The organism is Flavobacterium sp. WG21 (genome assembly GCF_000335775.1).
GTDB classification, from domain to species: Bacteria; Bacteroidota; Bacteroidia; order Flavobacteriales; family Flavobacteriaceae; genus Flavobacterium; species Flavobacterium tructae.
The window spans coordinates 115,344-226,706 of sequence record NZ_AMYW01000006.1 but is presented as its reverse complement, the minus strand read 5'-3'; the positions used below and the strand labels follow the sequence as shown (position 1 = coordinate 226,706).

96 protein-coding genes and 1 pseudogene (1 of these 97 cut by a window edge) are annotated in these 111,363 nt (G+C 36.3%); 43 read left to right on the top strand and 54 right to left on the bottom strand.

The window, feature by feature from the left end:
* Positions 1-40: 40 nt before the first annotated feature.
* The 21 genes from C245_RS0107360 to C245_RS0107250 form a co-directional block, all read right to left on the bottom strand.
* Positions 41-1,210, bottom strand: coding sequence for a beta-ketoacyl synthase N-terminal-like domain-containing protein (locus C245_RS0107360; RefSeq protein ID WP_017495944.1), 1,170 nt, complete (start codon positions 1,208-1,210; stop codon positions 41-43).
* A 22-nt stretch (positions 1,211-1,232) separates the two neighbouring features.
* Entirely contained in the window at positions 1,233-2,504 is a 1,272-nt protein-coding gene (gene bioA / locus C245_RS0107355) for an adenosylmethionine--8-amino-7-oxononanoate transaminase (protein WP_017495943.1), read from the bottom strand.
* Positions 2,505-2,604: 100 nt separating this feature from the next.
* Positions 2,605-3,222: a dethiobiotin synthase gene (gene bioD / locus C245_RS0107350; RefSeq protein ID WP_017495942.1), complete on the bottom strand. Its 618-nt coding sequence runs from the start codon at positions 3,220-3,222 to the stop codon at positions 2,605-2,607.
* 145 nt (positions 3,223-3,367) lie between these two features.
* Positions 3,368-3,982: a hypothetical protein gene (locus C245_RS0107345; protein WP_017495941.1), complete on the bottom strand. Its 615-nt coding sequence runs from the start codon at positions 3,980-3,982 to the stop codon at positions 3,368-3,370.
* Complete coding sequence (locus tag C245_RS22795; RefSeq protein ID WP_232424340.1) at positions 3,972-4,358, bottom strand: RNA polymerase sigma factor; 387 nt, start codon at positions 4,356-4,358, stop codon at positions 3,972-3,974. The genes C245_RS0107345 and C245_RS22795 overlap by 11 nt, the downstream gene beginning before the upstream one ends.
* A gap of 123 nt (positions 4,359-4,481) precedes the next feature.
* Entirely contained in the window at positions 4,482-5,345 is an 864-nt protein-coding gene (locus C245_RS0107335; RefSeq protein WP_017495939.1) for a TraB/GumN family protein, read from the bottom strand.
* Between the two features lie 66 nt (positions 5,346-5,411).
* The gene (locus C245_RS0107330; RefSeq protein ID WP_017495938.1) at positions 5,412-5,609 is read right to left on the bottom strand and encodes a hypothetical protein; all 198 of its coding nucleotides are present in this window, start codon (positions 5,607-5,609) and stop codon (positions 5,412-5,414) included.
* Between the two features lie 211 nt (positions 5,610-5,820).
* On the bottom strand, positions 5,821-6,957 hold the full coding sequence (locus C245_RS0107325; RefSeq protein WP_017495937.1) for a pyridoxal phosphate-dependent aminotransferase family protein: 1,137 nt from the start codon (positions 6,955-6,957) through the stop codon (positions 5,821-5,823).
* A 187-nt stretch (positions 6,958-7,144) separates the two neighbouring features.
* A complete protein-coding gene (locus C245_RS0107320) occupies positions 7,145-7,426 on the bottom strand; it encodes a F0F1 ATP synthase subunit epsilon (RefSeq protein ID WP_017495936.1) in 282 nt (93 codons plus the stop codon).
* A gap of 92 nt (positions 7,427-7,518) precedes the next feature.
* Positions 7,519-9,030: a F0F1 ATP synthase subunit beta gene (atpD, locus tag C245_RS0107315; protein ID WP_017495935.1), complete on the bottom strand. Its 1,512-nt coding sequence runs from the start codon at positions 9,028-9,030 to the stop codon at positions 7,519-7,521.
* Between the two features lie 232 nt (positions 9,031-9,262).
* Positions 9,263-10,789: an SGNH/GDSL hydrolase family protein gene (locus tag C245_RS0107305; protein WP_017495933.1), complete on the bottom strand. Its 1,527-nt coding sequence runs from the start codon at positions 10,787-10,789 to the stop codon at positions 9,263-9,265.
* 85 nt (positions 10,790-10,874) lie between these two features.
* Complete coding sequence (locus tag C245_RS0107300; RefSeq protein WP_026109931.1) at positions 10,875-13,709, bottom strand: TonB-dependent receptor domain-containing protein; 2,835 nt, start codon at positions 13,707-13,709, stop codon at positions 10,875-10,877.
* Between the two features lie 319 nt (positions 13,710-14,028).
* On the bottom strand, positions 14,029-14,979 hold the full coding sequence (locus C245_RS0107295; protein WP_124020590.1) for a tail fiber protein: 951 nt from the start codon (positions 14,977-14,979) through the stop codon (positions 14,029-14,031).
* A complete protein-coding gene (locus tag C245_RS23635) occupies positions 14,976-16,115 on the bottom strand; it encodes a tail fiber protein (RefSeq protein WP_017495930.1) in 1,140 nt (379 codons plus the stop codon). Before C245_RS23635 ends, C245_RS0107295 begins: the two co-directional genes overlap by 4 nt.
* A 144-nt stretch (positions 16,116-16,259) precedes the next feature.
* Positions 16,260-16,775, bottom strand: a complete 516-nt coding sequence (locus C245_RS0107285) for a hypothetical protein (protein ID WP_017495929.1) — start codon at positions 16,773-16,775, stop codon at positions 16,260-16,262.
* Positions 16,776-16,868: 93 nt separating this feature from the next.
* Complete coding sequence (locus C245_RS0107280; protein WP_157495792.1) at positions 16,869-17,252, bottom strand: hypothetical protein; 384 nt, start codon at positions 17,250-17,252, stop codon at positions 16,869-16,871.
* 125 nt (positions 17,253-17,377) lie between these two features.
* Complete coding sequence (locus C245_RS0107270) at positions 17,378-23,701, bottom strand: RHS repeat-associated core domain-containing protein (protein WP_081603521.1); 6,324 nt, start codon at positions 23,699-23,701, stop codon at positions 17,378-17,380.
* Positions 23,702-23,708: 7 nt separating this feature from the next.
* Positions 23,709-24,164, bottom strand: a complete 456-nt coding sequence (locus tag C245_RS0107265; protein ID WP_017495925.1) for a T9SS type A sorting domain-containing protein — start codon at positions 24,162-24,164, stop codon at positions 23,709-23,711.
* A 127-nt stretch (positions 24,165-24,291) separates the two neighbouring features.
* Complete coding sequence (gene glmS, locus C245_RS0107260; protein ID WP_017495924.1) at positions 24,292-26,142, bottom strand: glutamine--fructose-6-phosphate transaminase (isomerizing); 1,851 nt, start codon at positions 26,140-26,142, stop codon at positions 24,292-24,294.
* A 10-nt stretch (positions 26,143-26,152) separates the two neighbouring features.
* Positions 26,153-27,775, bottom strand: a complete 1,623-nt coding sequence (locus C245_RS0107255; RefSeq protein ID WP_017495923.1) for a DUF4270 domain-containing protein — start codon at positions 27,773-27,775, stop codon at positions 26,153-26,155.
* A 21-nt stretch (positions 27,776-27,796) separates the two neighbouring features.
* Positions 27,797-28,603, bottom strand: coding sequence for a glycogen/starch synthase (locus C245_RS0107250; RefSeq protein WP_017495922.1), 807 nt, complete (start codon positions 28,601-28,603; stop codon positions 27,797-27,799).
* A gap of 78 nt (positions 28,604-28,681) precedes the next feature.
* Here C245_RS0107250 and panC point away from each other — a divergent pair, with 78 nt between their 5' ends.
* The 5 genes from panC (at position 28,682) to C245_RS0107225 (ending at position 34,764) form a co-directional block, all read left to right on the top strand.
* Positions 28,682-29,560, top strand: coding sequence for a pantoate--beta-alanine ligase (gene panC, locus C245_RS0107245; RefSeq protein ID WP_017495921.1), 879 nt, complete (start codon positions 28,682-28,684; stop codon positions 29,558-29,560).
* A gap of 14 nt (positions 29,561-29,574) precedes the next feature.
* A complete protein-coding gene (gene panD / locus C245_RS0107240; RefSeq protein ID WP_017495920.1) occupies positions 29,575-29,925 on the top strand; it encodes an aspartate 1-decarboxylase in 351 nt (116 codons plus the stop codon).
* Positions 29,926-30,128: 203 nt separating this feature from the next.
* A complete protein-coding gene (locus tag C245_RS0107235; RefSeq protein ID WP_017495919.1) occupies positions 30,129-31,283 on the top strand; it encodes an alpha/beta hydrolase in 1,155 nt (384 codons plus the stop codon).
* Positions 31,283-32,644 (top strand): DNA repair protein RadA, encoded by a 1,362-nt coding sequence (radA, locus tag C245_RS0107230; RefSeq protein WP_017495918.1) that lies wholly within the window; start codon positions 31,283-31,285, stop codon positions 32,642-32,644. Before C245_RS0107235 ends, radA begins: the two co-directional genes overlap by 1 nt.
* 155 nt (positions 32,645-32,799) lie before the next feature.
* A complete protein-coding gene (locus C245_RS0107225) occupies positions 32,800-34,764 on the top strand; it encodes a transglycosylase domain-containing protein (RefSeq protein WP_017495917.1) in 1,965 nt (654 codons plus the stop codon).
* Between the two features lie 131 nt (positions 34,765-34,895).
* Here C245_RS0107225 and C245_RS0107220 read toward each other — a convergent pair whose 3' ends face one another.
* On the bottom strand, positions 34,896-35,933 hold the full coding sequence (locus C245_RS0107220; RefSeq protein WP_026109928.1) for an NADP(H)-dependent aldo-keto reductase: 1,038 nt from the start codon (positions 35,931-35,933) through the stop codon (positions 34,896-34,898).
* Positions 35,934-36,245: 312 nt separating this feature from the next.
* Here C245_RS0107220 and C245_RS0107215 point away from each other — a divergent pair, with 312 nt between their 5' ends.
* The gene (locus tag C245_RS0107215; RefSeq protein WP_017495915.1) at positions 36,246-36,866 is read left to right on the top strand and encodes a GEVED domain-containing protein; all 621 of its coding nucleotides are present in this window, start codon (positions 36,246-36,248) and stop codon (positions 36,864-36,866) included.
* 82 nt (positions 36,867-36,948) lie between these two features.
* Here the strand turns inward: C245_RS0107215 and C245_RS0107210 are convergent, their stop codons facing one another.
* Together C245_RS0107210 and C245_RS0107205 are read right to left on the bottom strand one after the other, a co-directional pair.
* Entirely contained in the window at positions 36,949-37,893 is a 945-nt protein-coding gene (locus C245_RS0107210; RefSeq protein WP_026109927.1) for an OmpA family protein, read from the bottom strand.
* Between the two features lie 114 nt (positions 37,894-38,007).
* Positions 38,008-38,769, bottom strand: a complete 762-nt coding sequence (locus C245_RS0107205) for an exodeoxyribonuclease III (RefSeq protein WP_026109926.1) — start codon at positions 38,767-38,769, stop codon at positions 38,008-38,010.
* Positions 38,770-38,888: 119 nt separating this feature from the next.
* Between C245_RS0107205 and C245_RS22785 the strand changes: the two are divergent.
* A pseudogene (locus C245_RS22785) lies at positions 38,889-40,690 on the top strand (GNAT family N-acyltransferase).
* Between the two features lie 64 nt (positions 40,691-40,754).
* Here the strand turns inward: C245_RS22785 and C245_RS0107195 are convergent.
* The 4 genes from C245_RS0107195 to C245_RS0107180 form a co-directional block, all read right to left on the bottom strand.
* Positions 40,755-41,030, bottom strand: a complete 276-nt coding sequence (locus tag C245_RS0107195; protein ID WP_017495912.1) for a TM2 domain-containing protein — start codon at positions 41,028-41,030, stop codon at positions 40,755-40,757.
* Between the two features lie 58 nt (positions 41,031-41,088).
* A complete protein-coding gene (locus C245_RS0107190; RefSeq protein ID WP_232424338.1) occupies positions 41,089-41,457 on the bottom strand; it encodes a DUF2752 domain-containing protein in 369 nt (122 codons plus the stop codon).
* Positions 41,458-41,527: 70 nt separating this feature from the next.
* Positions 41,528-41,911, bottom strand: a complete 384-nt coding sequence (locus tag C245_RS0107185; protein WP_017495910.1) for a DUF4234 domain-containing protein — start codon at positions 41,909-41,911, stop codon at positions 41,528-41,530.
* 180 nt (positions 41,912-42,091) lie between these two features.
* Positions 42,092-43,039 carry a 2-hydroxyacid dehydrogenase gene (locus C245_RS0107180; protein WP_017495909.1) on the bottom strand — a complete coding sequence of 316 codons (948 nt, stop codon included), beginning with the start codon at positions 43,037-43,039 and terminating at the stop codon, positions 42,092-42,094.
* Positions 43,040-43,372: 333 nt separating this feature from the next.
* Here C245_RS0107180 and C245_RS0107175 point away from each other — a divergent pair, with 333 nt between their 5' ends.
* Together C245_RS0107175 and nhaA are read left to right on the top strand one after the other, a co-directional pair.
* A complete protein-coding gene (locus C245_RS0107175; RefSeq protein ID WP_017495908.1) occupies positions 43,373-44,062 on the top strand; it encodes an alpha/beta hydrolase in 690 nt (229 codons plus the stop codon).
* Between the two features lie 162 nt (positions 44,063-44,224).
* Positions 44,225-45,370 carry a Na+/H+ antiporter NhaA gene (nhaA, locus tag C245_RS0107170; RefSeq protein ID WP_017495907.1) on the top strand — a complete coding sequence of 382 codons (1,146 nt, stop codon included), beginning with the start codon at positions 44,225-44,227 and terminating at the stop codon, positions 45,368-45,370.
* A gap of 95 nt (positions 45,371-45,465) precedes the next feature.
* On the opposite strand, the gene proC is transcribed toward nhaA, so the two are convergent.
* From proC to C245_RS24355, 11 genes are all read right to left on the bottom strand, one after another.
* Positions 45,466-46,242: a pyrroline-5-carboxylate reductase gene (gene proC / locus C245_RS0107165; RefSeq protein ID WP_017495906.1), complete on the bottom strand. Its 777-nt coding sequence runs from the start codon at positions 46,240-46,242 to the stop codon at positions 45,466-45,468.
* Positions 46,243-46,341: 99 nt separating this feature from the next.
* The gene (gene mgtE, locus C245_RS0107160) at positions 46,342-47,691 is read right to left on the bottom strand and encodes a magnesium transporter (protein WP_017495905.1); all 1,350 of its coding nucleotides are present in this window, start codon (positions 47,689-47,691) and stop codon (positions 46,342-46,344) included.
* Positions 47,675-48,460 (bottom strand): 16S rRNA (adenine(1518)-N(6)/adenine(1519)-N(6))-dimethyltransferase RsmA, encoded by a 786-nt coding sequence (gene rsmA / locus C245_RS0107155; RefSeq protein WP_017495904.1) that lies wholly within the window; start codon positions 48,458-48,460, stop codon positions 47,675-47,677. The genes mgtE and rsmA overlap by 17 nt, the downstream gene beginning before the upstream one ends.
* Before the next feature lie 205 nt (positions 48,461-48,665).
* Positions 48,666-48,851 (bottom strand): hypothetical protein, encoded by a 186-nt coding sequence (locus C245_RS0107150; protein WP_017495903.1) that lies wholly within the window; start codon positions 48,849-48,851, stop codon positions 48,666-48,668.
* A gap of 72 nt (positions 48,852-48,923) precedes the next feature.
* Entirely contained in the window at positions 48,924-49,235 is a 312-nt protein-coding gene (locus C245_RS0107145; RefSeq protein WP_017495902.1) for a DUF4286 family protein, read from the bottom strand.
* Positions 49,236-49,324: 89 nt separating this feature from the next.
* Positions 49,325-51,106 (bottom strand): tetratricopeptide repeat protein, encoded by a 1,782-nt coding sequence (locus C245_RS0107140; protein ID WP_017495901.1) that lies wholly within the window; start codon positions 51,104-51,106, stop codon positions 49,325-49,327.
* A gap of 91 nt (positions 51,107-51,197) precedes the next feature.
* Complete coding sequence (lgt, locus tag C245_RS0107135) at positions 51,198-52,022, bottom strand: prolipoprotein diacylglyceryl transferase (protein ID WP_017495900.1); 825 nt, start codon at positions 52,020-52,022, stop codon at positions 51,198-51,200.
* Positions 52,023-52,132: 110 nt separating this feature from the next.
* Positions 52,133-53,404 carry a serine--tRNA ligase gene (gene serS, locus C245_RS0107130; protein WP_017495899.1) on the bottom strand — a complete coding sequence of 424 codons (1,272 nt, stop codon included), beginning with the start codon at positions 53,402-53,404 and terminating at the stop codon, positions 52,133-52,135.
* 224 nt (positions 53,405-53,628) lie between these two features.
* Positions 53,629-55,056, bottom strand: coding sequence for a T9SS type A sorting domain-containing protein (locus C245_RS0107125; RefSeq protein WP_017495898.1), 1,428 nt, complete (start codon positions 55,054-55,056; stop codon positions 53,629-53,631).
* Between the two features lie 270 nt (positions 55,057-55,326).
* Complete coding sequence (locus tag C245_RS0107120; RefSeq protein ID WP_017495897.1) at positions 55,327-55,869, bottom strand: hypothetical protein; 543 nt, start codon at positions 55,867-55,869, stop codon at positions 55,327-55,329.
* A gap of 70 nt (positions 55,870-55,939) precedes the next feature.
* Entirely contained in the window at positions 55,940-56,110 is a 171-nt protein-coding gene (locus C245_RS24355; RefSeq protein WP_017495896.1) for a hypothetical protein, read from the bottom strand.
* Positions 56,111-56,792: 682 nt separating this feature from the next.
* Between C245_RS24355 and C245_RS0107105 the strand changes: the two genes are divergently transcribed.
* Positions 56,793-57,350, top strand: a complete 558-nt coding sequence (locus C245_RS0107105; protein ID WP_017495894.1) for a YdeI family protein — start codon at positions 56,793-56,795, stop codon at positions 57,348-57,350.
* 75 nt (positions 57,351-57,425) lie between these two features.
* Positions 57,426-58,328, top strand: coding sequence for a PhzF family phenazine biosynthesis protein (locus tag C245_RS0107100; RefSeq protein ID WP_017495893.1), 903 nt, complete (start codon positions 57,426-57,428; stop codon positions 58,326-58,328).
* A 44-nt stretch (positions 58,329-58,372) separates the two neighbouring features.
* On the opposite strand, the gene C245_RS0107095 is transcribed toward C245_RS0107100, so the two are convergent.
* Together C245_RS0107095 and C245_RS0107090 are read right to left on the bottom strand one after the other, a co-directional pair.
* Positions 58,373-59,503, bottom strand: coding sequence for a DinB family protein (locus C245_RS0107095; RefSeq protein WP_017495892.1), 1,131 nt, complete (start codon positions 59,501-59,503; stop codon positions 58,373-58,375).
* 151 nt (positions 59,504-59,654) lie between these two features.
* On the bottom strand, positions 59,655-59,882 hold the full coding sequence (locus tag C245_RS0107090; protein ID WP_017495891.1) for a CDGSH iron-sulfur domain-containing protein: 228 nt from the start codon (positions 59,880-59,882) through the stop codon (positions 59,655-59,657).
* Between the two features lie 328 nt (positions 59,883-60,210).
* On the opposite strand from C245_RS0107090, the gene metG reads away from it, so the two are divergent.
* The 12 genes from metG to C245_RS0107030 all read left to right on the top strand — a co-directional run bounded on the left by metG (position 60,211) and on the right by C245_RS0107030 (position 70,810).
* Positions 60,211-62,268, top strand: coding sequence for a methionine--tRNA ligase (metG, locus tag C245_RS0107085; protein ID WP_017495890.1), 2,058 nt, complete (start codon positions 60,211-60,213; stop codon positions 62,266-62,268).
* A 256-nt stretch (positions 62,269-62,524) separates the two neighbouring features.
* Positions 62,525-62,800: a hypothetical protein gene (locus C245_RS0107080; RefSeq protein WP_017495889.1), complete on the top strand. Its 276-nt coding sequence runs from the start codon at positions 62,525-62,527 to the stop codon at positions 62,798-62,800.
* 198 nt (positions 62,801-62,998) lie between these two features.
* Entirely contained in the window at positions 62,999-63,961 is a 963-nt protein-coding gene (locus C245_RS23630) for an ATP/GTP-binding protein (protein WP_026109925.1), read from the top strand.
* Positions 63,844-64,317, top strand: a complete 474-nt coding sequence (locus tag C245_RS0107070; RefSeq protein ID WP_081603519.1) for an AAA family ATPase — start codon at positions 63,844-63,846, stop codon at positions 64,315-64,317. Before C245_RS23630 ends, C245_RS0107070 begins: the two co-directional genes overlap by 118 nt.
* Positions 64,318-64,322: 5 nt before the next feature.
* Positions 64,323-65,003: an RloB family protein gene (locus C245_RS0107065; RefSeq protein WP_017495887.1), complete on the top strand. Its 681-nt coding sequence runs from the start codon at positions 64,323-64,325 to the stop codon at positions 65,001-65,003.
* Positions 65,004-65,036: 33 nt separating this feature from the next.
* On the top strand, positions 65,037-65,915 hold the full coding sequence (locus tag C245_RS0107060) for a DMT family transporter (RefSeq protein ID WP_017495886.1): 879 nt from the start codon (positions 65,037-65,039) through the stop codon (positions 65,913-65,915).
* 228 nt (positions 65,916-66,143) lie between these two features.
* Positions 66,144-66,851, top strand: a complete 708-nt coding sequence (locus tag C245_RS0107055; protein WP_017495885.1) for an HAD family hydrolase — start codon at positions 66,144-66,146, stop codon at positions 66,849-66,851.
* On the top strand, positions 66,851-67,480 hold the full coding sequence (locus C245_RS0107050) for a chloramphenicol acetyltransferase (protein ID WP_017495884.1): 630 nt from the start codon (positions 66,851-66,853) through the stop codon (positions 67,478-67,480). The genes C245_RS0107055 and C245_RS0107050 overlap by 1 nt, the downstream gene beginning before the upstream one ends.
* Before the next feature lie 49 nt (positions 67,481-67,529).
* Positions 67,530-68,975, top strand: coding sequence for a hypothetical protein (locus tag C245_RS0107045; RefSeq protein ID WP_017495883.1), 1,446 nt, complete (start codon positions 67,530-67,532; stop codon positions 68,973-68,975).
* Between the two features lie 95 nt (positions 68,976-69,070).
* Positions 69,071-69,589 (top strand): ferritin, encoded by a 519-nt coding sequence (locus C245_RS0107040; RefSeq protein WP_017495882.1) that lies wholly within the window; start codon positions 69,071-69,073, stop codon positions 69,587-69,589.
* Between the two features lie 82 nt (positions 69,590-69,671).
* On the top strand, positions 69,672-69,860 hold the full coding sequence (locus C245_RS0107035; protein WP_017495881.1) for a hypothetical protein: 189 nt from the start codon (positions 69,672-69,674) through the stop codon (positions 69,858-69,860).
* Between the two features lie 257 nt (positions 69,861-70,117).
* A complete protein-coding gene (locus tag C245_RS0107030) occupies positions 70,118-70,810 on the top strand; it encodes a DUF2461 domain-containing protein (protein WP_017495880.1) in 693 nt (230 codons plus the stop codon).
* 61 nt (positions 70,811-70,871) lie between these two features.
* On the opposite strand, the gene C245_RS0107025 is transcribed toward C245_RS0107030, so the two are convergent.
* Complete coding sequence (locus tag C245_RS0107025) at positions 70,872-71,201, bottom strand: single-stranded DNA-binding protein (protein WP_017495879.1); 330 nt, start codon at positions 71,199-71,201, stop codon at positions 70,872-70,874.
* A gap of 175 nt (positions 71,202-71,376) precedes the next feature.
* On the opposite strand from C245_RS0107025, the gene C245_RS0107020 reads away from it, so the two are divergent.
* The 12 genes from C245_RS0107020 (at position 71,377) to C245_RS0106950 (ending at position 84,805) form a co-directional block, all read left to right on the top strand.
* A complete protein-coding gene (locus C245_RS0107020) occupies positions 71,377-72,906 on the top strand; it encodes a bifunctional GNAT family N-acetyltransferase/carbon-nitrogen hydrolase family protein (protein WP_017495878.1) in 1,530 nt (509 codons plus the stop codon).
* Positions 72,903-73,250: a hypothetical protein gene (locus C245_RS0107015; protein WP_017495877.1), complete on the top strand. Its 348-nt coding sequence runs from the start codon at positions 72,903-72,905 to the stop codon at positions 73,248-73,250. The genes C245_RS0107020 and C245_RS0107015 overlap by 4 nt, the downstream gene beginning before the upstream one ends.
* A gap of 12 nt (positions 73,251-73,262) precedes the next feature.
* Entirely contained in the window at positions 73,263-75,668 is a 2,406-nt protein-coding gene (locus C245_RS0107010; protein ID WP_035746361.1) for a M28 family peptidase, read from the top strand.
* 11 nt (positions 75,669-75,679) lie between these two features.
* A complete protein-coding gene (locus C245_RS0107005; RefSeq protein ID WP_017495875.1) occupies positions 75,680-76,099 on the top strand; it encodes an SRPBCC family protein in 420 nt (139 codons plus the stop codon).
* Positions 76,100-76,169: 70 nt separating this feature from the next.
* Entirely contained in the window at positions 76,170-76,994 is an 825-nt protein-coding gene (locus C245_RS0107000; protein WP_017495874.1) for an NAD-dependent epimerase/dehydratase family protein, read from the top strand.
* A 188-nt stretch (positions 76,995-77,182) separates the two neighbouring features.
* On the top strand, positions 77,183-77,659 hold the full coding sequence (locus C245_RS0106995) for a methylated-DNA--[protein]-cysteine S-methyltransferase (protein ID WP_017495873.1): 477 nt from the start codon (positions 77,183-77,185) through the stop codon (positions 77,657-77,659).
* A 140-nt stretch (positions 77,660-77,799) separates the two neighbouring features.
* Entirely contained in the window at positions 77,800-78,513 is a 714-nt protein-coding gene (locus C245_RS0106990; protein WP_017495872.1) for a 3'-5' exonuclease, read from the top strand.
* A 14-nt stretch (positions 78,514-78,527) separates the two neighbouring features.
* A complete protein-coding gene (locus C245_RS0106985) occupies positions 78,528-79,598 on the top strand; it encodes a winged helix DNA-binding domain-containing protein (protein WP_017495871.1) in 1,071 nt (356 codons plus the stop codon).
* Between the two features lie 110 nt (positions 79,599-79,708).
* Positions 79,709-81,148 (top strand): nucleoside recognition domain-containing protein, encoded by a 1,440-nt coding sequence (locus tag C245_RS0106980; protein WP_017495870.1) that lies wholly within the window; start codon positions 79,709-79,711, stop codon positions 81,146-81,148.
* A gap of 94 nt (positions 81,149-81,242) precedes the next feature.
* Complete coding sequence (gene tnpA, locus C245_RS0106975) at positions 81,243-81,704, top strand: IS200/IS605 family transposase (protein ID WP_017495869.1); 462 nt, start codon at positions 81,243-81,245, stop codon at positions 81,702-81,704.
* 693 nt (positions 81,705-82,397) lie between these two features.
* Positions 82,398-83,129, top strand: a complete 732-nt coding sequence (locus C245_RS0106955) for a hypothetical protein (RefSeq protein WP_017495865.1) — start codon at positions 82,398-82,400, stop codon at positions 83,127-83,129.
* Positions 83,130-83,200: 71 nt separating this feature from the next.
* The gene (locus tag C245_RS0106950; protein WP_017495864.1) at positions 83,201-84,805 is read left to right on the top strand and encodes a fumarate hydratase; all 1,605 of its coding nucleotides are present in this window, start codon (positions 83,201-83,203) and stop codon (positions 84,803-84,805) included.
* A 138-nt stretch (positions 84,806-84,943) separates the two neighbouring features.
* Here the strand turns inward: C245_RS0106950 and C245_RS0106945 are convergent, their stop codons facing one another.
* Both C245_RS0106945 and dinB read right to left on the bottom strand, forming a co-directional pair.
* A complete protein-coding gene (locus tag C245_RS0106945) occupies positions 84,944-85,444 on the bottom strand; it encodes a PAS domain-containing protein (RefSeq protein WP_017495863.1) in 501 nt (166 codons plus the stop codon).
* Positions 85,445-85,543: 99 nt separating this feature from the next.
* A complete protein-coding gene (gene dinB, locus C245_RS0106940; RefSeq protein ID WP_017495862.1) occupies positions 85,544-86,626 on the bottom strand; it encodes a DNA polymerase IV in 1,083 nt (360 codons plus the stop codon).
* 241 nt (positions 86,627-86,867) lie between these two features.
* On the opposite strand from dinB, the gene C245_RS0106930 reads away from it, so the two are divergent.
* Both C245_RS0106930 and C245_RS0106925 read left to right on the top strand, forming a co-directional pair.
* Entirely contained in the window at positions 86,868-87,602 is a 735-nt protein-coding gene (locus tag C245_RS0106930; protein ID WP_017495860.1) for a metallophosphoesterase family protein, read from the top strand.
* A 51-nt stretch (positions 87,603-87,653) separates the two neighbouring features.
* Positions 87,654-88,184 carry a DUF6646 family protein gene (locus C245_RS0106925; RefSeq protein ID WP_017495859.1) on the top strand — a complete coding sequence of 177 codons (531 nt, stop codon included), beginning with the start codon at positions 87,654-87,656 and terminating at the stop codon, positions 88,182-88,184.
* 110 nt (positions 88,185-88,294) lie between these two features.
* Here the strand turns inward: C245_RS0106925 and C245_RS0106920 are convergent, their stop codons facing one another.
* The 7 genes from C245_RS0106920 to C245_RS0106890 form a co-directional block, all read right to left on the bottom strand.
* Positions 88,295-89,185, bottom strand: a complete 891-nt coding sequence (locus C245_RS0106920; RefSeq protein WP_026109923.1) for an S-adenosyl-l-methionine hydroxide adenosyltransferase family protein — start codon at positions 89,183-89,185, stop codon at positions 88,295-88,297.
* A gap of 129 nt (positions 89,186-89,314) precedes the next feature.
* Positions 89,315-92,083, bottom strand: coding sequence for a M4 family metallopeptidase (locus tag C245_RS0106915; protein WP_017495857.1), 2,769 nt, complete (start codon positions 92,081-92,083; stop codon positions 89,315-89,317).
* Positions 92,084-92,449: 366 nt separating this feature from the next.
* Positions 92,450-93,106 (bottom strand): CoA transferase subunit B, encoded by a 657-nt coding sequence (locus C245_RS0106910; protein WP_017495856.1) that lies wholly within the window; start codon positions 93,104-93,106, stop codon positions 92,450-92,452.
* Positions 93,107-93,205: 99 nt separating this feature from the next.
* Positions 93,206-93,907: a CoA transferase subunit A gene (locus C245_RS0106905; RefSeq protein WP_017495855.1), complete on the bottom strand. Its 702-nt coding sequence runs from the start codon at positions 93,905-93,907 to the stop codon at positions 93,206-93,208.
* A 218-nt stretch (positions 93,908-94,125) separates the two neighbouring features.
* Positions 94,126-96,432: a penicillin-binding protein 1A gene (locus tag C245_RS0106900; protein WP_017495854.1), complete on the bottom strand. Its 2,307-nt coding sequence runs from the start codon at positions 96,430-96,432 to the stop codon at positions 94,126-94,128.
* A 10-nt stretch (positions 96,433-96,442) separates the two neighbouring features.
* Positions 96,443-96,922, bottom strand: coding sequence for a gliding motility lipoprotein GldH (locus tag C245_RS0106895; RefSeq protein ID WP_017495853.1), 480 nt, complete (start codon positions 96,920-96,922; stop codon positions 96,443-96,445).
* Positions 96,906-98,240 carry a regulatory iron-sulfur-containing complex subunit RicT gene (locus C245_RS0106890; RefSeq protein WP_017495852.1) on the bottom strand — a complete coding sequence of 445 codons (1,335 nt, stop codon included), beginning with the start codon at positions 98,238-98,240 and terminating at the stop codon, positions 96,906-96,908. The genes C245_RS0106895 and C245_RS0106890 overlap by 17 nt, the downstream gene beginning before the upstream one ends.
* Before the next feature lie 310 nt (positions 98,241-98,550).
* Between C245_RS0106890 and C245_RS0106885 the strand changes: the two genes are divergently transcribed.
* The 3 genes from C245_RS0106885 (at position 98,551) to C245_RS0106865 (ending at position 102,399) form a co-directional block, all read left to right on the top strand.
* The gene (locus C245_RS0106885) at positions 98,551-99,915 is read left to right on the top strand and encodes a hypothetical protein (protein ID WP_017495851.1); all 1,365 of its coding nucleotides are present in this window, start codon (positions 98,551-98,553) and stop codon (positions 99,913-99,915) included.
* Positions 99,916-99,924: 9 nt separating this feature from the next.
* Complete coding sequence (locus C245_RS0106880; RefSeq protein WP_017495850.1) at positions 99,925-100,497, top strand: hypothetical protein; 573 nt, start codon at positions 99,925-99,927, stop codon at positions 100,495-100,497.
* Between the two features lie 537 nt (positions 100,498-101,034).
* Entirely contained in the window at positions 101,035-102,399 is a 1,365-nt protein-coding gene (locus tag C245_RS0106865) for a T9SS type B sorting domain-containing protein (RefSeq protein ID WP_157495791.1), read from the top strand.
* 150 nt (positions 102,400-102,549) lie between these two features.
* On the opposite strand, the gene C245_RS0106860 is transcribed toward C245_RS0106865, so the two are convergent.
* Entirely contained in the window at positions 102,550-103,908 is a 1,359-nt protein-coding gene (locus C245_RS0106860) for a rhodanese-related sulfurtransferase (protein WP_017495846.1), read from the bottom strand.
* A gap of 326 nt (positions 103,909-104,234) precedes the next feature.
* Between C245_RS0106860 and C245_RS0106855 the strand changes: the two genes are divergently transcribed.
* From C245_RS0106855 to C245_RS0106845, 3 genes are read left to right on the top strand one after another with little or no spacing between them, the layout of a single operon-like run.
* Positions 104,235-105,380, top strand: coding sequence for an efflux RND transporter periplasmic adaptor subunit (locus tag C245_RS0106855; RefSeq protein ID WP_017495845.1), 1,146 nt, complete (start codon positions 104,235-104,237; stop codon positions 105,378-105,380).
* Positions 105,381-105,397: 17 nt separating this feature from the next.
* Positions 105,398-108,574, top strand: coding sequence for an efflux RND transporter permease subunit (locus C245_RS0106850; protein WP_017495844.1), 3,177 nt, complete (start codon positions 105,398-105,400; stop codon positions 108,572-108,574).
* A complete protein-coding gene (locus tag C245_RS0106845) occupies positions 108,564-109,934 on the top strand; it encodes an efflux transporter outer membrane subunit (RefSeq protein WP_232424337.1) in 1,371 nt (456 codons plus the stop codon). Before C245_RS0106850 ends, C245_RS0106845 begins: the two co-directional genes overlap by 11 nt.
* Before the next feature lie 197 nt (positions 109,935-110,131).
* Here the strand turns inward: C245_RS0106845 and C245_RS0106840 are convergent, their stop codons facing one another.
* Together C245_RS0106840 and C245_RS0106835 are read right to left on the bottom strand one after the other, a co-directional pair.
* Complete coding sequence (locus tag C245_RS0106840; RefSeq protein ID WP_017495842.1) at positions 110,132-110,542, bottom strand: BrxA/BrxB family bacilliredoxin; 411 nt, start codon at positions 110,540-110,542, stop codon at positions 110,132-110,134.
* A gap of 145 nt (positions 110,543-110,687) precedes the next feature.
* Positions 110,688-111,363, bottom strand: partial view of a tetratricopeptide repeat protein gene (locus C245_RS0106835; protein WP_017495841.1) — the 3' portion only. 125 nt of this gene lie beyond the right edge of the window; 676 of the gene's 801 nt are visible here — the last part of the coding sequence; the start codon falls outside the window, past its right edge — the gene reads right to left on this strand; the stop codon is at positions 110,688-110,690.

The window sequence follows — 111,363 nt, the reverse complement described above, 5'->3', positions numbered from 1 at the left end:
TTTTTATAGTGTTAATTTATGAGGCTTCAAAAAAGCTCAATTATGGCTTTTCGATCAAAACGCTAACCGCATTTCCTCCGAAACCTACGGCATTAATCAATATTCTTTTAATCGATTTTGTCTGTTTTTGTTCTTCTCCGAAAGGTACTCCAATAAAAGTATCGTGCTGAAACATCAAAAGTGCCAACTCTAAACTCAATATCCCGGACGCTCCAAAAGTATGTCCGATCTTCCATTTATTGGTAGTCAGCAAAGGCAGCTGAGATCCAAAAACTTTTTCAATAGCCCTCAACTCGGTTAAGTCGCCTTTGATCGTTCCGGGAGCATGCATAACAATTGCATCAACCGATTCAGGAGCTATATTCTTTAAAGCCATTTTCATTGATTTCTGAAAACAAGTTGCTTCTGCAGAAATAGAAATATTGTGTTCTAAAATCTCGGTTGCATAACCCACGCCTGTTATGTATGCTATTGCATTCTCTTTCTCGCCGGTTTCCAGACAGCAAACTGCTGCACCTTCCCCTAAAATCATAGTATTTTGGGTTTTCTCAAAATCGAAAGCCAAATTGGGCCATGATTCCGTTTCCTGATCGATTCTCGAATATATTTTAAGCGCTCTCATTTGAGCAATCGTGAAATCAGTCAATGGAGCTTCACTTCCTCCTACCAAAAATTTATCGGCCATACCTGATTTCAACCACGCCACACCATTCAACAGGGCATGAAGTGCAGTTGAACACGTTATAGAATGCGATATTTCCGGTCCAACACTCTGCAGATCGTGAGCAATCCAGGAAGATATATTTCCTAAAGTTGTTGTTGGAGAAGCTAAAGTTTGGGCTTTTCCTGTATCGATGTATTCTTTATAATGCTTTTCGAATAAATCGGTTGCTCCCCGGGACGAACCAATATTAATTCCGAAGATATCATCCGAACTCCATCCTGCCTGCTTAACCGCTTGTCGAGAAGCCGCCAAAGCAAACAAAACCGAATCATCCAGAAATTTGTACTTAGGATCGGACTCTCTTATTTCCGAAACAATTTGTTTAGATTCAGCATCCAGAGCAGCGACAGAAGTCTCCTGTTGGTCGAAAAACTGTTTCGAAAAACAATGTTGACGATCAAGATACTTTTCCCACACTGATTCCGTAGTATTTCCTAAAGGTGAAATAGAAGAAAAAGCTGTTATAGAGATTTTTTGTGTATTCAAAATATTTTATTTAATCGCAAAATTACACCATTTCAATGGCTTCTTCAATGGTTTTATATACTTTTTGAAGCTGCTCATCACTCATGATATATGGAGGTAAAATATAAACGATATTTCCGACAGGGCGCAAAACAACACCTTTATCAATAAAGAAATTATAGAGTTTCGTTCGCATTGAACCGTAATAACTCTCTTCCGAATCTGATTTGATTTCAACTGCAAAAATAACCCCCAATGTTCTGGCAGTAATTACTTTTGAATGCTTTTCCATTTTCTTCTGAAAATCCAAATGACTCTTATGAATTCTTTCAATATTAGCCTGCATTTCATCTGTATGCAGCAAATCAATACTAGCTAAAGCCGCAGCACAGCCGGTTGGATTTGCAGTAAACGTATGTCCATGAAACAAAGCCTTGTTGATATCGTCATCATAAAAAGCATCAAAAACCTCTTGTGTAAAAGTGGTAATTGCCATTGGTATTGTGCCTCCGGTTAATGCTTTAGACAAACACATCATATCCGGAACTTCTGTCACATAATCCATTGCAAAGGTCTTACCGGTTTTACCGAATCCCGTCATTACTTCATCGGCAATGGTAAGAACATTGTTCTCTTTGCAGATTTGAATCAGTTTAGCCAAAGCCTCCGGTTCATACATTACCATTCCGGCTGCACCCTGTACCAAAGGTTCAAAAATAAAACCGGCACAACTATGATTTTGAATCACATTTCTCAAGGCATCAAAGCTTTCCTGCTCTTGTCCTTTTACCGGGACCGGAATTCTGACTACATCAATAAACATTCCCTGAAAAGCCTGTGTATAAAAAGAGATACCACTTGCTGCCATCGCCGCAAAAGTGTCTCCGTGAAAAGCATTTTCAAAAGCAATTATTGTAGTACGTTTTTCACCCTTATTGAAAAAAAACTGCAAAGCCACTTTTATAGCTACTTCAACCGCTGTTGAACCATTATCAGAAAAGAAAATCTTCTGCTGATTTTTAGGTAGAATCTCAATTAGTTTCTCCGCCACTTTAACTGCCGGTTCGTGTGTAAAACCCCCAAACAATACGTGCTCTAAAGTGGTTAATTGTTTGTAAATCGCATCGGCTATAAATCGGTTACTATGTCCAAACGGATTTACCCACCATGAGGCAATAGCGTCAATATATTCCTTGCCGTTCTCGTCCCAAAGCAGCGCTCCTTCACCTTTGGAAATTGCAATTGGAGCCTGTGCTGTTTTATGCTGTGTATAAGGATGCCAAAGATATTGGCTGTCTTTTTCTGTTAATGTCATCTTGTTTAGAATATGGATATTAGAGTATAGAAAATAGACTAAACTCTACAATTTTGACAAAGATAAGAAAGTCTATTTTCTTTATTCTGTCTTCTTTTCTCTATAAATTAAGTAAGTTCTCTCTAAACAAATCGGCGTATTCCCGGATTACATTTTGATCAAAATAAGGTTCTTCATCAATTCTTCCGATACATTTTATTCCGGTTTTATTCAGAATTAAACTTTCAGTCGATGGGTTTTCGCTTCCGCTGAAAATAATTCCTGCAACTTTAAAACCACGATTTTGAATCGCTTCTACAGTTAACAAGGTGTGATTGATGCTCCCCAAATAATGTCTTGAAACCACGATTACTTTATAATCGGCTTGAATTAGATCAATAATAGAATCTGTTTCATTCAGCGGAACAAAAATTCCTCCTGCCCCTTCTACAACCAAATGATTATCGGTTTGAGGTTCCACAATCTTCTTCAAATCGATCGTAAGTCCATCAATTTCTGCAGCCAGATGCGGACTTGCCGGTGTATTTAACTCGTATGCATTCGGGAAAAATTGAGATCTTGAATTTGAAATTTGAGATTTTACCTTGTGCGTATCACTAAAATCCAAATCTCCGGCCTGAACAGGTTTCCAGTAATCGGCCTCTAAAGCTTCAACAACGATTGCCGAAGTAACGGTTTTACCAACATCTGTTGAAATTCCGGTTATAAATATTTTCATGCTTCTTTTGTTTCGCAAACATTCTCAAAAAAACAATTATGCTTTCTAGTATCGAATAATCTTTTATGGGTGAATACCTGCTTAATAATCGATGCAAAAATACCAATAAAAACAAACCCATCACGTATGATGGGTTCTATTTAACTTACTCTTCTTTTAATTCGTCTATCACTTTCTTTATTTCTTTAGCATATTTTCCGTAAAAAAACTGAACCCACCATTCTAAAGCCAATCCCATCAAAAGAATTGAAAAGAGGATTACCGAAAAAATACTGAATATTTCTGTGTTACTAAATTCAAGCATTGTAAAATCAGCCACTTTAGAAGTCTGATCGTAGATAAAAACGATTAGAAATACTACCAGAAAAGGTGTCAGAGCAAATCCGAAAGTCTTATACAATTCCATGTTCAAACGGATATCAAAATAAGTTTCATACAAATTGTCTTTTGTTTTTAGAGCAGTATTATTTAATCGTTTGTAGAAAAAATAAAGCTTAGCCAAATAATAAATACAAACGGCAGTGAACATGCTGAAAAGCAAGAAAAAGGGCAATATATATTTCTGTTCAAAATGAAAAATATAAGGTGTGAGGCCTATTAAAAGCACTGAGATTACCTGTCCAATCAGCTCACTTTTTAAATTCTTTCTGATTCTGTCTAATGGCGTATTGGCCGATTGTATTTTTTCCAGATTATCCGGAAGAACAATGTTATCCGATTTATCATTGTTCCATGCGTTTTGTATATCGTTAAAATCCATATCCCTGATTTTTAATTATTTCTTTTAATTTTTCTTTTGCTCTGTTTAATTTCACCCTGGCATTTCCTTCTGAAATTCCTAAGTTTTCTCCAATTTCCTTATGAGAAAACCCTTCCAGCTGATAAAAAATGATCGCTTTATCTATTTTTTCGAGTTTTTGAACAGCTTTATAAAAATGATCGATCTGGCTTTCTTTGATGTGTGAATCTCCTTCATCATCCTTAATATTTTCGGAAGCGATTTCGTATTTATCCACCTTTCGTTTTTCCTTTTTCAGAAAAACAATGGCTGTATTCACGGCTACACGATACATCCAGGTCGAAAACTGACTTTCATTTCTAAAAGAATCATACGATTTCCAAAGCTGACAAACGATTTCCTAAAACAAATCCTGTTGATCGTCAGAATTATCCATGTACATTTTAGAAACTTTGTACAGTATTCCTTTGTGACTTTCGATCCGATTTAAAAATTTCTGTTCTTTCTCTTTCAAAATACTTTATTGCATTACTGGTTTGACCTTATAACCTGCTTTCTTTAATAAACTAATCACTCCATACTCTCCCCCCAAATGTCCCGATCCTACAGCAAAAAACACGCTCTGCTTTTTCATCATTTCCGGCATCGTTTTTACCCAATTCCTATTTCGCTGGTCTAAGATAACTTTATTTGTCTTTTCATTCCCCATTTTTTCATCTGTTATAACATCATACAATCCATTGATATTTTCATTTTTATAAAAGGATACTGATTGAGACATTACGGAGTCATTTAGCTCCTCCAGCATCATTAGCATTTCATCATTGCTATAAGCCTTTTCCAACATCTTTTCTTGAGATTTTACCGTTTCCAGACCACCAATTTCAATATTTCTTTTCTTTGCGTTCTCAATAAATTCCATTTCATAAAACTTAAGATCTTTACAGCCAAAACTTTTAATCGAAACCATGCTCATTACTGCGGTCAGGCTATAAGCATCTACCTGTTTAACCGTCATTCCGATTGTTTTTTGCAGAATCAAATCCAATTTTGACAATTGTTCCGGACTCAGCCTCTTACTTAACGGCTCTTTCCCCAATACCAATTGCTGCATATCTGCCATTTCTTTGGGGTCTGCTAAATCAATTTCCAACACTAATTCGTTTGAGGCTTCAAATGCTTTTTTTGTCTTATCAGACAGAAAATAATCTCCTGAACAAATTGCATGAATTGTACCGTACAAATAAGACGGTTTCGATAATCCGTTTCCTGTAACTTCCCATAAAAGCGAATTTTCAAGTTTTGGAGATTTTTTCTGTGCCTGTGTCGTGCCACTAAAAACTAATGCAATTACTGCAATTGCTGATGTAACTATTTTTTTCATTTTGTTGATTGATTTAATGATTGATGATGATTTGATTGATTGTTTTGATTGATGATTGAATGGGTACTATGATTTAGTATATTTTTTTCTTTGCCAGGAAGCCATTGAAGCTACAAAGAGACAAATCATAACTGAAAGCAATCCCATATTGGGTTTGTCTAAAATAAATTGATTTACTAAAGCATATCCAAGTCCTGCAGAAGCGGCAAAGACAAATACGAAATGGAATACTTTTTCGGTTACTGATGTTGAAGTTGTTTTCATAATTATTTTGGTTTATTTGATTACGACTCGTAAGTAATCAAACATTCAAAACGTTACAAAAAAATTAAAAGTTTTTTTGTAAATCCCCATAAACAAAGGGCTGACGGGAATATTTTTTTTCACGCAGAGATTCACAAAGAAAAAAGAGCCTCACAAAATAACTTTGCGAAGCTCTGTGACAACTTGATGAATCTCTGTGAAACATAGTATCCTAAAACACGAAGTTCCCCAGTAATTCTAAAACTTCGTTAATCTCTTTTTCTGAATTGTAACTATGAATACAAAAACGCAAACGTTCCTGACCTTCCGGAACGGTTGGAGAAAGTATCGGTTTTACATCGAATCCTTTACCCTGAAGTTGTTCTGCGAGGCGTTTTACATTTTCGTTTCCCGGAACAATAGCCGACTGTATTGCCGACTTACTCCGAACAAACATTGGCTTTAGCCCTAATAAGTTTTTGTGCTGATTGAAGAATACGATGTTTTGACGCAGTTTTTCGATCGTTGCTTTCTCTGCTTCCAATTGTTTGTACGCTATAAGAATTGTTGCAACAGAATGAGGTGATAAACCTGTCGTATAAATGAAGCTTCTGGCAAAATTGACCAAATATTCTTTAAGAGACAGACTTCCTAAAACTACAGCACCATGACATCCCAAACCTTTTCCGAAAGTCATAATTCGGGCAAAAATTCTTTGGTGTAATTTTAAATATTGTGCCAAACCTTCTCCATTTTCTCCAAATACGCCTAAAGTATGCGCTTCATCAACTACCAGATAACAATTGTACTTCTCGGACAAGACTACTAATTCCTCTAAATTTGGACTATCCCCATCCATAGAAAAGACGGTTTCGGTCACAATATAAATAGTAGTATCCGGAAACTTCTGAATAAGACGTTCCAGATCTTCAAAATCATTGTGATTGAATTTATACGATTTTGCATTAGACATTGTAATTCCGTCCCGAATAGAAGCATGACTTAATTCATCATACAATATAACATCATTTCGTTGCGGTACAGCGCTAAAAAAACCAACATTGGCATCGTAACCCGAATTAAAGATTAATGCTGATTCAGCATCATGAAATTCCGCAATAAACGTTTCTGTAATTTGATATAAAGAGTGATTTCCTGAGATCAATCGTGATCCGGTTGCGCCATTTTGAAAAATTTCATTTTCCAGCAAATAAGCATGAGTAAGCTTAAAAATAGATTCTGATTTTGAAAAACCTATATAATCATTTGACGAAAAATCTATTCGGTTACTAAAAACCGGTAATTTTCTAAGCGAATTATTCTGCTTTCGTATCTCTAATTTCTGATTCAGGTTCTCCGGTAATTTCATAAAAGCAAAGTTATAAAATTGATTCTAAAATAAACTATTGCTTTGCTTCCATAAGCCCGATCAGAGATAATCATTTAAATTATACTCTCTGAATACAATATCTTCCAGCAATCAAAAAGCAAAAATTAGAGCATAAAAAAAAGACTCCAATTACTTGAAGTCTTTTTGTATTTATTCCGAAATTGCTTTAGTCAACTAAAACAATTACTTTATTATCTTTCATTTCAACAGTACCTGATGCAATCTCTAATGTATAAGTTTGCTCGTTTACTTTCGTGAATTTACTCGCTACATCTTTAGAAAAATTAAACTTTGCAGAAGCAATTTTAACAGTTCCTTTTTCTAAAATAGAGACAATAGGAGCGTGATTATTCAATATTTGGAAGCTTCCGTCAACTCCAGGCAATGTTACTGATGTTACTTCTCCTGAAAATAATTTTGCTTCTGGTGATACTATATCTAAAATCATAACTTTTTTTTAAATTCCAAATTATAAAATTCCAAATCCCAATCTTGGAATTTGGAATTTTTATTTTTTGATGTTTATCAAGCTATGCTTGATTATGCTTCAGCTAACATTTTTTCTCCAGCTTCGATAGCATCCTGAATAGAACCTTTCAAGTTGAAAGCTGCTTCTGGAAGATGATCTAACTCACCGTCGATAATCATGTTGAATCCTTTGATAGTATCTTTAATATCAACCAATACTCCAGGAATACCTGTAAATTGCTCCGCTACGTGGAATGGCTGAGATAAGAAACGTTGAACACGACGTGCTCTAGATACTGATAATTTATCTTCTTCAGATAATTCTTCCATACCTAAGATCGCGATGATATCTTGCAATTGTTTGTATTTTTGAAGAATTTCTTTTACTCTTTGTGCACAGTCATAATGCTCATTTCCTAAGATTTGAGGAGTCAAAATTCTTGAAGTAGAATCTAACGGGTCAACCGCAGGATAAATACCTAACTCAGCAATTTTACGAGACAATACCGTTGTTGCATCTAAGTGAGCAAACGTTGTTGCCGGTGCCGGGTCAGTTAAGTCATCCGCAGGAACGTAAACTGCCTGTACAGATGTAATAGATCCTTTGTTTGTAGAAGTAATACGCTCTTGCATAGCTCCCATCTCTGTTGCCAAAGTTGGTTGGTATCCTACTGCAGAAGGCATACGTCCTAAAAGTGCTGATACCTCAGAACCTGCTTGTGTAAAACGGAAGATGTTATCAACGAAGAACAATACGTCTTTTCCTTGATCAGTTCCAGCTCCATCACGGAAATACTCAGCGATAGATAATCCTGAAAGTGCTACACGTGCACGAGCTCCAGGTGGCTCATTCATTTGTCCGAAAACGAAAGTAGCTTTAGACTCTCTCATTCCTGGCATATCTACTTTAGATAAATCCCATCCTCCATTTTCCATAGAGTGCATGAAATCATCACCGTATTTAATAATTCCTGACTCTAACATCTCACGAAGTAAGTCATTTCCTTCACGTGTTCTTTCTCCTACTCCTGCGAATACTGAAAGTCCACCGTGACCTTTTGCGATATTGTTAATCAACTCCTGGATCAATACTGTTTTACCAACACCTGCTCCACCGAACAATCCAATTTTACCTCCTTTTGCGTAAGGCTCAATCAAATCGATTACTTTGATACCTGTGAATAAAACTTCTGATGAAGTTGACAAATCTTCAAATTTTGGTGCTTGTCTGTGAATCGGCAAACCGTTTTCACCTGTTTTAGGCAATTCACCTAAACCATCAATCGCATCTCCAACAACATTAAATAATCTTCCGTATACATCCGGACCGATTGGCATTTGGATTGGATTTCCAGTTCCAACTACTTCATATCCTCTACTCAAACCGTCTGTAGAGTCCATAGAAATGGTACGAACCGTATTTTCACCAATGTGAGATTGTACTTCCAGAACTAATAATGTTCCGTCTTTTTTTGTGACTTCTAGTGAATCATAAATTTTTGGAAGTTCAACATCCTTACCGTTGAAAACTACGTCAACTACTGGTCCAATGATTTGAGCAACTTTTCCTATTACTTTTGACATTACTTATGTATTTATTAAATAGCTATTTAGGTTTATCGAAAATACCTCTTTTTTCAGAGCGCAAAGATAAATTTTTAAAATATAAAATCAATATTTTTTTTATAAAAAATACTACGATTTTGTTTGATTCTTAAAAGTCAGCCCTCAAATACCGAAAATAACATTTTTTAAGGGCATAAAAAAAGCCACTGCGTTCTGAAAGCAAGTGGCTGTTTTATAAAAAAAATAAATCTTAATTTATAACTTTAGGATAAAGTGTCTGATAATTCCCCACATCTACTCCTTTTAGATTTGAACCGTATTTCGCATTAATTGACTCCATAAATTTATTGGCAATAAATGCATAACCTCTGGCTGAAGGATGAACACCATCCAGAGAAAATACTCCTCCGAAAACAAATGCACTTGTCAAGGTATAGCCATTGACAGAGATCCCGTTTGCAGTAGACAACTGTTTCATCAATCCGTCTGCATCTACTAATGCCAGACCGTTTGCTTCCTGAGCCGCTTTAATGGTTAAATTATAGGCCGCAGTAGCATTTTTGATGTCCGTTATCTCTGATGGAATTAAAACATACTTGTCTTGTAACGGATACGTAATCCCGAATTTATCCAACGGTGCAGGAGGTGCCATTCCGATTCCTGAGTTTGCAGCTGTAGGTGCCGTTCCAATAGCTGCTCTTGTGCTCAAAAGCACCAAATCGGCAGCTTTAGCCTGACGCGCCTGACCAAAAACAGTACCATAAAACGCCGCAGTCTGTGCTCCTACCGATGGCGTAAGCACCGCAGTAAGCTGAGTAGATAAGTTGGTAAGCGTTTCGTCTTTTATCAACAAAGGATTTGCTGCTGTTAGCGATAGTAAATCAATTCTGTCCGTAACTCCAAGATAATTTAAGGCGCTTTTCAACGGACCGTATAATTGTGCATTAAGTGCATTAATCGTTGCTGTTCCAACAGCTGTACTTCCATTACCTAAAAGCGAAACTGTTAACGGATTGTAAGGAACTGTTGTAAAGTGTGGCAAGGTACTGATGTCCGGCAAATTGGCCACAACTCCTTTTCTTCCATTCTTAGACAATTCTGTTGCCAGGTTTTTATAAACAGCATCAAAAGTAGCCGGATCTGTAATCGGGTTTGATCCGTCTCCTCCCGATGTAGCGTAACCTAAAACGTCGTTACCCCCAATCCACAAAGAGAAAAAAGTAGGATTCTGCGCCAAAGCATCTCCTAAAACTGTTGCCGAAGGCGAAGAAGCAATCCTGCCAAAGTAAGGATTAGCACTCGCATAACCAGCCAGCGCCAAATGTGTTGCTTTTGCTCCCGGAATCCCTAAATTACTGAAAGCTCCCGTTAAACGTGCGCTAATATCGGTACCCGAAACACCACTAACAGGAACTGGAGTACTTGTTGACACATCTAAATACAATCTAACTCCTAAACTAGGTACCTGAACACCACCGGAGGAAAACCCTCCAATATTATCGGCCATAAAAGGAGTCGTAAAAGTACCGCCACCTACCAATGCAAATTGCTGTGCTAAAATATTAGGGTATGCATTTGCCTGACCCGCCTTAAACAAAGCATTGTCTGAAAAACCTGCCGCAAAAGAATCTCCCAACGCAACATATTTTGAAAAATTCGCCTGCCCCGAAGTTAACGGCTGCCCATCAGACGAATCTGTCACCGTTACCGCATCATCACTATTACAAGCCATAAAGGTTACTGAAACCAAAAACAGCCATTTTAAATTTTTTACCATGATCTACTATATTTTATAATTATCCTTTTCTGAAAGTTGTATCCAGAAAAGCGAATAAAAGGTTTGTTTCGTCTATTATCCCAAATTACGGGTTGATCGTCCAGGAAACAAAATATTGCTGACCGATATATCCTGCGCCAAGTACCTGAGCATATTCTTTTCCTCCAATATTGGAAGCTCCTAATTTGAAAAGTGATTTTAATTTCGGAAGTCCGTAATTAATCTGTGCATCAATTACAGTTGCCGCCTTAATTACACCATCTGCAAAAGTCGATTCCCATTTGTATTCATTATTCCATCTTCCGCTTACATTGAATCCGAAGTTCTCAAATAACTTGTCATTTCCAAGTGACACTTTAACTCTGTGTTTTGGTGTATTGAACCCGGCTTCAAAACTTGGATCTTTTGCCTGATCAAAATCAAACTGAGCATAATTATAATTTACTCCCAATTCAAAATTAGCAATCACTTTTTTAGAAAGACCAACTCCAAATCCGAACGATTTAATTTCAACATCTGTATTGGTATACAACTGGTACGCTCTGATGTTTCCATTCTGAAGCGCATGAAGCGTCTGGAATCCAGGATCTGTAGGCCCTAATAAAGGGTTTGGAGCATCTTGTGCTGTACCATAAAAAGGAGCCACAACATTTAAATTTCCAATAAAATGATTGTAAATATTGTAATAAGCATTAAGATCTACCGAAACATCATTAATAAAAGAACGATATCCCAACTCAAATGCCTTAACTTCTTCCGGTCTTACATAATTTATATTTGTTTTTCTTAAAAGAGCAGCTGCAGCTACAGGATTAGTTCCTGCCAAAGCACTAAAAGCACCTACAGAACTTGCTGTATAAGAATTATTATAAGCATTCACTCCCGTCATTACAACAGTCGGACCTCCGGCAAAAGCCTGACCTGCCGTTGTAGAAACAGGCAATGTCTCTGTATAACGCAATAAGTTATCCGGAGCAGAACCGATTAACACCGCATTCCCTATATTAAAACCTATATATTGATCCTGTGTAGACGGATTTCTAAAACCGGTTTGGAACGAGGCTCTGAAATTATGATTCTTTTTCTCCCCTCCGGAATACACAAAAGAGACTCTTGGCGAAAAATTACCATCGAAATTTTTTGATTTATCATAACGAACAGATCCTGTAAATTTCAATCTGTCTTCCATGAATTTCTTTACCAATTGTGTATAAGCACCATATTCTGTATAATTGATACCACTATTTCCATCGGTATAAATTCTTCCATGAGAATTCAACTCGTACAATCTGAATGATCCTCCTACCTGGATTTCGGCAAATTTTATCAAGTCTTTAAAGTTGTAGTTGGCATCTGAATGATAAATCTTTGAATTATCTACCAATTTTGAACCTGTAAGTACGCTTTCATCAGCAATTACCTGACTGAATGCGTTCTTAAACGCTGCTGTACCCGGTAAGAAGCGACCTGTATCGGCCGTAGTTCTACCCGCTGCATGTGCCTGCTCAGGGGTTGCTCCACCTAAAGTAGCCTGAACATAAGCTCCTGCATACTGACCAAACCAGGTTTTATCGTCTTTCCACTTTCTGTTGATATTAATACCCGTAAAGCCCATATCATAAGAATTACCACCATCCTCTGTTGTAGTATATCCTCTCACAAAGAAATTCTTCCCTTTAAATTCAATTTTGTGCTGTTGCATAAAAAAGTCATTCAGGTAATATCTGTTGGCACCCTGATAAACGGCATTTCCAAAACCAAATTTACTTTGCCAGATAATTTCCAAACGCTCATCACCAAAAGGTCTTCCGTGAAAAGAGAAGTCTATTTTAGTATTTCCAGCTTTATTATTAGTAAGATCGACTTCATTATAACCCGTTCTGCTGACATTTTTACTAGGCAATAAATTTACTGCCGAAGCAGGAATAATCCCTAAAGCAGCCAGTGATTGTCCTACACCTTTTAAATTAGTAGAAACTTCATCACCATAAACGTTAATCCCGTCATAGTTGATATTGCTTCTGTCAATTCCGGGAATTGTTTTGTCGTTATAATTTGTAGCATACCAATCGGTAGCCTCCATATAAGTAAAGTTTGCTTTGGCCGCAAAATATTTATTAAACGCATGCGCAAATCGCATTCCAAAATCGTAGTAATTATTCGTACCGGCAGCTTCCTGCGAAGTCATTCCATATTTAAAATAAGCCGATGCCCCCTGATATGTAAATGGACTTTTGCTGTTCATGAACATAATTCCGTTAAAAGCATTTGCTCCGTACAAAGCAGAAGATGCACCCGGCAAAAGCTCCACACTCTGAACATCTATTTCCGAAATACCAATCATGTTACCCAGTACAAAGTTCAAAAGCGGAGAAGAGTTATCCATACCGTCAACCAACTGCATAAAACGAGTATTGGCTACCGTTGCAAAACCTCTGGTATTGATTGATTTAAAAGACATACTACTGGTATTCATCTGTACCTCTTTTAAATTTTCCAGACCATCGTAAAAAGAAGGAGAAGCGGTTCTCTTAATATCAACGATTCCCATTCTTTCAATAGTTACCGGAGATTCAAGCACTCTCTCAGGAGTTCTGGAAGCAGAAACCACAATTTCATTCAATTTAGTTTCCTCATCTTTTAAAATTACATTAATTTTTTGATTTGCAGCAGTAACATTAATCGTCTTAGACTCGAAACCTACAGCTGAAACCTTAATTGAAAAAGGCAGCTTAGCCGAAGTACTTAACTTAAATGTACCATCAAAATCCGTAGAAGTACCGTTTGAACTTCCAACTACGACAACATTGGCTCCGGGAATAGCTTGTTTAGTGCTGCTGTCTGTAACAGAACCGGTAATTGAATTCTGCGCAAAAGATATTCCGCTGAAAAACAACATAATTAATAAATAGACTCTCATTTGGTTAGTTTTTGGTTAGTTTTTGTTTAGTTTATACTACCAAAATACAAATAATTTTAATATGTATAAAAAAATGTTAAAAAAAATCAGTATTTACCATATTTTTACACAATATTTTAACTATTCATCAATCTGTTTTATTAAATTAAAATCAAATATTAAACCTTCAACAATTCAATTACTATGCATACATATTATTTTATAGGGAAATTTTGAGGATTTACTAAAAATACCATATGCAGAAAAAAAATCTGGCAATACAAAAAAAGCGAGACCAAAAATCTCGCTTTTTAACAGTAATGTAATTTTACAATTATTCCTACTTTCTTTTTATTTCTTCGATTTGTTTTTCTAAATCTTTAATTCTCTTATTTTGTTCTATCATATAAAGCGTCATTTCTTCCATCTTCTTCAACAGATTCATGTTCATTTCTGCCAGCATCAAACCATTCTTCTCTATTTCTTTCGCTGATGGTATCTCGGGTAAATGGCTATTTTGTTTGATATAACTCTCCACTTCTTCTAATGATTTTAATTTGTAATCATTTGCAAAAACATAATCGGGAACTTCGCCCGCCCTAGCCGTCACTTTTACTTCCTGAGCATGAATATTTCCGGCAACGGTAAGTTTTGAATCTGGATTTTTTGTACCAATACCTACATTCCCATTAGATTGAAAAGTCACTTTTATTGGATTAGCAATTCCATCCTCAGCGCCTCCAAACGAAAGAAATAGCTTACCTTCATCCATAGAAGTGTTGGGAACCCATGTAAATCCTGAATGTTGAATTCCATATCCAGCAAAGCTAAGCATAGCGGAAGGCTGACCGGACAAAGCTGAACCATTTCCAAAAAGAATATGTGCTTTACCAGGCCGATTAGCGGTTCTTAAAACAGCTAACCTTCCTGTTAAATCTACATTCCCATCTTGATCTGACATTAAAATCTTTCCCCACTCACTCCATTGGACATCTAAAGGATATGCATTTCGATAAAAAATACCACCATTATTAAAATTTAGCTGATGATTTTTATCTCCACTATTTTCATTATTTGCCCAAGGCGATATTGTTAAATTTGTAGAGTAAAAACCCGAACCAGGTACTCCTATAGTGCTTCTTGTTTTAAAATCAACTCTAAAATCCCTTGATGAAAAATTTGGCAGATCATTATTATCTCTAGTATCAAGAACAGACAAAGAGCTAGAAACTTGCGCGCTAACATTTATGTAAAAAAGCAAACAACAGATAGAAACACTTATTATTTTCATTGTTTTATTATATTTTTTAATTCCTGAACTGTATTTTCTAGCTGTTTCTGTTTAGCTGTCATTACTAAATTTTCTTTCTTCATTTCAATCATATAAAGCGTCATTTCTTCCATCTTCTTTAACAAACTCAAATTCATTTCTGCCAGCATCAAACCATTCTTCTCTATTTCTTTAGCTGATGGTATTTCCGGTAAATGGCTATTTTGTTTGATATACCTCTCCACTTCTTCTAATGATTTTAATTTGTAATCATTCGCAAAAACATAATCGGGAACTTCGCCCGCCCTAGCCGTTACTTTTACTTCCTGAGCATGAATATTTCCGGCAACGGTTAATTTTGAATCTGGCACTAATGTTCCAACTCCCACATTACCATTCGCAAGAATTGACATTTTTACATTATAGTTTGTTATTAAATGTAAAGGATGATTACTTTCTGTACCAACAAATCCACCACCACCATACCAATCATTATGCGAAAAAATACCCACCCTAGACAATCCATTTCTCGAAGTTGCCAGAATTTTAGAATTATCAACTCCTGCAACATCCAATACTCTATCCCAACCTTGTATATTGGAAGGAGTAGAAGTTCCAATTCCGACATTACCATTTACATTTATTGCCATTTTAACACTTGAATTTGTAGCGAAATTTATCCCCCCATGATTTCCTCCCGGATGATTATTCGTTATGTTAAGATCAAAATAACCCCCTAAACGATGCCCCGTACTACTATAACCTGAATTAACTTCAAAATCACAAGTGTTATGATAACCAAAACGCACTATACTACTTCCCCCTGAAGCATTCGCAAACCTTCCAAATGATGCAATAACTTCATTAGTATTTGTATTAAAAGAATTTGAAACCTGTAATCTAGATGTGGGATTTAAAACTCCAACACCTACATTCCCATTTTCAATTCTCATAACATCATTGCCTGTCCAATCACCAAAACGAATCCCCCCATGCCAATGCAAATCCAAACCGGATGATCCCGGAACAGCAAAAGTGTCAATTTTGTAATTAGCAGAATCTCCAAACCCCACTATAGGCAAACCCTGGCTATACAAAGACGAAGCTTCTAATAATACCAGCAACACCACAATCTTTTTTAAACTTAACAAACTCATACAAATTCTTTTATTTTCTATAATTCTTTTTTATTATAAATCATTCTCTCAAAGTGTCATCAGTAACAATAAAATATCATTCAAAATTTTTTCATGATAGAATTACGAAAAGAATGAGATAACAAAAAACAACCATCTCCTTAATTAAAATTCAATTCTAAGCCCTATTTGATTAGTACTTGCTACTAAAGTCGTTTTGGAAACCGATTTATGGTTTTTTACCAAACCGTCATTGTATTTCGCAATGGCGGATTTGATTTTTTTGGGATATCCAATTTTAATAGGAATGGAAGCGATAATCATCGCACCTCCAATAATCGCGGCTGTAAAACTGGTACGCTCAGATTTAATCGAAGGATTATATCCGTTTCCGGGATAAGACACCGTAGTATTATCCTGAGTTAAACCCACTATTAAATTAGCGACCACAAGACCTGTACCTCCATAGAGGAACACATTCCCCCACGTTTTTTTGTTACGCCCGGCATTATAAAGTGACAATGCTTCCGGATTATTATCCATAAAGGCACGAACCACACTGGATGAAAGTTTTTTGTTTTCAGTATCGTTGTAAATGACTCCCCCACTTTTATAGCTAAGTTGTTGCGAGAATGATACCTGAAACAACATCAAGAATAGACTTACAATAATTACTTTCATTATTTTAACATTTATATAAAAATCTTTGTAACTCTGAAGTCGAGAGACTTCGGGAAGCAGAGTTATACTTTAACATCCAAAAACATATTCTGTCTATTGATTAATCAAAGGATAAAATACTTTTTCGATCCTTATCTCAACATTCTTAAAATTATCCTTTAAAATTTTATCAATTTTATTAGAACATAAAGAAGTAATTATAAAACTAGATCCATCTAAAAGTTCAATTTTTGCATAGTAGTAATTACTGAAAGCCAATGTTCCATTGACAGTACCTTTCGAGCCATTCATAAAAAATATAATTTCACGAATTTCTTCAGAGGTGTACTTTAACGTTTCTAAACTGTTTTTATTAATTATTATATTACTTTCTAGAATAAAAACATTGTCGAAATTTTCCTTCAAGTAGTTAATGTGAAGTAATAATACTGGAAAAAAAAGAATACCAAATAAGAAATTAATACAAAATATTCCCATTTTAATTCTGTTAGATTTATAAGAAACACCAAAATTAAAAACAGTATTGACATAACAATCAAATCAATAAGCATTTTTAGCTGGTTGAAAAAAGTCACTTTTATTTCCATAATCTTTACTTAATTTTATCTAACAAAATTACCGCTATTTAAAGCGTTAAAAAAATGATTAAAACTTCCTTGAATTTGTGGAGCAACTACATCATAAGAATATTCCATTCCTTGAAAACCTGCACCAACAACTATTCCTGCTAAAACGCCATAAGGTCCAGCAAAAGAACCTCCAACTCCCCAGGATGAAACTGCCGTTCCAACTCCCCATGAAGCCGCTGTGCCAGTCATTCGATAAACATATTTCCCTATAGAAATCCCGCCTTTTTTTTCATTTTTATTAACTTTTATTGTATGATCGATGATTTGAGCACCAGTAGAAATATTACCAGCATATCTTCCTATTCCGCTCATATAAGGAGCTGCTTTTCCTGCTGCCTCAAGACCCGAAGTAATTATCCATGCTGATGTCGCCACTTCGTTTGTTTTTACAGCTACTTTTTCAAAATCAACAGGTTTTAGATAAATGGAATAATCACTTGTTATATTATATTTTGTATTTGAATAGTTAGTTCCTGGATAAGCCCCAGTCAAACTAGCATTATTTAAACTCACATAACTACTCATATTAGGCGGTGGTCCAGATTTTTTACTACCCCCAAATATATTTTTTAAGCTAATCTTACTTTTCCACCACTGGCTGATTCCATCCCCGTTAATATTTCTCTTAAACCAGTCTTTAATGCCTAAAGAATCCCAATTATTCGCTAAACCTTTTATTGCATTCCCAATAAAAGTCTGTTCAGTTGGACTAGGTCCACAATCTATACAATCTTTACCTGGTCCCTGAGTCACATTACCACTTGGATCTGTGTACAATAGAGGATTATTTAACACATATCCGTATTGGTTATAATTTTGTGTACTGGTAGGATCCTGAATATAATTATCCACCTGTAGGAATCTATGAAGCATTGGATCGTATAATCTTGCATTCATATTAATCAATCCAACACTCTGCAGATGCTCATGTCCTGTATATCCTCTGTCCAAAGCTGTCAAACCGCTAAGCGTATTACCAACGCCATCCTGAACTTTTATGATACTACCCCAGGCATCAAACAATCGTTTTTCGACCACTGTTGCATTAGCATCTGTTATGGCTAAAATAGTACCTTGATAATCTCTATGTAAATATAAATAACTTAACCCATTACCTCCGTTGCTTTTAGCAACGATTGGGGCTGTATAACCATCGCCGCCAATATAAGTAACAAATTCAATCGCCCCAGTTACAATATTCTCTTTAATTTCCATAGTACCGTCAGCAGAATAATGTTTACGCCAAGGTCTTAGCAATTTATCATCGAGACTACCATAATACATTGTACTTCTTTGATTATTGTCGTTGTAGGTAAAACTTATTTTATCAATTCCAGTTTCCTCAATTTGAATTGGACTCTTAAAAGCATTATAAGTTACAATCAATTTTCTTTCACTTGTACCTGCAACACCTTCTCTGCCCGAATAGTACGCTGCCGCTTCATTGGTAAGTGTAATTGCATTATTCTGATATGGCTTATTTTTATCATCATAACTATAAACACCGACACTATTGTTCGTTATCTTCCCTGAAGGATCATAATTTTGTGTTTCCTCAATACCTAATCTGTTTGTGAACTTTTTTAATCTGTCAATTTCATCATACTTAAAAGTTTCTGTATAATTACCAAAAGCACTATTAATCCTACTATCTAAATTATCAGTTTTTTTATCAAATTCAGTAGTAAGCGTCAATATATTCTGAACCGGATTTGTAGTTTTATCGTATTTTATTTTAAACAAATACCCATCATTATTGTACTCGTTTGTCATTTTTATTCCATTACCAGCTACGCTTTCCAGTATCTGTCCTTTAGCATTTACCTCATTAGTCTGCCAAAGCACTTTGTTATTCGCATTATCCAAAATCTGATATAAATATCCATTCTTGTAGACATTCTTAGTTACAACCTTACTTTCTTTATTACCAATTTTTGCTGTCTTTGTTTCCGTATCAATTCTTCCTAAGCCATCATAAGTAAATAACTTTGTGAATTTAGTTACATTAAATTTTTCTTCAGTAATAGTAGTTACTCTCTTAAATAAATCATCATATTCTATTCTTGTTAGAGTTCTATTAATACCCGTAGGTTCTTTTTCATCGACATAATCTATCGTCAAAGGTAACTGAGTAGTTGAATCATAAGTGTAATTTGCTATGCTTTTAGTTTCTGGACCTACAATTCTCTTCTCAATCACTTTACCATAATCGTCACGTTTTATACTTATAATGACATTTCCATTTTGACTTATCTCTGACGTAAGCTCTCCAAAATCATTATAGTTATAAACAAAAGTTCCTGCAGATGGATCAATTAGTTTCGTTTTACGCCCCCAACCATCTTGTTCTATATTTATATTTACTCCATTATAACTGGTTTGCTTTAAGCTCCCATCTGCAAAATAACTGTACTTAATATCACCTCCAGTCGTTTCATTTACATTTTTTATCGTTCCGATAGCACTACTTGTAAAAGCTTTACTTCTTTGCCCATCAGTAAAAGTGGATATTAACCCATCGTAATTTTTTGAAGTGGTTCTTTTATTGAACATTATTTTGTCCGTTTCCCTCCCATACACATCAAACTTGACTTCATTCCACTGCGAAGGAGCTGCACCAAAATAAGGTTCACTTGTTTTATAATTTCTATCGTAAATATCGTACAAATACGAAACATAAGAAAGCGCCCCGTTAATATCTTTTACACCTGTTTTTACTTTTCTGCCCAGGTCATCAAACACTTCTTCCATCACACTTCCTTCAGAAGCATCCGTTGTAGTTATTATTGCCTTTTCTGCATTTTTTGTATAAGCAGTCGAAATCGTTTTGTTTAATTTTTCATCCTTTGCCGTTAATCTTTTAAACCATGAATCATACGTATATGAAGTTGATGCAAAAGGACTCGTTTCGGATTTTAATGTCCCATCAGGATAATATACAAATGATGTTGAAAGTCTATCTGAATTTGTAAATTTTGTCAACAATCTTCCCGATGGATCATATTCATAATTAACTTCTCTAGGCGTAACACCAGTTGCTGTTATTATCTTTTTTTTGATATTTCCAAAAAGATCATACTCATTATTTTCTGTAATATAATTAGTACTTGTTCCTCTTGTTGTTTTTTCCTTAAGAAGACCTCTAGTATCATAAACATATTTTTCTTCAGAAGTTATCGTACTTCCAGTTATAGAAACACTTTCAGACTTATTTTCTGGCCTTCCAATTATATATGGTACAGTCAATGGGCTATTATAGCCTACGTTTGAAACTGTTGTCTGGACTGTAGCAATACCTTCTTTTATTATATTTGTTGATTTAACAACATTATCATAATCATCGTACTCTATATAATTTTCAGTGTTTATATTATTAAGCGTATTAAATTGCTTTGTCCTTGTATTCTTTAATCTAAAAACCTTATTTGGCAAAAGACTACTATCATAACTCAAAATTGATTTTACTATAAAGTCTTGAGGAGTATTTGGAGAGTCGTTTGCGCTCTCATTTATTTTAGCAGAAAATGTACTACCAGCATTTATTATCGTTTTGGGTTTTAATGTAATGCTTTCTGTAGCTACCAAATTATCAGATCCGCTTACAATATAATCTGCATCTTGTCCCTTAACAATATTTTTGACAGTTTGAGTAATAGGCAGAGTTATTAAAGGCTCTCTAAATCCTTCTACAAAATAATTTTGAATATTAGCACCTCTTAAATCAATATCGTTTTTTATAATATTTGAAAACATGGTGGTATTATCATTATACCAATCGGTTTGCACGGCTGAACGAAATCCAATAAATCCCAGCCCCTCCATATTAGATACAGCACCATAATAAGCAAATAATCTTTTTTTATAATTATCCTTACTTTGTTTTTCTAATTTTGAAACGATATAAAAATCAGGATCAATAAGAATATCCAAATTAGGATAAACTGCGATATCTAAACTTGGTTTGTAAATTGGTGTATTCTGATATGTATTTGCAAACTGTGTATTTAATGGAGTATAAGAAATTGATTCCTGTACTCCATTACCATCTGTTATATTAGTTATTAAAGATCGCTTTTTAAAATCAGTCCCAGAATTAAAAAAATGTATACTTTTTTGGTTAAAAAATGCTATTTCAAGTGTCGAGTTTGCTTTGTTTCCAACACTATTAATCTTATTTATTGATTGCGGCAAATATACGGGCAGAGCATAAATGTCAATATCAGATTTCGGACCTGTAGAAACAACTTGGGCATCGATGGTAAAATCACCATTCGAGTTTCTGTAAGGTAGAATTGAAATATAGCCCGTATTATTTTGAACAAAATTCAACGTTTTTATCAAATCAGTTCTGCCATCATTATCATAATCTGTTGCGATGTAATTATAAGTTGTATTAGAATCATTTTGAGTAAATACAGGGACATATGTTTTCTCCTCTTTTATCATTGTAGTTCCAGTAGCAGTATATTTATACCATTGTGAAGAACCATACGCCTTTGGAATCATGATATCTGATTTTCCATCTGCATTATAATCTCCAATTAAAATAGGTAAAGCAGGCACAATAGCATTATCCAATGAAGAACTTTGAAATAAGACAATAAGTTTTTTATCCTTGTCCACGGAATAAATAGTCAAAACGCCATTGTTAAAAACATAAATATCTGATTTACCATCACCATTAAAATCTCCAACCTCGATTTTTGATGTTTTAGATAAAGCAATATTTAGTTCGCCTGAATATGTTAGAAAATCAGAAGTTTTCGTTCTTGTCAAATCAATAAAATAAACGCTTTTAGAAACAATTTCTTCATCTACAGATTTACAACCTGCAAAAGTTCTTGGCCCACATTTTACTGAAGCGACAGGTGTATCAATAGCTAAAATCTCCGTTAATCCATCGCCATTAAAATCTCCTGAAATAATCTTTTTAGGAAAAACTGTCAATTTTGGAAACATCTCTCTACAATCTGAGCAATAGCTGTAAACAACAACTTGAGGAAAGCTAACAACTCTGCTATATTGATCAGATACGGTCGGGGTGCTCAAGATTTTTCTCATACCATATACTGTAAAAGTATAATCCGCATCTGTCTTTTTTGCTACTACCCAACCCTGTGGCAAAACTTTATTTTCTGCGCTTAAAAATGTTGCAGGAACAATATCTTCAAACACACCTACTTTATGTTCTAATCCCAAATTAATCCCCGATTCTATTCCTGCGTACAACCAATACTTAGTTTTAGCTTCATCACCCAATGTTGGATAAACCAAACAATCCATTTTACCATCAGCATCAAAATCACCGGAAACAGCACCAGCATTTAAGGATTTTACATTCCCAATATCCAACAAAGTCGGTATGTTAAGATATTTTATTTGCTCAGAGGCCATATTATAATCAAAAACTGTTGGGTTGTAACTTTTTGTTCCATCACCACTGGTTTCTATAATTTTATTTATAAGATCCACATTCAAATATGAAAACCCATAATTTCGAAAACCTAATCCATTGCTAGAGACTTTTATCTCTTTCAACCTTTTTGATCTTATTACATTCATTCCTCCAACATAAAAATTATCCGGAACATCACGATCTGCATAAACAAACTTGACTTCATTTGGCTGATTCCCGTTGACAATCCCTCCATATTTTATAGTATCAACATATAAAGTATCATTTAACAATATGTAGCTATAATTAATACGAACCCCTTGAACGTTTTCAAAATACAAAATAGACCATTCCATAATTGATCTCGAATCTGTCGAATTGCCGTAATAAGCTTTTGATCCATCCGGATACTCAATAAGAAAATAAGCGGGTCCATAATTTGCTCCACCAGGATGTACCCCATATGACGTTATTTTAAGATTTGAAAAATATTCCGTTTCATAAACAGTACCATTTGCTCCATATCCCAAATTACTTCCATTTTTAACAATCAAACGTTGTCCATCTAACGCAAAACGATCCAAAGCATCAAAATCAACAGGATCTATTACACCATCATGAAATTTTGTAGAGGGTATTCTTGTTATTCTAGAAGTCCCCATAATATCCCAGCCACGAGCTGCGTTACCACTTAATCCTCTTTGACTGTTATAATTTAAACTTATTTGCGGCACGACTCCATTAATACCGGGAGGAACCACAATCGGAATTGTATAATTTGCTGCCCCGGATAAAGAAACAGATAATTCTCCTTCAGTGATTCCTACTTCTGTTGATGCCGTTTGTCCAAAAACAAATAAACCCATGAATGAAAATGCAAGGGCAAAATAAAACTTCTTCATGTAAAATTTATTGCTTGATAATTTTAATCGATTTCTCTCCTCCGTCTTTATAAAAAAGCAGAACAAGATAAACACCACCCGGGTAATTCTGAAAAGGAATATTTAAGCTATTCCTTCTTTCGTTTCCTCCGTAAGTCTGTAGTATCTGTCCCACGGTATTATATACCTGAACAGAAGTCACATAATTCTCCTCCCCTAACTGCCATTGCAAATAAAGTTCTTCTTTTACAGGATTAGGATAATAAGAGATCACATCTTCGGGGGAAAACTTTAACAAATCATCCTCAGTTAATGCCTCAATTTCTTTAACCTCTTCTGCCTTTTTAGCTGATTGAGAACAACCGGACAAACACAATTCTCTAAGAATTTGATTTCCTGCTGCATCATAATTAAAAGTAATTTTTTGCTGTGCAGTGGCCAATAAACAAAATTGAAGACCAATAAAAAGTAATAGTTTTTTCATAGAATCGCTTTTAACGAATTTTTTGCAAATATAGAACTGCAATCCCCCTCCTACAAAAAACAAGCAAAAAAAATGCGAGACCTAAGCCTCGCATTTCTAAACATTTATATGTTTTAGATAAATTTTTCTATTCTACTGTCACCGATTTTGCCAAATTACGAGGCTGATCAACATTACAACCTCTCATTACTGCGATGTAATACGAAAGCAATTGTAAAGGTATAGTCGTGATCAGTGGAGACAATGCATCTGAAGTCTCAGGGATCTCAATTACATAATCAGCTAATTCGCGAACCTGTGTATCACCTTTAGTAACTACAGCAATGATTTTACCGCTTCTGGATTTGATTTCCTGAATGTTACTTACAATTTTATCGTAATGCCCTTGCTTAGGCGCAATAACGATAACCGGCATGTGCTCATCAATCAAAGCGATTGGCCCGTGCTTCATTTCAGCAGCTGGGTAACCTTCAGCATGGATATAAGAGATCTCTTTTAATTTCAAAGCTCCTTCAAGCGCTACCGGAAAATTATAACCACGTCCTAAATACAAACAATTTGGCGCATCTTTAAATGCTGCTGCAATTTCTTTTGCTCGGTCGTTCGTTTCTAATGCTTCTGCTACTTTTTCAGGGATGATCTCTAACTCTTGTAAATAGGTATGGAAATCAGTATTTGATAACGTTCCTTTTGCTTTACCTAATCGCAATGCGATCATAGTTAAAACTGTAATTTGAGTTGTAAAGGCTTTAGTAGATGCTACTCCAATTTCAGGTCCTGCATGCGTATAAGCACCTGCGTGACTTTCTCTTGAAATAGAAGAACCTACGACATTACAAACTCCAAAAACAAACGCCCCGTTTTCTTTCGCCAACTTAATAGCCGCCATAGTATCTGCCGTTTCCCCTGATTGAGAAATTGCAATTACCACATCGTCTTTGTTTATAATTGGGTTACGGTATCTGAACTCTGATGCATATTCTACTTCAACGGGAATACGGGTAAATTCTTCAAAAATGTATTCAGCAACTAAACCAGCATGCCATGAAGTACCACAAGCAACGATTAAAATTCGTTTAGCATTTAAGAATTTCTCTAAATTATCTTCAACACCCGCCATTTGAACGATTCCTTCATTGGCATGAAGTCTTCCTCTGTACGTGTCTTTTATAACACTTGGCTGCTCGTAGATTTCTTTTAGCATGAAATGATCATAACCCCCTTTTTCAATTTGCTCCAAATTCATTTGAAGCTGCTGAATGTAAGGATCTACTAATGAATCATCTTTAATTTTTCTAACTTTAAGAGGTTTATGCAATCTAATGTTTGCCATTTCACCATCTTCAAGATAGATCGCATTTGAAGTGTACTCAATAAAAGGCGAAGCATCAGAAGCAATAAAATACTCTCCTTCTCCAACACCAATTGCCAATGGGCTACCCAATCTGGCAGCTACAATTTCATTTGGGTTCTTTTTATCAAAAACAGCAATTGCGTAAGCTCCTACTACCTGATTTAAAGCAATCTGAACTGCTTTACCCAATTTCAAACCTTCATTTTTCTGAACTTCTTCAATTAAGTTCACTAAAACTTCGGTATCTGTATCTGATTTAAAAGTATAACCTCTCTTTTTTAATTCTTCTTTTAGCGGTGCATAATTCTCAATAATTCCATTATGAATTATAACTAACTCTCCTGAATTAGAAAGATGCGGGTGTGAGTTTACATCATTTGGAACCCCGTGAGTTGCCCAACGTGTATGTCCAATTCCTATGCTTCCGGTTGCGTCTAAGTTCTCTTTGGCTTTAGCCTCAAGATCCGAAACCTTCCCTTTTGTTTTACAAAGTTTTATCCCTGATTCAGTGTCATACAACATAACACCGGCACTGTCATATCCTCTGTACTCGAGTCGCTTTAATCCTTTGACTACAATAGGATAAGCCTCTCGATGACCGATATATCCAACAATTCCACACATATATTAATTATTAATTTGGTTTCGTGTAGTAAACTTCAAGCTGTAATTTCTTCCCTGTTGGAATAGTTGCACTTGAAGTGCCTCCAAATAATACCGTCCCTAATGGACTAATAACGGAGGCTCTAGGCGCCTCTGAGATAACGTTGTTTTTTAGTTTTAATTTGTTAGAAGCTATTGTGCTTGCATCACCTGTCACCACCAAACCTAACTTTACGTTTTTCACAGTTGCATTCTTAATCATATTACGAATATGATTGGTTAATCTAATTTTATAGGTAGTACCTCTTTTGGTTGTAGGATCTATATTAATAATCCCACTATATATTGCCTTATTCAATAACGGATTCGATGAAGAAGTTCCATCAGAAACGTAATCTACAATAGGCACATTATCATCCAGATTATACAAATAAATTCGTTTAGGCTCATAAGTCCCTGTCATTTTATCTGAATCAATAGAAAAAACTAAATTAGCCTCATTCACCAACCACTTATTGGTTCTGATTTCATCTAATTTTGCTCCAAAACCATTCAATTCTAATACCGCTAAAGATCCCTGACCTCCTTTTAAATAAAGTCTGTCGTCTCCGGTCTTATTATTTGGATTTGCTATTGCACTGGCATAAGCAGGATCTTTTGATTCTTTAAGCAAACTTGCCGAAGCACCTGTAAGCTTAATAATTAAGGTCTTATCCTCTGTTGTAGCATCAGGGTCTGTTGTTATAGCCGTCTTAGCCTTGTACTTGATCGTAATTTTACCATTTGTTGCAAAATTCAGCAAAGCCATATTAGCCGGGCTACTACCTGAACGCTCTACTTTAAAATATAATCCTCTAAAATACTCCTGAAAAACATCGGCAGAGGCTAATTTTGCAGCCGGAGCTTTAAGAATTTTATCTAAAAAGAAAGCTTTATTCAAATTCAAGCGCATTTCAGGGGCAACTTTAGTACTCGTTTCTTTACCTGTTGTAGGATCTGTACTTACATCTGTGATCTCACTCGCATTGAAGAAAAATTCATCATTTTGTGCTATGTTAGGATCATCATTTAAAGGCTTCCCGGTAGCAACATAAGGTTTTTTAGATTTATCAAAATTGATATAATCCGCTACACCTGTATCTGTATCCATATCTGTATTATACAACTGTGCAAATTGAGCTCCTCCGTCAAAATAAGAACTACGCATTTGAACCCCTGACTCATAAACCCCTAATTTAATTTTACCATTAGACGCTCCGTAAATAGAATCCAGTACAAAAGTTCTGCTTCCGTCACTGTTTGCCGTTTTTACATGATTAAAGTAAGGTACACTAAGCACCACACTTACTATCTCCGGTGCATCACCAATAGTTGGTGCATACGTATCCAAACTAACCTGAGTCACAAAACTGGCAGCGGAACTACCAAAAACTGCATTATCATAAATACCTAAACCATAATTTACCGATCCGTTTGACTGAATTGGGGTTACTTCCTGATTATAAGCTAAAACTTCATATTTTTCAGATTCCAGACCAAAATGATCGTCTCCGATCAAACCATCACCAATCGCATTAAAATCTTTATCGCAAGAATATAAAAGGACAACTGTTGCAACTAATAGTATTTTCTTAACAAAAGAAGTATTGTACATGTGTAATAATAAAGTTTAAATTTAGAGACCCATTGTTTTATAGAAATTTGTATACGCTTCAGCGAATGCATCTTTCGTGGCGAAAGGTAAAAAAGGTTTTCCTGAAGATTCTATAAATTTTGTTAAACTTGGCGATACATGCTCAGAAGCTATAATTACAGCATCAGAATGCAATATACTGGCTTTTAGGATATTTTCGTAGTTAGGGGTTTCCAGATCAGCAACTGATTCATGCGGAACCCCGTCAAATTTTACTTTATTAATCATTTCCAAATCCAGATTTTCATCAAAAGATTGTCCGTAAACCGAGGTTACGATCTTAGTTTCAGAAAATAAAGCTTCATTTTTATAATAGTGCTTCATGTAAATAGGCAACATCGAAGCCAACCAACCGTGAACATGGATAATATCCGGAACCCAGTTTAGTTTTTTTACAGTTTCAACAACTCCTTTTGCAAAAAAGATAGCTCGTTCGTCATTATCAGGATACAAAACTCCGTCTTCATCGGCAAAAGTTGCTTTACGTTTAAAATATTCATCATTATCAATAAAGTAAACCTGAATTCTTTCTTTCGGAATGGAAGCAACCTTAATAATCAATGGCATATCTAAGTCATTCACTACCAAGTTCATTCCTGAAAGTCTAATTACTTCGTGTAACTGGTGTCTTCTCTCATTAATATTTCCATATCTTGGCATGAAAATTCTAATCTGACCTCCTTGATCGTTAATCATTTTCGGAACGTCATAAGACATTAAAGAAACCTCATTTTCAGCCAGATAAGGCACGACTTCAGATGATACATATAATATCCTCTTATCTTTCATAATAGTATTTTACTTAATTTTTGGTAATAAAAACGTTGCAAAATTACAAAATTTTATGCAGTTATTAACTAATATATTATGTTTGCAGTAAATTTTAATAATACTGCCATGCATATTTTCTACGGTAAAGTAGCTTTGATAGCCTATTTGAAAACTATCAAAACCGCAAATTCCACTATTGGATTTGTACCCACAATGGGAGCTTTACACCAAGGGCATCTGGCTTTAATGCAAAGATCACTGAAAGAAAATGACGATACCGTTGTGAGTATTTTTGTGAACCCAACTCAATTCAACAACCCCGAAGATCTCGAAAAATACCCACGTACTTTAGAAGAAGATGTGAAGAAAATGAGAGGTTTAAGCGACAAAATGATTCTATATGCTCCTAGCGTAGAAGATATTTATGAAGGACACACCGTTTCGGAAGCTTTTGATTTTGACGGTTTAGAAAATCAGATGGAAGGAAAATTCAGACCTGGTCATTTTAACGGAGTCGGAACCATCGTAAAACGTTTATTCGAAATCGTGACTCCTACCAATGCTTACTTTGGAGAAAAAGATTTTCAGCAGCTGCAGATTGTTAAAAAAATGGTCGAAAAAAATCATTTACCCGTAAATGTTGTGGGCTGTCCTATTTTTAGAGAAGACAATCAACTTGCCATGAGTTCCCGAAACGAACGCTTAACTGCTGAGGAACGCAAAGAAGCCGCTATAATATTTAAGATACTTACTGAAGCAAAAGAAATATTTCAGAAAGACACTCCTGAAGAAACGATTCAGTTTGTCGAAAATTCTTTCAAAGACAACGAAAGATTTGAACTCGAATATTTTGTCATTGCTGATGAATCCACATTATTACCTATAGAACACAAAGATAAAGACAAAAACTACCGTGCCTTTATAGCGGTATTTGTTAATTCTATCAGGTTGATTGACACCATTTCATTAAATTAATTTACCTTTGCACCATGCAAATTCAAGTTATAAAATCTAAAATTCATCGAGTTAAAGTAACCGGAGCTGATTTAAATTATATTGGCAGCATTACTATTGATGAAACTTTACTGGAAGCTTCAAACATCATTGAAGGCGAAAAAGTAGCAATTGTAAACATCAATAATGGCGAACGTTTTGAAACTTACGCAATCAAGGGAGAGAAAAATTCAGGAGAAATTACTCTGAACGGACCTGCCGCGAGAAAGGTTCAAAAAGACGACATTATCATTATCATCTCTTATGCTACCCTGGAGTTTGAAGAAGCTAAAACGTTCAAACCATGGATCATTTTCCCAAATGAAAACGATAATTCGTTAACCTAGTTTTTCCTTTTACACTTTATTCGACTTAGTTTGTTCAACTCCCAATTGACACAAACACTATTTTATTGGTTTAAATTCAATATTGACTTTAATAACAAAAGCGTCTTGCTGTTTTTAAAATTCCTACAATAATAAAAGAGCAAATAAAATGTTATATTGCTACATTATTTCAATACTTTTTAACTCACTGAAATGCCCAACTCATGAAAAAAGTTTACCTACTTATTACTTTAATTTCATTTTCTGTCTTTTCGCAGAAAAAATTCGACAACATTAAATCCGAAAAGCTCGGAGAAGAACGAAGAATAACCATTGGACTTCCGGAATCTTACGAAGCCAATCCTGATAAAAAATATCCTGTTTTATACCTACTGGATGGCGATTATTTATTCGATCCTTTTTCCGGCGCTGTAAGTTATGGCACGTATTGGGGAGACTTACCTGAAATGATCATTATTGGTGTCCATCAAAACAAAAATGACGAACGCGAAGATGATACTACTATTGATCAAAATACCGGATTGCCATTTGAAAAAGGAGCCAACTTTTTTGAGTTTGTGGGAGCTGAATTAGTTCCTTACATTGAGAAAAAATACCGTACCTCGCCTTTCAGGATTATTGCCGGTCATGATGTAACCGCCAGCTTCATCAATTTTTACCTTTACAAAGAGCAGCCTCTTTTTAATGCCTATATTGCTTTTAGTCCGGAACTGGCAAATAAAATGGAAATTAGAGTACCTGAGAAACTTGCCAAAATTACAGAACCTGTATTTTATTACCTTTCTGCAGCCGATGGTGACAATAAAAAACTCAAAGAACCTATCGAAAAATTAGACAGCAATATAAAAATTGCCAATAATCCGCTTGTAAGTTACAAATACGATTTATTCAAAGGCACCACTCACTATACTCAGGTTTTACATGCAATCCCTAGTGCCTTATATCAAATTTTTGATGTTTACAAGCCTATTAATTCCTTCGAATACAACAATAAAATTGCTGTTTTGGAAACGGGATATGCTGATTATTTAGAAAACAAATACAATACGATGTCTAAAGTTCTGGGAGTTCAGATTCCAGTGAGAATAAGTGATTTCAAAGTAATTGAAAATCTTATTTTAAAAAAGAACGCTTATGATGAATTAGGTAAAATGGCCGAAATTGGAAACGTAAACTATCCAAAAGCCATGCTGGGAGAATATGAATTAGGATTGATGTATGAAAAAATGGGAGATCCTAAAAGAGCTTCTAAAAAATACCAAAATGCTTCTCAAATGGAACCAATAGGTGATTTGAATAAAGATTTGATGTACGAGAAAATGGATCAGATGAATGCATTAGCAAAAACCACCAAATAATGTCAAAAGTTAAAACTTCCTTTTTTTGCCAAAACTGCGGAACTCAATATGCCAAATGGCAAGGGCAATGTAATGCCTGTAAAGAATGGAATACTATTGCTGAAGAAATTATCCAGAAGCAGGAAAAGGTAGCCTGGAAAAGCGAACCTACTTCAAACGGTAAAGCGCCGCGTCCTTTAAAAATTAACGAAATTGATTCGGCACAGGAAATTCGAATGAATACTACTGATGGTGAATTAAACCGTGTTTTGGGAGGCGGAATTGTCCCGGGATCCTTAACGCTTTTAGGAGGTGAGCCGGGGATTGGAAAAAGTACGCTTTTGCTACAAATTTCACTTAAATTACCGTACAAAACCTTATACGTTTCCGGAGAGGAAAGTCAGAAGCAAATCAAAATGCGCGCGGAGAGAATCACTCCTAACAGTGACAATTGCTACATTTTAACGGAAACTAAAACACAGAATATCTTCAAACAAATTGAAGCCATACAGCCTGAAATTGTAATTATCGATTCGATTCAGACTTTACATACCGATTATATTGAATCTACTGCAGGAAGTATTTCTCAAATCCGGGAAACCACTGCGGAACTCATCAAATTTGCAAAAGAAACTAATATTCCGGTTATCCTGATCGGACATATCACCAAAGACGGAAATATTGCCGGACCTAAGATCCTCGAACATATGGTCGATACGGTTTTACAGTTTGAAGGCGATCGCAATCATGTGTACCGAATTTTACGTTCGTTAAAAAACCGTTTTGGCTCCACTGCCGAACTTGGAATTTACGAAATGCTGGGCAGTGGTTTACGCGAAGTATCCAATCCTTCCGAAATTTTAATCTCCCATAAAGACGAAGAATTATCAGGAACAGCAATTGCGACCACACTTGAAGGCATGCGTCCTTTGATGATCGAAATACAATCCTTAGTTAGTACCGCAGTTTACGGAACTCCGCAACGAAGCACAACGGGTTACAATGCCAAAAGACTGAACATGATTCTGGCGGTTCTCGAAAAAAGAGCCGGATTTCGTTTAGGGGCCAAAGATGTCTTTTTAAATGTTACAGGTGGAATTTCTGTTGATGATCCTGCGATTGATTTAGCTGTTGTTGCTGCAATTTTATCTTCCAATGAAGACATTCCGGTAACCAAAGGATTCTGTTTTGCCGGAGAGGTTGGGCTTTCAGGTGAAATTCGTCCGGTAAATCGTGTTGACCAGCGTATTCAGGAAGCTGAAAAACTTGGATTCACCACTATCTTTGTATCCAAATACAATAAAATTGCGTTAAAAAATATAGGAATCAAAATTGAATTGGTGGCTAAAATCGAAGATGTGGCCAGTATTCTTTTTGGATAATTCGTTTTTTCGCCACGAACTACACTAATTAAACACGAACTTTTATTTAAATTTATAGCAAATTCAAATTTGTTCGTGTTAATCTAATTCGAGAAATCAGCGGCAAAAAAACTTTTCATTTTGCGAATAAGCGCAATTTTTATGAAATTAACTTTATGAAATTCCCAAAACAAAAAATATACAAAGGACTCCTAATACTTGCATCAGTATTGATAGTACTTTTTTTAGGATTTTACTTTTTTCGCGATTCACTTCTGAAGCAAGCTATCGCTAAAGTAACCCACAAAATGAATACGGAATACAACAGTACATTTTCTGTAAAATCAGCTTCATTTGACGGTTTGTCCGGTATAAAACTGACCAACGTGATTCTGGTTCCTAAAAATGCCGATACTCTTTGCCATATTCAAAAAATAGAAACCAGTATCAGTCTTGCCAATTTATTGATTGGTGATGTTCAAATTGGAACTTTAAAAGTCAACAACGGCTACATTCAACTGGTTAAAAAAGGAAGTATTCGCAATTTTGATGCTTTCTTAAAAAAAGACAAATCAGATTCAGACAAAAACGAAAAGCGAAAATACGCTTCCTTTGCTTATCGCATCATTTCGAAACTATTAAATCTGGTTCCGACCGATATGAAGCTTGAGAATTTAAATTTCAGAATCGACGACAATGGCAAAAAAACGTCTGTAGCTATTAACAAACTGATTTTAGACAACAAACAGCTCGAAACCAACCTTCATGTTCAAAGCAAAGATTTTGATCAGCGCTGGAACATCAAAGGCTTTGCCGATCCGAGAAATAAAAAAGCTGACATTCGTTTTTTTAACCTGGATACCGGAGCAATTCGTGTTCCGTACTTAGACGAACGCTACAACTTAAAAGCGAGCTTTGATTCAATTCGCCTGAATGTTCAGAATATTGAAAAAGATGGCAGCGAATTACATCTTGACGGCTATACGTCTATTACTAATTTAAAAATCAATCATCCGAAAATTGCCAGCAAAGATGTTGTGATCAAAAATGCCCGTTTTGATTATCGTTTCTTACTGGGAGATAGTTTTATTTCGATCGACAGCACTTCGACCATGCAGTTGAATAAAATCAAACTGCATCCTTATGTTTCTTATGACACTGAGAAGGATACCGTTTATACTTTAAAAGTAAACATTCCGAAAATGCAGGCACAAGATTTTATTGTTTCTCTGCCGGAAGGTTTGTTTACCCATTTTGAAGGGATGGAAGCTGCCGGAAGTTTTGACTACAAGCTCGATTTTAAATTCAATAAAAACAAACCGAATGCTTTGGTTTTTGATAGTAAACTCAACAAAGAAGGTTTGAAAATCACGAAATACGGCGAAGCAGATCTTAACAAGCTGAATGGAGAGTTTGTTTATCGCGCTATTATTCAGAATGTGCTGCAACGCCCGGTTTTGGTTGGAAATGCAAACCCTAATTATACGCCTTTAGATCAAATTTCACCTTATTTACGAAAATGTGTTCTGACGACTGAGGATCCGTCGTTCTTTTCGCATCGTGGTTTTATCAATGAAGCTTTTAAACAATCCATCTTAAAAAACATCAGAACCAAAAAATTCTCACGCGGTGCAAGTACCATTAGCATGCAGCTGATTAAAAATGTTTTCCTGACCAGAGAAAAAACGCTTTCACGCAAACTTGAAGAAATTTTACTGGTTTACATTTTAGAGAACAATCGCGTTGTAAGCAAAGAAAGAATGCTGGAAGTTTATTTCAACATTATCGAATGGGGACCTAATGTGTACGGGATTGGGGAAGCAAGTCATTTTTACTTCCAGAAAAGCCCCGCTAATTTGAATGTTGATGAATGTCTGTACTTAGCGACAATTATTCCGAAACCCCGAAAATTCATGTATCAATTTAATGATCAAGGCAATTTAAGGGATTATGCATTGAAAAATCAAAAATTCCTGAAGAATTTAATGTTCCGAAGAGGTTTGTTGGTTCCTGAAGATACGCTTGGACAATTACCCGTTTACATTTCGGGAAATGCGCGTTCGCTGATAAGAATTAAAGCTCCAGATTCTACAGCGGTAAAGAATGATTCTTTAGCGATTGAAGACGAATTTGACCTGTAAAACACGGATTTCACGGATTGGCACTAATTTTAGGCTTGAAATCGCTTATCCTCTACATAAAAATTCCACAAACTAACACGAGTTCAATCCGTGTTAATTTGTGGAATTTGTGTTTAATTTAGTAGTACTAATTAAGGAGCCGGATCAGGAATTATGGCCTGAACAGCATTAATTTCGGCTATAATTTCTTCTGACAACACTACATCGATCGTATCAATATTTTCTTTTAGCTGCTCCATAGTTGTGGCACCAATAATAGCGCTTGTTAAAAATGGCTGCTGTAACACAAATCCCATCGCTAATTGAGTTAAGGTTAAACCATGTTTAATCGCGATTTCCTGATATAACTTTGTGGCCTGTGTACTTTGTGCACTGTTGTAACGTGTATATTGCGGAAAAAGATTAATTCTGGCATTTGGATGCGCTTCTCCGGTTAAAAATTTACCCGTCAAAACTCCAAAGGCTAAAGGAGAATAAGCCAACAATCCCACATTTTCATACTTTGAAACTTCGGCAGAACCTACTTCAAAAAGACGATTCAGCAAACTGTACGGATTTTGAACTGTTTTAATTCTTGGAAGGTTCTGGTATTTGCTTTCTTCTAAAAAGCGCATCATTCCCCAGGCATTTTCATTCGAAACTCCAATATGTTTTATTTTACCTTCTTTAATTAAGCCGTCAAATGTTTCTAGTACTTCTCTGAAGTTGTCTTCCCAAACATCGTCGTGACCGTTAAAAGCACGTTGTCCAAAACAATTGGTTTTTCGCTCCGGCCAATGCATCTGATACAAATCGATATAATCGGTTTGCAGACGTCTTAAACTGTTCTCTAAAGCATATTTGATGCTCGCTGGTGAGAAATCACCTTTTTCCCGCATGTACGTGAACGCAGGATTCGGACCAGCAATTTTGGTAGCCAATACCACTTTGTCACGATTTCCCGATTTCTTAAACCAGGTTCCTATAATTTTCTCTGTACTTCCGTAAGTTTCTTCACGTGCGGGAACGGAATACATTTCGGCTGTGTCAAAAAAATTAACGCCTCTCTCCAATGCGTAATCCATTTGCTGATGCCCTTCGGCTTCTGTATTCTGTTGCCCGAAAGTCATCGTTCCGAGATTTATTTTACTAACTTTTATGTCGGTATGGGGTAAAGTGGTGTATTTCATTTCTTCTTAAGGCTCTAAGTTACTAAGGAGCTGAGTTGCTAAGATTTTAAGCTTTCAGCATCCAACTATTAAAACTCAAAGATACGAAGCGATTCTTCAAATGAAAATCTCTCAAAAGTTAAAAAAAAGATAAGGTTGGATTTTACCTTTTGCCACCTGCAACACCCCAATTGTTACAAGTCATAAACCAGACATTCCTTTTAAAAGAATGTATAAGAATAGTCTCTATAAATTTACTTGCTCGCAGCAACATACAGTTGCTCTGAACAACAATTGTCTTATAAATTTTTAACCCCTTAAACCCCAAACAAAATGAAAAAAATTATTCTGGGAATTCTGACCTTCTCGGTTTTTGCCTGTTCAACTGAAGAAAACACTAAAACACCTCCAGAACAAGTAAAAGAAGAAGTAAAAGAAGAAATAAAACAAGATCCGGTAGTATCAGTACCACCTAAGTATTGTGAATCGGCAGGGATTATAACCAGTGAAGAGCGATTAGACAAAGTCGTTTTTGGCAGTATCAACAATGCTTCAACAGGCAAAGGAGGTTATGAAGATTTCACTAACATATCTGGCAATTTCGCATTAGGTTCAAGCAATACTATTTCACTTACACCTGGTCTTTACAGTCAATATGGAAAAGATGGCTTTGGCGTACAATTTTTTGTCTACATCGATTACAATCAAGATGGCGATTTCACTGATCCGGGAGAAACAGTCTGGAAAAGTAAACAAGGTACCGATCCGGTAAACGGAACAATTACCATCCCTTCCACAGCATCGCTAGGTTCTACCAGAATGAGGATTGAGATGAGAAGTATATTATCTCTGCCCGGTACACCTGTTACCGACCCACCTTTTGGAACCGGTTGTGGAACTTTTCAGTATGGACAGGTCGAAGATTATGCCGTAAACATTAAAACTAAATTGTAAACAATTAAAAAAGGTTCAAAGTAAAACTTTGAACCTTTTTTTTTAAAATCTTAGAGACTTAGCCCCTTAGAACCTTAGCATCTTAATTTATACTATTAAGCATCTCCGCAATCTCGTCCAATCTTGGTGTTAAAATGATCTCGATACGACGGTTTTTTGCTTTTCCTTCCGGAGTAGCATTGCTTGCCAGAGGAGAAAATTCGCTGCGGCCTGCTGCCGTTAATTTTTGCTTATTGATTTTAGTATTTTCACTTAGAATGTTCACAATGGCAGTGGCTCTTTTGGTAGACAAATCCCAGTTGTTGGCAATCGGTCCTGAACCTGCGTAAGGATCATCATCAGTATGTCCTTCAATTAAAACCGAAAGATCGGGATTATCCCCTAACACTTTTCCAAGCTCCACTACAGCTTTTCTACCTTCGGTACCAACGGCCCAGCTACCTGAATTAAAGAGCAGTTTGTTTTCCATCGAAACATATACTTTTCCGTTTTTCTGTTCTACCGTCAGCCCTTTGCCTTCAAAACCGTTTAATGCTTTCGACAGTGTCTCTTTCAATTTACGCATTGCTTCTTCTTTCGCGGCAATCATTGCTTCTAGTTCGTTCAGACGATTTGCTGTTTTATCCAAACGAGCCTGTTCATCGGCCAATTTTTTAGATTTCGCTTCCAGTTGTGCCAAAAGTTCACGGTTTTTAGCCATATTACTTTCTAAAGCATCGTTGCTGTTTTTCTCTAAGGCATTATACGAATCCTGAAGTACTTTGTATTTTTTCTGTTGAGCAGCCAGATCTGCTTTTTGTTTTTCAAGATCCGTTTTAGTTGCATTTAGATCTTTTGTTAAAGCGTCACGATCCAGTTCTAACTGATTTTTTGATTTTTGTAAACTCTCATTTTCATCCGTAATAGATCGATTTTCTTTTTTCAGATCCGAATATTTGGTTTCAAGATCGTTGTAAATTTTCTTGGATACACATGAGGTCATAGACATTGCTACAACCAGTAATCCGACAGAGGCCTTTTTAATCATTTTTTGTTTTATTTGGAGGGTATTAATAATCGTATAATGTAAAAACTCTATACCAATGACAATGTCAATGTTTAAATTTAAACGGTAATTCATTCAACAATAACAATACCACTTTTACTCTATTTCGACTAAAACAGGACAATGGTCTGAATGAACGGCATCCGGAAGAATTACTGCTCTTTTTAACCTATGCTCCATAACATTACTCACCAGATTGTAATCGATACGCCAGCCTTTGTTGTTTCCTCGGGCTCCTGCACGGTAACTCCACCAGGAATAATGATGCGGTTCTTTATTAAAATGACGGAAACTGTCAATAAAACCTGATTTCATGAATGCGTCAAGCCAGGCACGTTCTGCAGGTAAAAATCCTGAAACCGTTTTATTTCGAACCGGATCGTGAATATCAATCGCTTCATGACAAATGTTGTAATCACCACAAATAATCAAATTCGGAATCATTAATTTTAATTCGTTAATATAAGTTTGAAAATCGTCCATAAACATAAATTTATGATCCAGTCTTTCAATATTAGTTCCTGAAGGCAGGTACAAACTCATTACAGAACAATCATCAAAATCGGCACGAAGGTTACGCCCTTCAAAATCCATATGCTGAATTCCGGTTCCGTAAACCACATTATTAGGTTTTGTTTTAGACAGGATAGCAACGCCACTATATCCTTTTTTAGTTGCCGGATAATAATATTGATAGGGATAACCGGCAGCGGTGATATCCTCAACCGGAATTTGCTCTTCTGTAGCTTTTATTTCCTGAAGACAAATCACATCTGGATTAGCTTGTTGCAGCCATTCAATAAAACCTTTGGTTATTGCGGCACGTATTCCGTTTACATTATAAGAAATAATTTTCATCAGTGTTTTTTTTAGGATTTCAAATGTAATAAAAAAGTGGAAAGTTTGCATTTGAAACAGCGAAAAGTAGAGTTTTTTGTTATCTTTGTTCGCTGCTCTTAATAAATTAAAAATAGTACATGGGTTTAGTTACCGCGAAAGAAGTTGCAAAAGCGATAAATGTTGATAAGTACGGAGTTTTGGGTACTTTTTCGGGCTGGCTTCTTATGAAAGTCCTTAAAATATCTACTCTAATAAAATTTACGATCACAATAAACATTTAGAGGATGTTGCATTTCTAAACGGGATTTTGGATGAGATGGAAATCAAATTTGAAATTCCCGAAGAAGATTTAAAACGTTTACCGAAAGATGGTGCTTATATTACCATTTCAAATCACCCTCTTGGGGGAATTGATGGTATTTTACTTTTAAAATTAATGCTTGAAAGAGAGCCTAATTTTAAAATCATTGCCAACTTTTTACTACATAGAATTGTTCCGCTTAAAAAATACATCATGCCTGTTAATCCTTTTGAAAATCATAAGGATGCCAAATCAAGTGTGGTGGGGATTAAAGAAACCTTACGCCATTTAAGTGACGGGAAACCGTTGGGAATTTTCCCTGCCGGGGAAGTTTCGACTTACAAGGATGGAAAATTAGTCGTGGATAAACCTTGGGAAGAAGGTGCTTTGAAGTTAATCCGAAAAGCCAAAGTCCCGGTAATCCCTATTTATTTCCATGCCAAAAACAGTAAGTTGTTTTATTGGCTATCTAAGATTGACGATACTTTACGTACAGCAAAATTACCTTCGGAGCTGCTTACGCAAAAAGACCGTGTGATTAAAGTTCGTATCGGAAAACCAATCTCGGTGAACGAACAAAATGAAATCGAATCATTTGAAGAATATTCAGAATTTTTAAGAAAGAAAACCTATATGCTGGCTAATCCTTTTGAGAAAGACAGCAAATTGTTAGACACCGCAAGCTTAAAGATTCCGAAAGCACCTAAAAAAATTGCAACTCCGGCAAATGAGTCAAAAATGATTGACGAGGTTTGTGCGTTAAGAAACAGTGACTGCAGGTTGTTGCAGAGTAAAAACTACGAAGTATTTTTTGCTCGTGCAAAATCAATTCCGAATATTTTACATGAAATTGGTCGTTTACGTGAAATTACTTTCCGTGAAGTGGGTGAAGGAACCAACGAATCTATTGACTTAGACGAATACGACCAGTATTATCACCATATGTTTTTGTGGGATGATGACACCAAAAAAATAGCTGGTGCTTATCGCATGGGATTAGGTTCTGAAATCTATCCAAAACATGGTATTGAAGGTTTTTATCTGACTGATCTTTTCAGGTTTGAACCGGAATTGCATGATATGATGCATAAATCAATCGAAATGGGACGTGCTTTTATCATCAAAGAATATCAACAAAAACCAATGCCTTTGTTCTTGTTGTGGAAAGGAATTATTCATACCACCTTACGTTATCCGGAACATAAATATTTGCTTGGTGGTGTAAGTATCAGCAATCAGTTTTCTGACTTCTCTAAATCGTTAATGATTGAGTTCATGAAGTCTAACTATTACGATCCGTATATCGCACAGTATATTCACCCTAAGAAGGCTTATAAAGTAAAACTTAAAGATGCTGATAAAGATTTTATCTTTGACGAAGCCGAGTCTGACTTGAACAAGTTCGATAAGATTATTGATGAACTGGAACCAGGAAATTTACGTTTACCTGTTTTGATCAAAAAATACATCAAGCAAAATGCCCGTGTAGTCGCCTTTAATGTTGATCCCTTGTTCAATAATGCCGTAGACGGTTTAATGTACATTAGAATAGCAGATATTCCTGAAAGTACCATGAAACCTGTTATTGAAGAATTTCAGATAGAATTAGAACGCAAATTATCGGAGAAAGAAGATTAATTGCATCATCATACAAACAAAAAATCCCATCTTAAAATGGGATTTTTTTATGCTTTAAAACGACTTAAAACCAGCCTTTCTGTCCAACCTGATAGGTTTGATAAAACTCTTCATCTGATCTGGTGAGATAAATTATTCCTTCGATCACACCTATTATACCTCCTATTCCGAAAATAAATCCGAGAATAAGCTGAATAACGCCTTCTTTATTGTATCCTAAATAAAACTTATGAATACCCAGCGCACCTAATAAAATTGCCAGGATTCCCGCAACTACTTTTTTATTCTCCTCCCGATGAACCGGAGGATTGTTCCAATGTTCTGTTTTACTGTTTTCCATTTTTATAGTGATTTTTAGTTATTCTAAATTCAACGTTATGTGGATGGAATCCTTAGACTTAAAACCAGATAGACTGATGCAAAATATCATCAAAAGAGCTTTCTCTGATAAATAGAACCAATCGTATCAAATGATAAAAGCCTAAAAAATAAGCCATGTTGTAAGCTAATTTTCTATTGTACAGTAGCCCTGAAAAATATTCTTTTTTAGTAATAATTTCAGTAGTCAGTATAATTATAGTGAGCCAGCAAAATACAATTACAAACGGGCCCAGAATATGGTAACTAAGCGATTTGTAGATGTCGCCTTCGTAAAAATAAACTAATGACTTGGTAATTCCGCAACCCGGACAAGGGAAACCGGTTACCATTTTAAAAGGACAAAACGACTGATCTGTCTCCAGATGGTCGTTATGGTTGTCGAGCATTAAAAAAAACGGAATTATCAGTGTAATTGCTGCACCGATAATTCCGTAAATTTTACGTTTTATTCTACTATTATTTGTATAATCTGTTGATATCACCTTGTACAATCATTGCTGCTGCCATAGGAAAAAAGAACCCTAAAACAATTAATAAAGTTGACTGGTCTTTTTGAAGCTCTCCAGTTCTTTGATAAACTTTTGGCAACGCTTCTTTACCAGCTAAATAATAAAAATAAATATTTACCGGCATACAGCATCCTGCAAAGATTGCAACTGGCTGAGAGATAACCTCTTTTCCTGCTACGGCATTAAAAACCTCAGATACTTTAATATTCCAATAAATCAAGTACAATCCGCAAGTTAAAAAACTAAAAAGCAACACCATTATTGGATCTACTTTGAATACCGGAATTTGGTCATTAAAATTATTTGACGTTTCTTTAAAATCGTTTTCCATTTTTTACTAGTTAAAATTAATTGGTTATGTCCTACTCTTGGGATTTTCGGTTACTCCTTATTTAGAAACAATATTATTAAAAAATAACTTTAAAAACTAATTATAACCCAAAAACTCTACAGAAAAAACTCGTTATTTAATTGTAAAAAGGAAGTTAAATTTGAATCTCACTCTATAAAACTAGGTATGAAAGACCGCTTTAATCTTGTCAGCTATCACCTGAGCCAGTCGTTCATGACTTTCAAATGTCCAACCGGCAATATGGGGTGTCAGTAAAACATTTTTAGACTCCATTAAATATCGCAAGGCTTCCGGTGTACTTTCTTCCTGAAACAAGGTTTCGAAAGATAATTTCTCATACTCCAAAACATCAAGGCCCGCGCCTAAAACCTTTTTAGTTTTCATCGCCTCTACTAAATCTGCTGTGACAATGTTTTTACCGCGTGAGGTATTTATAATCCAAAAGGGTTTTGAAAAAGCATTTATAAAACTTTGATCCACCATTTTATCCGTTTCAGGAGTCCACGGAAGATGAAGACTCAGAACATCACTTTTTTGCTGTAGCTCAGCTAATGACACCTGTCTCGCATTTTGATCTCCTAAATTATCCAGAATATCGTAACACAACACTTCTGTCTCGAAGCCACGAAGTTTTTTCGCAAATGCTTTTCCCATATTTCCGTAACCAATGATCCCCACTGTTTTACCATCCAATTCATGACCGCGGTTACTTTCCCGATTCCAATGTCCTGATTTCACCTCGGCATCTGCCTGATTGAGATTATTAAACAAGGACAAAATCACTCCCAGCGAATGTTCTGCAACGGCATTGCGATTTCCTTCGGGCGCGGCAATTAAATGAATCCCTTTTGCTTCGGCATACTCACAGTCAATACTTTCCAGGCCAGCTCCTACACGAGCAATAAATTTTAAGTTAGTCGCCTGATCTAAAAAGGTCTTGTCAATTTTAAAACGGCTTCGGATCACAATTCCGTTGTAGTTGGCAATTTTCGCTTCAATTTCTTCTTTAGAAGATTTAAAATCTGCGTGGTTTTCAAAACCTGCATCTTCCAATTGTTGCCATAAAACCGGATGATTGCTATCAATATGAAGAATTCTTATACTCATTGTATGCTATTTTTATAAAACAAAAATACAGCTTATTCTTTATTTAAATTTTCTGTTTCGACTATTAGCCTTCGAAGTTCAGCGAGGTGTAAAGAAAAATAGCCTTAAAAAATTTAACTGTGTAGATTTCCGGTTTCCCGGAAAGGACCTTAACCTCTGAATTCAAAACAGTTACAAAACAAAGTTCTCTATATCTTAACATTAACGAGTTGTTTAATTTCATACATTTATACATAGATTTTTACTTCAGAGGACAACTCGCCCCATTTTGCTACATCACATATTGAATTTTAAATTAACGATTCTATTTTAATCAATTAAACAACAGTAATTATGGCAACAAAAGATTTAACCATTATTTTAGTTCACGGTGCTTGGGGAGATGGTTCACATTGGCAACATGTAATTCCGGGACTCGTAAAAGAAGGGTATAAAGTGCGAAGCGTTCAAAACCCTTTGACTTCTTTACAAGATGATATAAATAAAACTCAGGATTTAATTGATGCTCAGGAAGGAAAAGTACTTCTGGTAGGACATTCTTATGGAGGAGCAGTAATTTCGGGTGCCGGACATCATGATAAAGTGGTGGGCTTAGTTTACATTGCAGCATTTGCTCCTGATGCAGGAGATAGTCTGGGAGCTCTTTTAGGCCGCAGGCCAGGATCGGGCGGAGCCAGTATTTATCCTGACCCAAAAGGTTTTTTATGGATTAAGTACGATGAGTTTCATGATGCATTTGCTCAGGATTTAGACCATAAAGAAACACTGGTCTTATCACTGGCCCAAAAACCAATACACGGACAATGTTTTGGAGACATCGCAGGTGAACCGGCATGGAAAAACAAACCAAGCTGGTATCAAATTTCCAACTTCGATAACATGATTCCACCGGAAACAGAAAAAGAAATGGCAGAGCGAATAAACCCCAAAAAAATCATTCGCCTCGACGCAGGACATGCCTCGCTCGCATCACACCCCAAAGAAGTGACAGCCTTAATTTTAGAAGCAGCTGCTACATTCTAAAAAACACTCCGAACCGCTAATTATTAGCGGTTTTTTTATTTAATACCGCAACCGCATCCCGTAACGCGATACACCTGAATTTTTTATTCGTTCATTTTTTTTTAACTTTGAAAATATATGCCTCCAAAAAATCCCTTCTAAATTCACTGAACTTTTATAAAAATGAAATTAACAAAAACTTTCAAAGCCTTCTTCAACAATGAAAAATCAGGGGGACTACTCCTGCTTTTTGTCACCATCATATCGCTTTATCTTGCCAATTCATCTTATCAAACGGAATATATTGCTTTCTGGGAAAAATATCTCAACGGACATTCGATCACTCATTGGATTAATGATGGTTTAATGGCTATTTTCTTTTTATTAATTGGCTTAGAATTAGAAAGAGAGATTTACCACGGTGAATTGTCCAATATTAAAAATGCCTCTTTACCTATTATGGCTGCATTGGGCGGAATGTTAGTTCCTGCCGGTATTTTTCTGATTTTAAATTTTGGAACAGCAACTCAAAACGGAGCAGGAATCCCAATGGCAACCGACATCGCTTTTGCCATCGGAATCTTATCTCTTTTAGGGAAAAAAGTTCCTTCGTCGCTAAAAGTTTTTTTAACTGCCTTGGCTGTTATAGATGACTTGGGAGCCATAATCGTTATTGCCATATTTTATACAACCTCAATCGCATTTGTAAATCTTGCAATTGCGTTGGGAATCTGGGTTTTCTTGTTTGTTTTAAATCGTTTGAAAGTTCACAACCTTATCCCCTATCTTATCGGAGGTGTTGTAATGTGGTATTTCATGTTAAACTCAGGTGTTCATGCTACCATCACAGGAGTAATTCTGGCTTTTGTAATTCCGTTTGGAAATGGCGATGAAAATTCTGTTTCTTATAAATTGCAGCATTTTCTGCACAAACCGGTTGCCTTTTTCATTCTGCCTTTGTTTGCTGTTGCTAATACCTGTATCGCTATTCAATCCGATTGGCATGAAGGATTGAATCACCCTAATACATTTGGAATTGTACTTGGGCTTGTAGTAGGCAAACCTTTAGGAATTTTACTTTTCTCGGCTATTGGTGTAAGTCTTGGATTGTGCAGCTTGCCTAAAAACTTAAAATGGGCTCATATACTAGGTGCCGGAATGCTGGGCGGAATTGGTTTTACCATGTCTATCTTCATCACTATTCTGGCTTTTAAAGATCCTGAAATTATTGTTTTCTCCAAGATCGCTATTCTAATTGCCTCAGTGCTTTCGGGTCTTTTTGGATTAGTTTATTTGAAATATACTTTATCAAAGAAAAAAAAGGCTTAGTCTTTTAAAAGGAAATCGTTACAAAATAAAAAATCCCAAATTCCAACTTTTACTAAATTGGAATTTGGAATTTTCAATATTGGATTTTCTTTATCCTAACCCTTAATTTGCTTCAAAGAGGTCTTGATTCCTTTTATTAAAGACGAACTGAAACCATTGTGCTCCATTTCATTCAAACCTACAATTGTACAGCCCTGAGGCGTCGTTACACGGTCGATTAATTGTTCCGGATGTACTTGTTCCTCCAATAACATTTTTGCAGCTCCTTTGACCGTTTGAGCAGCGATGGCCAAAGCGGTATTAGAATCAAATCCAATTTCGATTCCGGCCTGCATAGAAGCGCGAATATATCGTAAGGCATAGGCTGTTCCGCATGCGCCAAGAACGGTTGCTGCATCCATTAATTTTTCGTCAATTACCGGAGCAGTCCCCAAATCCTGAAATAAATCAACAATTGGTAATGCTTTTTCTCTGTCTTGTTCAGGAAAAGAAATACAGGTTGCCGATTCACCAAACTGCGCAGCAATATTGGGCATAATTCTAACTACTGCAAACTCATTATTGGTTTTAGACTGAAGCATGTCCAGAGACAATCCGCTTACGGCCGAGGCAATTGTTTTTCCTTTAATAACAGGTAAAATCTCTGCTAAAACAACGTCTACCTGATAGGGTTTTATGGTTAAAATAACCACATCGGCTTCCTGAATAGTATGTTTATTATCTGATGAGACCGTAATTCCGTACTCTGATAAATACTGAATACTGGCGGTGTTTCTTCTTGTAACGATAACCTGATTATTTTTAGAGAATTTAGCAATTCCCAAGGCAATAGAAACCCCGAGGTTTCCGCCTCCTATAATGTGTACTTTCATTACTTTTATTTGGCTGGTTAATAGCGAATTATTCGGTTACAAATTACGCCGATTTTAGAGATCAATAATCACTCTTATCTATTAATTTGTTGCAAAAACTTAAAATCCAAGAATAAGTTTGGCTACTCCAAAGTAGAGCATAATACCAAATACGTCATTGGTTGTGGTGATAAAAGGCCCTGTTGCAATAGCAGGATCGATTTTATTTTTATGTAAAAACAACGGCACTAAAGTTCCCAGAGTCGCTGCAAACAAAATTACTACAATCATCGAAATTGAAATGGCCATTCCTACCAGGTACTGTTGGTACATAATGGAATGATATCCCAGTAAAAGCAACGAAATAATAGTTCCCGAAATCATCGAAACGGTTATCTCCTTGCTAAAATATCCTCTGCTAAATTCTTTTAGTGTTCCGTTTGCCAAACCCTGCACAACGATTGCCGAAGCCTGAACTCCAATGTTACCTGCTGTCGCCGAAAGCAACGGTACAAAAATAATCAGAGTTGAATATTTCTGAAAAGTGGCTTCGTTACCCTTTAGTACAAATGATGCAACAATTTCGATTACCATTCCAATTAAAAGCCATGGCAAACGTGCCTTGGTCAACTCCAGAACACTATCGTTTGATTCAACGTCTTGTGTAATACCCGCTGCCAACTGATAATCTTTATCGGCTTCGTCCTTAATTACGTCTACGATATCATCGATAGTAATTCTTCCTGCCAAGCGGCCTAACTCGTCAACCACCGGAATTGCTTCTAAGTCATACTTCTGCATGATACGGGCAACTTCGACATCTTCGGTATCAACATTTACAAAATTTAACTTTCTGATGTAAATATCTCCGATCTGTGTTTTGGTTGAAGTGGTCAATAAATCTTTAAGAGACAGTCTGCCTTTCAAACGATTCTCATCGTCAACGACATAAATTGAATGTACTCTGGAAACATTCTCGGCCTGAATACGCATTTCTTTTACACAGGTAAGAACGTTCCAGTTTTCATTAACTTTCACCAGCTCTTTCCCCATCAAACCTCCGGCAGTATTCTCGTCGTAACGCAATAATTCGACAATGTCTTTTGCGTGTTCAACGTCATTTAACTCAGAGATTACCTCTGCTTTAATGTCCTGCGAAAGTTCGGCGATAATATCCGCCGCATCATTGGTTTCAAGCTCATCAAGCTCTTCTGCAATCTCTTTAGGCGACAGACGGCTTAAGATGTTTTCACGAAGATCATCTTCTAATTCCAGAAGAATCTCGGCCGTTTTATCACTATCTAAAACCTTAAAAATATAGGTTGCATCATCGAAATCCAGCTCGTCCAGAATTTCGGCTATATCAGCATGGTGCAAATCATTAAGTAAAATTTCAAGTTCCTTGTCATTTTTCTTAACAATGTGCTCTTCTAATTGTTGGATTAAGTCTTTGCTAACTTTGAACTCCATCGGCTTCTATTTTTTGAGTCAGTTCAATAAATTCTTCTACGCTAAGCTGTTCAGGACGTTTATCAAAGATAGTGTCTTCTCGCAACTTATCAGTTAAATTTAATGTTTTCAAACTGTTACGTAATGTTTTTCGTCTTTGCTGAAAAGCCGTTTTCACCACTGTGAAAAACAATTTTTCTCCGCATGGAAGACTATAATCTTCCTTTCGGGTCATTCTCATCACACCCGACTTCACCTTGGGCGGAGGAATAAAGACATTTTCATCTACTGTAAACAGGTACTCTGTAGTATAGAAAGCCTGAGCCAGAACGGATAAGATTCCGTAAGCCTTTGATCCTTTTTTCTCGCAGATTCGTTCTGCCACTTCTTTTTGAAACATCCCCGAAAATTCCGGAATCTGATGTTTAAATTCTAAAGTTCTAAAAACAATCTGTGTTGAAATATTATAAGGAAAGTTTCCGATAATAGCGAATTGCTTGTTCTCGTAAACCTCATTAATATTGTACTTCAGGAAATCCTGAGAAATAATGTTATCTTTTAATTTTGGATAATTTTCACCTAAATACGCCACCGATTCTGTGTCGATCTCGATCACGTGTGTATTAATTGGTTTGTCAAGCAAATACTTAGTCAACACACCCATCCCCGGCCCTATTTCTAAAACCTCATCATATCCGTTCAGACTTAAGGTATCTGCAATTGCTTTGGCGATACTTTCATCCTTTAAAAAGTGTTGTCCTAAATGTTTTTTAGCTTTTACTTTTTCCATTCTCTTTTCTAGATTCTTAGATTGTCAGACTACTTAGATTGTTAGATTATCGAATAATCTAACAACCAAATCATCTACTTCTTATTTATTTCACGAAGCTGCTGAATATCGAGTAAATCTTTAGCTCTGTTCGCTTTAATCTTACTTGTAATCAGGTCTTCCAGTGATAAATTCATCAATGTTTTGATTCCACAATTTTGACATCCTATTTTGGTTTAATCACAATGAGAAAATTATCTTTATTCTTATCCTCTTTATTCTTAATCGGAAACCTGCTTACCTGTTCCATCAAACGAAAAAAAGCGTAAACTCTTTCGGTTTTAGACAACTTCAGAAAATCTTCCTGTTGCTGTTTGTTGCTTTCTTCTTTTGTTTGAAACCGAATCTCCATCTTTTATTAGATTGTTAGACTGTTTAGATTGTTGGACTATTCGAAAAATCTAATAATCTAACTATCCTCCTTTTAATGTTCCGAAATCACTTCCAGCTCTGTTCTGAAAGAAAGCATTTTATCAGCGAATAATTCCAAAGCTTCTCTATGAAATGCCGGTTCGTCTTCGACATAATAACGCTCTAACGTTTCTTTGCTGTCTGTAACGTATTGAACGGAATAAGTAATTCCACCCATTTCTTCCTCAATCATCACCCTGACAATTCTTGCCGAAGAAAACTTTTGTGTGGCCAGAATTTCCGGTATGTGTTTCTCTTGCATCCACTTTAACCATTGCTCCTGGACGCTCTCGTGTATATTGGTAGTAACGTTGTAAATAATCATTCTTCTTCCTAGATTGTTAGACTTCTTAGACTCCTTAGATTGTTAGACTTTTCGAATAATCCCGCAATCTAAAAATCCAATAATCTGTATTATAAATTCTTGTCTCCTCTTAACTCCCGGTATTTTTTTCTGGCATCAACAAAGTAAATACTGTCCTGATGATTAAAAATTACCTTCTCATATAAAGGCTTCGCCTTTTCTGCATTATGCAATTCATCGTTGTAAATTTCTGCAGAGAAAAACAATGCTTCGTCTATATAAATTCCATCGCCATGATGGTCAATAATCTGCTGATACTGCGCCAAAGCTGAGGTGTAATCCTTCAGGCTTTCGTAAATTTTACCTAAACGCAACATTGTAACAGCTTCAATTTCCTGCCCTTTAAACGTTTTTAATACCCCCTGAAACTGAGCAATTGCTTCCTGCTTTTTATTCTGATACATCAAAAAATCACCTTTGGCAAACTGCTTCAAAGCGGTTTGTGTTGAATCGGCAACTGTATTGTCGTTGATCAGTAAAAAATACTCGAGTGCATCATTGGCAATTAATTGCGTATTAGCCGCCTTCAATTCTTTAAACTGTTTCAAAGCCCACTCGAAATCACCTTTGTAATAACTTGTTTTGGCGGCTTTCAAACTCGCTTCATGCGCCATTACATCATTCTTCAAATCCAACTGAATTTGAGAATAATAAATAAGTGCCTGATTGAATTTCTCTTCTAAAAGCAGAATGTCTGCCAGCTCCATTTTCGCATCTGCCTGCTGATAGGCATTCAGATTTAATTCCAGCGCTTTTTTAATAATATCCTTGCCTTCTTCTGTCTTTTTAAGATTAAAAGCCAGGAAATGTGCCTGAATTATTTGCAAAGATAAGGTAAAAGGAGTTATTTCATAGGTTATGAGCAATTGTTGTAGTTCGGAATTGATTAATGGATATTCTTTTTCCTGCGCTTTATCGATTTTTATCTGCATCAAGGACGAATTTGTCTGAATGAGTAAATCACGATCTTTAGTCGTCTGAAGAATAAAATTGAAAATTTCCTCTGCTGTATTAGTATCCTCTTCATTTAACGCAAATTGTCCCAGATTAACAATACTTGAGAGTGATTCCGGGTCGCGTTTGTAAATTGCCTTTTCCTGAATAAAGGCTTTACCGAATTCTTTCTGCTGTACATAAAACCAACTCAGGTAATGATTCCAAAACACATCCTGATCTTTTTGTGTTCTCAGAATCAAAGCTTTTCGCATCGCATCTTTAAAAGCGGTATTATCCGTTTCGCCGTTCATGAAACGAGACAGCTGTGTCTGTATTAAATTTGCGTTCTGTGGATTTTTGTACGATTCTGTCAGCAAAAGATCAATCATCTGATCCGTCTGCCCTAACTGTCCGTACAGCATTCCGATTTGAAAATTGAAGTTATAATTCGGCTGAATTGACATGGCGGTCTGATAGGCTCGTAATGCATACTCAAGCAGTACTTTTTTCTCAAAAGAATTACCAACTCCGTAAACATCATTGGGATTGGTTTTAATCTTTTCGATCGCCTGTTCGTAGTAACTTTTGGCTTTAGCATCGTTTTTTTGCAGTTGGAAATTATATCCTAACTCTACTAAAAAAACGCCTTGTTTATATTTGTTGTAACGATCCTGAATTACTTTCTGTGCAGTCTCAAACTGCTGCAACTGCTGATAACAGTCAATTGTTCTTAAAAAATATTGTGTATTGGACGGCGAACTGTTTAAAAGTTCTTCGTAACTGATTTTAGCTTTTTCAAAATCACCTTTATCGTAATAGTACTGCGCAAGCTGTTCATTCTGTGAAAATGCAAAAGCAGACCAGAACAAAACGATATAGATGATGCTGTTTTTCATATTATAGCTTTTTTTTCAGTATTCAGTGACAGTTTATAGTCACAGTTTGCATTATTCAACGAGACTGAGACTGAGAACCGCGATTTGAAAACTAAATATAAACATTCTTCTTAGACTTCCAGACAATCAGTCCCAGACCTATCAAAATAAAAGGAATACTCAATATTTGTCCCATGTTAATGAGCATACTATTTTCAAAAGCTTCCTGATTTTCTTTGAAAAACTCAATTATGAATCGCGCCAGAAACAGTAACATCAGGAAATAGCCAAAGATCAAACCATCTGCTTTTCGTATCTTCTCTGATTTGTACATCGTCAGTAAAATTACAAAAATCAACAGGTAGGCAAAAGCTTCATACAGCTGTGTCGGGTGTCTTGGAATTAAATCGTCTCTCTGAAAAACCACACCCCAGTTTCCATTAGTAGGTTTCCCGTAAATCTCAGAATTCATAAAATTTCCAAACCTGATAAAAGCTCCCGTAACCGGAACTCCAATTGCCATTTTATCTAAAAGCCACAGGAATTTCACTTTATACTTTCGGCAATATAAAACCATAGCGGTTAAAACTCCGATTGAACCTCCGTGGCTTGCAAGCCCTTGGTATCCAACAAACTTATAAACTCCTGCTACTTTTTGTATGGGTAAAAGAATCTCTATCGGATGCTGCAAAAAATAGGACGGTTCGTAAAAAAAACAATGTCCCAATCGCGCTCCCAAAATGGTCCCGACGATTACATAAACCAATAAACTATCAAGATTATCCAGCGAAAGATTTTCTTTTTTGTAAATATTACGTACTATGGCATAGCCCAACAGTAATCCGCAGGCAAAAAAAGCACCATAATACTTTAATGGAAAACTATCTGTAATCCAAAAAATAACGGGATCTGCGTCCCAATTTAAAATCCCTCCCATCTTCCTCTTTTTTTAGTATTCAGTCTCGGTTTACAGTATTCAGTCGCAGTCTCAATATTCAGTGCAATTCACTGGAAACTGAGACCGCGACTGTAAACTTTACCTCAATCTTAATTTATAATATCAAATCCACAGTATGGACGTAATACTTCCGGTACTACGATTCCTTCCGGAGTTTGGTAATTTTCTAAAATTCCGGCCAAAACTCTTGGCAATGCCAATGAACTTCCGTTTAGAGTATGTGCCAATTGATTTTTTCCGTCTTTGTCTTTGAAACGCAATTTCAAACGATTGGCCTGAAAAGTCTCGAAGTTAGAAACTGAGCTGATCTCTAACCAACGATCCTGTGCCGTTGAAAACACTTCAAAATCATAAGTCAAAGAAGATGTGAAGCCCATATCACCACCACACAAACGTAAAACACGATATGGTAATTTTAATTCTTTCAAAATGTCTTTTATGTGTTCAACCATTCCGTCTAATGCTTCATAAGACTTATCCGGATGCTCCACACGTACAATTTCTACTTTGTCGAACTGGTGCAAACGATTCAATCCACGTACGTGAGCTCCGTAAGAACCTGCCTCACGACGGAAACATGGCGTATAAGCGGTATGCAAAACCGGCAGATCGCTCTCGTTTAAAATCACATCACGGAACAAATTCGTAACCGGAACCTCAGCGGTTGGAATCAAATACAAATCATCAACAGTTGAATGATACATTTGCCCTTCTTTGTCCGGTAATTGTCCTGTTCCATAACCTGAAGCTTCGTTTACCAAATGCGGTACCTGAACTTCATTGTATCCGGCAGCCGTATTTTTGTCTAAAAAGTAATTGATCAAAGCGCGCTGTAAACGGGCTCCTTTTCCTTTATAAACCGGAAATCCTGCTCCGGTAATTTTTACACCCAATTCAAAATCGATGATATCATACTTTTTCACCAACTCCCAGTGTGGTTGTGCTCCTTCGTGCAGAACCGGGATATCTCCTTCCTGAAAAACGTTCAGATTGTCATCCGGTGTTTTTCCTTCAGGAACAATATCAGCAGGAAGATTAGGTAAAGTGTATAATTTATTGGTTAATTCGGCGGCTAAAGCTTCTGCTTTTTCGCCCAATTCTTTGCTTTTTTCTTTTAAGGAAACTGTTTTTTCTTTCAAGATTGCAGCTTTCGATTTCTCGCCAGCTTTCATCAATTCCCCTATATCTTTGGACAATTTATTAGATTCGGATAAAGTGTTGTCTAATTCTACTTGTGTTGCGCGACGGTTTTCGTCTAATTGCACCACTTCTTCCACAACGCTTTTAGCATCGATATTTCGTTTTGCTAAAGCCTTGATTACTTTCTCCTGATTCTCTCTAATAAATGCGATTTGTAACATAGCTTGTTTTTTATAACTATTGTATTTTTTTTATAATGGAAGCAAATTTAAGGAAATGTTTCCTAAGATCATGACAAAGTTGGTTCTAAAGTTATTTCGGGGCTGTACCACGGAGATACGCAAAGAAAACACAGAGATACGCAGAGATTATTCTTCACTCTTTATTCTTTACTCTTTAATCTTTACTCTTTAATCTTTACTCTTTAATCTTTACTCTTTAATCTTTACTCTTTAATCACCCTAAAACTTGCTGTTGAATCTGCCGTAGTTACTTTAAGCACATAAAAACCAGAAGACAGGGTTGAGACGTCTATCTTTCCATCTGTACTTTTTCCTTTTAAAACAGAAACCGATTCGAAATTAAAAAACTCATAATCAAAGTTTTCGGCATTAAGATCTTTTATAGAAATCACAGTTGTTGCGGGATTCGGGAAAGCATATGGTTTTTTCGTATTTGTATTTTCATGCGGAGTATTATTACAAGCACTTTCTAACCATGCTGATAAATCTGTTTCATCATAAATCAGAGCATAATTGAGTTCTTTTGCTTTTTGAAACAACTCACAGGCTTTTTTGTATTTATGCTGCTCTAAATAAATAATCCCCAGATTCTTCATCGCGTACGAATTGTTTTTATCCGTTTCTAATGCTGCTTTTAAATCGGCGATTCCTTTATTTGATTCTCCTAATTTGTGATAGATTAAACCCCGAATGGTTCTTAAATCCCTGCCTCCGTAAGCCGAATTTCTGCCTGCAATTGTTTTTTCAGTTGCAAAAGCTTTCGCAACATTTTCCATTGCTTTCTCATAATTGCCTGTATCGCTGTACAATTTCGCGAGGCTCCATCTTGCATATGCGTGATCCGGTTTTACAGCTGCAATTTTCTCCAGATAAAAACACGCTAAATCGTATATCTTTCTTCGCTGGAGCAATGAAGCAAAATTATAGAGGATGCGTAAATCGTCCGGAGCACTTTTTATGGCTTTATGGTAATACTGGATCGCAAAACTATCCATTTCGAGTGATGCATAGACAAAGGCTAATCTGTCGTAAAGCTTGCTTCGAAACAAATCTTTCTTTTGTTCTAACGAATCGGCCAGAACGACACTTTTATTTTTTGGATCTTTATCAATTGAGTATTCGACTTTTTTTAAATCTTCGAGTGCCAGTGTAATATTGCCCAAACTAACGCTTAACACACCACGATTGTACAAATCATTAACTTTAGTCGGATTGTAATTTGTTTTGACATTGATTTCAGTAAGCAGTTTGAGGGCTTTTTTTACCGATTCTTCCTTGTCTTTACTGAAAGGTAGTTTATGGTCGGTTCTGCCAACTAATTTCCCATGCGAAAAATTCCAGGTGACTAACTTTTCGCCTTCCTGATTGTACTGAAAGCAATCGGAATCTTTTAGCCCTTTTTCGTCGTAATAAAAAACTTCGTTCAATTTTCCATTCGGATAATACGTTTTGGTACTGTCCGGATTTTTATCTGCTCCGTACCAAATTTGCACCGAAACGACCTGATCGTCGTAATAATACCGGGTAACATTATCGGTTGTATTCGTATTGTTCACCTGACCGGATAAAACTACCGGCAGAAACAGCAAGGCAAAAATTGCCTTTTTACAAATGGAAATTTGTTCTCTCAAGATTTTATTGATTAGACGGAAAATACAATTTCAGGTAAAATTATTTGTTTTATTTCAGGATGGATTAAAATCCATCCCAACACTATTGGCCGAGCCGAAGGCTCTTTTCGGTAAACTTTGTAGGACGGATTAAAATCCATCCCTACAATATGTCTCGAGCCAAAGACTCTTTTCGGTTAACTTTGTGAAGCTTTGTAAAAACTCCGCGAATCTCTGTGACAAAAATCCAGCTAAAACCTCTGAATCTTTGCCTCTTTGAACCTCTAAAATCTAAACCCTCTTAATTTCATGTCCCACAAATTCCTCCAAAGTCGCGAACATATCATCGACAGAAAGCACTTCGAAATCGGGATGATTTTTTAAGAAATCGGCATTTAACGTCACCAGGTTTTCTTCTAATTCATAAAAGGTATCGTTGTTCAGTAAATCACGTATTGGGTTTACGCCTTCCAATTTTCCGCTTAAAAATTTATTGAGTTTTACGCTGCTCATCAATCTCACTTTTTTGCTTTGCTGCTGAAACAATTCCAAGTGTTTTTCGGCACCAATTAAAGTCAGACCTTCTTCAATAAGTTCGTTTAATTCTTTGTTCCAACCTGATTTATAGACAAACTGAGCAAAATTCCCTTCTGTATATTGTGACCAATAGAAATCTAAATAATAACTCATCAAAGCATCTTCATGGATGAACTCATCATCGACCCCTTCTTCACGCATTAAATTGATTACCGAAATATTCGAGTGAATCACATCCTGCAGATTCTCACTGTTCATTGCCGTTTCAGAAACTATTATTCTGCCAAATTCTTCCATTTTGTTTTTTGTTTTGAGATTGTTCTGCAAATTTCGATGAAATTAAAACCAAAAAGAAACATATTTCAATCTAAATAGCATCAGATTCATCCGTGTTTTTTTTCTGATTTATTTTTGCTACTAAAGCCTTTAATTTTAAAGCACGCTCTCTTTTCTCTTCCTGAACTTTAGCTTTTTTGCGTTTTAGCAATTTGGTATGCAAAGCCTTGTTTTTGCCGTTTTTTTCGGGACCTTTTGCCATGATTTCATTTTATTAAATTGCGTTTACAAAGATAAGAAAGCGGTTGTAAGAAATAATTAAAATATACCCTATTAAAAAACATGGAATAATGATTGATAGTCTATAAAAACCAAAAGCTCAAAATAACACTTTGTAACTTATCATAACCTATAAAACTATCAAAACCATGAAAGAAACAATCTACAAGAGTTTAATATTATCATTACTTCTTACTAATAGCTGGAGTGTAATTACATTTTTTATTTACTTTTTTGAAAGCCCAGGCATGTTTAGTGGCTTTAAAACGCTTGGCTTTTTCATATACTCTTGTTGGATCTCTGCCGGCTTAGGATTAGTGATCATATTACTTTCATTTATAAAAAACTTAAAAATTGAACTTAAAATCTTTTCACTAACATTGATTATGTGGACCAATTTGTTCTTTTTTATTCTACTTTTAATTACGATAACATTAGAAATAATTCACTGCGAATCATTTTTTGATCTATTCTTATTCTTCAACATCATCGTTACACCAATATCCTTGCTGAGAATTAAAACAGTTTATAAACTGTTCGAAAAACAACAAAAACAAAAGAATTGACCTTATTTTTTGTCACGGGAATCTTTTCTGTTATTTATTTTACCTTTATAATTTTATTAGAGCGAATGCAAATTTGTAATTGATTTTTATTTCGAAAAAATGACACCAACCTTCTTCTCAACACCAGAAAAATTCAGAGCATGGTTAGAAAAACATTATCAAGAAGAAACCGAACTTTTAGTTGGTTTTTATAAAGTGAATACCAAGAAACCGTGCATGACCTGGTCAGAATCTGTGGATCAGGCGCTTTGTTTTGGCTGGATCGATGGCGTTCGAAGAGCTGTAGATGAAGAAAGTTATACGATACGGTTTACCCCCAGAAAAAAATCCAGTATCTGGAGTGCCATCAATATCAAAAAAGTAGAAGAACTCACTAAGGTCGGACTCATGCTACCCGCAGGCTTAAAGGCTTTCGAATTAAGATCTGAAGAAAGATCTAAAATCTACTCACATGAAAGAGAAGCTTACCTTCTTGACCCAGAATTTGAAAAACAATTTAAAGCTAACAAAACAGCCTGGGAATATTTTAGCGATCAGGCACCCTCGTACAAAAAGGTAATGATTCATTTGATCATGAGTGCAAAACAGGAAAAAACCAGACTTTCGAGATTAGAAAAAGCAATACAGATAAGTGCCGAACAAAAGCGAATGTTGTAACAGCTATTGCTTTGCTAAACGATAAATATTAACTTTAATCCGTCTAAAAAAGTCTCAGCTAAAAAGAAATAAAGAATGGAGGGAAGAAAAACACTAGAATATTACGTTTTAGATGTATTCTCAAACGAAAGTTATAAAGGAAATCCGCTTTCTGTTGTTTTTACCGATGGTAATTTAAAACTGGAAACGTATCAGGATATTTCTAAAGAATTTGGTTACTCCGAAACCTCTTTTGTTTATTATTCCACAAGAGAAAAAGCACTGATGGTTCGTTCGTTTACCCCAACAGGAATCGAGATCGACGGAGCAGGACATAATTTACTGGGTGCTGTTTGCGGTGCTCTCTTAAAAGGAATGCCAATTTTTGATGAGCAAAACGAAAGTGAGCTTTTTGTAATTATGAAACATTCCGCCATTCCGTTAACCGTTACTTTAGATCCGGTTACTTTATATCCTCTTGTTCAAATGCATCAAAAATCGGCGGTCATCAAGCAAGAAATTCCAACTTATAAAATTGCAGTTGCACTTGGTTTAAAAATTGAAGATTTAGATGTAAATGCTTTTGTTCCTACCATAGTCAATACAGAAGTTGCCCATGCCATGGTTCCCATAAAAAGCAGTCAGATACTCAATAGCTTTGTTCCAGACAACCAGCTTTTAATCGAAATTTCGAAAGAATATAAATTCGAAGGTTTTTATTGTTTCACCATCGCTGATGAAAATGAGGAGCATATCGTCGAAACGAGATTTTTCAACCCCATTATCGGAATAAATGAAGATCCTGCTACAGGAACGGCAGCAGGTCCTTTAATTGGCTTTTTAACGCAAAAGAAATTCACTAAATCCGACAAAGAATACAAAATTCTTCAGGGTGTACGATTAAAACAGCCCTCAATGATTGAAGTAATGAATCGCGAAGAAGATATTCTGGTTGGAGGTTCTTCTACCATAACGATGCGCGGAGAACTTTACTTATAAAAAAAAGCTGCACATGATGCAGCTTTTTTTATAAATCGAAACTATTACTTTTTGATTTCTTTTGGTAAAGTTGGTTTTTGCTGAGGCGGAATACGTTTCTTCAAAAACAAAATCTGCCCTAAATGACTCGACTGATGTTCCATAACATGAAACCAGCAATATTGATTACTCATGTCATACTTTGTTTGAACTTCGGCAAACCAGGCATCGTCTCTCTTTTTTAGCTCCGAAATTGTTTTGGCTCTTACTTCATTGTAGATGTCTAAATAATATTGAATATCATGTCCTTTAAATTCATCTCGTCCACCCTGATCGAGGTTTAAAGCGGCATTCCACTGTTTCTTTTCCTCTTCATTAAAATCTCTGTTTTCGAAGGTAAAAACCTGATAGTACTTTTCGGCTGCAGCCAAATGCATCACCAGTGCTCCAATTCGGTTGGCTTCTGCGTCATGCAAATAATCAATTTCGTACTGATTCATGTTCTTCACAGTTCTTTCTACACGGGACTTTAGATCTTCAAGCATTGAGATCATATCTCCAATTTTTGGTGATGCTCCTTCCACATTTCCAATCTTCGCTTCTGCTCGCGGTTTAATCCCGCTTCCTTCCAGTAGCAAACTGTTTTTTCCGTCAGCACTGGATTTGTCCTGCGTAATTTTGTACTCTTTTACTTTTACACTTGCCTCTTTTGAAATGCCTAAACCCCATTTCGGAATTTCACCATTTTTCAAAGGGGTTTCAAAACTTGAATTTAAAACCGCCAACGGTTCAAAAACACCTTTGTCATTCTCGATCAGCAATTCAAATTTATCAAAATAGAATTTACCGTTATACAAACACAAACCTCCAAAACTAAGTGATTTACTGTTCTTATCGATAGTTCCTTCTACGGTATAAGATTTCCATTCGTTTGATTTAATTGGTCTGTCTCTCATGTTATCAAAAAAACCTTCCTCTTCATTCTTCGTATCAACTCTTGCCCAAACTCCTGCCCAGGCCTGAGGTTCGGTACTTTCTACTTTTACCGATGCGATTACTTTAAACTTCTTTTTAACAGGAGACTGAATTTCTATCGTTTGATTGAAAGAGGTCCAATCACTCGAAACCGTCTTTTGCGTCTGGGCACTTGCCAAAACAAAACATAAAAGCAACAATGGGGTCACCAATTTTTTCATTCTTTATAGTTTTAAAAATTTAGGTAAATATAACACACTTTTTTAAGGAAATAACTGATCATATTTAGTAAATCATCTAAAAATGAAAACAAAAAAAGCCACATCAGTTAAGATGCAGCTTCCTTATAAAAAATAACCAGAACCGAAGTTCTTAGTTTGTTTTCATTGGTGGTAAATCGAATGCTTTAGACTCGTGTTCGAAATTATTACGGTGTCCGCCATCGCAAAAAGGCTTGTTTGCCGACAATCCACAACGACAAAGACCTAATGCCGATCTTCCTTGTAATCCGTAAACAACTCCTTCAGAATCCATGATTTCGAAGTCACCTTCTATTTTAATCGATCCGTTTTTATTGATGATAAGTTTTGTCTTGCTCATAAAATTGCTTTTTTGTTCTTTTTTTGAGCACAAAGGTTGCGAAATAAATCGTGAAGATTTCAGCAGGTATGCTAGTTTAAACTGGTTCTATTTTATGGGGTGTTACACAGAGTTACTCGAAAGTTTTCGCAGAGATTCGTTAAGTTCAATTGTATTGTCTGGCTTCGACTTCGCTCAGCCGGACAATAAAACACCTCATCACTCGGGTCTCCCTTCGATCGAAATGAGAAAAAACTCGGTGAATCTCTGTGCTTTTTCTCTGTGAAACTCCACGCAATAACAAAATCTCAATTCTATTGCTTATTTTTGCACTCAATAAAATTGAGTTATGATACAGAATCCAAAGAGATATACTATCACGGCAGCCTTACCTTACACCAACGGACCTATACATATTGGGCATTTGGCGGGGGTTTACGTGCCTGCAGATATTTATTCGAGATATTTACGTTTACAAGGAAAAGACGTTGCATTTATTTGTGGAAGCGATGAACATGGTGTTGCAATTTCGATGAAAGCCAAAAAAGAAGGAGTTACACCACAAGAAGTTATCGATAAATACGACGGAATTATTAGAAAATCATTTGCTGATTTTGGAATTTCGTTTGACAATTATTCCAGAACTTCGGCTAAAGTTCATCATGATACGGCTTCTGAATTCTTTAGAACCTTGTACGATAAAGGCGATTTTATTGAAGAAGTAACCGAACAATTGTACGATGCCAAAGCCAATCAGTTTCTGGCGGATCGTTTTGTGGTAGGAACCTGCCCTAAATGTGACAATCCTGAAGCCTATGGAGATCAGTGTGAAAAATGCGGATCGACATTGAATGCTACCGATTTGATTAATCCAAAATCGACAATTACCGGAGAAACGCCAATTTTAAAAGAAACAAAACACTGGTTTTTACCTTTAGATCGATATACTGAGTTTTTAACCGAATGGATTTTGGTTGGACATAAAAACGACTGGAAACCGAATGTTTACGGACAAGTAAAATCATGGGTTGACGGCGGGCTTGAGCCTCGTGCCGTAACGCGTGACCTTGACTGGGGAATTGACGTTCCGGTTGAAGGTGCCGAAGGAAAAAAATTATACGTTTGGTTTGATGCTCCTATCGGTTATATTTCGTCTACTAAAGAATGGGCAGCCCGCGAAGGAAAAGACTGGCAACCTTACTGGAAAGACGAAGACACTAAACTGGTTCATTTTATTGGTAAAGACAATATTGTTTTTCACTGTATCATTTTCCCGGCGATGCTTAAAGCCGAAGGAAACTATATTTTACCGGACAACGTTCCTGCAAATGAGTTTTTGAATCTGGAAGGAAACAAACTTTCGACTTCTAAAAACTGGGCGGTTTGGCTGCACGAATATTTAGAAGAATTTCCGGAGAAACAAGACGTTTTACGTTATGCTTTAACTTCGAATGCACCGGAAACCAAAGACAACGATTTTACATGGAAAGATTTCCAGGCAAGAAACAACAACGAATTAGTTGCTATTTTCGGAAACTTCATCAACCGTGTGGTGGTTTTAACCAATAAATATTACAACGGATTTATTCCGAAACCAAACGAATTATCTGAAGTTGACGAAGCTACTTTGGCTGAACTAAAAGCATATCCGGCTGTAATTTCAAGTTCGGTAGAGCGATACAGATTCCGTGAAGCTTTGGGTGAGTTGATGAACGTGGCTCGTTTAGGAAATAAATACTTAGCCGACGAAGAGCCTTGGAAAGTAATGAAAGACAATCCGGAGCGCGTAAAAACTCAAATGTATGTAGCACTTCAAATTGCTGCTGCATTAAGCATTTTGGCGGAACCGTTTTTACCTTTTACTGCCGCTAAATTATCCCGAATCCTGAAAAATGAAGGCAAATTGCAATGGAATGATGTTACTGAAAATCCAGAATTAATTCCTGACGGACATCAAATTGGTGAAGCCGAATTACTTTTTGCAAAAATAGAAGACGAAGAAATACAAAAACAAATAGACAAATTGGAAGCGACAAAAACCGCAAATCTTGCCGAAAGCAAACAACCTGAACCACAAAAAGATCTTATTCAGTTTGAAGATTTCGCCAAAATGGACATTCGTGTTGGAACTATTCTGGAAGCCGAAAAAATGCCTAAAGCCAATAAACTTTTAGTACTTAAAGTGGATACCGGAATTGACGTTCGTACAATCGTCTCAGGAATTGCCGAAAGCTTTTCACCGGAAGAAATTATCGGAAAACGTGTTTCGGTTTTAGCCAACTTAGCGCCAAGAGCCTTACGTGGTGTAGAAAGTCAGGGAATGATCCTGATGACAACCAATGCCGAAGGAAAACTGGTTTTCATCAATCCGGATGCCGATGCTCCAAATGGGGAAACGGTAAACTAATTATTTTAATTAGAAAATGTGGCAATTTGATAATGTGCTAATTTTCTAAATTTAGAAATTTATAAACCCGACAGGTTTTAAAAACCTGTCGGGTTTGTTAATAAAAAGACAGCAGGTTAAAATTCTTTCAATATAAATTTGTACGAAATTTAATACTGATCAAGGTTTCGATTACTTTTTTTTCATAAGTTTACTACTGCAAAAATATCCAGGGGAAATTTCTAACAACTTATTCATAAGTTATAAAAACAACCCTATGAAAATAGAAAATCAAAAACCAGCACAACAAGATGTACTGCCAGCGGTGGCAAAATTTCTTTCCTTTCTTTGGATGGAAGGCGAGTTTAGAGAACAACCGGAATATTTGTCCGAGATTTTCGAGGCAATTCTGGAAACAGAGATTGGTGACAACCAGGAGCTGCGCACTAAAATGATAAGCTGTATGAAAACCATTAAAATGCTGACCCAGGCACTTGATCCCTTCTCGGATCAACAAATAGCAAAGGCCTGCAGTGAAATTGCTACAGCTTAAACACTTTCTTAAACGCGTGAAATTGGTAATCGATTAACGCGTTTCTTTTAAACAGCCTTTCTTTTCAGTTAAATTCTACGAAAAAAACGGTTAATAATTTTTTTTAAGTTTATAATATTCGTTATTTTACACCAAAAACACACCTTTTAACGAAAAAATCGTAAAATCATGCTAATCCGTTTTGTTGTCAGTAACTTTATGTCTTTCAAAGATGAGACAGAATTCAATATGCTTCCCGCAAAAGGAAATGGCTCTCGTCAACTCACTAATCATATAAAAAAAACCAAATCTGGCGTTGAAGTTTTAAAAACGGCAGCGATTTATGGTGCAAATGCGGCAGGTAAAAGTAACCTAATAAAAGCTATAGAATTTCTAAAAGAATTAATTACAGATGAATATTATACTCCTTCAGTTACCCCAAGTCAGCGTTTTAGATTAGACAATAGCTACAAATCTAAGCCCTCAACTTTTAGAATAGAATGCGATTATAACAACATACACTATGATTATGCAATTGAGCTAAAAAAAGGAAAAATCACACAAGAGTGGCTATATGTAATAAATTCCGTAAAAAAAACAACCGAAACATTAATCTTTGAAAGAAAAAACAACGTTGTTAATTTTGGAGAGTTTAAAATGTTAAAAAAAAACAATCTAGCCTATATCAAAGAATTTTTAAAAAATGAACTTGACGATAATGTTCCCGTTTTAAAATTATTGAGACATCGTGTAGAAGGTACAAATTTATTTGACGACATATATCTTTCATTTCTATTAATGAGAATTGTAGATCCTGAGAGTAAAAGTTTTGAATTTATGCAATCATTATCTACAAATAAGAAATCACGCGAATTTGTAGAAGGTTTATTAAGCAATAGTAATACCGGAATTGAAAAGATAAAAGTTGAAGAAATAGATATAGACAACTTTTTCAGCTATGAAGATAGTGATCAAAAAGAAAGATTAATTGATGCATTAGAAAATGAAATAGAAATATCAACTGAAAACTACATTCCTTTTCGACTTAATAATAATTTACATATATTAAAAAAATTAAAAAAAAGTACTTTGTCACTATTCTTAAAACAAAACATTTCTCTTCAGAAAGCTTATTCGATTTTAATGAAGAATCTGACGGTACAAATCGATTATTTGAATTAATCCCTGCTTTTGAAGAATTATTGGAAGTAAATAATTCAATCTATTTTATTGATGAGCTAGAGAGAAGCATGCATCCAATATTAGCAAAAGAAATGCTACGGCTTTTTTCTGAAAATTCAAAGAACAACAGTCAATTAATTTTCACCACTCACGAGAGTCATTTATTAGATGATGAATTATTACGAAGAGATGAAATATGGTTTACTGAAAAAAAATCGGATGGAAGCACTGAATTTTATCCTTTAAGTAACTTTAATCCAAGAGGGGATAAAGTTTTAGAAAGGGGTTATTTAGAAGGAAGATATGGTGGAATCCCATTTTTGGGGGATTTTTCTAAATTAATTAATGAAAAATAACTGCAATGAATAGAAAAAAATATTCACTTGAAGATTATAACAAAAAGCAAGGAGATGAGGATGCTACAAAGTTTTTTATTGTTTACGAAGGAAATGTAAAAGAGCCCAATTATTTCGAAGCTTTTAACGAGACTTTTCTAGACAGAAAAACAGCTTATATACATCATATTTTAGAAAACAATACTGGAGTAATTGGGAACACTCCCTTAAAACTAAAAGAGCGAGTTGAGTCATTTATAAAAAAACCGCCGAAAGATATTAAAATAACCCCTACAATTGAAGATAAATATAGACTTGTTTTAGATGTAGACAAACATCCTCCCGAGCAAATAATTGAAGTTAAAAATTTTTGTGATAAACTAAATGATGCAAAACTATTTGTAAGTAATTATTGTTTTGAAGTTTGGCTTTGGGCTCATATAAAGGATTTAGATAAAATAGAATCAACCAAATCTGGAGAAATCAAGACAGAACTAGGAACAATTCAAACTGGAATTTATCCATTCTGTTTTATGAATATAAATCTTATAAATGACGCTATTAAAAGATCCGAAATCTCAGACCTAGACAAGGAAAACTATTTCCCTGTAATAAAATCAACAAAAGTGTATCTTTTAATTCAAGAGCTCTTAAGTTATTCAGCAGTAAATAAAGTAGTTATTAAACCTCAAACATTAAAAGATTAATAAACTTTTACAAGATTCATAAACTTAGAATCAATGAAACTCACAAAACCAAGATTAGCCCTGATTGGTGGAATACTTTGTATTTCGATTTTTCCAATATTAGTCAAACTAAAACTGGCTCCGGGATTAATCTCGGCTTTTTACAGAATGTTTTTTGCGGTACTCCTGCTTTTGCCTTATGTACTGGTTACTAAAAGCTTTAAGCTTCCGAAAACCAAATTCATATTATTAGCAGTGCTTTGCGGAATTCTATTCTCTTCGGACGTTGCGGTTTGGAATATTGCTATTCAGGATTCAAGTGCGACTCAGGCATCTTTGCTAACTAATTTATCACCGCTTTGGGTTGGGATTGGTTCTTTTTTCTTTCTAAAAATACGACCTGCCACCAATTTCTGGATCGGAACTGTCGTTTCCTTATTCGGAATGGTCACGTTGGTGGGATTTGAGTTTTTCATGGATTTGAATTTTGATCAAGCCTTTTTGTTTGCGGTTTTATCGGGTATTCTTTATTCGATTTATCTATTGGTAAGCAAAAAAGCACTCTCAGAAATCGATGTTTTATCTTTTATGACCATCAGCTTAATTGCCTCGAGTATTTATTTAGGAATTCTATGTTATGCCTTGGATCAGCCTTTTGCAGGTTTCTCGAATACGGGTTGGTTTGTACTGGCACTTCAGGCTGTGATTTGTCAATTGTGTGCCTGGCTTTCCATCAGTTATGCTACCCAGCACATGCGCGCCACAAGGGTTTCGTTAAGTTTATTGAGTCAGGCCGTAATTACTTCGATATTAGCTTGGTTGTTTTTGGAAGAACAAATAACTTTACAAATGGTTTTTGGCGGAATCATTCTGCTGCTCGGAATTAGAATTACGTTCTATGATAAAACGATTTCATTAAAAAAGCTTTTCTAAGTCATTGGCCCGCGGATGACGCTGGTTTTACAGATTTTCGCAGATTATTTATTCATCTGAATCATTAAATTCGTGAATTCGTAATAAAAAGGTTTCACGCAGATTTAGCAGATCTGGCAGATTATTTTAGAAGCTTTGAGATCATTTTAAACTGTAGCAATAAAATTCGTGAATTCGTGGCGAAAAAACCTGAAACAAGAAAAACTTCAAACCTGAAACAAAAACATTATGTTACATAAAAACAAAATACCCAATTTAAAAGTAATCGCATTCGATGCCGATGATACTTTATTCGTAAACGAACCTTACTTTCAGGAAACCGAACATAAATTTTGCGCTTTGATGGAAGATTATCTTTCGCATCAGGGAATTTCGCAGGAACTATTCAAAATCGAAATTGAGAACCTGTCACTGTACGGTTACGGAATCAAAGGCTATATTTTGTCGATGATCGAAGCTGCAATGACAATATCCAACAACACTATTCCGATTGAGGTTATCGAAAAAATCATCCAGTATGGAAAAGAATTACTCGAAAAACCAATTGAATTGCTTGATGGCGTCGAAGAAACTCTAAAAACACTACACGGAAAGTACAAACTGGTTGTAGCCACAAAAGGCGATCTGAAAGACCAGCACAGCAAATTACATCGCTCAGGACTTGGTCATTATTTTCACCATATCGAAGTAATGTCAGACAAACAGGAAATTGATTATACGAAATTATTAGGACGTTTAGAGATTCAGGCAGAGGAATTCCTAATGATCGGGAACTCTCTAAAATCAGATGTACTTCCGGTTTTAGGAATTGGCGGTTATGCTGTACATATTCCGTTTCACACCACTTGGGAGCATGAAAAAATCAGTCACAAAATAGAACACGAACATTTTAGTTCGTTTGAAAAAATCACTGAAATCCTTCAGAACTTATTGTAATGAAAACACTTTTAGACTTAGAAAACTGGAATAGAAAAGAGCACTTTGCACACTTCATTCAAATGGAAGAACCCTTTTTTGGGGCTACCGTCGAGATTGATTGTACGCAGGCCTACGAAACGGCCAAAAGTCTCGAATCATCCTTTTTTATTTATTATTTGCATAAAACACTGGTTGCCGTAAATGCAATCGAAAATTTTAGATACCGAATTTCGGGAGATCAGATTTACATCAATGACCAAATCGATGCCTCAGCAACCATCGGACGTGAAAACGGTACTTTCGGATTTTCATTTATAGAATACCACCCTGATTTTAAAACCTTCGAAAAAACAGCTTTACAGGAAATAGAACGCATACAGAATACCACGGGACTTTTTACAAGGTCTTTTGAAAATGATAATTTAATTCACTTCTCGGCAATTCCGTGGTTGAATTTTACGTCACTTTCACATGCCCGCAGTTTTACCTTTCCGGACAGCTGTCCAAAGGTTTCTTTCGGAAAAATGATGGTTTCACCAACCGGAAAAAGAACCATCGCAATGTCTGTTCATGTGCATCACGCCTTAATGGACGGATTACACATGGGACAATTTGTAGACTATTTTCAGGAATTAATGAATCAGTAATTCGCACACAAGAGGTTTAAATTTGGAATAATTTTGTCGATAAAAGCATATGAAAAAACTACTCCTTTTCTTGTTAGTAACCTATCAGTCAACGCTGTTGAGTCAGACAGTGTTGGCATCTTATCCTTTAGATTTAAAAAGGTACGATCAGAACAATACAATCGTTAATGTCGAAAATAAGGCAACGCACGATGTATTTGTTTTTGCCACAAATACTCAGAATCTTACCATTTTAAAATACAATAACGCTTTATTTTTAAAGGACGAATTTACAGTATCACGTGCCAATCTTGAAAACAAATCGATATTGGGTTATAGTTTTAGTGAAGACGGAAACCCTACACTTTATTGGGCTTCCGAAGATTCCTCGGAAATTTTGGTTGTTAAGTATTATTTAGAAACCAAAACATATAAGATTTTAAAATTTCAATATCCTTCTTCGAGTGAATACATCGTTGCTAAATTCCAAAGCAATAATCTACTCTACCTGTTATCTAAAGAACTCACAAGTCATACTTTAACAGCCTATGTTTTTAAAAACGGAATTGTAGAAGAGCGGATATTTGATTTCTCTGCTTTTACCTTTCAAAACAAAAGAGGTCAGTCTGTAAACTTTTCACAGCTCATCAAAGAGAATCCGATTATAAAAATTGATCCGGAAGATTATACCCCTTTAGACAAAGCTTCTAAAAAAAGTAAAATTTATCTCGAAGACAATCATCTTATCCTGACGCTGGATCATAATCCGAAAGAAACACAGCTTTTTGATCTCAATCTGGAGAATCAGGATGTTATTGAAAAGAAAATTACGCAGTCTGAGATTAAAACACCTCGCAAAATAAGCAACTCATTCTATCATGAAAGGAAGCTTTATCAAATCAATGCTAATGAGGATGAACTGGTTCTTGACATTAAAAATTATGATTCGGGCGAACTTATAAAAAATATCAGAGTTACAAAGGAAGATACGATTCGATTTAAGACCTCTCCCTTCCTTGTTCAGCAAGGCGGTGAAAGAAAACCACGGGAATTGAAGAACACAAAACGTTTTCTACAACATCTGGCTGCATTAGAAATAGGTTTATCTCTTTATAACAATGGAATTAATACTTCTATGACACTCGGCGGAACGCCACGTGTTGGCGGAGCTTATTACACCGTCATGAACGATACTTTTACCTGGGATTATTTGCCGGTTGTAAATGACGAAACCGTATTTTTTGAAACTGCTTTAAACCAAAAATCAGAATTTGTTGCCAAAGATCCGGCACCAATGGCGCTTGACAACTTGTATTACTTTTTAAACAACAATAGAAAAGCGATTCTGGATAACATTTTTAGATTTGATGATTATTATATTTTAGGATACTACGATACTGCTTTAAAACAATATCAGATGCGAAAATTTACCGATGGATTCCCGGAAAATGAAACACAAAACCCGATCATCGATAAGGCTGTTTTTTCGAAACCATTTTCATTTGAAAGGCCTTAATTTTATTGAGAATTAATCCAAATGTCTTATGTTTTCAGGTTTGAAAAAAAAGGGAATGGATTATTTTCTCTAACTTTACATAAAAGAGAAATATTATGTTATCAAAAAATATCGAAACAGCTTTAAACAAGCAAATCCGCATAGAGGCAGAATCTTCGCAAACCTACCTTTCTATGGCTTGTTGGGCTGAAGTACACGGACTGGAAGGAATTGCGCAATTTATGTACACACAGTCAGACGAAGAGCGCGCGCACATGCTAAAGTTAATAAAGTATGTAAACGAACGCGGAGGTCACGCTCATATTACTGATCTAAAAGCACCTAAAACATCTTATTCGACTTTCAAAGAAATGTTTGAGGAACTTTACAACCACGAACTTTTTGTTTCAAAATCAATCAACGAATTGGTACACATTACTTTTGAAGAAAAAGATTATGCAACACATAATTTCTTACAATGGTATGTTTCTGAACAAATCGAAGAAGAAGCGACAGCTAAGTCAATCTTAGATAAAATTAACTTAATTGGAGATGACAAAGGCGGACTATACTTGTTCGACCGTGATATTCAACAATTAACGGTTACAAGTTCGATCGCTATCAACCCAAAATAAAAAAAGTTAAAGTTTATTTAGAACATTTAAAAATAACTTTTTTCTTTTATATTTGTCTCTGTTTTTATAATACAGAGGAAAATTGAGCAAGAAAGAAAAAGACAAGGACAAAAAAAAGGATAAGAAGAAAAAGAAGAACAAAGCTGCTATCCTTGAGAACATTAAGAAGTTGGAAAACTGTAAATCTTCTTGTTGTGAGAAATACAAAAAAAGCGAAAAGAAACGTTGCTCACGTTGTCCTATGTTTGATTTATTCAAAAAAACTGCTTAACGAAATATACAAACCCACCAACCGGTGGGTTTTTTAGTTTAATGCCCTGACCACCCTCAGAACAATAATTATAAGCTGCAGCTGCAACGTGAATTAATCTATTGTGATGTCTTGCAACGATTGAAATCGTTAGTAATCTTTACTTTGTAAAAACGAGATCTTTAATAATCAAATCTTTGCGTAACTTTGCTTTTCTCCATTGCGTTCCTTGCGGTTAAAATTAATCTCAAATTTTTTACGATTCATTCAGTTCATCTATGAAAAACGACATTACGATACCCAAATCCAGTCTTGATTTTTTATCTCTGCTTAAAGAAAACAATAACAAGCCCTGGTTTGAGATACATAAGCAGGAATATCTAATCGAATTAAATCATATTGAAACCTTTGCAGGCGCTTTGCTGCTAGAACTTTCGAAAACAGATGTTCTGGAAACAGCTTCGGGCAAAAAAAGCGTTTATAGAATTTATCGTGATATTCGCTTTTCTAAAGACAAAACTCCTTTTAAAACCTTCTGGGGAGGCAGTTATACCAGAGCAACAAAAGAAAAACGCGGCGGTTATTATTTTCATCTCGAAAAAGGAAATAGTTTTCTGGCCGGCGGTTTTTGGGGGCCAAACGCGGCAGATCTCAAACGCATCCGAGCCGAATTTGGTCACGATTCTCAAGCTATGCAGAAAATAGTACAGTCAGAATCTTTTATCAGCACTTTTGGGACTTTGCAGGGAGAGCAACTTAAAACGGCTCCCAAAGGCTACGACATAAACCATGAAGCTATAGATTTACTCCGTTACAAATCGTTTCTGCTTATCAGGCGTTTTACTGATGAGGAGGTGCTGAGTCCTCTTTTTCTGGAACAGGCTCTCACGACTTTTAAAAACATGAGGCCCTTTTTTGATTATATGAGTGAAATATTAACAACAGATATTAATGGTGCTTCCATTTTATAAAATACAAACCGGACAGGTTTTTGAAACCTGTCCGGTTTAGATTATCGACCGTCAATACTATTTACTTCAATAGTAAAATTTCATTTACGACTACCTCAGTAATAAACTTTTTCTCTCCGTTTTTGTCGTCGTAGCTTCTGTGAGTCAGTTTGCCTTCAACAGCAATTTCTTTCCCTTTTACGACAAACTTTTCGATTATTTCGGCCGTTTTACCCCAGGCTGTAATTCGGTGCCACTCGGTTTGTTCGACTTTCTCTCCTTTGTCATTGGTATACTTTTCATTGGTAGCGATACTCAAATGTGCTAATTTTCTACCGTTTTCTAATGTTTTAATTTCCGGATCGTTTCCTACGTTCCCAATTAACTGTACTCTGTTTTTCATTGCATTCATGGCGTATAATATTTAAATGTTAGTATAAAATGAATTCGTTCATCAAATTCAACAGGACAAAGATCTGACGAACGCAAGCAATTATCCGGTAGACAACTATTTACTTTCGGTTGTAACTATTTGTAACCGTTTGTAAATGGAATTTATTTTGTATATTTGAGAGAAACCTTACGATATGCAGACAAAAATCAATAAAGTCGAATTGCGAAATTTGGAATTCGATGACTATAAGCAGCTAAAAGATTCTATGGTAGAATCCTATCCCGAAATGGCAGATTCGTACTGGAAAGAGGACGATATTAAAAGACTACTTTCTATTTTTCCAGAAGGACAGCTTGTTATACTGGCAGATGGAAAAGTCGTAGGATCGGCTTTATCCTTAATTGTCGATGAAAAGCTAATCGACAAAAGACATAATTACAAACAAGCAACAGGAAACCATACTTTTTCGACCCATAATAAAAATGCAGAGATCCTCTACGGAATCGATGTTTTTATTCACCCTAATTATCGCGGTTTACGTTTAGGCCGACGTTTATACGATGCCCGAAAAGAACTTTGCGAACAGTTAAATCTAAAAGCAATCGTTTTTGCCGGCAGAATTCCAAACTATGCCCAGCATTCCAAAAAGCTTACTCCAAAAAATTATATCGACAAGGTAAAACATAAAGAATTACACGATCCGGTACTTTCGTTTCAGTTAAGTAATGACTTTCATGTATTGCGAATCATTAAAAATTACCTTGAAGGCGACGAAGAATCGAAAGAATTTGCGGTACTTTTAGAATGGAACAATGTGTATTACGACGAAAGTCCAAAATTAATTAACCTCGAAAAAAGTGTTATTCGTTTGGGACTGATTCAATGGCAAATGCGCCCGCTTAACAATATTGAAGAATTTTTTGAGCAGGCCGAATTTTTTATCGATGTCGTTTCGGGTTATGGAAGTGATTTTGCTTTGTTTCCCGAGCTTTTTATAGCACCTTTAATGGCCGATTACAATCATTTATCGGAAGCCGAAGCCATTCGTGAACTGGCCCGATATTCAGATCCTATCCGTAAGCGTTTTCAGGAATTTGCCATTTCGTACAATATCAATATCATTACCGGAAGCATGCCTTATCTGGACAATGGAAACCTTTACAATGTTGGTTTTCTTTGCAAAAGAGACGGAACTTCGGAAATCTATACTAAAATCCATGTAACTCCAAATGAAGTGCAGCATTGGGGAATGAAAGGCGGCTCTCAGTTTAAAACTTTTGATACTGATTGTGGAAAAATCGGTATTCTGATTTGCTATGATGTTGAATTTCCGGAGCTTTCTAGAATTATGGCCAATGAGGGAATGAACATTTTGTTCGTGCCATTTTTAACCGATACTCAAAACGCCTACACCAGAGTAAAACACTGTTCGCAGGCACGTGCCATCGAAAATGAATGTTATGTCGCTATTGCCGGCTGCGTGGGCAATCTCCCGAAAGTAAACAATATGGATATTCAATATGCTCAGGCCTCTGTTTTTACACCTTCAGATTTTGCTTTTCCGAGTAATGGAATAAAGGCCGAAGCAACTCCAAATACAGAAATGACTCTTATAGTTGATGTTGATCTGAACCTGCTGAAACAGCTACACGAACATGGAAGTGTACGCACGTTAAAAGATCGAAGAACCGATTTGTACGAAGTTAAAAAGATAGATTCATGAAAACATGCCTCGAATGCTCTGAAAAAATTGTAGGTAGGGAAGACAAGAAATTCTGCTCAGACAGCTGTCGAAATGCTTACAATAATAAAATAAATAAAGACAGTACAAATTTCATGCGTAATGTAAACAATAAATTACGAAAAAATTACCGAATTTTGAGCGAACTAAACCCTAACGGGAAATCTAAAGCAACAAGGGATAAAATGACAAACAAAGGTTTTGATTTCGATTTCTTTACCAATATCTTGCAGACCAAAACAGGAAACACCTACTATTTTCTGTATGACCAAGGATATCGCTCTTTGGATAATGATTATTTTATGCTTGTTAAAAAAGAAATATAGTACCTATCTACCATGAAAAAAAACCAGACCTCAATTCTAGCCATAGTTTGCATTCTTGCCATTCTTGGTATTATATACGCCACAATGATGCCGCAGGTAATCTCTAAAGGAGATGAGGCTCTTGCTGAGTTTTCTACGGACAGAGCTTTAAATCAAGTTAAAATTATTGCGCAGAAACCGCACTATGTGGGTTCTCTCAATCATGAACTGGTAGCCAATTATCTTAAACTTGAACTGAACCAAATTGGTTTGGAAACCAGTGTTCAGGAAGGCTTTACTTTAAATGATAGAGGACTTCTTGTAAAATCAAAAAACATTCTTGCCCGCATAAAGGGTACCAACAATACCAAGGCGCTTTTACTTCTTTCCCATTACGACAGTGCTCCACATTCTTTTTCAAAAGGGGCAAGTGACGACGCTTCAGGTGTTGCCACTATTCTCGAAGGAATTCGTGCTTTTTTATATGCAAAACAACCGCATAAAAATGACATTATCATTCTTTTTTCGGATGCTGAAGAACTGGGATTAAATGGTGCGGCTCTTTTTGTAAACAGCCATCCATGGGCAAAAGATGTAGGTTTGGTTCTTAATTTTGAGGCCAGAGGATCCTCAGGTCCAAGTTATATGTTAATGGAAACCAATAAAGGAAACAAAGCATTGGTAAAAGAATTTTCTAATGCAAAAACTACTTATCCGGTTTCCAATTCACTTATGTACAGCATCTACAAAATGCTTCCCAATGATACCGACTTAACGGTTTTCAGAGAACAAGGAAACATACAGGGATTCAACTTTGCTTTTATAGACGGTCACTACAATTATCACACACAACAAGATGATGTTCAGCACCTGAACAAAACGACTCTGGCTCATCAAGGAACTTATTTAATGCCTTTATTAAAATATTTTTCCAATGTAGATTTAAATACTACAACTTCAACAGAGGATGATGTGTACTTTACCGCTCCGTTCTCCTTCATTAATTATCCTTTTTCATGGGTATGGCCAATGACAATTATTGCTTTAGGATTGTTGATTATTTTCATCTTTATAGGAAAAGCAAAACGTGTTATCACTTTCAGAGAAATATTCAAAGGATTTGTTCCTTTATTGGGATCTCTTATCATAGCTGGTGTGGTAACCTTTTTAGGATGGAAAATTGTTTTACAGATTTATCCGCAATATTCTGATTTATTGAATGGATTCACCTACAACGGTCATGCTTATATCGGTGCGTTTGTAACACTAAGTATCGCCATTTCATTTGCCTTCTACCATCATTTTTCAGAAGCTAAAATCACCATGAATCATTTTGTAGCGCCATTGCTGCTCTGGATCATCATAAATGCATTTGTAGCTAATAGTCTGGCAGGTGCCGGTTTTCTGATCATACCGGTATACTTCGGCATATTCCTGTTCGGAATTTTTGTTCTTACTCAACATTATAGTCTCGGACTCAATCTACTGTTTAGTATTCCGGCATTTGTTATCATCGCTCCCTTTATTGTGATGTTTCCGGTTGGTTTAGGATTAAAAATACTCTTTGTAAGCGCTATTCTAACTGTATTACTTTTTACATTGGTATTACCGATATTTGGCACGTTTGCTAAAAAAGGGATCTGGACAATCTTTTTCTTTGCTGTTTCAATTGGCTTTTTTGTCTATGCGGGATACCACTCCGATTACGAACCAGGAAAAGCAAAATCAAACAGTTTACTGTACGTTTACAATGCCAATACCAACTCTGCTCTTTGGGCCACTTATGATGTTAACCTTGACGATTGGACCAAAACTTATTTAGGGCAAAAAAACCAGAGCGCTGTTGGCTTAAATACATTACCAATAGCTAGTAAATACAATTCGGGCTTTACATATAGTGCGATTGCTCCTGTAGTCGACATACCGAAACCAACCATTGCATTTTTAAAAGACAGTGTGGTTGGCAATAACAGGTATTTAAAAATAAAAATCACCCCAAACAGAAAGGTAAATCGTTATGACATTTATGCCAATCCAAAAATGACTTTTTTCAATTTCAAAGCTAATGGAGTTGCAACTTCAGGACAAAAAGGAAATCGTCTTGAACGCAATGGCATGAAAATCTTATGTTACTATGTGGTAGGTAATGAACCTCTTGTCATGGAATTTTATACCAACAAATTAACGGCTCTGGATATGGAGTTAATTGAAAGTTCTTTCGATTTGATGACCAATCCGCTACTTAAAGTAAAACCAAGAAGTAATTGGATGATGCCAACACCTTTTGTACTCAATGATGCAGTACTCATTCAGCAAAAAATAAAACGCTACACAACACCCGCAACTGTTCCTGCACCTACAGCAATAGTGAAAGACAGTACAGTCCTAAAAAAAGACAGCTTAAAACCTATTGCAAAGCCAATTGTAAAACCACAATAAAAACACTTATTATGGCAACAAATATCTCTACAGTTCTTTTAAATGCTCCATCTGAAAAAGTCTGGAATACACTCACTCAACCTGAGTTGGTCAAACAATGGCAATACGGCAGTGACTTAATCACGGACTGGAAAATTGGTAATGAAATCAGATTTAGAAACGAATGGGAGGGTCAGGTTTTTGAGCAATGGGGAACTGTTTTGGAGATTATCCCCAATCAGAAAATCAAATATTCCTTATTCTTCCCCAGACCGGAATTAGAGGACAAACCCGAGAATTACTTCGTAATGAGTTATGTCTTAACAGAAGAAAATAAGAAAACAAAACTCGAAATTGTTCAGGAAGACAATCGCCCCGGAGCAGTTCAGGAAAAACCTCAGGGTGAAGAAAACCCAATTTTACAAGCTTTAAAAACTTTAATCGAATCGTAAAGACGATAATTTATCGATACAAAAAATCGGTAAATTTTAATTCTTATAGCTTTACAGCTTTAAACACAAAATGACACAAATAAGTATTCTAGGCTGTGGCTGGCTGGGGTTACCTCTGGCTAAAAAACTAACCGCAAAAGGACATCTGGTCAACGGATCGACAACTTCTGAAAGTAAACTTACTATTTTAAAAGAATTAGGCATAAATCCTTTTCTGGTTACACTTGAAAGCGAAAGTATTTCCAATACCATAACTGATTTTTTAACCGAAAGTGAAATCTTAATTATCGATATTCCACCCAAATTAAGAGAAAGTAAAACCAATGTTGCCACTTCTACTGAAATGGTATTTGTTCGAAAAATGGAGAATCTAATTCCGTTTATAGAAAAATCAACGGTAAAAAAAGTACTTTTTGTAAGTTCTACCGCAGTTTACGGAAACGACAACACAACGATCACAGAAGATACGCCCCCAAATCCGGAAACCGAAAGTGCTAAACAATTGCTTTTAACGGAGACTTTGCTTCAAAAAAATCAAAACTTTGCAACCACCATATTGCGTTTTGGCGGTCTAATTGGAGAAGATCGACATCCGGTAAAATTTCTGGCCGGAAAAGAAAACCTTGAAAACCCTGATGCTCCGGTAAATCTGATTCATCAAAACGATTGTATTGCCATCATCGAGGCAATCCTAAATCAGTCTAAATGGAACGAAGTTTTCAATGCCGTAGCACCTTTTCATCCAACGAGAGAAGAATACTATACCCAAAAAGCAAAAGAACACAATCTGAATCCACCGAAATTCAGAGCTGAAAAGTCAAACATTCAAAAGGTCATTTCAAGTAAGAAAATTGAATCGGTTTTAAATTATCAATTTAGACGGGACCATTACTAAAAGCCTCGTATCCGGTTGAGCGAAGTCGAAACCTACTTATAAGCCTGCCACTTCACTCAGGACAACAATCGTTTGCCCAAACATAAAAAACTTAAATTACCTCCCTAACTTGTATCATTTAAAAAAAACTTTGCGAACTTTGCGATAAATCTTTACTCCTTCGCGGTAAAAACTTTACGTTTAAAACTATGGAAACAGTTTATGTCAATTCACCATTAGGAATCACTAAGATCGTTGGAGATGAAGACGGCATTGCTATTGTCTCTGTTTCTGATGTTGGCGACAATGACATTTCGCAAACCATTCCTAAAGTTCTGGAAGAGGCCGTTTCACAGCTTCAGGAGTATTTTGATGGTAAAAGAACCGACTTCGATTTAAAACTAAACCCAAAAGGAACGGACTTCCAGCAAAAAGTATGGAAATCACTTTTAGAAATTCCATACGGAAAAACCATCAGCTATATGGATCAGACCAAAAAACTGGGAGATATAAAAGCTATTCGCGCTGTTGCATCAGCAAATGGTAAAAATCCACTGTGGATTGTGGTTCCCTGCCATCGTGTTATTGGTACAAATGGTTCTTTAACAGGTTATGCAGGTGGTCTTTCCCGCAAAAAATGGCTCCTGGAACATGAGAATCCCAGTACGCAACAGCGTTTATTTTAGTTTCTGAACAAGACATACCTTTACGAAAGCTGAAGGTAAAAAAGTATCGAAGTCTTAAAAATATAAGCTATTTCTTATTTTTAAAATCATTTGCGTACTTTTATAAATCTAAATGCCTAAAAATATAAGACGTCTCCATAATGATTGAAAAAATTAACCTTAACAACATTCTTTTCCTTGATATTGAAACGGTACCGGAAGAGGAAAATTTCAATTCGCTTGACGAAGAAATGCAGTCTCTTTGGGATCAGAAGACACAATACCAGCGTAAAGACGATTTTACTCCCGAAGAATTTTATGAACGTGCCGGAATCTGGGCAGAATTTGGTAAGATTGTGTGTATTTCGGTTGGCTATTTTACCATCAAAGGTGATGTTAGAAATTTTAGGGTAACCTCTTTTTTTGGAGATGAAAAGAAAATCCTGCGCGACTTCAACAATCTCCTCAACAATCATTTCAATAAACCACAGCACCTGCTGTGCGGACACAATGCCAAAGAATTTGATATTCCGTTCATTGCACGACGTATGATCATCAACCAGATTGCAATTCCGGAAAAGCTCAATTTATTTGGCAAAAAACCCTGGGAAATAGCTCATTTAGACACTTTAGAATTATGGAAGTTTGGCGATTACAAGCACTTTACCTCTTTAAAACTTTTGACCAAAATTCTGGGAGTTCCCTCTCCAAAAGGCGATATCGATGGCAGTCAGGTCGCACATGTTTTTTATGTCGAAAAAGACATTGACCGAATTGTAACCTATTGTGAGAAAGACACCATAGCAGTAGCTCAGATTTTTCTTCGCCTGCGTCGTGAAGATTTATTAATTGACGATGAAATCATTCATGTGTAATACCGCTTTAAACAATGGATTCAAAAATAGCACAGCTCAGGCTCATCTCTCAAAAACTTCATAAAACGACTCACAGTACTCCACAAGAAATTGTGCAGCATTTAGGTGCAATGCAGGCTCAGGACTATGCAATGGCAAAATGGGCAGTTGGCTCCCGTTGCGATGCTTCAGAAAAAGCGATTGAAGAAGCTATCAACTCGGCACAAATTATCCGAACTCATATTTTACGACCTACCTGGCATTTTGTTTCTGCCGATGATATTTACTGGATGCTGGATCTTTCAGGCCCACAAGTCAAACGCATTGTAACCTCTTACGTAAAAAAATACGGTTATGATGCTAAGAAACTAGATCAGACTAATGCCGCTATTCAAAAAATACTCGCAGGAAACAATCATCTCACCCGTGAAGAAATCATGCAGGAACTTAGCATTACTAAAACTCCTAGTCCTGATCATTTAAGCGGCCCCATTATGATGTATGCCGAGCTCGATGGTTTGGTTTGTAACGGAAAAATGAAGGGAAAACAAATGACGTATGCTTTACTTGAAGAAAGAGTTCCGAAAACACAAGGCAGACTAACCCAAGAGGAAGGCTTGATAAAATTAGCCCTTCGATACTTTGAAAGTCATGGCCCTGCTACTCTTCTCGACTTTTCCTGGTGGTCAGGTTTCTCCCCTACCAGCTGTAAAAACATCATTAATGCAATCGAATTACAATTAAACTCTATTACTATTGAAGATCAGAAGTATTGGTTCAAAAATAATATTTCTACCGAAGATGACTTCCGCGAAAGCATTCATTTTCTTCCGGCTTTTGATGAAATATTAATTTCGTATAAATCCCGAGAAGCATCCATTTTACCAGAACATCAACCAAAGGCTTTTACCAACAACGGTATTTTCAAACCTATAATTCTGGAAAACAGCAAAGTCATCGGAACCTGGAAACGCACCATCAAAAAAGATCATGCCAAAATAGAAACTCAATTTTTTAACGAGACAGAAAATCATAAAAAGGCAATTCTTTTTGAAGGCATTAAGCCTTTTGAAAACTATTTAGGAACCAAAATTCAAATCGAATAATTTGAATTTTCACAAAACCGAATTGCTTTCAATGAAATACTTCCTGTTTCCTCTTTAAAATCCTTGCGCGTTTTAGGGTTAAATAATTACATTTACAAAAAAATATAATTATGGTATTGAGCAGATTTTGGTTAGCTATTTTTGTGTCTTCAATTTTATTTGTCGTAGTGAGTTTGTTTACCGGCAACAGTTATACGCTTGATTTTATTTTGAACGGACAAAAAGATGACCCAATTCTGGTATCTGAAAAATATCTGGAGCAGATTCCTGCTTTTGTGAGAGACAGTATCGACTTAAAAGAAGATAAAACCATGATTGTAAACAGGGATTTAACAAATCCTGATACTACTTATGTTTACAAAAACAAAACGGTAAAAATTTACAGTGGTGTACAAAAATCAGACGGTTTACTACCAACCTGTAAAAGTACTTTGATCGACATTATCATTCCATTAATTGCCTACTTAGCCTTTTTCTGCGGATTAATGGAACTTTTAATCGTTTCCGGAGCTTCCGAAAAATTGGCAAGATTCCTAAGTCCGATGTTTACCAAAGTGTTCCCTACGGTTCCTAAAAATCATCCTTCGATATCCTATATGACCTTAAATTTTGCAGCAAACTTCCTTGGTTTAGATTCTGCTGCCACTCCATTTGGACTAAAAGCAATGGAGAGCTTACAGGAACTGAATGTAGAAAAAGACAAGGCAAGTGATGCTCAAATCATGTTTATGTGTCTTCATGCATCTGGTCTGACTTTAATTCCAACTTCAATTATTGGATATCGCGCCGCAGCAAATGCCGCCAATCCGGCGGATGTTATGCTTCCATGTATCATTACTTCGCTAATTGGAACTGTCGCAGCATTCCTGATTGTGGGAATCAGACAAAAAATAAATTTCAAAAGTGCTTCATTGGTACTTGCTTTAATGGCTATTATTGCTGCGATCATAGGATTATTGTTCTATGTCAATCATTTAGATTTAATCGGAAAAAACTATTTTACTTCTAATCTTTCAGGATTGATGTTGGTTGGAATCATTGGAATTACACTCATTTTCTCCTTCATTCATGAGAAGAAATTTGTAGCACAGGACACTACAATGTTCGATACTTTCGTAGAAGGTGCTAACAATGGTTTAAAAACCGGAGTTAAAATATTTCCTTATGTTTTAGGAATGTTGGTTGCCATCTCTCTTTTTAGAAATAGCGGATTGTTTGAAATTATAAGCAATGGAATTGGATTTCTCTTTAGCAGTATCGGCGTAAGTTCCGAAATCATAAATGCGTTACCGGTTGCATTACTTAGACCTTTTAGCTCAGGAGGTTCCAGAGGATTCTTACTGGATTCGATGAGTACTTTCGGAGCAGATTCCCTTACCGGACGTTTGAGCAGTATTTTCCAATGTAGTGCCGAAACTACTTTTTATGTGATTGCGGTTTACTTTGGATCGGTAAACATTAAAAACACCCGATACGCGCTTACCACTATGTTACTCGTTGATTTTATTTGTGTAATCGCTGCGATTTTTGTGGCAAGTTGGTTTTTTTAAAGCTTAGTAAAAAATAGTATTTTTCTTATTTTTTATTAATGACGCATAGAAATATTTTGTATTATTGTTGCTTGTATAATGCAAAATACTCAAAATGGCAAACACCTATCATCAAGTTTATATACAGGCCGTTTTTGCTGTAAAATACAGAGAAGCACTTATTAGTAGCGAATGGAAATCGAAATTATTAAGCATTCTTGGTCATCTGATAAACGAAACGGGATGCAAAACCATAATTGTAAATGGTACCGAAAATCACGTTCATTGCTTTTTGGGTTTAAAACCAAATGTTTCAATTTCTGAACTAATGAAAACCATAAAAGCAAAATCATCAAAATATATCAATGACCATAAGCTGACAAAATCCAGATTCGAATGGCAGGAAGGTTACGGTGTTTTCTCATACAGCCAATCACATGTTGATGCGGTGTATAAATATATTCAAAATCAGGAAGAACACCACAAAAAGCAATCTTTCAAAGAAGAGTATTTTACATTTTTAGAGAGATTTCAGGTTTCTTATGATGAAAAATATCTATTTAATGATCTTATATGAACCGATCCGATGGATCTTTAAATCCCATTGTCGCATATTTTTTAAACCGGATTAAAATCCGGCCCTACAATATTGGTCGAGCCGAAGACTCTTTCTCAAAGATTACAAATTCCGCAGGAATGACCTCTTTTGTAGCAACGGATTTTAATCCGTTGATTAATAAAAACAACCATGTTTAAAAAAGTTCCGTAGGAACAAAACATATTAAAATGCTATATTTTACAAAACCTAAAAATATAAACCGATCCGATGGATCTTTAAAACCCGTTGTCGAATATCTTTAAACCGGATTAAAATCCGGCCCTACAATATTGGTCGAGCCGAAGGCTCTTTCTTAAAGATTACAAATTCCGTAGGAATGGCCTCTTTTGTAGCAACGGATTTTAATCCGTTGATCAATGAAACAACCATAATTCAAAAAGTTCCATAGGAACGAAACATATTAAATACGATCTTTTACAAAACCTAAAAATATAAACCGATCCGATGAATCTTTAAACCCTGTTGTCGAATATTTTTAAACCGGATTAAAATCCGACCCTACAATATTGGTCGAGCCGAAGGCTCTTTCTCAAAGATTACAAATTCCGTAGAAATGACCTCTTTTGTAGCAACGGATTTCAATCCGTTGATCAATAAAAAAACCATATTAAAATAAGAACCATTTAATCAAAGCCTAAAAAATAACAAACCATGAAACCACAATACCTTTTCCTTCTATCGTTTGTAATCGCCTGTCAAAAACCAAAATCCGAATCGCAGATAATAAGTATCAATCCTGAAAACAAAGTTGAAAACACAATTCCCGCTAAAGAGAAATTCTTGAAAACGGATACAATAACTCTTAACGATGAGGGCGAAACCCCAGCAAACAAGTATATTCTTGCACATCTTATCAGCCAAAAGGCAGATAAAGACAGTATCGTAACCGGAAATTACCAACTTGATTTTTACCAAAATAAAACCAAAACTGTTTCTTCAAGAATCTCTATTAAAGGAATCGAAAAAGGTTCAGAATGGGGAGCTTCTCTTGGATTGACTTCAGCCACGACTAAAAACTCTCCGTTCATTCATATTAGTTTTGGATATCCTGCTTGCGGTTATAATCAGAACAACTATTTATACTATCTGAAAAATAAAACCGTACAATTGGTTCATGAATGGTCAAGCATGTCCGATAGTGGCTGGGGCGGATGGGTTGAATTTGTAAATCCTTCTGCAAAAGTCAATCCGGATTCCTTTTACTGCAAAACTGTTTTCTTTGAACCCGATGACAATGACGAGAATATGGGAACAGTTAAATACTCCGATTCAATGGTTTTTCGCTTGATTGGAAATCAGTGGAAAAAGCAGCTGCTTACCAAGGAAGACCAAACCTATTTTGAGAAAAAAATGAGTTTTGATGACTTCCACAGTCAAAAATAAAGGATAGAAAACGCACCTTATTCAAATTCTTTCTTAGGTAAATAATTTCTAACTTTGTAAAAAACAAAACAATGATTGATTTTATATACCAGGACCCTTATCCTATTTTGAAGGATGATACGCAATACCGCAAAATCACCTCTGATTTTGTAAAAGTAGAGCAATTTGGACAACGTGAAGTTTTGACCGTTGACCCAAAAGGATTAGAATTATTGGCGGAAGAAGCCCTTACCGATGTTTCGTTCATGTTACGAACGACCCATTTACAAAAACTAAGAAACATTCTTGACGATCCGGAAGCTACAGATAACGATCGTTTTGTTGCTTACAACTTATTACAAAATGCATCTGTTGCTGCCGAAGGTCAATTACCTAGCTGTCAGGATACGGGAACGGCTATTGTAATGGCAAAAAAAGGAGAAAGCATTTTTACAGGTGTTGATGATGCTGAATGGTTAAGCAAAGGAATTTTCAATACGTATCAAAAGCGCAACCTTCGTTATTCTCAAATTGTTCCGATTTCGATGTTTGAAGAAAAAAATTCAGGGTCAAATCTTCCGGCACAAATTGATATCTATGCCAAAAAAGGAGCTTCTTACGAGTTTTTATTCATGGCAAAAGGTGGTGGATCTGCTAATAAAACCTACTTGTACCAACAAACAAAATCTTTATTAAATGATAAATCGATGGATGCTTTCATCCGTACGAAAATTAAAGATTTAGGAACATCGGCTTGTCCTCCGTATCACCTGGCTTTAGTAATTGGAGGAACTTCTGCGGAAGCGAATCTAAGTGCTGTAAAAAAAGCATCTGCGGGTTATTATGACCACCTTCCAACTTCAGGAAATATGGCCGGTCAGGCGTTTCGTGATTTAGAATGGGAAGAGCGTGTTCAGAAAATCTGTCAGGAGAGTGAGATTGGTGCTCAGTTTGGTGGAAAATATTTCACACATGACGTTCGTGTAATTCGTTTGCCTCGTCACGCGGCTTCTTGTCCGGTTGGATTGGGAGTTTCTTGTTCAGCCGACAGAAATATTAAAGGAAAAATTACCAAAGACGGAATCTTCGTGGAGCAATTGGAAGTAAATCCAAAGCAATTTTTACCGGAAACAGCTCCGCACTTAGAAGCGCCTGTTGAAATTGATTTAGATCAGCCGATGGCCGATATTCTGGCCAAATTATCTCAATATCCAATTAAAACCCGTTTAAAACTTAACGGAACTGTAATTGTTGCCCGTGATATTGCACATGCCAAAATCATGGAATTATTGGAAGCAGGTAAACCGATGCCGGAATACTTTAAAAATCACCCTGTTTATTATGCCGGGCCTGCAAAAACTCCGGAAGGAATGGCTTCAGGAAGTTTTGGACCGACAACTGCAGGACGTATGGACGTTTATGTAGATGAGTTTCAAAAACATGGAGGCAGTATGGTCATGCTGGCCAAAGGAAACCGTACCAAACAGGTAACAGATGCCTGTAAAAAATATGGCGGATTCTATCTGGGTTCTATTGGAGGTCCTGCTGCTATTTTAGCACAAGACAATATCCTAAAAGTTGAAGTCGTAGATTTCGAAGAATTAGGAATGGAAGCGGTTCGTAAAATTACCGTTAAAGATTTCCCGGCTTTTATTATTACGGATGATAAAGGAAATGATTTTTTTGAAAATCTGTAGCTTTTTTTAGGTGCAAAGGCACAAAGTTGCAAAGGTTCAGAGATTGATTCTACATAAAAAAGAAACCGCCCTTATGGCGGTTTTCTTTTTTACTATGTATATCCTTTGAACCTTTGCCTCTCTGCACCTATGAACCTATTATCCCTCTAATTCTTCACTTTCGAAAGCAATGAAATGAGACAACTGTCCTTTTAAATTAAAAACAGGATGTGCATTGATTTTACATTTATAGGTTCTGCCGTCTTTTCTGTAGTTTTCAATTGTTTTTTCAAAAGGAATTCGTTGCTGAATGGCTTCTTTTATTTCTTTAAGCACAACTTTTGAAGTAGCCGGTCCCTGAAACATTTTCGGAGTTTTACCCAAAACCTCTTCTTCTTTATAACCTGTCATTTTTCTGATTCCATTTGAAGCAAAAATGATCTTCAAATCCAAATCGGTAACCAGAACTACTTCATTTTTTATTCGTTCTTCAATTTCCAGATTTTTGGCGTCCCAGATAAACTGACTCGAAATTTTATTCACTTTCTTTACATCAGTAAGAATCGCTTTTAATTCTTTTAAATGTTCACAATGAAAATCCCAAGCCATAATAGGGACTGAATTACGATGAGAAACTTCTTCAAATTTATTCGTTTTCATTGCGAATGATTCAATGTTAATGTACTGTTACTCTCAAAGGTAGAAAGAAAATTCATCATAAAAGAACAAATTACATGATTTAATTATTCCTTAATGCAATTAGAAGGAAAATTTAAGTTGGACTACTACTGCCTTTTTTTCTTCTGTATTTAGGTTGTTCAACGAAATGCCAAGCAATCGAACAGAATCTTTCATTCGTTCCTGATACAGAAGCTCCTCTACGGTCTCTAGAATCAAACTTTTATCAGAAATAAAGTATGGCAGCGTTTTACTGCGTGTTTGTTGCGTAAAATCGCTGTATTTGATTTTAAGTGTCACGGTCTTGCCCGAGATGTTATATTTTTTTAATCTTTTTTCTAAAGATACCGCAATCTTTTCAAGCTGTTCGAGCATAAAAATTTCAGAGGATAAGTTGACATCGAAGGTGTGCTCGGCCGCAACTGATTTCGTTACACGAGACGCTTTTACTTCACTATTATGAATTCCGCGAACCACATTGTAATAAAAGGCCCCCGATTTTCCGAAATGTTTCTCCAAAAACGCTACGTCTTTGCTCTTAAGATCTGCTCCTGTGAAAATTCCCAATTGGTACATTTTTTCGGTGGTCACTTTTCCAACACCGTAAAACTTCCGAATGGGCAATTCTTCCAAAAAACTTAAAACCTCGTCCGGATTAACCGTTTTCTGTCCATTTGGTTTGTTAACATCCGATGCAATTTTCGCTACAAACTTATTAATCGAAATTCCCGCAGAAGCCGTGAGCCCAACCTCATTCAGAATTCGGAGTCTGATTTCCTGTGCAAGCAAACTCGCGCTTGGGTTGCCTTTCTTATTTTGTGTCACATCAAGATAAGCTTCGTCCAGCGAAAGAGGCTCAACCTGATCTGTATAGTCATGAAATATTTTATGAATTTTATTCGAGATCTCTTTGTAACGATCAAATCGCGGACGAACGAAAATAATTTCCGGACAATATTTTTTGGCCAGAACACCACTTATGGCACTTCGTACACCAAATTTTCGCGCTTCGTAACTTGCAGCCGAGACTACGCCTCTATTCTCTGATCCGCCAACAGCAACAGGTTTTCCACGCAAAGCGGGATTATCCATCTGCTCTACCGAAGCATAAAAAGCATCCATATCAATATGAATGATTTTTCGATATGTTGGGGTTTCGGACATACTACAAATTTAAAGAGGAAAGGCACAAAAAGTATCGAAAATAATCATAAAAATAATCTCTCCAATCACCCCAAGTTCATTCCAAATTTCAAATCTCAAATTCCAAATTCCAAATTCCAAATTTCACCTTTTACATTTTACATATAACAATTCAAATCACACCCTTTGTAAAGATTCTCAAGTTACTAGTCTCAAACGAATCCTTTTCGTTATTTTTGTATTTCTACATTAAAGAATTAAAATGCGAACATTTGTTATAGGCGACATACACGGCGGATTACTCGCGCTTGAACAAGTGATGAAAAAAGCCAAAGTTACTACACAAGATACTCTTATTTTTTTAGGCGATTATGTTGACGGATGGAGCCAATCTCCGCAAGTAATTGAATATTTAATGGACTTAAAAAGTAAGCAAAATTGCATTTGCATCAGAGGAAATCATGATGAACTGCTTTTGTCCTGGTTTAAAAGCAAAACAGAAGATGTTGACGAAACTTTATGGTTCAAACATGGTGGTGAAGCGACTGTTCTGGCTTACGAAAAACTGAGTGCGGAAGAAAAACAGACACATATCGCTTTCCTCGAATCATTGGAGGATTATTACCTTGACGATCAAAACCGATTATTTGTTCATGCAGGTTTTACCAATCTGAATGGCGTCAAATATGAATATTTTCCAAAATTATTCTACTGGGACAGAACGCTTTGGGAGACAGCTCTTTCGCTAGATCCTAATTTAAAAATCGGTGATGCACTTTATCCTAAGCGTTTTACGTTGTATAAAGAAATCTATATCGGACATACTCCTGTGACCCGAATTGGCGAAACAACACCTGTACAAAAAGCAAATGTATGGAACGTTGATACTGGTGCCGCTTTTAAAGGCCCGTTGACTATTTTAAACATCGACACTAAGGAATTCTGGCAGAGTGAACCGCTAAATGAACTGTATTCTTCTGAAAAAGGCAGGAATTAACTCCTAAAATGGCTATTTTTGCACTTAAAAAAATAATTAAAATTTATATTTATGAAAAAGGTAATTACACTTTTGTTTTTAGTATCATTTGGATTCACACAAGCACAAGAGGCTTTTAAAGGAAAAGGAGACATTAGAGTGAATGTTGGTGCTAACATACAAAATGGTGGTTCCGGAATTCAGGGTTCGGTAGATTTTGGTCTTGGAGAAAATTTCTCTTTTGGCTTTGTAGCCAATTATTTATTAGGAGTAGACAACTTTAATGGTTTCTACCATAACAATCCAACGCCATACACTGATTTAAAACCGAAGTTTAGTGATCGTTTTGATGCTAAAGCCAGAATTAATGCTAATCTAAGCAGTGTTATTGGGGTTAAACAATTGGATGTTTATCCTGGTTTAAGTTTAGGGTTGCGTAACTTTGGAGGTCATGTTGGCGGACGTTATTTCTTTACAGACGGATTTGGTGTTTTCACAGAGATTGGATTTCCAATTGCAAAATACGGAAACAACAACGATGTATTTGATCATTTAAACAATCAGGCAACTTTTAGTTTAGGAGCCTCATTCAATTTACAATAAGCGCAACGGATAAGAAAATATAAGTTTTATTTAAAACCGTATTTCCTCTGAAATTGTCCGACAGCGAAATTTATAAAGTCAAAAACCGCCTAGCTGGGCGGTTTTTTATTTTATCTGCTTAGCAAAATACTCCAATGGGCTCCGCTATACACTTTATACTTTTCTGAAAAATTCCCCTGATTGACTGCAAGCGAGAAATTTAAAAGACTGTTGAAGTAACAAACATCAGTCCCTATTTCAGCCTCACCAAATGTATTTACTAATTTCAGTTTTCCTTCGTATACTTTTTTAGCACCATCAAAAACCTGAACTCTCACGACATCTCCCGCTTTCAAGCCTAATTTTTCAGCGGTCTTTTTATCGATATTTGTCCATACATTGCCATACTGAATATCCAAAACCGGAATACCTCCTTTAATAACTCCATTTTCTAAAACCGGTTTCTGATAATCAATTTTCACCACTTCATTAGGCAGCTTAGGCCCTACTTCTTCAAATGCAATCGTTTTTGAGGCTAATCGTGCTCCGGTAAAAGCATATACATCGCGTCCATGAAAAGTATACGATTCATTTGAGTTTTGTCGACGGTTTTTTACTTCATCAATTTCGCGAATTTCCTGAATTCCTAATTGTTCTGCAATTAAAGTCAAGGTTCCATTATCGGGAGTCACAAAATAATGTCCTGATTTGGTGCGTAAAACTACAGAATGTCTTGCGGTTCCCACTCCCGGATCACAAACGGATACAAATACAGTTCCTGCAGGATAGTACTGTGCGGTTTGTGACAGGCGATAAGCAGCCTCCCAAATATTAAATGCCGGAATTTCATGCGTCAGATCAAATATCTTCAAATCTGTTGAAACTCCCATTGCCACTCCTTTCATTGCTGATACCGCCCCATCTTTCAACCCAAAATCAGATTGAAAAACCAGCACGTTATTCTGAGAAAAACTACTAAAACTAAGGGCATACAAAAAAAGCAATAAGTACAATTTCATCATGATCTTTTTTAGGATTACTAAACAAACTTACAAAAAGCGGTCTTACTATGACATACAAAAATTACATTCGGGAACTCCATAAAAAAGCCCCGCAAATTGCGAGGCTTTTCGTTTTTTAAACTAACAATTTTATTTTTTGGCGAATTTCTTAACGATTCTTTTAGCCCCATTATTCAACTCGATAACATAAAGTCCTGTTTTTAAAGTTCTCACATCAATAGGATTTCCTGAAAGGGCTCCTGAGCTCACTTGCTGACCCAATGTATTTGTAATTCTGAAAGTATATCCTGTATTATCTGCTAATGAAACATTTAATTCATCAACAACCGGATTTGGATACAATGCAAATCTTGCCGTTTCATTAGTTTCAACTAATCCTGCTGCAATTTCCTGATTTACAATAGCTCCTGAAGCTGTGATATTGATCGAATAATCTTCTACTTGTCCATAAGAAAATGACTCACAAGAAGTTGGTATTCCGTTATATTTCATAGAAACTCTAAGTCTTGTTGTACCAAGTGTTGCTGTAGCCGGAATTGTAATAGTTCCTGTAGCTGTAGCCGCTGTAGAGGTTGCTTTCGTCCAAACGGTTTCACCTGCATCTGCAAAATCCCCATCTTGGTTGTAATCGATAAAAACTGCATATCCTTCGCTGTAAACAGTAGAAGTCCAAACCGGAGTGATTGTTATCGTATAAGCTGTTCCTCTGGCAGCATTAGTAGAGATAGCGGTATAGTTTTCATAACCGGTTGTTCCTGTTGAAGTGTTGTTGATGGTACCGAATACTACTTTTCCAATTCTCTCGTCTACAGTACTGTTCCCCTGAGAGTTACAGTAGTTTAAAGATGCCGCTGTAGTCGTAACATTTACCACATTACTTGCTGTTGAAACATTTCCTGCTCCGTCTTTGGCTTTCACGCTAAAGCTATACGCTGTCAATGCTGTTAAACCTGTTACGGTATAATTGGTTGTAGTAGACGAACCTTTTAGAGTTGTTCCCTGGTAAATATCATACCCCGTAACCCCTACATTATCTGTTGAAGCAGTCCATGTTAAATTAGTTGTTGACCCCGTTGTTCCGGAAGCAGCAAGATTTGTTGGCGCTGTTGGCGCAGTTGTATCATTTGAGTCCACATACGCAGCTCCAACACCTACAGCATAAAATGCATTGGTGGTAGCAATAACTTCCGGTGAACCGGCACCATACAAATCAATAGCCGATTGTATTCCTGAAGTTCTTGCATTGGCAAAAGTAGAATTTGCTGTTAAATACACGCTTTCCAGACGATACGCAATTTTTGCCGCTTTATCAATTGTAATCCCTGTTACGTTATAGGCATTTCCAATATCATTTGTACCTGATTTACCCACAGACAAAATGTAAAACCAATGGTTTAATACACCGGAGTTGGTATGTACACCGCAATAATCGTTACTGCTTGTTGGTGTACAATTTGGATTGATCCAATAGGTTCCGCCATAAGTATCCGGCTGACCTTCAGAATTTGGATCACTCATCGAACGCAAAGAAAGGTGCCCTGATCTTCTTTCGATATCTTCACCAATTAACCAGATCGATTTTGTTGGTGCTGCTGCATATTCAATACAGGCTCCCCAAATATCAGAGAACGCCTCGTTCATCGCTCCGGATTCTTTTTGATACGCCAGGTTCGCTGTGTAAGTACAAACAGCATGTCCTATTTCGTGTCCTGCAACATCAATAGCAGTCAGGATATCGAAATAAGTTCCGCTTCCGTCACCGTAAGTCATTACACTACCGTTCCAGTAAGCGTTATCGTACGCATTGCTGTAATGTACGTAGCTTTTTATAATTGCTCCTGCGTTATCAAAGCTGTTTCTGCCATGCACTGTTGACCAATAATCGTATGTTTTTTCAGCTCCCCAATGTGCATCCAAAGCTCCATTGTCTTTGTTCGCATTGTTATACTCAGCAGCGGTCCAGTTATTATCGGCATCCGTAAAATTTACGGCTGCTGTATAACTGGTTCCCTTTTTCATATTGTAGGTGTTGATTCCCAAACCTCTTGTCGCATCAGCAAGTATATATGATGCTCCGCTTAAGGTGGTTTGTATCACCTGCGTTCCGCTGTAACGTGTCGCCGCATTGGCCGCAACAAAAGCTTTTTTAGTAGTTGCGCTCTCTTTTTGATTTAATGCTTTGGCGGTTTTTACTTTATTACCGTGGCTGTATTCACCAAGGTGTTTTATGGTAGCGTTATAAAACAGAACTTTTCCGGTTTCTGCATCGATATAAAGATCTCCGCGGCTTACCGGATTGGTGGCATAAATGTCAAATTTATAAGCCAGTCTCACCTTATCTGACTTTCTGGTTTCACCCTGTTCTTCCATTGCCGGCAATAAAACCAATTCGCCTTTTGGCTTCTCATAGTTCATTGCTGCAGCATCTTGCGGGTTTTCCCACAGGTATTGTTTTGCTCCTGTATAAGCAACCGCTCTGTCGAAAGCCGCTTTACTGGATAATTTTGGGGTTGTTTTTACATTTTGAAGGGCATAAAACTCTCCGTTCATGGAAACTAATTTTCCTTCTTTGGAATGTAGGGTGTAATTGGCAAATTCTACTTTAATGCCTTGTTCGTACAATTGAAATTTTTCATGTGTAAAACCTTCTCTGTCAGATTCGATCTTAATTTTAGAAAAGGACTGATTGTCTTTTAAACCCAATTGTTCTTTAAAAACAGTGTTGTAATCTGTTCCTCTGTAAGTAGATTTATCACTAAAAGTGATTAAGCTTGGTTGCCCATTTTCGGATACATTTTTCTGACTTACCCGTTTGTCTGTGTTTTGAGCAAATCCTGATACTGAAAATGTAAGAATAACAACGGCTGATGCCATGATTTTTGGTAATTTTCTGTCCATAATAATGTGGTATTTAGTTTGGTTAAATGGATTACAAATAAAATATTAAACGTAAGTAAATACTCTATTTTAACATAAAAGTATTTTATTTATGTTATATAATCGATGAAATTTGCCGTTAATCGATTAAATACAATCTTTTTTACTTTAAATTTACTTTTATTTAACAAACTGTGATGAATTCACAAAAAACAGGCCCAAAAAATAATTATTCTATTGATAATTAATACATTAACCCAAAAAAGTCAGTAAATACAAGGCTTTTAGAAAAAAACAAACCCGGTGACTTTTCTTTAATTTTTTCCTACAAAAAAGGCCAGCCCTTTTAAAAGCTAGCCTTCATGTGAATTTATCTTAAATACAGAATTATCTTATATCCATTTCCGGAATTTCACCTTCAATGATCAAATCGGCTTCGGTTGATGCGATGATGTGCTCAACAGAAACACCCGGTGCTCTTTCTAGTAGCTTAAACCCTTTATCAGTCACTTCCAGAACCGCAAGCTCGGTGACTACTTTTTTAACGCAGCCTACGCCAGTTAAGGGTAAAGAGCATTTTTTCAGTATTTTCGATTCACCTGCTTTATTAACGTGCATCATGGCAACAATAATGTTTTCGGCAGAAGCTACCAAATCCATTGCACCGCCCATTCCTTTTACCATCTTACCCGGAATTTTCCAATTGGCAATATCACCATTTTCAGAAACCTCCATAGCTCCTAAAATGGTCAAATCTACCTTTTGGCTTCGGATCATTCCAAAACTAAAAGCCGAATCAAAGAAACTGGCTCCCGGAAGTGTTGTGATAGTTTGCTTTCCGGCATTGATAATATCTGCATCTTCTTCTCCGGCGAAAGGGAAAGGTCCCATGCCGAGAACACCGTTCTCACTTTGAAACTCCACAGCAATATCTTCTCTCACATAATTTGCTACCAAAGTTGGAATACCAATTCCAAGGTTCACAAAATAGCGGTCTTTTACTTCTTTTGCAATACGTCTTGCAATATCTTCTTTTGTCAACATAGTTCTAATGTGTCAATTTGGAAATTAGATAATTAGACAATGTAAAAAATTTACGCAATCCAAATAATTATCTAATTATCACATTTTCTAATTTTCTAATTATGCTCGTTGTCTTACCGTTCTCTGCTCGATTCTTTTCTCAAACTTCTCTCCCTGAAAGATGCGTTGCACCATAATTCCCGGAATGTGTATTTGATTTGGATCTAATGTTCCTACCGGAACTAATTCTTCCACTTCGGCGATGGTAATTTTACCCGCACCTGCCATACAGGCGTTGAAATTTCTGGCTGTTCCTTTAAAAATCAGGTTTCCTGCTTCGTCACCTTTCCAGGCTTTAACAATTGCGAACTCCGCTTTGAAAGCTTGTTCCATGATGTGCATCTTTCCATTGAACTCACGTACTTCTTTGCCTTCGGCAACTTCAGTTCCGTAACCTGCAGGTGTAAAGAACGCGGGAATTCCGGCTTGAGCCGCACGACAGCGTTCGGCTAAAGTACCTTGCGGAGTCAATTCGACTTCCAGTTCTCCTGAAAGCATCTGACGTTCAAACTCGGCATTCTCCCCCACATAAGAGGAAATCATTTTTTTAATTTGCTTCTTTTGCAACAGCAATCCCAAACCAAAATCATCCACTCCCGCATTATTCGAAATACAGGTTAAATCTGAAATGGAAGTATTTACCAGTGCTGCAATTGTATTTTCAGGAATTCCGCATAAACCGAAACCTCCGAACATTATAGTCATTCCACTTTCAATTCCTTCGATAGCTTCCTGAACGTTATTTACTTTTTTTGTAATCATAACAAACTGTCTTTATTACTGTATATTTTTGATAAAAATAAGATTTTTAGATTAAATTATAACGATTTCGTAAAAAATAAAATGACCGATTTTATTCTTTGAAAACGAACTGCTCACATACCTGTTGAGTGACAGACTACATCATTATAAAAAGAAATCCTTTTGTATTCTTCCTGTAGAAGATCACAAAAGGATTTATTATTCTATGAGAATCAAACCTACAGTTCGAATTCGTCTGTATTTTGGTCAGTCTGTGTCGTATCTTTTACCACTGCCGGTCTGCTGTAGCAATCTACCTTTATAGAAAGGTTTGCCGGACGCTCGAACTCGGATTTTGAGACCTGTAATCCCGGGTCGGCATAACATAATTTCATGAAATACCCCCAAATTGGTAAGGCCGCTGTAGCTCCTTGTCCGTAAGTCAAACTTTTAAAACGGGCTGAACGGTCTTCACAACCTACCCAGACTCCGGTTACCAGATTTGGTACCATCCCCATAAACCAACCGTCTGATTGATTTTGAGTGGTTCCGGTTTTACCTGCAATCGGGTTTCTGAACATGTACGGGTATCCAGTCCAACGATTGTCACCGCTTCCTCCGCCTTCTGTACGCAAACGTGCACCTGAACCTGTTTCGGTAACTCCTTCTAATAATTTAATTACTGCAAAGGCAATATCTTTGTTTAAAACGTCATGAGATTCCGGAATTGGCTCATAGATCACCTCACCGCTTTTGTTCTCTATACGGCTTAAAAACTGCGGTTTTACATATACACCCTGATTGGCAAATGTACTGTAGGCAGCCACCATATCTTCAACCGTAATATCTACAGCACCAAGTGCAATAGAAGGCTGGGCAGGGATTTCGGTTTTTACACCTAATTTGTGTGTTAACTCTACTACAGCTTCAGGACCTGTTCTGTCGATTAACTTTGCCGATACGGTATTAATCGAATTGGCAAGACCTTGTTTTAAAGTTACCATTCCGCGGTATCTGTTATCAGAGTTTCTTGGTTCCCAGTCAGCAGTAACATTATGACGTCCTTTGTGAATCATAAAAGGTCCGTCCAAGATAGAATCACAAGGAGACATGTTTAATTGCTCAATAGCGGTTGCATACACAAACGGTTTGAACGTAGATCCTACCTGTCTTGCTCCCTGTCCTACGTGGTCGTATTGGAAATATTTATAATTAATTCCACCTACCCATGCTTTAATGTTTCCGGTTTGAGGTTCCATCGCCATTAAACCAGATTGCAGGAAGTGTTTGAAATAACGAATAGAATCAAGTGGTGTCATCACGGTATCACGTTCTCCTTTCCAGGTAAATACACGCATTTTGGTCTTCACTTTAAACGAAGCAATAATGTCTTCATCACTTTTATCCATCTCTTTCATCAGAGCCCAACGCGTCGAATTCTTCATCGCCTGCATGATGATACGGTCTGTTTCTGCTTGTGTAATGTTTACAAACGGCGCATTTTTATTGGTTTTCATTTCAATAAAAAATTGCTGTTGCAAGTTTTTCATGTGTTCCGAAACCGCTTCTTCTGCATGCAATTGCATTCTTGAATCGATAGTGGTGTAAATTTTCAAACCATCTTTGTAAATATCATAATCTGAACCGTCCGGTTTTTTATTTTCTGCCACCCATTTTTTCATATAATCACGCAGGTATTCTCTGAAATAAGTAGCGGTTCCTTCACGGTGACTTTCCAATTTGAATTTTAAAGCGATTGGCAATGCCTGATATTTCTCTTTTTCAGATTTGGTTATCATCTTGGCTTTTACCATTTGTCCCAGTACAACATCACGACGGTTTTTTACCCCAACAGGGTTACGCAAAGGATTATAAAGAGATGAATTGTTAAACATTCCAACTAAAATTGCCGATTCGTCAATAGTTAAGTCTTTAGGATCTTTGGAAAAATACGTCTGAGCCGCCGAACTTACCCCAACAGCATAATTTCCGAAATCATAAACGTTGCAGTACATCGCTAAAATCTCATTTTTGGTATATTGTCTTTCCAGACGAATGGCAATAATCCATTCTTTTATTTTTTGTACTATCCTAAAGGGTAAAAAGCTAGATCCACCACGATGAAATAACTGTTTGGCCAATTGCTGTGTTATGGTACTGGCTCCTCCATTTGTCCCCAAAGAGAAAGCAGCACGTAAAGTCCCACGTCCATCAATTCCGGAATGCTCATAAAAACGAGCATCTTCAGTTGCCACCAAAGCATCTACCAGATTTTTTGGCAAGTCAGAATATTTAAGCTGTGACCTGTTGGTTTTGAAATATTTACCGATTACCACTCCATCAGACGAAATGATTTCGGTGGCCAAATTAGAATCCGGATTCTCCAAATCTTCAAAAGAAGGCATTGAACCGAATAACCCCCATGAGGCAAATAAAAAGAAGGCAAGAACTCCTAATAAACTATAGGCAAAAATTCTCCAGAACTTCTTTTTGTAGTAATTAATATCTTTAACGCTATTGGATTGATTGTTTTTCTTAGCAGCCATAACTATTTTTCTAATCTTTTTGTTCTATTCTAAAACCAACATCTGTAATACCTTCTAAAGTCTGAACTCCCGGAATTTTTCCTGATTCTCTGACTGCTTGTTTGATATGTACTTTGTATTTTCCTCTAAACTTTACGTTTTCTTTGTAAAACAGTTTACTTTCTTTAATGTCTGTAAAGCCATTCCCCATCAGGCTACCATCAGGATTTGCCATTTGATATTCTAAAGTATCCACTTTTGTAAAACCGCTTGGTGTTTCGATAGCTACAATCAAAAACAAATTATTGAACGGATAATTGTTGTTGTCTCTCAAATTTACAAACAGGTTGTATCTTTTGGTAGAATCTAAAACCGGCAGATCAAAGGTTACAATACTGTCTTTGTTCCAGGCACTTCCAACAGATTTGTATTCGTCAAATACTCTTTTTTTATCGCAGGAAAAAAGGAGTATTGCCGACAAAAGAAGAATTCCACTACTTTTTATTCTCATTTTTAGTAATAATTATAGGTTTTCTTGGCTCGGCTGGCTTTTTATCGTTCGAATTTTTGGGCTTGTTCGATTGATTTTGTTTGTTTTGTGGTTTATTCGATTTATTCGGATTGCCACCAGCCGGCTTGTTTGTATTATTATTGGTTTGCTGCGGTTTGTTCGGAGCGGCTACAACTGCATTCTCAGCATTTGGCTTGCGTTTACGACTTGGCTTTTTCTTTCTTTTTGGCTGATCGAAACGGGTTAAACTCTCCTGCCCCATTGCATTGTTAAAGTCTTTTTCAGGTTCAGAAGTTACCTCAATAGCAAAATCTTCCAGTGAAGAAACTTTGTTTTTTTGTTTGTTTTCGGCAATAATTTCTTTTACCTGATCGATTTTTAAAACATGCCAGTTGGCAAAATTATTGGTATACGCAAACCACATCAGGCCTTTAAAAATATCCTGTTTCTGGCAAATAGCATCTCCTTTTTCGGTTACCAATTTGGTATCGTAATCCGGAAAGTCTTTTAGCGCATCCATGTAAGTATCTAACTCATAGTTCAGACAGCATTTTAGTTTTCCGCATTGTCCTGCCAACTTTTGAGGATTGAGTGAAAGCTGTTGGTATCGCGCTGCCGAAGTATTCACACTTCTAAAATCGGTTAACCAGGTTGAACAGCAGAGTTCACGTCCACAAGAACCAATTCCTCCCAAACGGGCTGCCTCCTGACGGAAACCAACCTGTTTCATTTCGACTCTGGTACTGAATTCTTTAGCAAAATCTTTAATTAAAAGTCTGAAATCGACTCTGTCATTTGCGGTGTAATAAAATGTAGCTTTCGACCCGTCTCCCTGAAATTCAATGTCAGAAATTTTCATTTCCAGTTTATGCTGAATGGCCAATTCACGTGCACGAACTTTCATTGGTTCTTCACGATCACGTGCTACAGACCAGATATCAATATCTTTCTGAGACGCTTTTCTGTAAATTTTAGGAACTTCATTACTTTCAGGATTTACTCCTTTTTTCTTCATTTGAATTTTTACCAATTCGCCTGTCAGAGTTACAATTCCAATATCATGTCCTGGTGAAGCAACAGTTGCTACAATATCACCAATACTTAACGTTAATTTTTCTGAATTTCTAAAGAATTCTTTGCGTCCGTTTTTAAAACGAACCTCAACACAATCAAAAATCGCCTCTCCATTGGACGGACTCATGTTTGCGAGCCAGTCAAAAACCGTCAATTTATTGCAGCTATCGGTGCCGCAAGTCCCATTATTTTTACAACCTTTTGGTGCGCCACCATCTGAGGTTGAACAACTTGTACATGCCATAATTATATATGTAGTGTCGCAAAAACGCGACTTAAGTTCATAAACGTTTGATCGGTAAAGATAGTATTTTTTTAGTTAGCTTTTTATCCATTAAAACTAAAGGGATGTTAAATGAACAAATGTCTCATTTTTAATCAAAAACGCATTTTTTGGTCTCTTAAATCCATCTTTTCTAACTCATCCCATGTCGTTTTTAGAGGCTTTTCCGTACAATTTTATTCTTTAAATATCAAATCATATATTTTTTCTTATAAAAAATCTTCTAGATATTTTTGCTCTAAATTTATTCAGTTTTAATAAAAATAACCTCATGAAAAAACACCTTTACAATCTGTTAACGATTGTTCTATTATGCTTACTAATCTTCAGCTGTTCTCCTGAAAATGATTACACCAGTATTGAAAAACGGGAATCAGCATTACTTATCCGCTCAAAAGAATGGTTAAGCTCAAAACACATTATCAATGAAAAAGATGTACTTTGGAACTCCGCTACCCTTTATCAGCAAAGCACCGAAACTTCTTTTGTTGCTATAATTCCAGTAAAATCTTCCAACTCTTTTCTTTTGCAAAAAATTATTCTGGAAATCAATGATTATAATATTACGGGAAAATTATGGAGCTTTGATTTTAAAGACTCTCAAGAAATAGAGGATCTGCAAAAAATAGCCACACACAAAATATTGGAATCGTTTACCGGTGAAGTAAGAATTACTAACTTAGAGACCATGGAAACGAGAAAAGATAATTATAAACAAGGGATAGCCAATGGTAATAATCTTTTTTCGAAATCAAGTGGAGCGGGTGTTTGCAATAACTGCCATGGAGATGAAGGCGCGATCAAACTAAACGAAGTAGTTGTAACTGGTCCCGGCGGTAATCCATGGCCTAATCCTATTACAAATCCTGTAAATCCTCCAATAGTACCAATTGGTGGTGGTTCTAGTGGCGGATCGGCAAATTGGAACAGGGTAGAACAAATTAAAGACAACAATCTGGATCCTTGCGGAAAATCGGCTCTTGAAAAACTAAAAAATTTAAAACAAAATGACATTACCAAGATGTTACAACGTTTTGGAGGTCCAATCTCTCCTTATGATGTTACTATGCAAAAAGGACCAGTATTAGGAGGCCCATCTGTTTTTGGGCAAACCATCAAATTGTCTGATAACAATTATCAAATTACAATTAATCAGGATTATCTAAATGGAGTTATAGATTCAGAACCAAACTCACCTCCAACGGATTTATCGGTAGCAACAACACTAATTCACGAAATAATACATGCTTATTTTTTAAGTATTATCGATCAACAAAAATCAACCGGAAATTCTTCGTTATCCGATTTTCCAACTTTATTTGAAGCTTATGTACGAAGCACTAATCCCGGATCTCCGTCAAATGACATGGCTGATGCACATCATGCTGAAATTGCAAATCGCTATGTTGACATAATGGCTTCTGCCTTACAGGAATTTAACACCGGAACACCTGTTGCCTCAGGCGCAGCTCAACAAATGTACAAAGACTTAGCATGGAGTAGCTTGCAAGGCACTCCAATTTATAACGCTAAACTATCAGCTGCTGATAAGGACAGAATTGCGCAACGTAAAACGGTAGAAGCCAGAAACAAATCCAGAGGAAACCAAAATCCCCAAGGAAAACCATGTAATTAGAAAACAATTATGAAAAGAAAGATCTTAATTTTAATAGTATTTCAGGCATTACTACTTTCATGCTCCTCTATTAACCATAACAGGTACGAATCAATTAATACTTTCCTTAAAACAAAAATTACAAATAATGAAAGCATAATTATCATAAAAGAAAAAGCAGATCTTCGCAATGCTTTACGCATATTTTATGGTGGGGACAAAACTGCTGAAGTCCAGAAAAACTACAGAAGTTCGTTATTTGATCAAAAAAGTTATGACATTATGCTTGAAGCTTATTCCAATGACACAATTAAAAAATACTGGAAACCAAAAGATTTTCTTGGATTTGATTTTATTTTTGAAAATAGATTGGGAATGTGGAACACAAAATTTCTGGATAAATATGAAAGTAAACCAGGACTTGTATTCTCAATATCTGACCCTGTTTTTTATAAAAACAAAAAATATGTTTTGTTTTACTTTTCGCGTGGATCAACTGGTGATATAGAAGGTCTCATTCATGAAAACAAAACTATAATCATGGAGAAAATAAAGGGCAAATGGCAAATTGTCGATGAAGTTTCAGATTATATATACCATTAGTCACTTTAACGCATTAAAAAGTTCTGTTATTACCAGTGTAAGTAACAGAACTTTTTTAATGTTGGCTTTAAGCCTCTTTAATTTTTTACAATTTTATTTATTTCATCAGACAAACGAATACAAAGAAGAACCTCAGAGACTTGTTTGATATCATTACAGCTCTCTCTCCCCTTCCTGCTGAAAAACTTTCCCTAAAATATTCTACTTGAGAGTATTTACATTTTTAAAATATCCTACTTCACTCCCGTAGTCATTTCTAAAATTGACTACTATCATATTCGTATTGTCCAAAATGTAATAGAACTCTTCCAACTATTACTTTAAGTTTACCAAGTATTGATTGTACATCAAATCTACGATTGAATCTTAATAATTTTGAATAGATTTTCACTAGTTGTTCAATCATAAAAATGCAAGGATAGTAAAACGTAACCGTTTGTATTCAGGAATTTGTAAATCTTTTTGCCTAATTATAAAGCTTTTAGGAATAAGCAAAAAAGAACATTTTACTCCCTTCTAATTCACTCTATGGTAAAAATGTCTTTTTATACCTCTATCAACGGATTCCATTTACTAAAACGAAAAACGGATTCAACAAAGAAGGTTAATTTTGTAGAAACGATTGTAGTTTTTGCTCTAATTATGCTGTCTTATTTAGTAAATGGTCAATGTACGGTTCAAACCATAAACGCAGATTTTGAATACCCTGCTTTCGCTCAAGGTCTTGAATTTATCAACCAAAACCAACTTCCTACTTCTTTGCTTGGTTGGAGAACGACGGCTACTGATGACATCTTAGAGTTTTGGGCTAATGGCAATGAAGGGAAATACGCCTACAGTGGAAGACAATTTGTAGAACTTAACGCCTATCAGTTTTCAGGGCTGTATCAAGACTATGATACCTCAACCACAACTTATTTTAATTACTCGTTTGCTCACATGGGCAGACGTGGTGTTGATAAAATGGCACTAAAAGCAGGACCTCCGGGAGGTCCTTATACTACTATTATGACAGCCTCAACAGGTACGGCATGGAAATTATATACCGGCACTTATCAGATTCCGAAAGGTCTGACCAAAATTCGCTTTATTTTCGAAGTGATATCAACTTCAACCGGAGACCCAACCATTGGTAATTTTCTGGATGCTGTAAATTTTACCGCCTCTATTGCTCCTCCCTCTGCAACTGACCAAACAATATGTAACGGAACAGCTACCACACTTACAGCAACTGGAATTCCTAATGCCATTTTCTACTGGTATGATGCTACAGGAACAAATCTGCTTTTTGAAGGGTCCGTATTTACGACTCCTGTCCTGACAACTGATACAAATTATAAGCTGAAAGAAAAAGATACTATTTCTAATTGTGAAAGCAATTTTGTAAATGTTACTGTCAAAATAGACAATCTGGCAAATCCACTAACTTTAACCTTAACAGAAGGCGAACAAAATGAAATTGTAGCTATAGCAAGTGGAGGAACTTCAAAATATGAATATTCTTTAAATGGAAGTCCCAGTGGTCAATCCAACAGATTTATCATTACCGAATCCGGCCTCTATACCGTTACCGTTACTGATGAAAATGGATGTACTGCCTCCACTTCGAAATATTTTGAATACGCTATTAAAAATGATATTTGCATCCTCAATTATTTCACCCCAAACGGTGACGGCATAAACGACGAATGGGCTCCGGGCTGCTTAGGCAACAACAAAAACCTAACTTATATTATTTTTGACCGATACGGGCGCACCATTACAACCAACAATTACGATCAGAAATGGGACGGAAGATACAATGGTGCTGAACTGCCTTCCGGTGATTATTGGTACGAAATAATTCTAAATGCCCCAAAAGACAATAAAAGACTTCATGGTCATTTTACTCTTTACCGATAAATACCAAGGAGAAGAAAACGATGTTTACTGGTAAACACCTACTAAATTATAATTTAAAACCCTATTTCGTTTATTACACAAAATAGGGTTTTGTTATTTTAAAAAACGATAATTTAAATCTGCTTTAATTTTACAGATATTTATTTACTGTTAGTTTATAATCTTATATAATTTATCAGACAATCTGATTCTGAAAGGAACTTCAAAAGTAACTTTATCGCCAATTTTAGCCGTTGAAGTTTCGGCTCCGTTCACAATCAGTCTTTCTAAAACCAATTCCTGATTACCGGTTGTTGGTCCTGAAATTAAGATTTTATCACCGTTGTTTAATTCTTGATTTTCAATTGTAAACTGTGCCACCTGTGCTTTCACATAATAATGTTCTGCTTTTCCAAGAAGTACTTTTTTTACTTTTACTTTCTGACGAATATCAACCGGTTTTTCTGCTGCAGCCAAAGCTGTATTGGGTAAATCACCTGAATGTTTAAATTTCAAATTTTCCGATTTCCCTTTTCTGAAAACTTTGTTTCCAACTTGTTTTCCGGTTCTCAATCGAACCTGATCTACTAAAGGCATGTGGATAATTTCCAGACATTCTGTTGAACAACAGTTTTCCATTGCCGATTTACATTCATCACACTGAATAAATAATAAATGGCAGCCATCGTTTTCACAATTGGTATGATTGTCACAAGGTTTTCCACATTGGTGACATTGCGAAATAATATCTTCTGTAATTCTTTCCCCTAAACGATTATCAAACACAAAGTTTTTTCCGATGAATTTGCTTTCCAGACCTTCTTCCTCAATTTGTTTGGCGTAATTGATGATACCGCCTTCTAATTGATAGACATTTTTAAAACCCTGGTGCTTAAAATAGGCACTTGCTTTTTCGCAACGAATTCCTCCGGTGCAATACATCACAAGGTTTTTATCTTCTTTATGATTTTGAAGCTGTTCGTTGATGATTGGTAAACTTTCTCTAAAAGTTTCAACATCGGGAGTAATTGCATTTTTAAAGTGCCCTACTTCACTTTCGTAGTGATTTCTAAAATCAACCACAATTGTATCAGGATCGTCAAGAATGGCATTAAACTCTTTGGCTTTCAGGTGAACACCAATATTGGTTACATCAAAAGTTTCGTCATTCAAACCATCAGCAACAATCTTGTGTCGAACTTTGATCGTTAGTTTTAAAAAGGAATGATCATCATGTTCTACGGCTTCATTCAAACGAATGCCTTTCATGAAATCGTATACTTCCAGAGTTGCTCTAAAAGCCTCCAAATTTTCGGCAGGAATACTCATTTGAGCATTAATACCTTCGTTAGCCACATAGATTCGACCTAAAGCATCAAGCTTGTTCCAGGCAATAAATAAATCGTCGCGAAATTTTTTGGGATCTTCAATTTTGGCATACGCATAGAAAGACAACGTTAGTCGTTGTTTACCGGCATCATCGATCATGATGGCTCTTTCTTCTGCGCTCAAAGTGTTATACAGTTGCATGCTATAAACAGTTTTAAGTTAAGAATAAGTTTGATTTTTATAAATCTGGTGCAAAAGTACCATTTATTTTTAGATTAAAAATTCTATTAACATTTCATCTCATTTTTTCATCTCAGAAAAAAGTCCCAAATTTATAGATGCTTGTTATTTTATCATTCAAAAGTCTGTCCTGTTTCTGCAAAAGGTAAATTCAAATACCGTTGTAACTAAACAGAACAGCTACGGAGATTCTTTTTTTACTTTTTGCTAAAAAAATGTTAACTTAGCAATGCACATATTTGGTTTCTAGTTAGTTGAATATTAATACATCTTAATATAAATTAAAAATGAACAAATTTTATCCTTCTGCAATCCTACTCCTTTTCTTTCTTTCAACCTGTAAAAAAGAAACTCCGCCACCACCCAAACCACTTGAAATTTCAGTTCTTACTGTTTTAAATCAGGATGTAAATGTAGAATCGGAATACACCGGACAGACTTATGGTCAGTCAGACATTCAGATAAATCCTCGTGTTGACGGTATTATTTTGAGTCAGAATTTTAAAGAAGGTGGTTTTGTTACCAAAGGACAATTGTTGTACACTATTGACCCTCTTCCTTATAAAACCAAAATGGACGAAGCCGCAGGGACACTGGCAGAATCGCAAGCCGGTTTGGCAAAAACCAAAGCCGATTTAGACATGATAGCGCCATTAGCGAAGATAAATGCGGTTAGTCAAAGAGAGTTAATTTCGGCTAAGTCAGCTTACAGTGCGTCTCAGGCTAAAATTAAAGCGTCTCAGGCTTCTCTGGAAAATTCAAAAATCGAACTGGGTTATTGCCGTATTATCGCACCAATTTCAGGTTTAATCGGAATATCAAAAGTAAGAGTAGGCGATTATGTGAGACCTGGTGCGGCATCAGTTCTAAATACAATCTCCGATTTAGGTGATGTCAGGGTTCGATTTACCATGAGCGAACAGGAATTTCTTCGTTTGTTTAGAGAATTCAACAAACCTAATTCTTCTTTAAAAGGTTCCGGCGCTGTGGTTTCTCTGAAATTATCCGACGGTTCAACTTATCCTGAAACGGGTAAAGTCAGTTTCGCCGACAGACAGATTGATCCCTCTACGGGCGCGATAACATTTGAAGCGGCATTTTCAAATCCTGATAAATTATTACGACCGGGACAATATGTAAAAATCGGATTGCTTACAGACATTCGTAAAGATGCTATCGTGATTCCGCAACGTGCTGTTATTGAAGTACAGGGTATTTATCAGGTTTATGTATTAGGCAAAGACAATAAAGTCAGCATGCAAATCGTAAAACCCGGGCCGGCTGTAAAAGATGGTTACGTAATAGAAGACGGCTTAAAACCCGGAGACAAAATAGCCATGGGAGGTACTTCATTATTAAAAAATGGAAGTGTTATTACACCAAAAGTAGTTCAATGGCAATTGGGTCAGACACAAGCTGCGGCAACTAAATAACTTATACACCACGTATCATGGGAGAATTTTTCGTTCGAAGACCAATTGTTGCTATTGTAATGAGTATTATTATTGTGATACTCGGATTGCTGGCATTACAAAAAACACCTATTTCGCAATATCCCGACATTAACCCGCCTGTTGTTAAAATCAATACAAGTTTTACAGGTGCCAATGCGCTGAATGTTGAACAAGCAGTTGCTACACCTATTGAACAAAAAGTAAATGGTGTGGAAAATATGCTGTACATGAAATCTACCAATACTTCTGATGGTGCCTGTACCATTGAGGTAACTTTTGATGTGGGTACTAATTTAGATAATGCCAATATGCTTACTCAAAACAGGCAAAATCAATCTTCGCCTTTTATGCCTTCCAGTGTAAAACAGCAAGGGGTTGTGGTAAAAAAGTCCTTATCCTTCCCGATGATGCTGTTTACTGTTACCTCAAACAATCCGAAATACGATGCTAAATTTCTAAACAATTATGCCAGCATCAATATTGTAGATCAGCTGGCTCGTATAAAAGGTATTGGAGAGGTTGCTCTTTTTGGGGGCAGTGACTATTCGATGCGTATCTGGTTAAAGGCCGATGTCATGAGCAAACTGGGGGTTACGGTTGATGATGTAAAAAATGCCCTGAACGCCCAGAACATGATTAGTCCCGGAGGAAAATTTGGGGCTGAACCTGCGCCTCCGGGTACTGAGTTTACTTATGGTGTTACGCTTCAGGATCGTCTGGTAACGGAGAAACAATTTGGAGAAATCGTTGTTCGAAGTAAAAAAGACGGTGCACAGGTGTTACTCAGCGATATTTCCCGAATTGAGCTGGGAACTGAAAACTACAGTTCATCTGCACGCCGAAACAGTTCACCAAGTGCGGTAATGGCGGTTTATCAAATGCCCGGAAGTAATGCGCTTGAAGTAGCTGAACTGGCAAAAAAAGCCATGAAAGACCTTTCTGGAAAATTCCCAAAAGATATCGAATATCAGGAGTCACTTGATACAACGCTTGCTATTACTGCCGGAGTCGAAGATATTGTTCACACCCTCTTTGAAGCGGTTATACTGGTAATTCTGGTGGTGTTTATCTTTCTGCAAAACTGGCGTGCTACCTTAATTCCTCTAATAACGGTTCCTGTTTCCTTAGTGGGGACCATTGCCGTTTTTCCATTATTAGGATTTTCGATAAACACACTTTCACTCTTAGGATTGGTATTAGCCATTGGTATCGTAGTCGATGATGCTATTGTTGTGGTAGAAGCCGTTATTCACCATATCGAAAAAGGCAAAAGTCCGCGGGAAGCTACCATTCAGGCAATGAAAGAAGTATCAGGTCCGGTAATCGCAATTGCCTTAATTTTGATTGCTGTTTTTGTACCGGTTGCCATGACTCCGGGAATCACAGGTCGCTTTTATCAGCAGTTTGCCATCACCATTGCGGTATCGGTAGCGTTCTCAGCCATTAGTGCATTGTCTTTAAGTCCTGCTTTATGTGCCATGTTATTAAAACCGACCAAACCAATCGAAGAACAAACCGGATGGCTGGCCAAATTTTTCGCCGGATTTAACCGAATTTTCGAAAAAGTTACCGGAAGATATCTAACAGGAGCCACCTTCTTTGCCAAAAAATCAATGCGAATTATAGTCTTACTGGCCGTCATTATGGCTGCCGTTGTAGTATTAGGCAAAAAAATTCCGTTAGGTTTTATTCCCGAAGAAGATCAGGGTTATGTATTGGTCAATATGTCATTACCCCCAGCCTCTTCCTTACAGCGTACAGATGAAATATCGCGAAAAGTGGACCGTTTTTTAAAAGAAGAAAAATCCATATTATCGTATACCACCATCAACGGGTTTAGTATGCTTACCAATTCTTACCAGCCGAACAGCGCTTTTATTTTCATCTCATTAAAACCCTGGGAAGAAAGAGACGAAACTTCTAAGCAATTTGTGGACCGCTTAAACAAAAAATTTGCGACTCAAATCACTACTGCTTCCGTATTCGGATTTGGCCCTCCGGCCATTCAGGGTCTGGGTGCTTCCGCAGGTTTTAGTTTAATGCTGCAGGACAAAGGTGGTAATACTCCACAGTACCTGGCGGAACAGACTCAGACTTTTATAGCCGCCGCTCAACAACGTCCGGAAATAAAACGAATCTATACCACTTTTAATGCCGGTTCTCCACAAATCAAATTGGATATTGATAACGACAAAGCCATGAAACTCGGTGTTCCGGTCTCGAAAGTTACCGAAGCTTTAGGTGCCTTTTTAGGAGGAAGTTATGTAAATGACTTTAATCGTTTTGGACGTCAATACAAGGTTTTCATACAAGGTGAAGCCGTCAATAGAGTAAAACCCGAAGATTTAAACCTGATTTATATCAGAAATAATGATGGTGATATGCTTCCTATTTCCACATTGGTAACCGCTACAAAAGTTATGGGTCCCGATTTTACCAATCGTCTCAATCTGTTCCGATCGGCCGAAATTGGTGGAAGTCCGAATGACGGTTACAGTAGCGCGCAAGCTTTAGAAGCTTTAGAAGAAGTAGCTAAACAAACCCTACCGGCAGATATGGGTTACGATTATATCAACCTTTCGTATCAGGAAAAACATTCTCCAGGGGGAAGCTCGGTATTTATCATGGCGCTGGTATTTGTGTTCCTCATTCTTGCCGCACAATACGAAAGCTGGAAATTGCCTTTCAGTGTATTACTTGGTGCACCGTTTGCCGTTTTTGGAGCCTTTTTGGGACTTCTATTAGCCAGAATTGGTAGCGATGCTTACGTCAACAATGTTTTTGCTCAAATTGGGTTAGTGCTCTTAATCGGATTAGTAGCAAAAAATGCGATCCTTATTGTGGAGTTTGCCAAAGAAGAATACGAAAAAGGGAAACCGTTGTACGAATCGGCTATGGTAGCAGCAAAACTTCGTTTCCGTCCAATTCTCATGACGGCCTTTGCTTTTATTCTTGGTGTTGTTCCACTTTTAACGGCTACGGGTGCGGGCTCTCAGGCACGTATTGTAATGGGAATGGCAGTATTTAGCGGTATGCTAATCGCCACTGTTTTGGGTGTATTAATTGTACCCGGCTTGTTTGTGATGATTGAAAACATTGGAAAAAAGAAAGAGGATACCAACGAAACGACGGAAAATAATAAGGACTCTAATACCACTGGCCATGATGATTAAGAAATATAAAATAATAGCCATTATCCTTCTACTCTCCTTATTGCCTGTAGGCTGTATGGTGGGGCCTAAGTATAAAAAGCCGGAACAGCTAAAGTCTGATTCTTATCAACACGAGCGAAATTTAGACAGTCTCGCCTCGGTCGTCAACTTAAAATGGTTTGATTTATTTAATGATGATGTTTTAAAAAACTTGATTACAAAGGGGCTTCAGAATAATTATGATTTAAAAATTGCGATTACCAGAATTGATCAGCTTAGGGCACAACTAGGATACTCTAAAACAAATCTATTACCTTCCTTTCAATACGGAGCAACTATAAACAGCAACGAAAAAAATCTGACGCCTTCAAATGTCGGTGCAAACATGTCCTGGGAAATTGATTTTTGGGGAAGATACCGTCATGAAAATAAAGCGGTACAAAATGAACTTCTGGCTACTGAGGAAGCCCGTAAAGTTGTACTTTCAAATATTGTGAGTGATATTGCGACAGCTTATTTTCAGCTGCGAAATTTCGACGATCAGTTAGAGATTGCACAACATACCCTTTCTACCCGCGAAAAATATTATGAAATTATAAATCAAAGATTCAAAAGCGGGTATATCTCTGAAGTAGACAAAGCACAAATCGAACAACAAGTTGCGATCGCCGAAGCAACTATTCCAAACATTAAAAGACAAATAACCGTTCAGGAAAATATTATTTCTCTACTTACCGGTCAGCTTCCATCGCAAATTCCCAGAGGAAAATCCAACACCGAATTGCGAATTGTAAGCGAAATACCGTTATCAATTCCGTCCTCTCTATTAGAAAACAGACCTGATGTGAAAGCGGCAGAATTAAAATACAAAGCTTCCAATGAAAGAATCGGAACCGCCCAGGCGATGCGCTTTCCTTCTTTTAACCTCGCAGCAATTGCCGGATTCGCCAGCGCCGACTTAAGCAATTTGTTTTTAGGAAGTTCTTATTCACAAAATGCCTCTGCAGGAGTTACCGGCCCCATATTTGCTTTTGGAAGAAACAAACGCAGAGTAGAAATATACAGACAACAGGCTGAAGAACTCAAGTTTACCTATCAAAAAACGTATATTTCTGCTGTTAATGAAGTAGAACAATCTATTCAGAACATCAAAACCTATAAAGAAGAATGGAGCGCCCGAAACCGACAGGTTAAGGCGGCTTTAATAAACTATAAACTGTCCTACGAAAGATATGACAGCGGTTATGTTTCGTATCTGGAAGTTTTAGATGTCGAAAGCAACTTGTTTCAGGCGCAATTAAGTCTATCACAATTATCTGAAAGACAATTAAGTTCAATGGTTCAATTGTACAAAGCCCTTGGCGGGGGATGGAGTCCGTAAAGGTGCAGAGGTACAAAGTCGCAAAGGTTCAAAGGTACTGAGCTGCTAAGGTTCTGAGGTACTAAGATTTTATAAAAACAAAAAAGCACTATTTTCATAGTGCTTTTTTTTTATAACCTTTGTGTCTTTGTACCTCTGTCACTTTGAGCCTAAAACCTTAGAACCTCAGCAACTCAGAACCTTAGTAGCTTAAAGAATTAACAAAACTCGTTAAAAGCGTCTTTCAAATTCTCAGCGATTAATTCAGCCGGACGACCTTCGATGTGGTGACGCTCTAACATGTGAACTAATTCTCCGTTTTTGAACAAAGCCATAGATGGCGATGATGGAGGAAAAGGAAACATATGTTGTCTTGCAGCATCAACAGCTTCTTTGTCAACACCAGCGAAAACTGTAATTAAGTGATCTGGTTTTTTAGCGCCTTCTAAACTCATTTTTGCTCCCGGACGTGCATTTCTTGCAGCACAACCACAAACAGAGTTTACAACAACTAAAGTGGTACCTTCAGCTTTGATAGCATTATCTACTGCTTCTGCACTATGTAAATCTTGAAAACCAGCTGCTGTTAATTCAGCCTCCATCGGTTTTACCATTTCTTGTGGATACATATTTCTTATTTTTAAATTTTACTTTTGATTTGCAAAGTTACGAAGTTTACCCGCAACTACTTAATTTGTGGTATAAAGTTTTGTTATAGTTCAATTGATTTAGTCGAAAGCTGTAAAGTCATAAAAAACAAACACTTAAAACAATCTATTGTTTGGTGAATTTCTTCTGATATGGATAAGTCTCGTAAACCGTATTGTCTTCATTAAGAGAAAACCCTTTAGCAGCATCATCTCTTGCCACACCAACCAGAGCGACGACTTCTTCTCTTGGTTTCCCTTGCTTCAACCAGCAAACCGCTTTGTAATACTTTGCATCTGAAAATTCAGGATATACTTTGAGCGCTTTATCAAAAATAACAAGTGCTTCGTCCCATTTTTTGAGCTCGTATTTGGCAATTCCCTGATAAAAATACGCTGTAGGATGTTCTAATTGTTGTCTGTTTTTATAAATGTCATTTACATAATCGTCAAACAGCTTTTCGGCTTTATCGTATTCATTCAATTGCAAATAACAAAGCCCTATATAAAAACTATAGGTATGATCCATGACATAACTGTTTCCGTAAAGTTTAATGCATTCTTCAAAATCAACAATCGCACTTTTATACGTTTTCGCAAAAATACATTTTATAAAAGCCCGGTACGGAAGCCATTCTTGTTTATTATAACGAACGGCTTTATCCAGAAAAGGCATTCCGACTTCGTATTTCTTGCATTTAAAATACGGCATTGCTTTTTGTTGCCACAGATAAGCTATTGTGCTATCTTTTTTTAGACCTTCGTCGATGCAATTTTGCCATTCTGACATTTGAAAAGTATAA

Bases quoted from the DNA above. Each gene is read 5' to 3' on its own strand.
- bioA (WP_017495943.1), bottom strand. From the start codon at position 2,504: ATGACATTAACAGAAAAAGACAGCCAATATCTTTGGCATCCTTATACA.
- bioD (WP_017495942.1), bottom strand. From the start codon at position 3,222: ATGAAAATATTTATAACCGGAATTTCAACAGATGTTGGTAAAACCGTT.
- C245_RS0107345 (WP_017495941.1), bottom strand. From the start codon at position 3,982: ATGGATTTTAACGATATACAAAACGCATGGAACAATGATAAATCGGAT.
- C245_RS0107335 (WP_017495939.1), bottom strand. From the start codon at position 5,345: ATGAAAAAAATAGTTACATCAGCAATTGCAGTAATTGCATTAGTTTTT.
- C245_RS0107330 (WP_017495938.1), bottom strand. From the start codon at position 5,609: ATGAAAACAACTTCAACATCAGTAACCGAAAAAGTATTCCATTTCGTA.
- C245_RS0107325 (WP_017495937.1), bottom strand. From the start codon at position 6,957: ATGAAATTACCGGAGAACCTGAATCAGAAATTAGAGATACGAAAGCAG.
- C245_RS0107320 (WP_017495936.1), bottom strand. From the start codon at position 7,426: ATGATTTTAGATATAGTATCACCAGAAGCAAAATTATTTTCAGGAGAA.
- atpD (WP_017495935.1), bottom strand. From the start codon at position 9,030: ATGTCAAAAGTAATAGGAAAAGTTGCTCAAATCATTGGACCAGTAGTT.
- C245_RS0107305 (WP_017495933.1), bottom strand. From the start codon at position 10,789: ATGGTAAAAAATTTAAAATGGCTGTTTTTGGTTTCAGTAACCTTTATG.
- C245_RS0107300 (WP_026109931.1), bottom strand. From the start codon at position 13,709: ATGAGAGTCTATTTATTAATTATGTTGTTTTTCAGCGGAATATCTTTT.
- C245_RS0107295 (WP_124020590.1), bottom strand. From the start codon at position 14,979: ATGAAAATAATAAGTGTTTCTATCTGTTGTTTGCTTTTTTACATAAAT.
- C245_RS23635 (WP_017495930.1), bottom strand. From the start codon at position 16,115: ATGAGTTTGTTAAGTTTAAAAAAGATTGTGGTGTTGCTGGTATTATTA.
- C245_RS0107285 (WP_017495929.1), bottom strand. From the start codon at position 16,775: ATGAAAGTAATTATTGTAAGTCTATTCTTGATGTTGTTTCAGGTATCA.
- C245_RS0107280 (WP_157495792.1), bottom strand. From the start codon at position 17,252: ATGGGAATATTTTGTATTAATTTCTTATTTGGTATTCTTTTTTTTCCA.
- C245_RS0107270 (WP_081603521.1), bottom strand. From the start codon at position 23,701: ATGAAGAAGTTTTATTTTGCCCTTGCATTTTCATTCATGGGTTTATTT.
- C245_RS0107265 (WP_017495925.1), bottom strand. From the start codon at position 24,164: ATGAAAAAACTATTACTTTTTATTGGTCTTCAATTTTGTTTATTGGCC.
- glmS (WP_017495924.1), bottom strand. From the start codon at position 26,142: ATGTGTGGAATTGTTGGATATATCGGTCATCGAGAGGCTTATCCTATT.
- C245_RS0107255 (WP_017495923.1), bottom strand. From the start codon at position 27,775: ATGTACAATACTTCTTTTGTTAAGAAAATACTATTAGTTGCAACAGTT.
- C245_RS0107250 (WP_017495922.1), bottom strand. From the start codon at position 28,603: ATGAAAGATAAGAGGATATTATATGTATCATCTGAAGTCGTGCCTTAT.
- panC (WP_017495921.1), top strand. From the start codon at position 28,682: ATGTTTGCAGTAAATTTTAATAATACTGCCATGCATATTTTCTACGGT.
- panD (WP_017495920.1), top strand. From the start codon at position 29,575: ATGCAAATTCAAGTTATAAAATCTAAAATTCATCGAGTTAAAGTAACC.
- C245_RS0107235 (WP_017495919.1), top strand. From the start codon at position 30,129: ATGAAAAAAGTTTACCTACTTATTACTTTAATTTCATTTTCTGTCTTT.
- radA (WP_017495918.1), top strand. From the start codon at position 31,283: ATGTCAAAAGTTAAAACTTCCTTTTTTTGCCAAAACTGCGGAACTCAA.
- C245_RS0107225 (WP_017495917.1), top strand. From the start codon at position 32,800: ATGAAATTCCCAAAACAAAAAATATACAAAGGACTCCTAATACTTGCA.
- C245_RS0107220 (WP_026109928.1), bottom strand. From the start codon at position 35,933: ATGAAATACACCACTTTACCCCATACCGACATAAAAGTTAGTAAAATA.
- C245_RS0107215 (WP_017495915.1), top strand. From the start codon at position 36,246: ATGAAAAAAATTATTCTGGGAATTCTGACCTTCTCGGTTTTTGCCTGT.
- C245_RS0107210 (WP_026109927.1), bottom strand. From the start codon at position 37,893: ATGATTAAAAAGGCCTCTGTCGGATTACTGGTTGTAGCAATGTCTATG.
- C245_RS0107205 (WP_026109926.1), bottom strand. From the start codon at position 38,769: ATGAAAATTATTTCTTATAATGTAAACGGAATACGTGCCGCAATAACC.
- C245_RS0107195 (WP_017495912.1), bottom strand. From the start codon at position 41,030: ATGGAAAACAGTAAAACAGAACATTGGAACAATCCTCCGGTTCATCGG.
- C245_RS0107190 (WP_232424338.1), bottom strand. From the start codon at position 41,457: ATGCTCGACAACCATAACGACCATCTGGAGACAGATCAGTCGTTTTGT.
- C245_RS0107185 (WP_017495910.1), bottom strand. From the start codon at position 41,911: ATGGAAAACGATTTTAAAGAAACGTCAAATAATTTTAATGACCAAATT.
- C245_RS0107180 (WP_017495909.1), bottom strand. From the start codon at position 43,039: ATGAGTATAAGAATTCTTCATATTGATAGCAATCATCCGGTTTTATGG.
- C245_RS0107175 (WP_017495908.1), top strand. From the start codon at position 43,373: ATGGCAACAAAAGATTTAACCATTATTTTAGTTCACGGTGCTTGGGGA.
- nhaA (WP_017495907.1), top strand. From the start codon at position 44,225: ATGAAATTAACAAAAACTTTCAAAGCCTTCTTCAACAATGAAAAATCA.
- proC (WP_017495906.1), bottom strand. From the start codon at position 46,242: ATGAAAGTACACATTATAGGAGGCGGAAACCTCGGGGTTTCTATTGCC.
- mgtE (WP_017495905.1), bottom strand. From the start codon at position 47,691: ATGGAGTTCAAAGTTAGCAAAGACTTAATCCAACAATTAGAAGAGCAC.
- rsmA (WP_017495904.1), bottom strand. From the start codon at position 48,460: ATGGAAAAAGTAAAAGCTAAAAAACATTTAGGACAACACTTTTTAAAG.
- C245_RS0107150 (WP_017495903.1), bottom strand. From the start codon at position 48,851: ATGGAGATTCGGTTTCAAACAAAAGAAGAAAGCAACAAACAGCAACAG.
- C245_RS0107145 (WP_017495902.1), bottom strand. From the start codon at position 49,235: ATGATTATTTACAACGTTACTACCAATATACACGAGAGCGTCCAGGAG.
- C245_RS0107140 (WP_017495901.1), bottom strand. From the start codon at position 51,106: ATGAAAAACAGCATCATCTATATCGTTTTGTTCTGGTCTGCTTTTGCA.
- lgt (WP_017495900.1), bottom strand. From the start codon at position 52,022: ATGGGAGGGATTTTAAATTGGGACGCAGATCCCGTTATTTTTTGGATT.
- serS (WP_017495899.1), bottom strand. From the start codon at position 53,404: ATGTTACAAATCGCATTTATTAGAGAGAATCAGGAGAAAGTAATCAAG.
- C245_RS0107120 (WP_017495897.1), bottom strand. From the start codon at position 55,869: ATGGAAGAATTTGGCAGAATAATAGTTTCTGAAACGGCAATGAACAGT.
- C245_RS24355 (WP_017495896.1), bottom strand. From the start codon at position 56,110: ATGGCAAAAGGTCCCGAAAAAAACGGCAAAAACAAGGCTTTGCATACC.
- C245_RS0107105 (WP_017495894.1), top strand. From the start codon at position 56,793: ATGACACCAACCTTCTTCTCAACACCAGAAAAATTCAGAGCATGGTTA.
- C245_RS0107100 (WP_017495893.1), top strand. From the start codon at position 57,426: ATGGAGGGAAGAAAAACACTAGAATATTACGTTTTAGATGTATTCTCA.
- C245_RS0107095 (WP_017495892.1), bottom strand. From the start codon at position 59,503: ATGAAAAAATTGGTGACCCCATTGTTGCTTTTATGTTTTGTTTTGGCA.
- C245_RS0107090 (WP_017495891.1), bottom strand. From the start codon at position 59,882: ATGAGCAAGACAAAACTTATCATCAATAAAAACGGATCGATTAAAATA.
- metG (WP_017495890.1), top strand. From the start codon at position 60,211: ATGATACAGAATCCAAAGAGATATACTATCACGGCAGCCTTACCTTAC.
- C245_RS0107080 (WP_017495889.1), top strand. From the start codon at position 62,525: ATGAAAATAGAAAATCAAAAACCAGCACAACAAGATGTACTGCCAGCG.
- C245_RS23630 (WP_026109925.1), top strand. From the start codon at position 62,999: ATGTCTTTCAAAGATGAGACAGAATTCAATATGCTTCCCGCAAAAGGA.
- C245_RS0107065 (WP_017495887.1), top strand. From the start codon at position 64,323: ATGAATAGAAAAAAATATTCACTTGAAGATTATAACAAAAAGCAAGGA.
- C245_RS0107060 (WP_017495886.1), top strand. From the start codon at position 65,037: ATGAAACTCACAAAACCAAGATTAGCCCTGATTGGTGGAATACTTTGT.
- C245_RS0107055 (WP_017495885.1), top strand. From the start codon at position 66,144: ATGTTACATAAAAACAAAATACCCAATTTAAAAGTAATCGCATTCGAT.
- C245_RS0107050 (WP_017495884.1), top strand. From the start codon at position 66,851: ATGAAAACACTTTTAGACTTAGAAAACTGGAATAGAAAAGAGCACTTT.
- C245_RS0107045 (WP_017495883.1), top strand. From the start codon at position 67,530: ATGAAAAAACTACTCCTTTTCTTGTTAGTAACCTATCAGTCAACGCTG.
- C245_RS0107040 (WP_017495882.1), top strand. From the start codon at position 69,071: ATGTTATCAAAAAATATCGAAACAGCTTTAAACAAGCAAATCCGCATA.
- C245_RS0107030 (WP_017495880.1), top strand. From the start codon at position 70,118: ATGAAAAACGACATTACGATACCCAAATCCAGTCTTGATTTTTTATCT.
- C245_RS0107025 (WP_017495879.1), bottom strand. From the start codon at position 71,201: ATGAATGCAATGAAAAACAGAGTACAGTTAATTGGGAACGTAGGAAAC.
- C245_RS0107020 (WP_017495878.1), top strand. From the start codon at position 71,377: ATGCAGACAAAAATCAATAAAGTCGAATTGCGAAATTTGGAATTCGAT.
- C245_RS0107015 (WP_017495877.1), top strand. From the start codon at position 72,903: ATGAAAACATGCCTCGAATGCTCTGAAAAAATTGTAGGTAGGGAAGAC.
- C245_RS0107010 (WP_035746361.1), top strand. From the start codon at position 73,263: ATGAAAAAAAACCAGACCTCAATTCTAGCCATAGTTTGCATTCTTGCC.
- C245_RS0107005 (WP_017495875.1), top strand. From the start codon at position 75,680: ATGGCAACAAATATCTCTACAGTTCTTTTAAATGCTCCATCTGAAAAA.
- C245_RS0107000 (WP_017495874.1), top strand. From the start codon at position 76,170: ATGACACAAATAAGTATTCTAGGCTGTGGCTGGCTGGGGTTACCTCTG.
- C245_RS0106995 (WP_017495873.1), top strand. From the start codon at position 77,183: ATGGAAACAGTTTATGTCAATTCACCATTAGGAATCACTAAGATCGTT.
- C245_RS0106990 (WP_017495872.1), top strand. From the start codon at position 77,800: ATGATTGAAAAAATTAACCTTAACAACATTCTTTTCCTTGATATTGAA.
- C245_RS0106985 (WP_017495871.1), top strand. From the start codon at position 78,528: ATGGATTCAAAAATAGCACAGCTCAGGCTCATCTCTCAAAAACTTCAT.
- C245_RS0106980 (WP_017495870.1), top strand. From the start codon at position 79,709: ATGGTATTGAGCAGATTTTGGTTAGCTATTTTTGTGTCTTCAATTTTA.
- tnpA (WP_017495869.1), top strand. From the start codon at position 81,243: ATGGCAAACACCTATCATCAAGTTTATATACAGGCCGTTTTTGCTGTA.
- C245_RS0106955 (WP_017495865.1), top strand. From the start codon at position 82,398: ATGAAACCACAATACCTTTTCCTTCTATCGTTTGTAATCGCCTGTCAA.
- C245_RS0106950 (WP_017495864.1), top strand. From the start codon at position 83,201: ATGATTGATTTTATATACCAGGACCCTTATCCTATTTTGAAGGATGAT.
- C245_RS0106945 (WP_017495863.1), bottom strand. From the start codon at position 85,444: ATGAAAACGAATAAATTTGAAGAAGTTTCTCATCGTAATTCAGTCCCT.
- dinB (WP_017495862.1), bottom strand. From the start codon at position 86,626: ATGTCCGAAACCCCAACATATCGAAAAATCATTCATATTGATATGGAT.
- C245_RS0106930 (WP_017495860.1), top strand. From the start codon at position 86,868: ATGCGAACATTTGTTATAGGCGACATACACGGCGGATTACTCGCGCTT.
- C245_RS0106925 (WP_017495859.1), top strand. From the start codon at position 87,654: ATGAAAAAGGTAATTACACTTTTGTTTTTAGTATCATTTGGATTCACA.
- C245_RS0106920 (WP_026109923.1), bottom strand. From the start codon at position 89,185: ATGATGAAATTGTACTTATTGCTTTTTTTGTATGCCCTTAGTTTTAGT.
- C245_RS0106915 (WP_017495857.1), bottom strand. From the start codon at position 92,083: ATGGACAGAAAATTACCAAAAATCATGGCATCAGCCGTTGTTATTCTT.
- C245_RS0106910 (WP_017495856.1), bottom strand. From the start codon at position 93,106: ATGTTGACAAAAGAAGATATTGCAAGACGTATTGCAAAAGAAGTAAAA.
- C245_RS0106905 (WP_017495855.1), bottom strand. From the start codon at position 93,907: ATGATTACAAAAAAAGTAAATAACGTTCAGGAAGCTATCGAAGGAATT.
- C245_RS0106900 (WP_017495854.1), bottom strand. From the start codon at position 96,432: ATGGCTGCTAAGAAAAACAATCAATCCAATAGCGTTAAAGATATTAAT.
- C245_RS0106895 (WP_017495853.1), bottom strand. From the start codon at position 96,922: ATGAGAATAAAAAGTAGTGGAATTCTTCTTTTGTCGGCAATACTCCTT.
- C245_RS0106890 (WP_017495852.1), bottom strand. From the start codon at position 98,240: ATGGCATGTACAAGTTGTTCAACCTCAGATGGTGGCGCACCAAAAGGT.
- C245_RS0106885 (WP_017495851.1), top strand. From the start codon at position 98,551: ATGAAAAAACACCTTTACAATCTGTTAACGATTGTTCTATTATGCTTA.
- C245_RS0106880 (WP_017495850.1), top strand. From the start codon at position 99,925: ATGAAAAGAAAGATCTTAATTTTAATAGTATTTCAGGCATTACTACTT.
- C245_RS0106865 (WP_157495791.1), top strand. From the start codon at position 101,035: ATGTCTTTTTATACCTCTATCAACGGATTCCATTTACTAAAACGAAAA.
- C245_RS0106860 (WP_017495846.1), bottom strand. From the start codon at position 103,908: ATGCAACTGTATAACACTTTGAGCGCAGAAGAAAGAGCCATCATGATC.
- C245_RS0106855 (WP_017495845.1), top strand. From the start codon at position 104,235: ATGAACAAATTTTATCCTTCTGCAATCCTACTCCTTTTCTTTCTTTCA.
- C245_RS0106850 (WP_017495844.1), top strand. From the start codon at position 105,398: ATGGGAGAATTTTTCGTTCGAAGACCAATTGTTGCTATTGTAATGAGT.
- C245_RS0106845 (WP_232424337.1), top strand. From the start codon at position 108,564: ATGATGATTAAGAAATATAAAATAATAGCCATTATCCTTCTACTCTCC.
- C245_RS0106840 (WP_017495842.1), bottom strand. From the start codon at position 110,542: ATGTATCCACAAGAAATGGTAAAACCGATGGAGGCTGAATTAACAGCA.